At 34.7% G+C, this 115343-nt stretch carries 127 protein-coding genes and 2 pseudogenes (1 of these 129 running past the window's edge); 41 read left to right on the forward strand and 88 right to left on the reverse strand.

The genetic code is table 11. The features are described from left to right. From NJT12_RS00005 to NJT12_RS00100, 20 genes are all read right to left on the reverse strand, one after another. The coding region (locus tag NJT12_RS00005) for a hypothetical protein (protein ID WP_271333868.1) at positions 1 to 360 on the reverse strand (360 nt) is incomplete at its 3' end. After that, positions 360 to 1166, reverse strand: a complete 807-nt coding sequence (locus NJT12_RS00010) for a hypothetical protein (protein ID WP_271333869.1) — start codon at positions 1164 to 1166, stop codon at positions 360 to 362. The genes NJT12_RS00010 and NJT12_RS00005, both read right to left, overlap by 1 nt. Continuing rightward, positions 1159 to 1659 (reverse strand): hypothetical protein, encoded by a 501-nt coding sequence (locus NJT12_RS00015; protein ID WP_271333870.1) that lies wholly within the window; start codon positions 1657 to 1659, stop codon positions 1159 to 1161. Before NJT12_RS00015 ends, NJT12_RS00010 begins: the two co-directional genes overlap by 8 nt. Further along, positions 1634 to 2506: a nucleotidyltransferase gene (locus tag NJT12_RS00020; protein ID WP_271333871.1), complete on the reverse strand. Its 873-nt coding sequence runs from the start codon at positions 2504 to 2506 to the stop codon at positions 1634 to 1636. Before NJT12_RS00020 ends, NJT12_RS00015 begins: the two co-directional genes overlap by 26 nt. Next, entirely contained in the window at positions 2506 to 2790 is a 285-nt protein-coding gene (locus NJT12_RS00025; RefSeq protein ID WP_271333872.1) for a hypothetical protein, read from the reverse strand. Before NJT12_RS00025 ends, NJT12_RS00020 begins: the two co-directional genes overlap by 1 nt. Then, positions 2780 to 3121 carry a hypothetical protein gene (locus NJT12_RS00030; protein ID WP_271333873.1) on the reverse strand — a complete coding sequence of 114 codons (342 nt, stop codon included), beginning with the start codon at positions 3119 to 3121 and terminating at the stop codon, positions 2780 to 2782. The genes NJT12_RS00025 and NJT12_RS00030 overlap by 11 nt, the downstream gene beginning before the upstream one ends. Position 3122: 1 nt before the next feature. After that, complete coding sequence (locus NJT12_RS00035; protein ID WP_271333874.1) at positions 3123 to 3332, reverse strand: hypothetical protein; 210 nt, start codon at positions 3330 to 3332, stop codon at positions 3123 to 3125. A 7-nt stretch (positions 3333 to 3339) separates the two neighbouring features. After that, complete coding sequence (locus tag NJT12_RS00040) at positions 3340 to 3846, reverse strand: hypothetical protein (RefSeq protein WP_271333875.1); 507 nt, start codon at positions 3844 to 3846, stop codon at positions 3340 to 3342. After that, a complete protein-coding gene (locus NJT12_RS00045) occupies positions 3843 to 4802 on the reverse strand; it encodes a hypothetical protein (protein ID WP_271333876.1) in 960 nt (319 codons plus the stop codon). Before NJT12_RS00045 ends, NJT12_RS00040 begins: the two co-directional genes overlap by 4 nt. Before the next feature lie 11 nt (positions 4803 to 4813). Beyond that, positions 4814 to 5476 carry a DUF6046 domain-containing protein gene (locus NJT12_RS00050; protein ID WP_271333877.1) on the reverse strand — a complete coding sequence of 221 codons (663 nt, stop codon included), beginning with the start codon at positions 5474 to 5476 and terminating at the stop codon, positions 4814 to 4816. Then, on the reverse strand, positions 5476 to 7485 hold the full coding sequence (locus NJT12_RS00055) for a phage tail tape measure protein (RefSeq protein ID WP_271333878.1): 2010 nt from the start codon (positions 7483 to 7485) through the stop codon (positions 5476 to 5478). The genes NJT12_RS00050 and NJT12_RS00055 overlap by 1 nt, the downstream gene beginning before the upstream one ends. A gap of 160 nt (positions 7486 to 7645) precedes the next feature. Further along, complete coding sequence (locus NJT12_RS00060; RefSeq protein ID WP_271333879.1) at positions 7646 to 7960, reverse strand: hypothetical protein; 315 nt, start codon at positions 7958 to 7960, stop codon at positions 7646 to 7648. A gap of 11 nt (positions 7961 to 7971) precedes the next feature. Continuing rightward, positions 7972 to 8385 (reverse strand): hypothetical protein, encoded by a 414-nt coding sequence (locus NJT12_RS00065; RefSeq protein ID WP_271333880.1) that lies wholly within the window; start codon positions 8383 to 8385, stop codon positions 7972 to 7974. A gap of 3 nt (positions 8386 to 8388) precedes the next feature. Beyond that, positions 8389 to 9621 (reverse strand): DUF2586 family protein, encoded by a 1233-nt coding sequence (locus tag NJT12_RS00070; protein WP_271333881.1) that lies wholly within the window; start codon positions 9619 to 9621, stop codon positions 8389 to 8391. Continuing rightward, the gene (locus NJT12_RS00075; RefSeq protein WP_271333882.1) at positions 9622 to 10200 is read right to left on the reverse strand and encodes a hypothetical protein; all 579 of its coding nucleotides are present in this window, start codon (positions 10198 to 10200) and stop codon (positions 9622 to 9624) included. A 1-nt stretch (position 10201) separates the two neighbouring features. Next, positions 10202 to 10714, reverse strand: a complete 513-nt coding sequence (locus tag NJT12_RS00080; RefSeq protein ID WP_271333883.1) for a hypothetical protein — start codon at positions 10712 to 10714, stop codon at positions 10202 to 10204. A 24-nt stretch (positions 10715 to 10738) separates the two neighbouring features. Further along, positions 10739 to 11197, reverse strand: coding sequence for a CHAP domain-containing protein (locus NJT12_RS00085; protein ID WP_271333884.1), 459 nt, complete (start codon positions 11195 to 11197; stop codon positions 10739 to 10741). Then, positions 11181 to 11480 (reverse strand): hypothetical protein, encoded by a 300-nt coding sequence (locus NJT12_RS00090; protein WP_271333885.1) that lies wholly within the window; start codon positions 11478 to 11480, stop codon positions 11181 to 11183. The genes NJT12_RS00085 and NJT12_RS00090 overlap by 17 nt, the downstream gene beginning before the upstream one ends. A gap of 82 nt (positions 11481 to 11562) precedes the next feature. Further along, complete coding sequence (locus NJT12_RS00095; protein WP_271333886.1) at positions 11563 to 12486, reverse strand: hypothetical protein; 924 nt, start codon at positions 12484 to 12486, stop codon at positions 11563 to 11565. 3 nt (positions 12487 to 12489) lie between these two features. Further along, positions 12490 to 13449, reverse strand: a complete 960-nt coding sequence (locus NJT12_RS00100) for an HK97 family phage prohead protease (RefSeq protein ID WP_271333887.1) — start codon at positions 13447 to 13449, stop codon at positions 12490 to 12492. Positions 13450 to 13632: 183 nt separating this feature from the next. On the opposite strand from NJT12_RS00100, the gene NJT12_RS00105 reads away from it, so the two are divergent. The 7 genes from NJT12_RS00105 to NJT12_RS00135 all read left to right on the forward strand — a co-directional run bounded on the left by NJT12_RS00105 (position 13633) and on the right by NJT12_RS00135 (position 19155). Beyond that, positions 13633 to 14070: a DDE transposase family protein gene (locus NJT12_RS00105; RefSeq protein WP_271333888.1), complete on the forward strand. Its 438-nt coding sequence runs from the start codon at positions 13633 to 13635 to the stop codon at positions 14068 to 14070. Continuing rightward, positions 14070 to 15599 (forward strand): hypothetical protein, encoded by a 1530-nt coding sequence (locus tag NJT12_RS00110; protein WP_271333889.1) that lies wholly within the window; start codon positions 14070 to 14072, stop codon positions 15597 to 15599. The genes NJT12_RS00105 and NJT12_RS00110 overlap by 1 nt, the downstream gene beginning before the upstream one ends. 5 nt (positions 15600 to 15604) lie before the next feature. Next, on the forward strand, positions 15605 to 16027 hold the full coding sequence (locus NJT12_RS00115) for a phage protein Gp36 family protein (RefSeq protein WP_271333890.1): 423 nt from the start codon (positions 15605 to 15607) through the stop codon (positions 16025 to 16027). A gap of 2 nt (positions 16028 to 16029) precedes the next feature. After that, positions 16030 to 17283, forward strand: a complete 1254-nt coding sequence (locus NJT12_RS00120) for a phage portal protein family protein (protein ID WP_271333891.1) — start codon at positions 16030 to 16032, stop codon at positions 17281 to 17283. Between the two features lie 287 nt (positions 17284 to 17570). Further along, positions 17571 to 18161, forward strand: coding sequence for a phage head morphogenesis protein (locus NJT12_RS00125; RefSeq protein WP_271333892.1), 591 nt, complete (start codon positions 17571 to 17573; stop codon positions 18159 to 18161). Next, the gene (locus NJT12_RS00130) at positions 18158 to 18706 is read left to right on the forward strand and encodes a phage virion morphogenesis family protein (RefSeq protein ID WP_271333893.1); all 549 of its coding nucleotides are present in this window, start codon (positions 18158 to 18160) and stop codon (positions 18704 to 18706) included. Before NJT12_RS00125 ends, NJT12_RS00130 begins: the two co-directional genes overlap by 4 nt. After that, positions 18703 to 19155 carry a hypothetical protein gene (locus NJT12_RS00135; protein WP_271333894.1) on the forward strand — a complete coding sequence of 151 codons (453 nt, stop codon included), beginning with the start codon at positions 18703 to 18705 and terminating at the stop codon, positions 19153 to 19155. Before NJT12_RS00130 ends, NJT12_RS00135 begins: the two co-directional genes overlap by 4 nt. Here NJT12_RS00135 and NJT12_RS00140 read toward each other — a convergent pair. The 20 genes from NJT12_RS00140 to NJT12_RS00235 all read right to left on the reverse strand — a co-directional run bounded on the left by NJT12_RS00140 (position 19152) and on the right by NJT12_RS00235 (position 29834). After that, a complete protein-coding gene (locus NJT12_RS00140) occupies positions 19152 to 19397 on the reverse strand; it encodes a hypothetical protein (RefSeq protein WP_271333895.1) in 246 nt (81 codons plus the stop codon). The genes NJT12_RS00135 and NJT12_RS00140 overlap by 4 nt on opposite strands. 83 nt (positions 19398 to 19480) lie before the next feature. After that, the gene (locus NJT12_RS00145; RefSeq protein ID WP_271333896.1) at positions 19481 to 20179 is read right to left on the reverse strand and encodes a hypothetical protein; all 699 of its coding nucleotides are present in this window, start codon (positions 20177 to 20179) and stop codon (positions 19481 to 19483) included. Positions 20180 to 20409: 230 nt separating this feature from the next. Further along, positions 20410 to 20934, reverse strand: coding sequence for a hypothetical protein (locus tag NJT12_RS00150; protein WP_271333897.1), 525 nt, complete (start codon positions 20932 to 20934; stop codon positions 20410 to 20412). 22 nt (positions 20935 to 20956) lie between these two features. After that, positions 20957 to 21361, reverse strand: a complete 405-nt coding sequence (locus tag NJT12_RS00155) for a hypothetical protein (protein WP_271333898.1) — start codon at positions 21359 to 21361, stop codon at positions 20957 to 20959. 36 nt (positions 21362 to 21397) lie between these two features. Further along, on the reverse strand, positions 21398 to 21769 hold the full coding sequence (locus NJT12_RS00160; RefSeq protein WP_271333899.1) for a hypothetical protein: 372 nt from the start codon (positions 21767 to 21769) through the stop codon (positions 21398 to 21400). Positions 21770 to 21774: 5 nt separating this feature from the next. Beyond that, complete coding sequence (locus NJT12_RS00165; protein WP_271333900.1) at positions 21775 to 22203, reverse strand: hypothetical protein; 429 nt, start codon at positions 22201 to 22203, stop codon at positions 21775 to 21777. Beyond that, positions 22200 to 22742 carry a hypothetical protein gene (locus tag NJT12_RS00170; RefSeq protein ID WP_271333901.1) on the reverse strand — a complete coding sequence of 181 codons (543 nt, stop codon included), beginning with the start codon at positions 22740 to 22742 and terminating at the stop codon, positions 22200 to 22202. Before NJT12_RS00170 ends, NJT12_RS00165 begins: the two co-directional genes overlap by 4 nt. Beyond that, positions 22742 to 23074 (reverse strand): hypothetical protein, encoded by a 333-nt coding sequence (locus NJT12_RS00175; RefSeq protein WP_271333902.1) that lies wholly within the window; start codon positions 23072 to 23074, stop codon positions 22742 to 22744. The genes NJT12_RS00170 and NJT12_RS00175 overlap by 1 nt, the downstream gene beginning before the upstream one ends. Further along, the gene (locus NJT12_RS00180) at positions 23071 to 23430 is read right to left on the reverse strand and encodes a hypothetical protein (RefSeq protein ID WP_271333903.1); all 360 of its coding nucleotides are present in this window, start codon (positions 23428 to 23430) and stop codon (positions 23071 to 23073) included. Before NJT12_RS00180 ends, NJT12_RS00175 begins: the two co-directional genes overlap by 4 nt. Before the next feature lie 145 nt (positions 23431 to 23575). Then, positions 23576 to 23794 (reverse strand): hypothetical protein, encoded by a 219-nt coding sequence (locus tag NJT12_RS00185; protein ID WP_271333904.1) that lies wholly within the window; start codon positions 23792 to 23794, stop codon positions 23576 to 23578. 25 nt (positions 23795 to 23819) lie between these two features. Further along, positions 23820 to 24173 (reverse strand): hypothetical protein, encoded by a 354-nt coding sequence (locus NJT12_RS00190; protein ID WP_271333905.1) that lies wholly within the window; start codon positions 24171 to 24173, stop codon positions 23820 to 23822. Continuing rightward, on the reverse strand, positions 24170 to 24364 hold the full coding sequence (locus NJT12_RS00195) for a hypothetical protein (protein ID WP_271333906.1): 195 nt from the start codon (positions 24362 to 24364) through the stop codon (positions 24170 to 24172). Before NJT12_RS00195 ends, NJT12_RS00190 begins: the two co-directional genes overlap by 4 nt. A gap of 7 nt (positions 24365 to 24371) precedes the next feature. Beyond that, positions 24372 to 24581, reverse strand: coding sequence for a hypothetical protein (locus tag NJT12_RS00200; protein ID WP_271333907.1), 210 nt, complete (start codon positions 24579 to 24581; stop codon positions 24372 to 24374). A gap of 126 nt (positions 24582 to 24707) precedes the next feature. Continuing rightward, entirely contained in the window at positions 24708 to 25391 is a 684-nt protein-coding gene (locus NJT12_RS00205) for a hypothetical protein (protein ID WP_271333908.1), read from the reverse strand. 15 nt (positions 25392 to 25406) lie between these two features. Beyond that, positions 25407 to 25664, reverse strand: a complete 258-nt coding sequence (locus NJT12_RS00210; RefSeq protein ID WP_271333909.1) for a hypothetical protein — start codon at positions 25662 to 25664, stop codon at positions 25407 to 25409. Between the two features lie 3 nt (positions 25665 to 25667). Then, a complete protein-coding gene (locus NJT12_RS00215) occupies positions 25668 to 26048 on the reverse strand; it encodes a hypothetical protein (protein WP_271333910.1) in 381 nt (126 codons plus the stop codon). 3 nt (positions 26049 to 26051) lie between these two features. Beyond that, on the reverse strand, positions 26052 to 26699 hold the full coding sequence (locus tag NJT12_RS00220; RefSeq protein ID WP_271333911.1) for a hypothetical protein: 648 nt from the start codon (positions 26697 to 26699) through the stop codon (positions 26052 to 26054). After that, a complete protein-coding gene (locus NJT12_RS00225; RefSeq protein ID WP_271333912.1) occupies positions 26700 to 27572 on the reverse strand; it encodes an AAA family ATPase in 873 nt (290 codons plus the stop codon). A gap of 11 nt (positions 27573 to 27583) precedes the next feature. Then, the gene (locus NJT12_RS00230; protein WP_271333913.1) at positions 27584 to 29638 is read right to left on the reverse strand and encodes a hypothetical protein; all 2055 of its coding nucleotides are present in this window, start codon (positions 29636 to 29638) and stop codon (positions 27584 to 27586) included. A gap of 1 nt (position 29639) precedes the next feature. Next, positions 29640 to 29834, reverse strand: a complete 195-nt coding sequence (locus NJT12_RS00235; RefSeq protein WP_271333914.1) for a hypothetical protein — start codon at positions 29832 to 29834, stop codon at positions 29640 to 29642. 86 nt (positions 29835 to 29920) lie between these two features. On the opposite strand from NJT12_RS00235, the gene NJT12_RS00240 reads away from it, so the two are divergent. Beyond that, complete coding sequence (locus NJT12_RS00240) at positions 29921 to 30658, forward strand: S24 family peptidase (RefSeq protein WP_271333915.1); 738 nt, start codon at positions 29921 to 29923, stop codon at positions 30656 to 30658. Between the two features lie 632 nt (positions 30659 to 31290). Next, positions 31291 to 33351 (forward strand): M13 family metallopeptidase, encoded by a 2061-nt coding sequence (locus NJT12_RS00245; RefSeq protein WP_271333916.1) that lies wholly within the window; start codon positions 31291 to 31293, stop codon positions 33349 to 33351. Positions 33352 to 33405: 54 nt separating this feature from the next. Here the strand turns inward: NJT12_RS00245 and NJT12_RS00250 are convergent, their stop codons facing one another. From NJT12_RS00250 to hemB, 3 genes are all read right to left on the reverse strand, one after another. Then, positions 33406 to 33855: a GyrI-like domain-containing protein gene (locus tag NJT12_RS00250; protein WP_271333917.1), complete on the reverse strand. Its 450-nt coding sequence runs from the start codon at positions 33853 to 33855 to the stop codon at positions 33406 to 33408. Between the two features lie 73 nt (positions 33856 to 33928). Further along, positions 33929 to 34330 (reverse strand): c-type cytochrome, encoded by a 402-nt coding sequence (locus NJT12_RS00255; protein ID WP_271333918.1) that lies wholly within the window; start codon positions 34328 to 34330, stop codon positions 33929 to 33931. A gap of 2 nt (positions 34331 to 34332) precedes the next feature. Next, the gene (hemB, locus tag NJT12_RS00260; protein ID WP_271333919.1) at positions 34333 to 35325 is read right to left on the reverse strand and encodes a porphobilinogen synthase; all 993 of its coding nucleotides are present in this window, start codon (positions 35323 to 35325) and stop codon (positions 34333 to 34335) included. Between the two features lie 318 nt (positions 35326 to 35643). On the opposite strand from hemB, the gene NJT12_RS00265 reads away from it, so the two are divergent. Further along, positions 35644 to 36276: a hypothetical protein gene (locus tag NJT12_RS00265; RefSeq protein WP_271333920.1), complete on the forward strand. Its 633-nt coding sequence runs from the start codon at positions 35644 to 35646 to the stop codon at positions 36274 to 36276. Between the two features lie 3 nt (positions 36277 to 36279). Further along, positions 36280 to 38079, forward strand: a complete 1800-nt coding sequence (locus NJT12_RS00270) for a hypothetical protein (RefSeq protein WP_271333921.1) — start codon at positions 36280 to 36282, stop codon at positions 38077 to 38079. Positions 38080 to 38152: 73 nt separating this feature from the next. Here NJT12_RS00270 and NJT12_RS00275 read toward each other — a convergent pair whose 3' ends face one another. The 11 genes from NJT12_RS00275 to hemA all read right to left on the reverse strand — a co-directional run bounded on the left by NJT12_RS00275 (position 38153) and on the right by hemA (position 47261). Next, on the reverse strand, positions 38153 to 39055 hold the full coding sequence (locus NJT12_RS00275) for a fructose bisphosphate aldolase (protein WP_271333922.1): 903 nt from the start codon (positions 39053 to 39055) through the stop codon (positions 38153 to 38155). Positions 39056 to 39106: 51 nt separating this feature from the next. Beyond that, positions 39107 to 40048, reverse strand: coding sequence for a DUF4421 family protein (locus tag NJT12_RS00280; protein ID WP_271333923.1), 942 nt, complete (start codon positions 40046 to 40048; stop codon positions 39107 to 39109). An 87-nt stretch (positions 40049 to 40135) separates the two neighbouring features. Continuing rightward, on the reverse strand, positions 40136 to 41038 hold the full coding sequence (gene hemF / locus NJT12_RS00285) for an oxygen-dependent coproporphyrinogen oxidase (protein WP_271333924.1): 903 nt from the start codon (positions 41036 to 41038) through the stop codon (positions 40136 to 40138). A gap of 4 nt (positions 41039 to 41042) precedes the next feature. Beyond that, the gene (locus tag NJT12_RS00290; RefSeq protein ID WP_271333925.1) at positions 41043 to 41468 is read right to left on the reverse strand and encodes a hypothetical protein; all 426 of its coding nucleotides are present in this window, start codon (positions 41466 to 41468) and stop codon (positions 41043 to 41045) included. 15 nt (positions 41469 to 41483) lie between these two features. Further along, positions 41484 to 42035 carry a GNAT family N-acetyltransferase gene (locus tag NJT12_RS00295; RefSeq protein WP_271333926.1) on the reverse strand — a complete coding sequence of 184 codons (552 nt, stop codon included), beginning with the start codon at positions 42033 to 42035 and terminating at the stop codon, positions 41484 to 41486. Positions 42036 to 42037: 2 nt separating this feature from the next. Further along, complete coding sequence (locus NJT12_RS00300) at positions 42038 to 42415, reverse strand: hypothetical protein (RefSeq protein ID WP_271333927.1); 378 nt, start codon at positions 42413 to 42415, stop codon at positions 42038 to 42040. A gap of 3 nt (positions 42416 to 42418) precedes the next feature. Beyond that, on the reverse strand, positions 42419 to 43117 hold the full coding sequence (locus NJT12_RS00305; RefSeq protein ID WP_271333928.1) for a hypothetical protein: 699 nt from the start codon (positions 43115 to 43117) through the stop codon (positions 42419 to 42421). 77 nt (positions 43118 to 43194) lie between these two features. Next, positions 43195 to 44220 carry a uroporphyrinogen decarboxylase gene (hemE, locus tag NJT12_RS00310; RefSeq protein WP_271333929.1) on the reverse strand — a complete coding sequence of 342 codons (1026 nt, stop codon included), beginning with the start codon at positions 44218 to 44220 and terminating at the stop codon, positions 43195 to 43197. Positions 44221 to 44298: 78 nt separating this feature from the next. Beyond that, positions 44299 to 44973 (reverse strand): uroporphyrinogen-III synthase, encoded by a 675-nt coding sequence (locus NJT12_RS00315; RefSeq protein ID WP_271333930.1) that lies wholly within the window; start codon positions 44971 to 44973, stop codon positions 44299 to 44301. Further along, the gene (gene hemC / locus NJT12_RS00320) at positions 44973 to 45896 is read right to left on the reverse strand and encodes a hydroxymethylbilane synthase (RefSeq protein WP_271333931.1); all 924 of its coding nucleotides are present in this window, start codon (positions 45894 to 45896) and stop codon (positions 44973 to 44975) included. Before hemC ends, NJT12_RS00315 begins: the two co-directional genes overlap by 1 nt. A 114-nt stretch (positions 45897 to 46010) precedes the next feature. Further along, positions 46011 to 47261, reverse strand: a complete 1251-nt coding sequence (hemA, locus tag NJT12_RS00325) for a glutamyl-tRNA reductase (RefSeq protein WP_271333932.1) — start codon at positions 47259 to 47261, stop codon at positions 46011 to 46013. Between the two features lie 228 nt (positions 47262 to 47489). Between hemA and NJT12_RS00330 the strand changes: the two genes are divergently transcribed. The 7 genes from NJT12_RS00330 (at position 47490) to NJT12_RS00360 (ending at position 53536) form a co-directional block, all read left to right on the forward strand. Then, positions 47490 to 48362, forward strand: a complete 873-nt coding sequence (locus NJT12_RS00330; RefSeq protein WP_026982335.1) for a helix-turn-helix domain-containing protein — start codon at positions 47490 to 47492, stop codon at positions 48360 to 48362. Between the two features lie 70 nt (positions 48363 to 48432). Continuing rightward, positions 48433 to 48897 carry a hypothetical protein gene (locus NJT12_RS00335; protein WP_271333933.1) on the forward strand — a complete coding sequence of 155 codons (465 nt, stop codon included), beginning with the start codon at positions 48433 to 48435 and terminating at the stop codon, positions 48895 to 48897. Between the two features lie 146 nt (positions 48898 to 49043). Continuing rightward, positions 49044 to 50057, forward strand: coding sequence for a ferrochelatase (gene hemH, locus NJT12_RS00340; protein ID WP_271333934.1), 1014 nt, complete (start codon positions 49044 to 49046; stop codon positions 50055 to 50057). A 78-nt stretch (positions 50058 to 50135) separates the two neighbouring features. Next, complete coding sequence (locus tag NJT12_RS00345; RefSeq protein WP_271333935.1) at positions 50136 to 50675, forward strand: CopD family protein; 540 nt, start codon at positions 50136 to 50138, stop codon at positions 50673 to 50675. A gap of 133 nt (positions 50676 to 50808) precedes the next feature. Continuing rightward, positions 50809 to 52224, forward strand: coding sequence for a sensor histidine kinase (locus tag NJT12_RS00350; RefSeq protein ID WP_271334112.1), 1416 nt, complete (start codon positions 50809 to 50811; stop codon positions 52222 to 52224). Positions 52225 to 52234: 10 nt separating this feature from the next. Continuing rightward, positions 52235 to 53017, forward strand: coding sequence for an enoyl-CoA hydratase/isomerase family protein (locus NJT12_RS00355; RefSeq protein WP_271333936.1), 783 nt, complete (start codon positions 52235 to 52237; stop codon positions 53015 to 53017). Between the two features lie 117 nt (positions 53018 to 53134). Next, positions 53135 to 53536 (forward strand): hypothetical protein, encoded by a 402-nt coding sequence (locus tag NJT12_RS00360; RefSeq protein WP_271333937.1) that lies wholly within the window; start codon positions 53135 to 53137, stop codon positions 53534 to 53536. A 279-nt stretch (positions 53537 to 53815) separates the two neighbouring features. Here the strand turns inward: NJT12_RS00360 and NJT12_RS00365 are convergent, their stop codons facing one another. The 3 genes from NJT12_RS00365 to NJT12_RS00375 form a co-directional block, all read right to left on the reverse strand. Then, the gene (locus tag NJT12_RS00365; protein WP_271333938.1) at positions 53816 to 54469 is read right to left on the reverse strand and encodes a metal-dependent transcriptional regulator; all 654 of its coding nucleotides are present in this window, start codon (positions 54467 to 54469) and stop codon (positions 53816 to 53818) included. Between the two features lie 96 nt (positions 54470 to 54565). Further along, entirely contained in the window at positions 54566 to 56437 is a 1872-nt protein-coding gene (locus tag NJT12_RS00370; RefSeq protein WP_271333939.1) for an Nramp family divalent metal transporter, read from the reverse strand. Positions 56438 to 56511: 74 nt separating this feature from the next. Continuing rightward, on the reverse strand, positions 56512 to 56904 hold the full coding sequence (locus NJT12_RS00375; protein WP_271333940.1) for a Fur family transcriptional regulator: 393 nt from the start codon (positions 56902 to 56904) through the stop codon (positions 56512 to 56514). Positions 56905 to 56997: 93 nt separating this feature from the next. On the opposite strand from NJT12_RS00375, the gene NJT12_RS00380 reads away from it, so the two are divergent. The 12 genes and pseudogenes from NJT12_RS00380 to NJT12_RS00435 all read left to right on the forward strand — a co-directional run bounded on the left by NJT12_RS00380 (position 56998) and on the right by NJT12_RS00435 (position 69628). Beyond that, positions 56998 to 57345 carry a MerC family mercury resistance protein gene (locus NJT12_RS00380; protein WP_271333941.1) on the forward strand — a complete coding sequence of 116 codons (348 nt, stop codon included), beginning with the start codon at positions 56998 to 57000 and terminating at the stop codon, positions 57343 to 57345. Between the two features lie 2 nt (positions 57346 to 57347). Further along, complete coding sequence (locus NJT12_RS00385; protein WP_271333942.1) at positions 57348 to 58550, forward strand: GTP-binding protein; 1203 nt, start codon at positions 57348 to 57350, stop codon at positions 58548 to 58550. A gap of 16 nt (positions 58551 to 58566) precedes the next feature. Continuing rightward, positions 58567 to 59478: an NAD(P)/FAD-dependent oxidoreductase gene (locus NJT12_RS00390; RefSeq protein ID WP_271333943.1), complete on the forward strand. Its 912-nt coding sequence runs from the start codon at positions 58567 to 58569 to the stop codon at positions 59476 to 59478. Positions 59479 to 60065: 587 nt separating this feature from the next. Beyond that, positions 60066 to 62327, forward strand: coding sequence for a TonB-dependent receptor (locus tag NJT12_RS00395; RefSeq protein ID WP_271333944.1), 2262 nt, complete (start codon positions 60066 to 60068; stop codon positions 62325 to 62327). A gap of 314 nt (positions 62328 to 62641) precedes the next feature. Next, on the forward strand, positions 62642 to 63103 hold the full coding sequence (locus tag NJT12_RS00400; protein ID WP_271333945.1) for a thioredoxin family protein: 462 nt from the start codon (positions 62642 to 62644) through the stop codon (positions 63101 to 63103). Positions 63104 to 63121: 18 nt separating this feature from the next. After that, positions 63122 to 64318, forward strand: a complete 1197-nt coding sequence (locus NJT12_RS00405; RefSeq protein WP_271334113.1) for a lycopene cyclase family protein — start codon at positions 63122 to 63124, stop codon at positions 64316 to 64318. A 3-nt stretch (positions 64319 to 64321) separates the two neighbouring features. After that, positions 64322 to 65119 (forward strand): tetratricopeptide repeat protein, encoded by a 798-nt coding sequence (locus tag NJT12_RS00410; protein WP_271333946.1) that lies wholly within the window; start codon positions 64322 to 64324, stop codon positions 65117 to 65119. Between the two features lie 264 nt (positions 65120 to 65383). Next, positions 65384 to 65794: a BrxA/BrxB family bacilliredoxin gene (locus NJT12_RS00415; RefSeq protein WP_271333947.1), complete on the forward strand. Its 411-nt coding sequence runs from the start codon at positions 65384 to 65386 to the stop codon at positions 65792 to 65794. A gap of 294 nt (positions 65795 to 66088) precedes the next feature. After that, complete coding sequence (trhO, locus tag NJT12_RS00420) at positions 66089 to 67474, forward strand: oxygen-dependent tRNA uridine(34) hydroxylase TrhO (protein WP_271333948.1); 1386 nt, start codon at positions 66089 to 66091, stop codon at positions 67472 to 67474. A 22-nt stretch (positions 67475 to 67496) separates the two neighbouring features. Beyond that, a pseudogene (tnpA, locus tag NJT12_RS00425) lies at positions 67497 to 67937 on the forward strand (IS200/IS605 family transposase). A 219-nt stretch (positions 67938 to 68156) separates the two neighbouring features. Continuing rightward, on the forward strand, positions 68157 to 69398 hold the full coding sequence (locus NJT12_RS00430; RefSeq protein WP_271333950.1) for a peptidase U32 family protein: 1242 nt from the start codon (positions 68157 to 68159) through the stop codon (positions 69396 to 69398). Then, the gene (locus NJT12_RS00435; protein ID WP_271333951.1) at positions 69398 to 69628 is read left to right on the forward strand and encodes a ferredoxin; all 231 of its coding nucleotides are present in this window, start codon (positions 69398 to 69400) and stop codon (positions 69626 to 69628) included. The genes NJT12_RS00430 and NJT12_RS00435 overlap by 1 nt, the downstream gene beginning before the upstream one ends. A 67-nt stretch (positions 69629 to 69695) precedes the next feature. On the opposite strand, the gene NJT12_RS00440 is transcribed toward NJT12_RS00435, so the two are convergent. From NJT12_RS00440 to NJT12_RS00460, 5 genes are all read right to left on the reverse strand, one after another. After that, complete coding sequence (locus NJT12_RS00440) at positions 69696 to 70742, reverse strand: XAC2610-related protein (RefSeq protein ID WP_271333952.1); 1047 nt, start codon at positions 70740 to 70742, stop codon at positions 69696 to 69698. A gap of 78 nt (positions 70743 to 70820) precedes the next feature. After that, entirely contained in the window at positions 70821 to 71567 is a 747-nt protein-coding gene (locus NJT12_RS00445) for a hypothetical protein (RefSeq protein ID WP_271333953.1), read from the reverse strand. Positions 71568 to 71591: 24 nt separating this feature from the next. Further along, positions 71592 to 72305 carry a hypothetical protein gene (locus NJT12_RS00450; protein ID WP_271333954.1) on the reverse strand — a complete coding sequence of 238 codons (714 nt, stop codon included), beginning with the start codon at positions 72303 to 72305 and terminating at the stop codon, positions 71592 to 71594. Positions 72306 to 73075: 770 nt separating this feature from the next. Further along, on the reverse strand, positions 73076 to 74416 hold the full coding sequence (locus NJT12_RS00455) for an ankyrin repeat domain-containing protein (RefSeq protein WP_271333955.1): 1341 nt from the start codon (positions 74414 to 74416) through the stop codon (positions 73076 to 73078). 36 nt (positions 74417 to 74452) lie between these two features. Continuing rightward, positions 74453 to 75634, reverse strand: a complete 1182-nt coding sequence (locus NJT12_RS00460; protein ID WP_271333956.1) for an ankyrin repeat domain-containing protein — start codon at positions 75632 to 75634, stop codon at positions 74453 to 74455. A 683-nt stretch (positions 75635 to 76317) separates the two neighbouring features. Here NJT12_RS00460 and NJT12_RS00465 point away from each other — a divergent pair. From NJT12_RS00465 to NJT12_RS00485, 5 genes are all read left to right on the forward strand, one after another. Beyond that, entirely contained in the window at positions 76318 to 77682 is a 1365-nt protein-coding gene (locus NJT12_RS00465; RefSeq protein WP_271333957.1) for a PSP1 domain-containing protein, read from the forward strand. Further along, complete coding sequence (locus NJT12_RS00470) at positions 77666 to 78145, forward strand: gliding motility lipoprotein GldH (RefSeq protein ID WP_271333958.1); 480 nt, start codon at positions 77666 to 77668, stop codon at positions 78143 to 78145. The genes NJT12_RS00465 and NJT12_RS00470 overlap by 17 nt, the downstream gene beginning before the upstream one ends. A gap of 10 nt (positions 78146 to 78155) precedes the next feature. Then, positions 78156 to 80459, forward strand: a complete 2304-nt coding sequence (locus NJT12_RS00475) for a penicillin-binding protein 1A (protein ID WP_271333959.1) — start codon at positions 78156 to 78158, stop codon at positions 80457 to 80459. Between the two features lie 306 nt (positions 80460 to 80765). Then, positions 80766 to 81467: a CoA transferase subunit A gene (locus tag NJT12_RS00480; RefSeq protein ID WP_271333960.1), complete on the forward strand. Its 702-nt coding sequence runs from the start codon at positions 80766 to 80768 to the stop codon at positions 81465 to 81467. A gap of 111 nt (positions 81468 to 81578) precedes the next feature. Continuing rightward, on the forward strand, positions 81579 to 82235 hold the full coding sequence (locus tag NJT12_RS00485; protein WP_271333961.1) for a 3-oxoacid CoA-transferase subunit B: 657 nt from the start codon (positions 81579 to 81581) through the stop codon (positions 82233 to 82235). A 212-nt stretch (positions 82236 to 82447) separates the two neighbouring features. Here the strand turns inward: NJT12_RS00485 and NJT12_RS00490 are convergent, their stop codons facing one another. Further along, the gene (locus tag NJT12_RS00490) at positions 82448 to 83167 is read right to left on the reverse strand and encodes a hypothetical protein (RefSeq protein WP_271333962.1); all 720 of its coding nucleotides are present in this window, start codon (positions 83165 to 83167) and stop codon (positions 82448 to 82450) included. A 245-nt stretch (positions 83168 to 83412) separates the two neighbouring features. Beyond that, entirely contained in the window at positions 83413 to 86067 is a 2655-nt protein-coding gene (locus tag NJT12_RS00495; RefSeq protein WP_271333963.1) for a TonB-dependent receptor, read from the reverse strand. A 210-nt stretch (positions 86068 to 86277) separates the two neighbouring features. Between NJT12_RS00495 and NJT12_RS00500 the strand changes: the two genes are divergently transcribed. Next, entirely contained in the window at positions 86278 to 87165 is an 888-nt protein-coding gene (locus NJT12_RS00500) for an SAM hydrolase/SAM-dependent halogenase family protein (protein ID WP_271333964.1), read from the forward strand. A gap of 245 nt (positions 87166 to 87410) precedes the next feature. Here the strand turns inward: NJT12_RS00500 and NJT12_RS00505 are convergent, their stop codons facing one another. Together NJT12_RS00505 and NJT12_RS00510 are read right to left on the reverse strand one after the other, a co-directional pair. Further along, complete coding sequence (locus tag NJT12_RS00505; protein ID WP_271333965.1) at positions 87411 to 87938, reverse strand: DUF6646 family protein; 528 nt, start codon at positions 87936 to 87938, stop codon at positions 87411 to 87413. A gap of 47 nt (positions 87939 to 87985) precedes the next feature. After that, a complete protein-coding gene (locus NJT12_RS00510; RefSeq protein WP_271333966.1) occupies positions 87986 to 88720 on the reverse strand; it encodes a metallophosphoesterase family protein in 735 nt (244 codons plus the stop codon). Between the two features lie 189 nt (positions 88721 to 88909). Between NJT12_RS00510 and NJT12_RS00515 the strand changes: the two genes are divergently transcribed. The 3 genes from NJT12_RS00515 to NJT12_RS00525 all read left to right on the forward strand — a co-directional run bounded on the left by NJT12_RS00515 (position 88910) and on the right by NJT12_RS00525 (position 91803). After that, positions 88910 to 90022, forward strand: coding sequence for a hypothetical protein (locus tag NJT12_RS00515; RefSeq protein ID WP_271333967.1), 1113 nt, complete (start codon positions 88910 to 88912; stop codon positions 90020 to 90022). A 102-nt stretch (positions 90023 to 90124) separates the two neighbouring features. After that, on the forward strand, positions 90125 to 91207 hold the full coding sequence (gene dinB, locus NJT12_RS00520) for a DNA polymerase IV (RefSeq protein WP_271333968.1): 1083 nt from the start codon (positions 90125 to 90127) through the stop codon (positions 91205 to 91207). 101 nt (positions 91208 to 91308) lie between these two features. Then, the gene (locus tag NJT12_RS00525) at positions 91309 to 91803 is read left to right on the forward strand and encodes a PAS domain-containing protein (RefSeq protein WP_271333969.1); all 495 of its coding nucleotides are present in this window, start codon (positions 91309 to 91311) and stop codon (positions 91801 to 91803) included. Between the two features lie 133 nt (positions 91804 to 91936). Here the strand turns inward: NJT12_RS00525 and NJT12_RS00530 are convergent, their stop codons facing one another. From NJT12_RS00530 to NJT12_RS00580, 10 genes and pseudogenes are all read right to left on the reverse strand, one after another. After that, positions 91937 to 93541, reverse strand: coding sequence for a fumarate hydratase (locus tag NJT12_RS00530; RefSeq protein WP_271333970.1), 1605 nt, complete (start codon positions 93539 to 93541; stop codon positions 91937 to 91939). Positions 93542 to 93612: 71 nt separating this feature from the next. Then, a complete protein-coding gene (locus NJT12_RS00535; protein ID WP_271333971.1) occupies positions 93613 to 94341 on the reverse strand; it encodes a hypothetical protein in 729 nt (242 codons plus the stop codon). A gap of 523 nt (positions 94342 to 94864) precedes the next feature. Next, positions 94865 to 95325, reverse strand: a pseudogene (gene tnpA / locus NJT12_RS00540) (IS200/IS605 family transposase). 186 nt (positions 95326 to 95511) lie between these two features. Then, entirely contained in the window at positions 95512 to 96951 is a 1440-nt protein-coding gene (locus NJT12_RS00550) for a nucleoside recognition domain-containing protein (protein WP_271333973.1), read from the reverse strand. A 319-nt stretch (positions 96952 to 97270) separates the two neighbouring features. Continuing rightward, a complete protein-coding gene (locus tag NJT12_RS00555; protein ID WP_271333974.1) occupies positions 97271 to 98344 on the reverse strand; it encodes a winged helix DNA-binding domain-containing protein in 1074 nt (357 codons plus the stop codon). A gap of 64 nt (positions 98345 to 98408) precedes the next feature. Beyond that, positions 98409 to 99122, reverse strand: coding sequence for a 3'-5' exonuclease (locus NJT12_RS00560; RefSeq protein WP_271333975.1), 714 nt, complete (start codon positions 99120 to 99122; stop codon positions 98409 to 98411). Positions 99123 to 99250: 128 nt separating this feature from the next. After that, entirely contained in the window at positions 99251 to 99727 is a 477-nt protein-coding gene (locus tag NJT12_RS00565) for a methylated-DNA--[protein]-cysteine S-methyltransferase (RefSeq protein WP_271333976.1), read from the reverse strand. Between the two features lie 219 nt (positions 99728 to 99946). Next, positions 99947 to 100771, reverse strand: a complete 825-nt coding sequence (locus NJT12_RS00570) for an SDR family oxidoreductase (protein WP_271333977.1) — start codon at positions 100769 to 100771, stop codon at positions 99947 to 99949. A gap of 112 nt (positions 100772 to 100883) precedes the next feature. Continuing rightward, positions 100884 to 101333 carry a GNAT family N-acetyltransferase gene (locus NJT12_RS00575; RefSeq protein ID WP_271333978.1) on the reverse strand — a complete coding sequence of 150 codons (450 nt, stop codon included), beginning with the start codon at positions 101331 to 101333 and terminating at the stop codon, positions 100884 to 100886. Continuing rightward, positions 101318 to 102220, reverse strand: coding sequence for a LysR family transcriptional regulator (locus NJT12_RS00580; protein WP_271333979.1), 903 nt, complete (start codon positions 102218 to 102220; stop codon positions 101318 to 101320). Before NJT12_RS00580 ends, NJT12_RS00575 begins: the two co-directional genes overlap by 16 nt. A gap of 146 nt (positions 102221 to 102366) precedes the next feature. Here NJT12_RS00580 and NJT12_RS00585 point away from each other — a divergent pair, with 146 nt between their 5' ends. Beyond that, positions 102367 to 102762, forward strand: coding sequence for a rhodanese-like domain-containing protein (locus NJT12_RS00585; RefSeq protein WP_271333980.1), 396 nt, complete (start codon positions 102367 to 102369; stop codon positions 102760 to 102762). A gap of 57 nt (positions 102763 to 102819) precedes the next feature. On the opposite strand, the gene NJT12_RS00590 is transcribed toward NJT12_RS00585, so the two are convergent. From NJT12_RS00590 to NJT12_RS00605, 4 genes are read right to left on the reverse strand one after another with little or no spacing between them, the layout of a single operon-like run. Then, entirely contained in the window at positions 102820 to 103686 is an 867-nt protein-coding gene (locus tag NJT12_RS00590; protein ID WP_271333981.1) for a tetratricopeptide repeat protein, read from the reverse strand. 38 nt (positions 103687 to 103724) lie between these two features. Beyond that, positions 103725 to 106118 carry a M28 family peptidase gene (locus NJT12_RS00595; RefSeq protein WP_271333982.1) on the reverse strand — a complete coding sequence of 798 codons (2394 nt, stop codon included), beginning with the start codon at positions 106116 to 106118 and terminating at the stop codon, positions 103725 to 103727. 12 nt (positions 106119 to 106130) lie between these two features. Continuing rightward, complete coding sequence (locus NJT12_RS00600; RefSeq protein WP_072957263.1) at positions 106131 to 106478, reverse strand: hypothetical protein; 348 nt, start codon at positions 106476 to 106478, stop codon at positions 106131 to 106133. Further along, positions 106475 to 108004, reverse strand: coding sequence for a bifunctional GNAT family N-acetyltransferase/carbon-nitrogen hydrolase family protein (locus tag NJT12_RS00605; protein ID WP_271333984.1), 1530 nt, complete (start codon positions 108002 to 108004; stop codon positions 106475 to 106477). The genes NJT12_RS00600 and NJT12_RS00605 overlap by 4 nt, the downstream gene beginning before the upstream one ends. 176 nt (positions 108005 to 108180) lie before the next feature. Between NJT12_RS00605 and NJT12_RS00610 the strand changes: the two genes are divergently transcribed. Further along, entirely contained in the window at positions 108181 to 108513 is a 333-nt protein-coding gene (locus NJT12_RS00610) for a single-stranded DNA-binding protein (protein WP_271333985.1), read from the forward strand. A 97-nt stretch (positions 108514 to 108610) separates the two neighbouring features. Here NJT12_RS00610 and NJT12_RS00615 read toward each other — a convergent pair whose 3' ends face one another. The 8 genes from NJT12_RS00615 to NJT12_RS00650 all read right to left on the reverse strand — a co-directional run. Then, positions 108611 to 109300 (reverse strand): DUF2461 domain-containing protein, encoded by a 690-nt coding sequence (locus NJT12_RS00615; RefSeq protein ID WP_271333986.1) that lies wholly within the window; start codon positions 109298 to 109300, stop codon positions 108611 to 108613. A 90-nt stretch (positions 109301 to 109390) separates the two neighbouring features. Beyond that, entirely contained in the window at positions 109391 to 109576 is a 186-nt protein-coding gene (locus NJT12_RS00620; protein WP_271333987.1) for a hypothetical protein, read from the reverse strand. An 82-nt stretch (positions 109577 to 109658) separates the two neighbouring features. Then, the gene (locus NJT12_RS00625; RefSeq protein WP_271333988.1) at positions 109659 to 110177 is read right to left on the reverse strand and encodes a ferritin; all 519 of its coding nucleotides are present in this window, start codon (positions 110175 to 110177) and stop codon (positions 109659 to 109661) included. Between the two features lie 93 nt (positions 110178 to 110270). Beyond that, positions 110271 to 111725: a hypothetical protein gene (locus NJT12_RS00630; RefSeq protein ID WP_271333989.1), complete on the reverse strand. Its 1455-nt coding sequence runs from the start codon at positions 111723 to 111725 to the stop codon at positions 110271 to 110273. Positions 111726 to 111860: 135 nt separating this feature from the next. Continuing rightward, the gene (locus tag NJT12_RS00635; RefSeq protein ID WP_271333990.1) at positions 111861 to 112994 is read right to left on the reverse strand and encodes an OmpA family protein; all 1134 of its coding nucleotides are present in this window, start codon (positions 112992 to 112994) and stop codon (positions 111861 to 111863) included. Between the two features lie 94 nt (positions 112995 to 113088). Beyond that, the gene (locus NJT12_RS00640; RefSeq protein ID WP_271333991.1) at positions 113089 to 113718 is read right to left on the reverse strand and encodes a chloramphenicol acetyltransferase; all 630 of its coding nucleotides are present in this window, start codon (positions 113716 to 113718) and stop codon (positions 113089 to 113091) included. Next, positions 113718 to 114425, reverse strand: coding sequence for an HAD family hydrolase (locus NJT12_RS00645; RefSeq protein ID WP_271333992.1), 708 nt, complete (start codon positions 114423 to 114425; stop codon positions 113718 to 113720). The genes NJT12_RS00640 and NJT12_RS00645 overlap by 1 nt, the downstream gene beginning before the upstream one ends. A gap of 216 nt (positions 114426 to 114641) precedes the next feature. Continuing rightward, positions 114642 to 115343, reverse strand: partial view of a DMT family transporter gene (locus NJT12_RS00650; RefSeq protein ID WP_271333993.1) — the 3' portion only. 198 nt of this gene lie beyond the right edge of the window; only the last 702 of its 900 coding nucleotides appear in the window; the start codon falls outside the window, past its right edge; it ends in the stop codon at positions 114642 to 114644.

A 115343-nucleotide genomic window follows, 5' to 3' on the forward strand; every position in this document is an offset into this window, starting at 1 on the left:
GCCGATGTAATAACCATTTATCCAAGATTGATCTACAAAGCCAAGTACAAGGTCATTTACTTCAAGTACATATTTTTTTGCAGGGTCAGCATTTGTGGGATGCTTATAAATCGACAATTCTCCCACTTGAATAAATTTGGCTCTTGTAATTATTTCAGGATGTGCATTCGGGTCTGCTTTATGCGCATCAAACTGGGATTTCTCAGCCTTTGCATTTAGAGTATTTGAAAGGTTCGTTATATCGCTTTGCTGTATTGAATCACCTTTCAGTCTAAAACTTGAGAACGTTTCCCAAAACTGGGCTTGCGTTGGCTTTTTGCCCGTCATAAACCAATCGTATATTTCTGTGAGTGTTGCCATTAGTCGAGTGGTATTAATACATAGTAAAATTTCAGATTCTGTTCGTTCGCTACTATTTCTCGAAGGTATATTTCGAAAGAGGTTGCCTGCTCATTGCCATAAGTCCAAAACACATCATTGTCATCATTCCAATTAGAGCTTCGACCTCTAAGAGCACCCAGAACCATGTAATTCGAAGTATTTACAGTAGGGAATGAAACAGTCATTTTTGTATCATTTACATTACCTGCGCTACCCACGTTTCCAACATTAAATACTGATTTGCGTAAAAATGGAGATGTGAACGATATTTTATTTTTGATGTAAGCGTCTGAAAGAATTTCAGTAACATTCCAATCAGCCTGTACATTTTTCTGTGCTCCTTGCTCAATTGTTTCTAACTTGGTTTCGGCAGCAACTAACCTGGTGAAAATTCCCTCGAGCAATCCTTTTAGAGATTTAGTTTCAAGAGGTTTGACAAAATCTGACCACGGAAAAGAAACTTCAGAAGTACCAAATGTTGCATAACGTATTGTATGAACTGCTTTGATAGAGCCGTTTTCAAATGGACGGTTTACGGATTCTTCAACGATGATAACTGTTGAATCTACTGAAACGACAGCTGAACGAAAATCCAAAAGTTCATTGTTAATATAAATCTTGCCATCTTTAACAGTTGTACCTTCGGTTTCGCATCCTTCAACAATTGTAAAATTACCAGCGATATTTCCAAAAGCATTAAATATTGAAAATGAAGTCTGAAGCTCCTGTAATCTTTCAGAGTTCAATGGCCAACCTCCTGTTTGTATAAAATTTGTACTATTCATCTATAAAAATGCTATAGCGTTTCCCGCCTGATTTATAAAATTTGATATGTGCGTGCAAAGCATAAATTTGACTATTGTAAATTTCCTCCGGAACAAAGACAATAAAGTCTAAACCTGTGTCTGCTGTCTCAGCTTCCGTTCTTAGAAAGATTGTTTTGTTTTCACTTTCTGTATGGGCATAAACTGTTTTTGATTCTGCCTCAGTGTAGATGTAAAATGTTTTATGAATTTGACCATCACCAATATAAATTCGCCGTTCTACAATGTCAAATTTGTCATTTAGCGAACCTTCTAACGAACAAACTTGGCCGGTGTGTTCAAGCTTGTATAAATTGTCTATCCTCCAATTGTACCATTTATAGTATAATGAGTTAAGCGGCTTAAGTAACAATTGAGCAAACGCCGATAAGGAAGGTTTTCTGAGCATCGTTGGAATGTTATCCAGGGCGAAAATGTTCCAGTCAATATTAAACCACATAAGCAATATTGTCAAATGTTACTATTTCAAAATATCCGCTTTCCGCTACTTTTGATATATTAATTGGTTGTGGATCACCGTAACCATTTATCTCAGGATTAATCCATGCACTTGCAGCGCTTAAAAGTGTTGCATCTAAAACACCTGGTACTAATTGAATTTTGTCAATTAAAGACGAAAGCTGGAGCTCACCATTAAATTTTAATTCTTTCATGAATTCCTGAAGAGCATCATTAACCGGATAATCCGCATTTAGCTTACTCATGCCACTTTCATTCAATACTAATGCGTCTCTTTTTATCTTAATATTTAAAAAGAGTTTGTCTGCTTTGTAATTGATAATGGTAAGAGCAGTTCCGGCAACTTTTATTCTTTTAAAATAAAACTCAATTGCTTCAACTTGTGCCGGGTCTGTAAATTCTTTTAATTTGCCGCTTTCTTCACCGGCTATTTTTAGAATTACCCGGCTACTGTCAGTGGCTTCATTAACTGCTGCGTACTTAATAATTTTTGAGTTTTCAATTTCTTCAATCGTTGCATTTCCATTTTCGAAATAATCTTTATCTGCCATCAAATCAAAACCATATTGAAAACGCAAAGCCATTGTTCGATACCAGGGAAGCGTACCGGCCTTTTCATTTGCTAAACGTTCATCAACTTCTTTTGCATGTTGATCAAAGAATAATTCATGAAAGTAATGTGCTAATGCTACTATTTCAAAAAGAATGTTTTCCAGACTGACCAATGAAAATTCATTCTCAAAAGAAGCTCCTAAAACAAAACCATAAGAAGTGGCATAATTTTCATTTGCCATAAATACTTTGGTCATTTCTGTTTTTATCTGTGTTTTTGTTCTTGCCATTACCTTATAATAAAAGTTTTTTCGATGATCATTGCTCCAATACCATCATCTGGTATAATTAGCTCATGATTTTCATTTGTTATTGCTGTGGAAGGGAGATTCTTTTCAGACCATAACTCAACAATAGATAAATCTGCTTTTCCTGATGGAAGTAATTCCTGATCAATAAATAAAGGATCACTCAACGACAGGCCATTTAACAATGACACAGCAAAAGCATTTTCAATACTTCCTGTTGATTGTAATACAAGGTCGAAAAAGGATTGGCCGTGTTTAGCTTTCATAATTAGCAATTATCTTAATGTTGTCAGTTCTATACAAATCGAGCTCTGTAATTTTTAAGCCGTCTTTTGCAAAATGCTCTGTAATCTTATGCCTGTATTCTAAGAGGTCAGCGCCGAGTAAAACATCTTCAAAACAAACACCTAAATCCGGCCGGTATTTAAAATCACCTTGCGATCCAATTAATATTAAAGCCTTGTTTTGCTCCAATGTGTTTCCAATTACTAAACCTGATATAATCTTACCGCCCTGATCACGTATTGGATTAATTTTTATATCTAAAAGATTCCCTTGATCAATGTTATCTACTAATTGAATTCCTATGCCTTTCATGTTATTCTAATTTTCCCTGAAATGATCCTGTCACAGGGCCATTTGGAGCTGTTAAACCTGATTGATAGGTTATCGTTGCGGTTTTTACATACTTGTCAATAACAGTTGCCAGGCGTTCAGCAAATTCATCATCTGAATTGTCTTCCCGTGTTCGCATTTCTGTAATGATCCCTTTTATATCTTGTTTTAAAACATTTTTATTTAAAGCCATTTTAAACCTATTTTAATAACTGATTAAACTTTGTTTCAAAACTTTCAATTGCTGTAATCGAATCCGGTAAAGGTGTTCCTGATGGCCCCATCGGAGTGTACACTTTTAATTGTTTCAATAAAGTTCCTAAATCAGTAAATATTTCTTTGAGACTTACAGCTTCATTCTTAATACTTAACTTACTATCAGAACTATCAATCAGCAATTCCAGACCACCTTGACAGATTTCTATTTTTTCAAACTGATCTGCTTTTATAACTGTCATGTTGGTAAGGTCACCTGTTGAAGACAACATCAAAACTGACGATCCTACTTTTGGTGTTACCAGGATAAAATCTGATTGATCATCAATAGTTGCTTTAAGCTTGACATCACTAATATCTAAACCTGAAATTAGTTTAACAGTACAGCTTTCACCTTGAATAGATTGGACAATACCGGTTACAGGTAAATTTGAATTCGCGCCAACAATTTGTTTTATTATGGCTTTAATTTGTGCTGGTGTATCCTTCATCCTAGTTTAATTCCAAATTTCACAACTCTTTTACCGCCTGCATCACTAAATGTTGTTACTGTTGATATGACATAATAGATTCCTTTTTTCTCCGGGTAATCTTCATCTGAGAAATAAGCTGAATAAGTTGGTTTAACAAAAGGAATTAGCCAGGTATCAATTGATCCGTCAAGACCGTCATAATTATTTTGTTGTAATGCGACGGCAGCAATTCTCTTCATGTCGATTTCACTCATAGAGCCCACTTTAAGGGTGATCTTATCGCCTCCGGTTGTTCCGGTTTTATAACTCCTAACCTTACCTTTTAGATCAATACTTTCGATAGTTACTTCAACCTTTTTATCAATGGCTCTTTTATATTCCAAAGAAGATTTTTCAATATTTTTTTGCATCGAATAAACAACTTCACCGCCTTTTTCTAAATAAGGTGCATGAATATGCAAAACCTTTTTTTCAGCATCAAAATAGATATTTGCTTTTGTCTCTTCCTGAAGCTTTTTAAGAACATCGTAACCAGTTGCCTGGTGAATGGTAAATTTTTCATAACCTATATCGAAATCACAGGAAAGTTTGAATGATTTATCAATTTGATCGATTAGTGATTGTGCAATTTTTTTCATCGATGTAGGTTTCATTTCGGCATCCTTGACACCAACTCTGAATAAAAACAAAGAATCTTCACACAGTATTTTTAAACTACTATCATTTGTAGTGATATCCTTAACATATCCGCTAAACTCTTTTCTTAGATCATTGTCGTAACCTAATTCTATAATTATTTCAGAACCTCTGCTAATCGTATTTTCAAAATCTAATACTTTATTTAAAACCGCTTCGGGTAAGGTTATAACTGCGGTGTCTACTAAGTTTTCTACCGATTCAGTTATTTCAATTTCTGAAATCAACATCAATTTGTATGATCTCCCTTTACTTTTAAAGGTGATATTCCAGTCCATGTTTAGCATAACTACTTTTCATCTAATTTTAAGACCAATAAATAATCAAAATCACTTACTGCTTTTATTTCATAAGCCTGAACGTTTTCGCCTTTTGTGAATGGAAAACTAAAATCTTCTATGACAATTTTATTAATTCCTAAAAGTCGTAAGGGTTCACAAAAGACATATATCGCCTGAGGTTTTAGCAAAAAGTCTCTTAACTTTTCAAAATCACGCCAGGGAAAACAATCCCTAATACTTCCAAGTTCGTAATCTCCAATTAGAACACCAGTAATTGTAATGTCGTAATCGTCCTGCGCCCAACGCTCTTTTATTTTACCTGGTAATTTGTTTCCTTTTGAAACACTTCTTTTAACAACTTGATTTTTTCCATTTATTGAAATCATTGTTTCATAAGGTAAGAGGTACTTTTGACCATTCTCAGTTAAAGAAAAAGATAAAGGAAAAAATTGCTGTTCTTCTTTAGGAGCCGAATCACTATGCCACCATAATTGTTCAACTATAACCGATGACTTTGCTTTCTTTATTTTATCAATATTTCTTAATGGTAAAAAAGGAATTGGCGGTAAAACGTGTTTCGCTAATTCATTTTGTATTACACTAAATCTAGGAATTGATTCAGCTACTTTTGTTCCAACTAAAGAAGCAAATAATATATCTCTGTTATCCATTATCCTGCTGATGTATTTGCCGATGCTAAGACTCTTAATAATGCATCCTGGCTTTGTTCCTTCATTTGATTTGCACTGTCTTTAAAGTCCTTTCCTGAAATATTTAAAATACCGATCAAGTCTTTTAAGTTAATTGTAATTTGAGTGTTTTTAGTTCCTCCAGTTGCAATAGCTTCATTAGTTTTAGTGCCTGTACCGTTTCCATCCGATGCGGGTTTACCGTCTTTGCCTACAGCTACTCCGGGTAATGTGGGCTGTTTGATTCCACCTTGCTCTTCAACTTTCTTTTTTGCTTCGTCCGGAGTAACCAAATCCATCGATGCTCTGAGGCTTTTAATCTTTTCGGCACCGCCTCCAGCTAAACCGCCTAATCCTGGTATGTTCGATAAAAGTTCTAAAATCTGTTGTAATGGATAGAGAACAATATCTAACAAGACCTGACCAATTCGTTTTATTCCGCCCAGGATACCTTCGCCTTTAAAAGCTGCGGTAATGCTATCCCAGTGTTTCTTAAGTGTCATGATAGCATTAATAAGATAACCTAGCGGTCCCAGAACCACGAGCATAGCAGCGCCAAATTCATTCCATTTGACAATAGCATAGCTGATGTAAGTTAACAGAGCCATGACTATCAATATTATTGCACCAACTGGATTGGCATCCATTGCAGCATTTAACTGCCATTGTGCTGCTGTCCATAATGAAGTTGCACCCGCTGCGATCGCATTCCATACAGAAGAAACTTTTGCAAAGAATGCAGCTCTTTTTTGAGCATTAGCCAAAGTTGAAAATACAGTTGCCATGCCACTTAAAAGTGGTGATAAAGCAGCAACATCTTGTGCTACTTTACCTAAGACATCAGCATAGCCTATTAATCCATCAGTAGCATTAAATAATGAAATTTTAAAATCATCAATCTGCGCCTGAATCCTTTTGTTTTTCTCTAAAGGACTTTCCATCACAATCGCAGCCTGTTCGTATGCAGTATTTGTACCAGTGATAGCAGTTGTTAAGCGTTCAATCTCAGGAATACCACTAATCAAAGCACGGGCAGCATTTTGATTTTCCATCCCAAATAACTTAGTCATCAAGGCACTATCTTTCATCACTGGCTCTAAAGCAGCAAGACGTTGAGCAAGTGGTAATGATCTGTTACCCATCGCCACCATATCTACACCGGCAGCTCGTAACGCTTTTTGCGTGTCTTTTGGTAGAAAGCGCCCTTGTGACATAATAGCCATCGCATTACGAAGAGCGACACCACCCTCACTACCTTTTTTACCTGCCTTATCAAGCACTTGCAAGGCAGCGTTAGTTTCTTCAAAACTGACATTAGCGCCTTTAGCGGCCATTCCTGCCTGTTCAAGTGCTTGTTTGATTTGTGGTAATTCTGCGGAACCTTCTCCGGCAGCAGCGGCCATAACATTCATCATTCTTGCCATTTCCTCGCTTGCTGCAATTGGATCATCAAGTGAAACTTGATATTGATTCATTGCTGTAGTCAACAGTTCTGTCGATGCAACCTGATCACCACGCATCAATTTACTTGTCACAGCAACTGATTTTCCCATGGCATCTAATGCAGCAGGAACCTTGGCTATTTCAGGAGTTAATTGACCTAAAATTAATTTGTACGATTCAGCTCCATCGGCCGCAGAACCTCCAAAGGTTTTAGCAGATTTTCGTGCGTATGTTTCAATCTCTTTTAGCTTATCACCTGCAACACCTGTCATTGCAGAGAGGTCGTACATTGAAGTGCTTAAATCCATTCCTGGCTTATTTACACTTGATATAGCACCGGCAACACGATCGACCTGATCAATTATAGAACTTAGTTTTATTGTTTTCAGATTATTCTGGATATCGTTAAAAGCTTTCTTAAAAGTTTTATCCATATCACCGGCACTATGCTCAATTTTTTCGACTGTAGCGTTAAGTTTATCCATGCCGGCTGTAATTGCCTGTGCATTGGATGTGATCTTAAACATAAATTCAAAAAGATTGCTCATTACTGTTTTTCGGTTGCTTCTGATTTTCTAACCCACTCTAGTTCTTTTACCCGCATTGCCCATTCTTCATCGCTGAGGCTGTCCGGGTCAATTTTGAAGTAGTAGCGCAACTGTGCGCTGCTAATTCTTATGAAATCATTTTCATCAACTTGGACAGCCTCTAAAGCTTTTCCAATGTTGCAGTCTTGAACTTTACTAATTCAGCAAGTTGCGCTGCCACAGATATAAAATAATTATCATCGGTTTGTATTTCGATATCCCCACCTAACCAACAACCTTTCAAGATCAGCTCGTTAAATTTCATGGGGTCTTTTCCAGACGCCGAAGCGAAAGACAGCGTTTTTCGATCGGCCAGTTTTACAATACAAGCTTTATCCTCAACAGTTAGTTTGTAAATTTCTTTGTATTGTTCTTTCCAGGAAGCAATTTGTTCTGGTGTTATTTCTGAAAATGTCTCTATAGTTGTTTTTTGCATGACTATTTTATTTAGATATTTTTACGGATTCTTAGACAGATAAAAGGCACAGTAACTTCGGCAAACTTATCGCCTTGTTTTATCTCTGTTGCAGCCTCTGTAAAACGAATACCATCGAGAGCGTCAGTTTTCATAAAATTGCCTTCCAATGGGTTACCAAAGGACACAATCGCATCAACAGAAGTGCTTAGAATTGACCCACCCGCCGCGATTTCCATCGCGTTGTAGTCTGACATTAACATTGTTAATTCGCCCTCAGAACTAATGTTACCGCTTTGTATAGATTGCGGATATTTGCCTTTGCCGTAAATTGCTTCACGTTCGATTTTCTCAGAGTATTTCACTCCACGAATACCAGTAATATCACGGCCGCCAACTATCACAGTTATGTCAGACCATTCATATTCTCTACTATTAAAAGCCATCTTTTAATTATTTGAAGTTATTGGTACAAATCCAAGCGGTACCTCGATAAATCGGGCGTATGCTTTTGAACGTACCTGTAATTGTTTGATTTTAATTATAGAAGTTGAAGTAACATTTTGTGTCAAATCAACTTTACAGATCACTCCTTTATCTTTCGTATCACTTGGATCATAGGACAATTCTCCTTCGACTGTCATTTCGCTAAATATTTTAGCAATAACAGCCTGTTCGATAACCGTCGCAGATAAAGCTTGTATTGTTCCGTTTGGATTAACATCGATGTCATCAAGGGTAAACTCGACAAGTACATCATAAGCCAATCGAAACGCTTTATCAATCACTCTTCTTTGTGGGATGTAGTGATAATCATCATCAGGTTCACAAGCTAAAGGGCCATCTGAAAAATAATAGCCGGATTTTCTTTTGTGATTTCTAAGCGTTACAAAACCTTTATCGTGTATTGAACCTACATCATAAAGTTCAACAGGTACATCGACAATAAAAGCCGTAGTACTTTTAATAGCACCATCACGAACGCGACCAGGATTAACCTGTACCGCTTTCGCAGCTAAACGACCGGCCAAAATTCCGATTGCGGCTCCTTTTGATGGAACTGTACCAGTTCTCTTTTGTGAATCACCAATCATTACACCAACTCGATTATATGTTTTCGTGGTTAGATCAATCAAGGTTGACTTATCGCCAGAAAAGGCATAACCTTCTAAGTAGACAAAAAATGGTGCATACTCAGTTTTTGTATAACTTTCAGCTAACAGCTGAGCTTTTGGTAATGCTAGCAAAACATCGCTATCGATAGCCGTTTCAATAGTTGGCGTATAGTCAACAGAAGGATCGAAACTCACAAATAAACCAGAGATTGCACCGTTAGCGGCATCTAATAATTTTTCTGCAGGTGTCTTTTGAGTTGTTACATCAGGAGTAAAAAAATCACTAACTTTTTTACTGTTCGCAAATCCCATAATCCATAATGCAGTACCGCTTCCAACCTCGTTATAAAACTCCTGAAGGAATTTATACAATCGGTAATTCCCAACACTTGGTAATATGCCCAAAGCTGCAACGTCAAGCATACTTTTTACTTCATAATCTTTCTCAAGCAAAAAAGTAGTACCTACAGCAACAGCGCTGGCCAATACTCCAAATGTGCCATCAGGACGGTTTAGAACCGTTCCGAGTTGGCCGTTTTGAAATTCAATTTCTACTCCTGGTAACATCTATTTTTCGGTATTAGTTTTGTAGTTATTTTTAGCATCGGTGGCCTCTTTTGCTTCCAATGCTTCAGCATCAGATTTTGCTTTAGCATCCGCAGCTTGTTTTGCTTCCAGTGCTTCAGCATCAGATTTTGCTTTAGCATCCGCAGCTTGTTTTACTTTCAGTGCTTCAGTATCAGCTTTTGCTTTAGCATCCGCAGCTTGTTTTACTTTCAGTGCTTCAGTATCAGCTTTTGCTTTAGCATCCGCAGCTTGTTTTGCTTCCAGTGCTTCAGTATCAGATTTTGCCTTAGCATCCGCAGCTTGTTTTGCTTCCAGTGCTTCAGCATCAGATTTTGCTTTAGCATCCGCAGCTTGTTTTACTTCTAGTGCTTCAGTATCAGCTTTTGCTTTAGCATCCGCAGCTTGTTTTACTTCTAGTACTTCAGCATCAACATCAATCTCGTTGATATCAACTTCGATTATTTCTTCTCCTGGAGAAACAACTTTTTTATCTGTCAATGTTTTTGCATGACTACGGGCTGTATCTTCTTTATAGAATTGTTGCCCATCTGATGTAGTGTAATGTTCAGCTATTTTCATCTTAAATTGATTTTTTGAATTTGTAAATAAGGTAGATCAGTCCCAGAGCAATCAGAAAAATAAATAACCTGCCACACCATACTTCTGTTTGTTGCCAGTACGTTAGAGGTTTTTCGTAGGGAACCGGTATTGTTTTTGTTCCCTGCTTGTTTTCTAATATGTAAGTTTCTTTCCAGGAGGCGAAGAGCCGTTGCGCTTCTGACTTGCAATCAACGCTAAGTTTATTGTCCTGAATATTTACATCTGGTGGTTTTAGGTTTTTCCCTGGTGTTAAAATGGGATCTCCTTTTATCTTAACTTTTCCGTCAACACATTCTAACCATGCGCTATAATAGCTGCTATCTTTTTCGGTTAAAAAAACGGTGTCTTTTACAGTTACTTCGGTTGTAATTGTGTTTACTTCGGTTGTTGTTGATAAAGGAACGCTGTTACTTTTGCAAGAAACAAGCGTTCCGATAAACAAAAACAAAAAACAGAAGTAAAATGAGCAGAGTGTATTCTTAATGTTTTTCATATTTAAATGCTTTTTAAATAGGCTTTAAAATCTTATAAAACCTTTCATTTGTGATATTTTACGATCATATCTTCGTGCGACTTCATAACCCTCACGACTTCCATCAGCGTTCGTGTTACCTTCAATTGTTTGCAGTTTGCCATTTGGCAGAATCTTTTCTACAAAGCCAGTGTGTCCATTGCCTTTACCAAAATCCATAATAAAGAAGTCACCCGGCTGTGGTATGGTAACTCTCAGTTTTTCCATTTTATTAAACATTGCTAAAACACCGGCAGTTTTCGCCAATGGATTTATAATGTCTAACTGTAATGATGCTTCTTTAACAGACCAATAAACGAAAGCCATGCACCACGCGTAACCTTTTCCTAATCCCACTGATTTTAGATATTTTTCAACCGCTGGCCCAGCATTGCTGTTTTTGGGTATTTCTTGTACGCCGATTTGGCTTTGGGCTATTTCAAGTGCTTTACTTCGTAGTGTCATGGGGTTTTCCGTTTAATTGTTTGAACTTTTGCAACTCATCTACTAACTGCTGATTCACAAGCATTAACTCTCTATGCTGAATTTCCATCGATTTGATAGTATCGTAAGCTGCGGTCAATCTCGTTGCCATATCATCGAGTAAGTCTCGGTAATATTTTACAGCCGTTACGGCGTTATCAAGTTCAGCTGCTCGATCTTCTGCGAGCGATTTTCGTTTTGAAAAGAACCAGGTAATTAATGCTGTGAAAAAAACAGTTAGAGTTGGGTATACAAATTGTTCCATTTAATCGTTTTAAAAAAAAGGCTCTAATAGTTGGCTTTAAAAACCATTAGAGCCTTTTGTATATTTATATCTCGTTTATGTCTTAAAGGATCGCTCCAATTTTCTCAGCTCTGAAAGGAGTTGCTAAGAAATAGTGACGATAAGCCAAATCATTTGTCTGACCAGATGGATTTGTTGCAGCTGGAGTAAAATATTGTTTTGTATTACCCGTCTTTTTTGCAACTCCTGTTAGTCCAAAAACTATTGACGCAACCTTGTCAGTTGCAGCAGGTACAGAGCCGTAAGCTTTCTTAACACCCGCCTCAGTATAGTACGGCATGTTTTCGTAGGTATATAAATGAAACCCTGCGATCTTCGGTGCCGGCATTCCCTCTGAATAATTAATCAGTTTATCACCAAAGTTTTTACGGTCTAGTAACAAATCATTCCAATGATCTTCACACAAAACCAAACGTCTATCCTTAAGCGGGAATTTACCGGCTTTACATGCTGCTTTGAATCTTACCAAATCATCATAAGTAAGTCGTAAACGAGTGCCATCCTTTAAAGGAGCATCAGTTCCATTCACGCCTGTAGCAAAAATTACTGGTGTTTTAGTAGCATTTGATTGTGGAGCAAGTGAGTGAATCGCTTTACTATATTTCTCAACCAGAATAGCTCTTACCGCACTTTTGGTAACAGTGTCTATTTTATCATAAGACGCTCCCAATATCTGATCATCAGAAACCGTTACCACTTTGGTTTGATATTTATCAAGAGTAAACTGTAAATGACCATCTGCATATTCCTGAACAGGAATTGGATAAGTGTTATTGTTGACTAATACTTCAACTTCGAAGTCTGTTGCAGCAATGTGAATAATATTTTGTTCAGTTGCTGTGCTTTCACCCAACTGACTAACATCAGCATCAAGTTCGGCAACTCCATCTAACCATGGAGCCTGATCCGCTTCATCTAGGTTTTCGATCACGCGATCTAACCAAATTTCTGGGAAATTTAATGGCATATTTTATTTTTTTGTGTTAAACAATTTTGCATACTCATCTGGTTGGGTAGTTTTAAAAGCCAACTGAGCATCCAGACTTAATTTTTGAAACTCTTCTTTAGTTGTGGCACCGCCACCAACAGCTACCACTGTTTTATCTGCTAAAGTGGTTTTTGCCGGGATTGAATCCAGTGTCGTTTTAAGAATTGAAAGGCTCACGTTTCCAAGCGCTTCGAACTCTGCTCTTTTTGGAGCTGCAAACTTTCCCGCTGCCTGTCCTGCGTCTAGCGTTGCTTTTAAATCAGCAGCTACGGCATTGTCTTTTTCAGTTTGCATGGCTAGTAATTTACCTTTGCTTTCTGCGTTTTCTAATGATAATTTCAATACAGCTGCCTCAACAGCTTCAACATCCACGTCGGGATTTGTTTTATCAAAACTTAAAGCTGTTAGTACAGCCAGTGATAATGTGATTTTTTTCATATCGTTTTTAGGGTTTAATTCTAAAGTTTGGTTTTCGCCTGTAACAGGCTGTAGGGATAAACACAATTCTTTAACCTCTTCATCTTTTAAAAGTTCACCAGATTGGCTATAAAGACGTATTGAATTAGCATTTGAAGGAACAGCGACAATTGAACACTCATAAAGCTCACACTTAGTCATGATTACTTTATCACCAACAATTTGTAAATCTTCGCGATTAAACGTAATTCCCATTGAGCATGAATTGATAAACCCACGATCAACTTTACCGGAAACAAATACAGCATCTTCATCATCTAAATCGAAAACAGGTTCGGCAAGTAGTAAGTCTTTATCAACTTTCACATTTTCCCACTTACCCAAAACATTGCTGGTCGAGTTCCAATGTTGATTTAACATCATAGGATTTTTTTTGAATCGCTTCAAACTGATACCGGCAGTTACGATACTAAATCCATAACTATTGTCCTGAGTTTGATCGTTAAAAACAAATGGTTTTGGCATAGGCTAAATTTTGTGATTATTACATTTTCTGATGGCAAAGATTAGCAGTAAAAAAGCCTTAAAAAAAAATCGTGACACTCGCTGAACTCTTATGTAAACTGACTTTATACACTTGTAAACTAGCTGAACATCTTTTTTTTTGACCGCCTTTATTAAGTCAATTTTGCTTATAAAATCGATACTATGGCACTCAGAAAGGCGCAGGAAAAGGAGTATGCAAAATCCTTATATATAGGTGGAGGATTAACTCAAAAGGAAATAGCTGAAAGAGTTTCTGTCACCGAAAAGACATTAGCAAAGTGGATAAAGGAAGGTAAATGGGAAAATCTTAAAAAATCATTATTAACCACAAAGCAAAATCAGTTGTCATTTTTATATGATCAGCTCGACTTTCTGAATACTGACATTTCGAAAAGAGATTTTAAAGTCGCTGTAGGTAAAGAAGCCGACACGATTATAAAAATCACCGCTGCAATTAATCGACTTGAAACTGAAACCTCAATTGGCGATACTGTAGAAGTTGCGAGAAACTTCATTGAGTTTGTGCGCCAACAGGATTTAGAGCTCGCTAAAATAATCACCAACCTTTTTGATGTCTTCATCACTGCAAAAATGAAATAATGGCCAGCGCAGAAGATAAAAAGTACTATGAATTATGGCAGCAGTTTCGGGAAAACACCCGAAAGGCAACACCTATTGATTTAACGGAAAGTCTTGTAGACAAACAAAACCGTATTGCCAAACTGGAGAAAAATCCGGAACAATGGTTCAAATACTATTTTCCAAATTTTTACACATCAGAACCGGCACCATTCCATATTGCGGCTACTAAGAGGATTTTAAAAAATCCCGAATGGTATGAGGTTCGTTCCTGGTCTCGTGAGCTTTCAAAGACTGGGCGTACAATGATGGAAGTTCTTTATCTGGCAATGACCGGTAAAAAGAAAAACATTCTGTTAGTTTCCAGTACTTACGATAATGCTGAACGTTTATTACTGCCATATAAATCCATCTTAGAAGCCAATAACAGAATTATAAATGATTATGGCGAACAGGAAAGTTTAGGAAGCTGGGAAGCAGGCGAATTTGTAACTAAAAAAGGTGTTTCGTTCCGTGCCCTGGGCGCAGGACAGTCACCCCGTGGAACTCGTAAAGACGAGGTACGTCCTGACTGCATTTTGATTGATGATATTGATACAGACGAAGAATGTCGTAATGCAGCTAGAATAAAAGCAAAAGTAAAATGGTTGGAAGAGGCCTTATATGGTACACGTTCAATCTCTAATCCTTTATTGTGGATTGCCTGCGGTAATATTATTGCAAAATATTGCTGTATTACTGAAATGGCAAAGGTTTCAGACTTTCACGAGATCATAAACATTCGTGACAAAAATGGAGTTTCTACATGGCCACAAAAGAACACCGAAGCATTAATCGATCGTGCGCTTTCTAAAATATCCTGGACAGCTCAGCAAAAAGAATATTACAACAATCCTGTTGCTGATGGTGATGTATTTAAAGAGATTATTTACGGTAAATGTCCGCCTTTGAGTTCTTGTGATTCTGTCCTGGCTTATGCTGACCCGTCAACATCTAATAAAGACAAAGGAGCGAGTAAACAAGCCTCCTATAAATCTGTCGGTATTATTGGTAAAAAAGGCGCTAAGCGTTACTTATACAAAGTTTGGCTTAAGCAAACTAATAATGCAACTTTCGTTAGTTGGCTTTTTGAAGCTTACGATTACCTGGTGCAAAACAAGGTAGATATCAAACGAATTTACATTGAAAACAATTCACTACAAGACCCGCATTACGAGCAAGTGATCACTCCTGAAATCAAAAAGAGAAATAAGGAAATGGATGTGTATTTACCAATAACAGAAGACACCCGTAAAAAACCGGACAAGTTTTTTAGGATCGAGGGTACGCTGGAACCAATTCACTCAAAAGGAAACCTGATTTTCAATATTGATGAAAAAACAAACCCGGACATGGTTGTTATGGAGGGTCAAATGTTAGGTGTCGAAGAGAATGCAAAAACAATGGACGGCCCCGATATGTTAGAAGGTGGTTGTTGGCTTTTAGAAAATAAAACAGTTCCTATGGAAGGCGGTTACTCTTATGGTTCTGTTAGTAATAGAAAATATTAAAAATTATGTTTTTAGAAAAAGACGATTTAGGAAGTGCCATATACGGCTATCAGGTAGACCAGATTACCGAAGGAAATGACGATTTAGTATTGCAGGCAATTGGCGCAGCAATTCAGGAAGTTGGGGGCTATTTGTCCGGTGCATCATCTTATGACGTTCCTGCCATTTTTGCAACTACCGGAACCGCTAGAAACGCTTTGATTCTAACACACACCGTCACCGTTGCAAAATGGTATTTGGTAGAGTTGTGCAATGCTGATATCATATATGAGCAAGCAAAAGAAAGATATGACAGGGCTGTGTCCTGGTTAATTAAATTATCAAAAGGAACTGTCATTTTAGACCTTCCCACAATTCCAATTAATGAACAGGAAGATGAATTGGACACATTCGGTTGGGGGTCAAGAACAAAATTTAATCACGAGTAAAAATGGCAAGTAGAAAAGTTAGATCACTAGCACGTAAAAATATAGAATTGGCCGCAAAAACAACAACTGTAAAATCAGGTTCTCCCGGCTTAGTTAATCAAATTATACCGGTTGCTATGTCTCGCGTTCGTCAGGACGTGTTGACATGGAATACAGCATTAACAATGGCGCGTAAGCCTGAAAAGCCAAAGCGTTTTCTCTTGATGAATTTATACGATGAAATTTTCATCGATGGCTTATTGCGCTCTCAGGTCGGAAACCGTTTTTTAAAATCATTAGCATGCAACTTTCAAATAACTGATAAAGCAGGAAAAGTTAACGAAGAGGTAACCAATTTTTTGCAGGATAAAATTTGGGTTAATGAGATTAACAAAGCAATTTTAGGAACGGTTACACATGGTCATTCTGTTATAGAGTTGGATTGGATTAAAAAACTAAATAATCAAGAGGTTACAGAACCGCAATTGGGAGCCAAACTTTTAAAAAGGCAAAACATCGATCCAAAAGAAGGAATTTTCTATCCTGATTACAGGGATGACAAAGGAACTGCATATCGTGAAATGCGGGAGTTTGGAACCTGGCTTTTAGAGTTTGGAGATACTGAGGATTTAGGTTTGATGAACTGTGCTGTACCGCACGTTTTATTCAAGCGTTTTGCACAATCATGTTGGTCTGAGCTTTGCGAGATTGCCGGCATTCCGCCACGTGTTATGAAAACTGACACGCAAAATATTGCTATGCTTCGAAGAGCTGAGCGAATGATGAAAGAAATGGGTGCCGCTGCTTGGTTTATTATTGACGAAAACGAAAAGTTCGAATGGGCAGAAGCCACGAAAACGGATGGCGCTGTTTATGATAATTTAATGAAATTTTGTAACAACGAACTTTCAATGCTTTTCAATGGCGCTGTAATGGGTCAGGACACCAAAAACGGGAGCCGATCTAAAGAAACTTCAATGCAGGAAACATTACAAACGTTAGTTGATAGTGATCTCTCACTTATTGAGCAATATTGGAATGCGGTTGTTATTCCTGCGTTGATCAACATCGGTATCATATCAGGTGAATGTGTTTTCTCATATCCTGAAACCGAAGATATAGCCCAATTGTGGTCAATGACTAAAGAAGCTATGCAGTACTATGAACTGGATATCGAATGGATGAACTCGACTTTTGGTTTGAAAATATTAAAACCTAAAGAGGTGGCGGTGGCTCCAGGTGCAAATCTTTCATTTGGTGAAAGTTTTTTCGTTTAAGCCCCAAAGCTTATCAAGGGTATTTTGGGGCGTTACATAACCGGTTAAATTTTCTTTATGATTGCAATTGTGAAGACTGTAAGACTGAAAAACAGACCGTAACTCTCGCACAGAAAGATCAGTTTAAAGGTATTTTAAACACCGTTGAAAAGGCATTTAAAAAGTTACATGAAAAAGGATCTTATAGTGTAAAGGATTTATCAAAAACACCGGAGTACAAAAACCTGATAAAACATACTGCAAAGATTTTCGACAGCGCAATCACAGACAATGATGTGCCGGAACAAATGAGTAATAGTCTTAAAAAAGATACTTTCATTTTTTCACAACTGAAAACCAATGCGCAACTTTTCGAAGCTTCACAGCTTTTATTGACCGAGGACAATACAATAAAATCTTTTAGCCAGTTTTCTAAGGACATTCAGGGAATTAAGGAAAATTACAATCAGAATTATTTAGAAGCAGAATATCAATTTGCAGTTTCCTCGGCGCAGTCCGCTGCAAATTGGGCGAATATCTCAGAAGACTATGACTTACAATACCGTACCGCAAACGACAGCAAAGTAAGGGATTCACATGCGAGACTTCATGATATTACTTTACCCTCTGATGATCCTTTTTGGATTTCATACTATCCTCCGAATGGCTGGCGTTGTCGCTGTACAGCTGTACAGGTTAGAAAAGGAAAGTATAAAGCAAGCGATAGTAAAAAAGCCAGCACACAAGGCGATAAAGCGACAAGCAAAATTGATAAGGATGGAAAAAATAAGCTCGCAATTTTCAGATTTAATCCTGGCATGACAAAAAAAGTATTTCCGCCAGAGCATCCGTATAATAAAGTCAAGGGAGCAAAGGAAATTAAAAGCATGAAGAAATGACAATCAAGGAACTGGAAAACAAAATTACAAAAGATGTTGCCGTAGAGCTTGCAGAAGAGTTTGATCGGAATTTTGAACGCAAAGCATTTTTTAACGAAAAGTGGCCTACTACTAAAATAAATAATAGTAAAGGTTCATTATTGAATAGAACGGGTAATTTGCGTCGATCTATTAAATACTCTATCCGTGATGGCCTTATCATGTTTAGCAGTTCTTTACCCTATGCTTCAATACACAACCAAGGAGGCGAAATCACTGTAACTGCAAAAATGAAGTCTTATTTTTGGGCAATGTATTACAAAGCAATGGGGGGAATCACTACAAAGAACGATGGCTCTGAAAGTAAAAGCAAGAAAAATGTAAATCTTAATGCTGAAGCTGAAAAATGGAAAGGACTTGCTCTGATGAAAATAGGGCAAAAAATTAAGGTTGAAAAACGTCAAATTATTGGAGGTCATCCAGAAGTAACTAAAATCGTTAAGGGCGTTGTTGAATCCAATGTTCAACAATTTAGTGAAGAATTAATGAAACAATTTAAACGATGAAAGAATTTTTAGAGAATACACAAGTAAAGATTAGTGAAGTACCAGGAATAGCATACATCGATAAAGATTGGGGACAATTGGATGATTACTCACCAAACCCACCGGTAAAGTGGCCATGCTGTTTGATTGATATTACTAATATAGATTTTAGTGACATTGGAATTGATAGAAAAGCAACGCCACACAACAGGCAAGAAGGAACTGGAAATATTACAATAACAATCGCTAATTTAAAGATAACCAATACTAGCTTTAAAGCTCCACAAGCACAAAAAGACGATGCCCGGGCAATACTTGATTTGATAGAATTAACACATGCTAAAATACAGGGATTTGCACCGGTAATAGGTTCTGGAAGATTAATGAGAAAGTCTTTTAAGAGAGTAAAACGCGATGATGGAATACAACAATATCAAGTCGTTTATACCATAGGAATGCACAATATTTAAAATGACATTCTTAATTGCTGATCTTTTATTTGTTCAAGTTCGGCAATTTCTTTGTTAACTGGGGTGCAAAGAATCGTATGAAAGGTAGTGCGGGAGATAGGATAAACCGGTAAAATGTATTTTCTTAGAATTACAGTATCAGGAATATCTTCCGTCTTATGACTTTTATACAACTCCATAATAAGCTTGTAGCGTTTAAGCGTATTATATCTAATTCCGAAAGATTGGTTAGTTCTAGTCATATTGTACAAAAATATGTATATTTTTAATATCGTACAACTCAACTTTTAAGCATAAAAAAAAGCCTCCAGATCGGAGGCTTTTTTTATGAGTAATTGTGAATATACCAGCTGTTTTCTAGGTATGTTTTTTTGTCAAATCGATAATCAAGTTGAGGCTTTTTAGTTTTGAGTTTCCGACTGTCATAATCTTCAATTGTTTTCTCTAAATCAATACCAGGCTTAAAAATCCTTTCCCATACAGGGAAAATATCTAAATATTTTCCAGCAACCTCACTAAAGCGCAAGGCTCTAACACCTTTCTTTTCAAGTTCTTTATTTTCACCAGCATTATATACATAAAACTTCACCTTGATACATTCGTCACACATCACAAAAGGTTTAACCTTTTTTTCTTTATTAGGAGTGTCAACAGGAATATAAACAACTTCATGATAATTTTCAGGATTGTTGGTAGTTTCGTCAATTCTCAGAAATTCAAATTTTGTTTTACTGTCTGAGACCACTATATCCGCAAAGATTCTCGCTGTTTGATTATTCAATGAATCTAAAGATTTGATGTATTTTAAATCCTGAGCCTGGACAAACATAGAAAACAATAAAAACAAAACAATTGAAAAGCGGTTTTTAACTTGTCGCTTTTGTTCAATACGTTTACGATATACTTGTTCAGTTTGCACAAGTTCATTAAACGCTTTGACAGTAGTTTCCATTGCTAGTGCTAATTTTTTCAAGCCAAGAGATAGTTCTTCCGCCGTAGGGCCGGTTAATATAATTTTCTGCATAGTTATTATTTTATAATTCAAATTTATGTAAAAAATATCAGATATAATAAACCTACAGCCACAACTGCAATAATACACAACCCTCTAATTTTTAATTTATACTGTCGATCTATTTCAGCATGCACTTTTGCCAACTTTTTAAGATGATAGTCCCTTATTTCTTGATCTCTATCTGACATATTTTCAAAGGTATTATGTTGGTTAGTATAAATTTTACGGAAATCCTTACTTTAGTATTTTAAATCTGTCCAGTGAATTATTTTTCCAGAAAATGACTTATCATCTGAAGCCTGAATTATTGGGTAGAAATAATCGAAAAAATCTTCCCATGAATCAAAGCCATCATTTAAAGCGAGCTCCAATCTCTCATTGTAGCCAAACAACTCTTTACCATTAACTGATATTTGTATAATGTCGCTATGGTAGTAAGTCATAAATATGGACTGAGTTCTGACCACTGGCAGAACCGGAGCAAAACGCTTCATATCTTTTTTCCGGCAATTAATAAAAAAATCAATATTTTTTCCTTTTTCCCAACGATCTTTTTTGTCTTCCCGGATAGTGTGTAATTTTGCTTTAACACCTGGATAGACTTCACTGTCTACTTCATACGGCGTTGTCAATTCTTCGGGTGTCATTTTCGCTTCCTGTTGTATTCGAAGCTCATCTGAAATATTTTCTTTTAAGCCTTTCCAAATCTTCTCTACAAAATGAGTTGGCTTTCCGTTTATTTGTGTGCTAAATCCTAGTATCATAAATTTTAAGTTTTTGTTAGTATTAATAGCGCCATCTAGGGCTTGGAAAACCTCTTGGCTGATCATAACTGGTATTATGTTTTCCAAAGCCTTCTAACATACTGTGAACTTGCTCAACAGTTGCATTATCGAAAGTATAAGACTTAACAATTTCCTCTTTACCTCGGTGTAAAATCAAAACTATAGAAGGTGCGTGTCTTGGATTATTTATATCTGCTGCTACGTAGAATTGAGAGTTTATAAGTTTAATATGTCTCAGTATTAATTTATTGTCTAAATTAAGTTCCTCTAGCCATCGTGAATGAGTACGGATTTTATCTACTATCGAATTGTTTTTGTTTTTTAATTGTTGAACTTCATCTTCCAGTTTTGTAATTCCTAACACCCCTTTAATGAACAGTTTTATTCTTTCTGTAATTTTTTTCATATTTCTTATTGATACGGTTTAACAAAACTTCTATGTTTAAAACAAGTTTAGCTGTGGTTCCTCTTTTAATGGTTTAAAATGTATCATTGGATTGATCATTACAAATTTTTGAGACCCGGACTTTAGTAACCTCGCATTGTAGCCTCTTTCTCTTTTTCCTTCCAATACCAGAGAATAGTGTTTATTAGAATATTCCGGTTTTACACTGCCTTCGTATTTGTCTAGTGGAATTATTTCATGGCAGGAAACTGTGATAAGACCTTTTGCTAAACTTGACACTGAACCAACGCATACATAGCTTTTATTTTTATACTTAAAAACATCAGGTACTAGGTTCGCATTGATTTTATCAAAGTCAGCCATGTTACTTACCGTTTCTAATCGCTGTTTTGTGATGTAAAATTCCATAGGTTTTAATATTCGTCGTTATATCTCTTTTGATTAAGCCAGCTAACTAAATGCGCTTTTGCCTGGCCTGTTTTTGCTAAAAATTCATCGTACTTAGAAATTTGATTGAAACACTTAATTGTATCAACAAAATCAAGCTTTTTCCAAGCTATCTCTGCTTTCTCTTTTTTCACTTTTAGATTGTATTTAATCCAAAAAGCATCGAAGGAGTAATCTTCTAAAATCAATTCAATTGTTACTACCTTTTTATATTGTGTCCAGTCTTCAATCTCATGTTTGGTACCAGGGAATTGTCTATTTTCGAAAAGCTTTAAAACCCTTTTTCCTTTAAGATTATAGAAACTATGAATAACACCATCATTTTCTCTATATTGAAAGACCCATTCGTCGGCGGTTTCTCTAAAGGTTACTTTGTATGTAATTAGCTCGCTCATTTTAAAAGGTATTTTATTGGTTTAGTATGAACAAACGTATTTGATATGTGTTTTGCCTGTTGCTGTAATCGCTTTTCAGCATCAAAAATGCTTTCTGCTTTTAGAGTTGGTCTCTTTATGTCTTTTTTTTGTCTCATGACTTCTTTTGTTAGTTTATCTACCACTTTAAAATGAAATTCAAAATATTGTCTACCAGTTACCATTTGAATTCTAGGAGCTTTTATATATCGCTTTTTAACACCGAGCTTTATTACTTGGTTTTCTTTTTTAAGCGCTGTGGTTAGTGGGAAACTTGGTTTTGCATAATTCGGAAAATAATACTCAATCCATTTACTATAGTTTTTACCAAAATCGTCAAGTTCTGGCTGTTTAAGAGTTGGTTCGTCAATATCATCGACGATTATTATATTTTCACGTTGTGATAGATTTCTAATCATGTGATTTTTTCCGCATTGTCTACCTGTCCAAATAATTATAGTTTTTTTTGAATCACTTTGATCTTTTCCTGACGGGTCTGCTGTAATTATAATTTCACTCATTACGCTAATTTTTGGTTTAGATCGTCAATTGTTTTTTGAATTTGCTGCCTGATGTAGGGTTCTTGAACATCTTTTATCTGTTGAATCAATAATAATTCTAACACATCGGCTTCGTGAAATTTTAAAGACACTTTTATTTTCTTTTCAGCGTCGAAATGATTCCTTTTTCCTTTTGCCAACAAAGCTTTTCCGTCGAGTTTAGCAGCCACATCCAACGCAATTGATAAAACTGATTTATTTCTGCGTGTAAAGGCATTTGTGTTATAAACTGCCTCAATAGTTGCTGCTATTATTATGGCGTTTTCAGGTGTTAATCTTAAATCTATTTTCATGTTAACTTTTCTCCTAATCGGTTTAAATAATCTAATTTTTCGATACAGTATTGATATGTATCAATATCATAAACACCTTTCTTTACCTTAAAAAAGTATTGATTCCTGGTTTCATCTAAGAATATGTCAACTCCTAAATGATTACCAACAGGCTTACGTAATTTCCATTCAGTTTCAAACCATGCTGCATAAACATTGGTCTTTTCTAAGGTTCGATCTCGTATTAATTTTTCAACTAACACTTTTCCACATTTTGTTTTGTGAAAGTCAGTTAAATAACAAATATGACCATTGCTTAATATATTTTGTCTTTTAAGCTTTTTTAGAAGAGCTTCTTTACTTGTAATTGTTTTCATCTAACATTCTGTTTTAGGTTCTGATAATTCTGCATTACATGCAGTGCAAATGAGTACTGTTGTTTCACACCCACAAGCAGCATATATTACTCTTATTTTGGCTATGTCGTGTGGACATACTACTGTGATGCTGTAGCTTTCCATTTTAGTGTCTGAGGCCACAATTTGAACAGTGTAGGCGACCGTTTTTTTCTTTTACTGGCATTTCAATTTCACATTCGAAACAATAAGCATTAAATAGCCTGTCGTCATTATCATCTTCAGATTCGATTTTACAAACAAGATAAATCCCAGTTAAAAAACCAGCCACTAAAGCAATAAAGAAGGCTGAGAACAGGGCAATAAATATTAAAAAGTAAGTCATAATTATTTTTATATTTTAGTTAGTATTAAATTGAGTGTTTCCAAATAACCACTCCATCAAGTGCTTTAATTATTTTTGATAATTCTTTTGAAGTCATTTGCTTTAATGGCTTTTTAACTGGTGATTTATCACTTTTTAAAAACCGATTAAACCATCCTAACATATCAGCTACCTCACCATGCCTATTATTTTTCACAACTATATTTGCTTGTCTCAGGTCTGATTGTATTCTTCTATGTTTTGAGTTTTTCATATCAAATAATCCCCAATTAACTTCCTTTGTGCCGTTGACAATGTTTTGAAGTTGCTTTTTTGGATCATTATAATTATCTATTGCGGAACCAGTTCCTGTGTAGACTTGCGGTTTAGTTGCTGTCATAGTTCATCTACTTTTTTAGTTGCATCGCATCCTTTATCAAATCCTGCTCTGTAAGCATCGTCGTGTATTTTTTGTAAATATTCCTGACCCTCTATTAACTTTTTAATGGTCGATGATAAAGGACTATTTTCAGGAACTTTAATAGTATTCATTAATTCGTCAAATGCTTTTATTTTGTTGAAATTTTTCATGTTTTTTTTATGATTTGAATGTTGATTTTGGATGTTTTTTAAATCTTGGATTATCTATAATTAGATGCTTGTAAACCTCGAAAGCTCTTTTTTCAGTATCGGAAAGTGAAGCAAAGAAATTGGGAACTATCCAGGTTGAATCGGTTACACATACTATTATATGTCCGTTAATGCTATATTTGTTGTGATCTTCTATTGGTATTATTGTTACGGTCATTTTTCCATTGTTTGTAGATTGTTCTGATTCTGAATTTTAGCCACTCATTGAAAATGGCTATTGGCTTTAGATTTGTCGCTATTAGCAATCCAGCTAATAAAATGACTGTGGTTAAATAGTGATCCATTAAACCGAAAATCTGAACGTTACTTTTTTAGTGCGACCATCTGGTAAGTTCAAGAATTGCCAACCTTCGACAAATTGCGATGTTCTTGTGTAAATCGCGGCTTTTTCAATGATTTCAATTCCTTCATTAAAAAGTTCACTATCATACATATCACGCAGTTTGCTCAAATCCTTTACCTTTCTTGGATTCAACATTCCCGTCACGGGATTAGGCTTAAGAAACACATCTAAAGCAGCTGCTAACTTTACCAGTTTATCGTTATCACCGTTACCTTTCAAAGTGTCCATGTACTGCTTGATTTTATCAACTCCAAGACCTTCATTTCCATTAAATCCGTCAGTTTTATTATATCCTATTGTTAAACTGAATGAACCATCTGGCAACGTTTTAGTAAAGCTGTCCTGGTCTAACTTTTCAATGCCATAGCATTCTTCAATTAATTTAGAAAGCGGTGCAAAATCAGAGAATGTTTCCAAGATATTTTCTTCAACGAGTTCTCTAATTGGCATGAATTTGTGAACATTTTTAATAACAAATTCTGACCACAATTCGTCAAGGGCTTTTCGTGATACAGCAGTTTTAGCTTTAGTTTCTTTTGCTTCTTTTTTGGCCTGCTCTAAAAGTTGTTTTACTTGATCTGGTGAAAGATCATTTAAATTAATTGTTGGTTTTTCTGTGTTCATGATATTGATTTAGTGTTATTGATATTGAATTGGTTTTTCTGGTCTCCATGAGCCTGAGCGTATTTTTAAAATGACTAAGGCTATTTGTGTTTCGAGTGCTTCATTTTGTGTGAAACTATGATCGCCACTCATTATTCTTGCACGTTCCTGATTGATTGAGAAGCGTTGTGTTTCTGTGAAGAACCCTGCTTTGCCGATTTCCTTTTTTGTCGTATCGTACTGTAAAACGAGGTCTAAAATTATATGGCGATTGTTAGGTAAATAGCTTCTCATAGGCTAGTTTAATTTTGTAATAGACATTGATGTTCTAAAGATTTGTTTTTGCTCTCGTTTTTTTGCTTCGTATAGTAATACCTTTGGAAATCTGGACATCAATTTGCTGATACATTTGCAGTAGAGCCAGTCTTTATCGTTTCCTTTGGTGTCAGGATAATTCGAAATAAAATCTCTAAAGTCGCTTTCATCTTTTTTTAGTTCTTGCATGAACCACTTATTGACGGGTGCACATGCAACTACTTTTGCAAATTCGATTGAATTGGTTGTAACACTTTCGACCCAGTAAAACCAAAAAGCAAGAATTAGATCTTCCTTGGTTTCACATACCTTTAATTGGCTCATTAAATAATCTGCTGCTGATTCTAGTATATTTGTTTTCATACCTTAGTTTTTTTCGTTTATTGTTCCTCTTGCTTTTTCGTACCCTTCTTTCCAAATAATGTAAGTTCCTCCATTAGGCCCTATTGTGCGACCTTTGCATGAAGCGTTATAGGCTGAACAAAACGCTTTTTTATTAGCATCGTACATTATTTTTGTTTCCATTTCGGTATATGGATTATTAGCTTTCGCCATACCCGAAATAATTAAAATCTTCCTTCGTTTATATTTATTGGCAAATTCGAAGTACTGAGTCAAATTTTCAAAGAAGTAGGTAGCAGAGTTAATGACAACTACTTTTGGACTATTTCTACTATCGAGATACTTACACATTTCCTCGTAATTATAATTAGCTGTCACAAAATGATCTTTAACGTCCTGCATATTCTTCATTTTCAATCTTTCAATAAAATCTACATCGTCCAGATCTTCCTCACGTTCGTTGTGAATCGCTTTTAATCCACTTAAACAAAAGGCCTTTGTAATATCGAGTAGCAAACTACTCTTACCACTTCCGGAACCGCCCCAAACAAACCAAATTCCTTTATTTTGGGGATTACCAAAACACTGATAAAGCGCTGGAGCAATAGTTGAAAAGTCAATGAGCGTTACTTGTTGATTGATGACATTGGCAACGGTTAGGGCTTTTTTCATCTACGCAGCTAGTTGTTGTTTTTCAATTTCTACTCTTACTTTTCTTAATGATCCCAAAGTCTTACTATACATAACCGTAGGCGATACATTGGAATGATTGGCTTTTGATACTAATGCGATTTGTTGCATATTGAATTCTAGTAAAGCATCCTTCCCGTTTGGAGTTACTTTTTTATAACCATTTCCGTAACGGTCAAAAATTTCTGTGTACCCCACCTTTTTCAAATCCTTCTGGCGAGTAATCTTTTGCTCCAACCCATCGGCTCCCATCATATACCAACCGCATAGGTACTCGGTTGCGTTCCAAAGTGCTTTCAGTTCTAAAAAGGCACTATAATCTAAATCTCCCGCTTCGTCAAGGATGATCAATGGTGTGGCGATGGTTTGGATATAGAAAACCAAATCTTCGTAAACATCGGCGTAACGTCCAGAATGATCTACTCCAAATTCTCTAGCGATTTTTCTTATAAGTTTTTGTTTAGATTTTACCTGGGAACAATCGATATAAACTGCGTTTTGATTATTCTCTACATAGTACTTTGCTGTATGGCTTTTACCAATACCTGCTATATCACAAAAGATGGCAGATATAGAGCGATTTTGACAACTTTCTAACTGTGTAGTGATGTAGTTGAAAGTTTCCGTTTTAACGGTTTCCCATTGGCGATTTTCTTTTAATTCAACACCCAAAATTCGAGCTAATGAAATCCATTTTGGTTCCGAAATAACTTTCGTCAATTCGCCATTTTTTATCCTTGAGTATTGAGCATTGTTTATACCTAAAACGATGGCGTGTTTGTTGTCGCTAGTGTAGTTGGTACGGTGTGAATTCATTTGAACGATAATCTTGTTTTTTACTTCTGTAGTTAGCATAATTTGTAGTTTTATAAATCGTTAATTGCTCGGGAGCGTTCAGTGTGTGTGTTTACATATTCGTATTTGTATTCAGGCTCTGGAAATTGTTTAGGAACCACTTCGGGTGTGATGTCGATTATTGGTTTGTTATTTCGAATAATCGATACTTTTTGAAGTTTTTGACTGTCTTCCTTAACCATTTTATCAAATTGACTGATGTATTTTGTAGCGTTTTCATATCCTATTTTATCATTATCTGTCCATTCAGAATTAGCTGTATTAAATGTTGGTTTTGGCTCACATTCGCAGATAAACAAACCATTTTGATAGATGTAAACCGATTCAATTTCGTTTTTATCATTTGGCAAATAGTAGGCATCGACTTCGTAATTATTAGGAGCCAATTTTCTAATTATTTGCGGGCTTGATAACTGATATTTCTCATACTGAATGGTTACATATTGGTTACGCCTAATTGTCGTTTCTCTATGATTTCCAATGTATCTAGTCAATTGTGCTAAATCTAGTTTCGGTAAATCAGGATTGATGTTGTTTAAGAAAACCTGTAATCTAGTCTGACCTTTGTACTTTTTTTGGTTGGAATGAAGCTCGTTGTTATACGCAATTTGTTCCTGCAACTCATTGGCGACAATTTGCTCAAAACTTGCTTTGGCTTCCTTGTAGGTGTCATTGTGTTCGTCGAAAATCTTTTGAATAGTCGTTCTATTACTATCTCTACGGCTATAATGGCGACCCACGTTTTGATTATTGTCTTTTTCAACACCATATTTTTTCATTCCAATCAGATGTTCAGCTCCTTTTTCTTGGGAATTGGTAGCATTACACCAACGAACGAATGGAAATAAATTTCCTGCTTTCATTAAACCATCTTTGTAGTCGGACACTAAATGTTGTTCTACTTCCATTTGCATTGGAACTCCTAAGCCTTTAGAAGTTGTAAAACGAAACATTGAACGAAGACAATCTATATACAACTCGTGATTTTTAGATTTTGAATGTGCAATTCCGATCATTGCACCACTCATAACATCAAAAGCATAGTACGCCATAACTTTTGAACCATCGTGTAATTTTGTATGCATAATATCACGGTCATCGAGTGAAATTTTACTCATTGAATAGACAGGCGGTGTACGAGTAACGTGCGGGCGTATCTTGTGATTAAAGTCGTAAGCTCCATTTCTTGCCTTTTTTACAATGACATCATTATGTGGCGCTGTGATGTAGTTCCAAACAGTCGCAACAGTTAACTCTACTGGTTTTCCTCTTTTGAAAAAATCATTTTTATTAAAAAGTTCACCTGTCTTAATGTCAAAAACGTCAATTTCTCCGTTTAAGAACTCTTCGTACATTTCGTGAACCGTTTCTACGTAAGGTTTATTTGGTAAACAATACAAACTCAAAATCAAGTTTTCAATTTTAGAAGTCACCTTCAAAGCATTTTGCGTTCCGAACTTATCTGAAATTATGCCGGCGTAACCTTCCTTTGCATACTTATTTGCCTTAAATCTCAAAGAACTTTTTGTAGTGGGTAACTTGTGATCTACTTCTCTGAAAGCATTTACATCACGACTTAAACTTTCCCATATATCCACTGTTGTACAACCAAGGGCTTTTAAATATTGCTTGCGATTATTTTTCATTAGTAAAACAGTATTTAAAACTGAGGCTTGATAGACATATTTTTGAATTACTGCTGGATCAAGTTTTACATTTTCACCGTACTGGTAGTCTATATAAAAATTATATGCTTCCCGATCTGCTATGTAATGTTGGGCAAACCAACTTTTTTTTATTTCCTCGTTCGGTTTTCCAAACTTCACAGCTAACTGATCTTTCCAGTCCTGAGCTATTGACGAATGAAGAATAAGAGCATCACAGCCTAATGAAGCACGGCGCAATTCAGTTTCAGTACTTTTTTTCGAATTAAGTCGTTTGTACAATGCGTTGTAACTTATAAGTTTTAAGCTATCAGCGTGAAAGCATCGTTCGAAACGATCATAAACTAAGTATTTGATCTTCACACCTAGTTTCTTATCGTGATATTCATATGGCGTTTCCAAATCAGAGAGTTTTTAAAAGTTTGGTTACAGCATTGTGCATAATTTCATAATCCTTTTTAACCATATCACTCATTTCACTTTTTCGGTTTCCTGCTAAGCTCATTCTGATAAAGCGTAGAGAGAATCCATATTTTTCTTTAATGCGATTAAGGATTTCCGTATTGTGGTTACTCTTCGTTTTTGTATGTTTGTCCATAGTTTAGTTTGTTCCTTTAAAAGGAACAAATATATAACCAATTTTCTATTTTACAACAAAGAAATAACCTTTTTTCTATTTTTAACATGAAAGCAATTGACAGACTGTACCAATACATTGATTATAAAGGAGTTAAGCCGGGGCCTTTTGAGAAGCAAATAGGCCTTTCAAATGGGTATTTGAGTAAGCAATTGAACAGAAGCGCAGATTTAGGCGAAAGTATATTTACTAAAATAATAGAAAATTGTCCAGATTTAAGTCCGATCTGGTTTTTATTGGGAACTGGTGAAATGACAAATAATTCTCCAACTTTAGAAAAAATTAAAGAAAATCTTGAAGAAAATTCAGGTCTACCTGCTTCAAATGTTTTTCAAATGAAAACCGATAAAATAATTGAAAAGCAATCGATCCCTCTTTATGATATACAAGCATCTGCATCAGTAGTTGCTCTATTCAGTAATCAGAGTGGCCAAAAGCCAATTGATCATATCACAATTCCAAATTTGCCAAAATGTGACGGCGCCATATATGTCAGTGGTGATAGTATGTATCCATTATTAAAGTCTGGCGATATTATTATGTATAAAAAAGTAGAAAACGCCTTAGACGCTATATTTTGGGGCGAAATGTACCTTGTTTCTATAATTAATGACTATGGAGACGAATTCGTTATGATTAAGTGGTTACATCGATCAGACCAGGGTCTTGAATTTGTTAAGCTTGTTTCTGAAAATAGACATCATCAACCAACGGAGTTTCATATCAGAAACATTAAGGGGTTGGCACTAATTAAGGCTAGCGTTAGAATAAATTCGATGTACTAAAACGTAATTAGCTATATATCAGTCTTTTGAGTTTTGTTTAGTTGTTTTTTAGTGCATTACGGGGTATGCTACAAGCCTTTTTTTATTAATTTAAGGTGATAATTTGACATTACGGGGTACTCTTCGATAAAATTTAATACAAAAATTAGGCTACCCATTAGGCTACCCATTGGGCTACGCATTACTAAAAATTACATTTTTTGACATAAACAAATATTTATTTTAAACACCTCTTAAAACTGATTTTTTCACTTCTTAAAAACGGGTTATTACGGCAGTTTTACCGTTGTTTACAGTCTATTAGTGCTAAATGATACTTCGTAGCTGTAATGGCTTTTTAAATCACTTTTAAATGATACTTAAATGATACTTAATGGTAACAAATGTACATTTGAATTATTCACAAAAAAAACTCCCACATTACTGTGAGAGCCTTATTTTATTGGACTTTTCGACCTTTTTTGGTTGTAGTGGTATTGTTTATTTTAATTTAGGGCCTATAGATTTACTTTTTTTTTAATTACAGACTATAAATTATCTCAGAAATCACGAAATTAATTAGTGAGGAATTTTAACATAGAATTCAAAATAATAACAATATGTTTGTATATATACTAATACTATAAATAAAAATGATAAAACAGCTTAACAAATCTATGTTTTGTGCATTTTCAGCAATGCTTTGTTGCGTAACAATCGAAGCACAAAATGCAAAACCAAAAGAACCGGGTATTAATCTTGCTAATATGGATACGAAAGTAAGTCCGGGACAGGATTTTTTCCGTTATGTAAATGGAGCTTGGTTAGACAAAACCGAAATTCCAAGTGACAGAAATTCCTGGGGAAGTTTTAATGAACTACGTCAGAAGACAGATAATGATGCACTTGCCATCTTAAAAGAAGCATCAAAAGATCCTAAGTACAAGTCGAATACAGACCAGGGTAAAGCAATTGCTTTGTTCAATACGATTATGGATACTGTAGGGCGTAACAAAAGAGGTATTACAGAACTTCAGCCGTATTTGAAGAAAATTGATGCGATTAAAAATGTTACCGATCTTCAAAATTTCTTTGTCGAAATGCAGCCTCAGGGCGGTATTGGTTTCTTTGGTGTTTATGTTGGTGCTGATGCAAAAAACAGTAATAAAAACTCTGTAAATGTAACCCCTGGAGGTTTAGGATTGTCAGACAAAGATTACTACAACGCTGATGATAAAGACTCAAAAGAAAAACGTGAAAAATACGAAGTACACGTTGCAAGAATGTTACAGTTTATTGGAGAATCTCCGGCAAAAGCAAAAGAAAGTGCTAAACAAATCTTAGCGCTTGAAGTTGAATTGTCTGCTCCAAGATTGGATCGTGTTGAACGCAGAGACCGTAGAAAACAATATAATCCAACTGCTGTTGCTGATTTAAAAAAGAATACACCTTCGATTCAATGGGATAAATATTTCGCCGGAATCGGAATGACAAAATTAGATACCGTAAATGTAGCGCAGCCACGTTATATGATTGCTTTAGAAAAAACATTTTCTGAAAAGAAAGTACAAGCATGGAAAGAGTATTTGAAATGGTCTATATTGAACAGAACGGCTTCAACTTTGACTACTGATATCGAAAATGCTAATTTCGATTTCTACGGAAAAACATTAACAGGAGCGTTAAAACAACGTCCTCGTGAAGAAGTAGCCTTGCAGGTAATCAACGGTCCAACCGGAGAAGCTTTAGGAAAATTGTACGTAGAGAAATTATTTCCTGCTGAAGCAAAAGACAAAGCAAAAAATATGATCGCTAATGTAATGTTAGCTTACGAAAACAGAATCAATGCATTGCCTTGGATGTCTGCAGAGACTAAAGTAAAAGCAATTGAAAAATTGAAGAAACTGACCATTAAAATTGGATATCCTGATAAATGGAAAGATTATTCTAAACTAGAACTTAAAAATGTTAACGAAGGTGGAACTTATTTTGAGAATTCTAAGAATATCTCAAAATGGGCTTATGCCGAAAATCTTGCTAAATTGGGCAAGCCGGTTGATAAAACAGAATGGGGAATGTCTCCACAAACTGTAAATGCTTATTTCAATCCGTCTTATAACGAGATTGTTTTCCCGGCAGCAATTCTACAACCTCCTTTCTACAATTATCAAGCTGACGAAGCGGTTAATTATGGTGGAATTGGAGCTGTAATCGGACATGAGATTTCTCACGGATTTGATGATTCTGGTGCACGCTACAATGCTGATGGAAATCTTGTTGACTGGTGGACTGCTGATGATTTGAAACAATTTACAACGCTTGGTACTAAACTTGCTGATCAATATAGTGCTTTGGAGCCTTTGCCTGGAATACACGTAGATGGTAAATTTACTTTAGGGGAAAACATTGGTGATTTAGGTGGAATTAACGCTGCTTACGATGGATTACAGTTGTATTTGAAAGCAAATGGTAATCCGGGATTAATCGACGGATTTACGCCGGAACAACGCTTCTTTATTTCGTGGGCTACTGTCTGGAGAACTAAATCAAGAGATGAGGCTATAAAAAGCCAGGTTAAAACGGATCCGCATTCACCTGGAATGTACAGAGCAGTTGTGCCAATCCAGAACGTAGATGCTTTTTATCAAGCTTTTGGAATCAAAAAAGGAGATGCAATGTATGTTGAACCTGATAAGAGAGTTAAAATCTGGTAATATCAAACCATAAAAAAACGGCGCTAATTTTAGCGCCGTTTTCGTTTTTATGTGTTATTGAATTGCGATATAAATAGCAACTTCTGCATTTTTTGGGTCTTGGGTTTTCTCTCCGTAAACTTCAAAATCTGCTGTAAAACTGCGATCTAAATCTGAGTTCCAGATTTCGAGCCATTTATTATAAACAACTCCTTCAGACAAATTTCCTTTAGCAATAAGTTCTTCATATTCTGCTGACTCAATTGTTTTGCCAATCATGTTTTCAGGTATGAAATCTAAACTTTCAACTTTACATCCTAAAATAGTGGTGTATGGCTGGGTGTGATCTTTTTCATAATCTGTATAAATGCAAAAGAGCTCTTCTGAAATTTTACCCGGAATTTTATACTGAATTTCTTCAGTGATAAATTTGTTCCAAAGCGCAGGAATATCTTCTGCTGATTTACCGTTTTCATTTGTAGTTCTTACCGAAATACCAATTACACTGAATTTTTGAATTTTCATTTTACTTCATTTTGGTTAAGCCGCAAATTTAAAATGATCCAATGACAACAGTATGTCAGCAGGAATTACAAAATTAGTTTAAATGACTGTAGATATACGATTCAATTGCTTTTAGCTCTTCATCAGACATGGCTTTCGTGATAGGGAAATTAGTTTTCATAACTGCAAATTGATCCGGATCAACGATTGGATCTGCATTTCCTTTCAGGAAAGTTACAATATCACCTTTTTTGTCTTTATAAATTTTAGCAATTTCCTTAATACTTGGGCCAATTACTTTTTGATCAGCCTGATGACATGAAGCGCAATTTCCTTGTCCTTCAAAAATTTGTTTTCCTAAGGCTTCCGGAGTTTTGGCTTCTGCCGAATGTCCTTCAGTATAATTTTCTGTTCCATTTTCAACAGGATGCTCTGTTGCTTCTTTTTTACAAGAAGCCAAAGCTAAAACAGCGGATAAGAATAATACTTTTTTCATGATTATTTATTTAAAAGTAAAGCAGCTTCCTTAGCAAAATAAGTAGAGATAATACTGGCACCTGCACGCTTAATGCAATACAGTTGCTCTATCATGATTTTGTCATGATCTAACCATCCTCTTTCTGCTGCGGCCTTTACCATAGCGTACTCACCAGATACCTGATAAACTGCAACAGGCACATGAACAGTATCTTTTATCTCGCGAACAATGTCTAAATAAGCAATTCCCGGTTTTACCATAACGATATCAGCACCTTCTTCAACATCTAATAAAGCTTCACGAATTCCTTCAATTCGGTTCGCATAATCCATTTGGTATGTCTTTTTATCTTTTGGGATATTTTGAGAATCTACCGGAGCAGAATCTAAAGCATCACGAAAAGGGCCATAAAATGCCGAAGCATATTTAGCACTATAACTCATGATTCCCACATTGTGATGTCCGTTTTCTTCCAGCGCTTTTCTGATCGCCAGAACACGTCCGTCCATCATATCACTTGGCGCAACAAAATCAGCTCCTGCTTGAGCATGACTTAAACTCATTCTGGTCAAAGCATCAACAGTAGCATCATTAATTAACTGACCGTTTTCGATAATTCCGTCATGACCATAAATCGAGTAAGGATCTAAAGCTACATCCGGCATAACAATCATTTCCGGAACAGCATCTTTAATAGCACGAATAGTCTGTTGCATCAAACCATCTTTATTCCAGGCTTCAACACCTTTATTATCTTTAAGACTGTCGCTTACTTTTACATAAATATTTACCGCTTTGATTCCTAAATCCCAAGCTTCTTTTACTTCTTTGATGGTGTTGTCTAAGGAATGTCTGTAAATTCCCGGCATTGACGGAATAGCGACTTTTACATCTTTTCCTTCGGCAACAAACATTGGAAGCATAAAATCTTGTGGGCTCAAACTTGTTTCACGAACTAAAGAACGAATAGATTCATTAGTTCTTAAACGGCGGTTTCTTTGTAATGGGAACATAATTCTAGATTTTAGATTTTAGACTTCAGATTAATCTGATTTTTCCTAAATACAGATTGATTAATCTTTGTTTCTAAAATGCTGTTGTTTTTTCTTTTTTTGAAGATTCTTTACTTTTTTTATAAGTGTTGCAAAGTTAAAGAAAAATCAACAGAATAAGGCGATTAGCAAATAGTAGAATCCGTTAATATTATCTAAAAATTTGCAAATATTAAATTTCGCGCTAGCTTTGCAAATTCAGGAAAAATCTTATTTTTTAATAATTAAATTGAGGTGGATTCTACTATGGTTTTTAAAAAATAGAATTAAATTTGCCCAATGAAGAAAATTCTCGCATTATGCTGTTGTTTACTTTTGACAAGTTGTTTCGAAATAACAGAACGAATCAAACATCACGATGATCAGAGTGGCGAGTATACACTGATGGTTGACTTTTCGAAATCGTGGTTCAAAACAAAATCAGCGATTTGGCTTGAAGAAGTCGATGGTGTAAAAATCCCGAACGAACAGGAAATTTCTAAAAAACTCGAAGATTTCAAAGTAAAAGCTTTAAAAATTGACGGTATTACAAACGTGACGACAAAGACTGATTTTGAAAATTACGTTTTCATCATCAAACTCAATTATGCCAGTATCAAAGCACTCAACGCCGTTGTCAATACAATAAACAATCAAAGCGATCAGATTCATTTTGCAAGTACTGCTAAAAACTTCGAAAGAATTGCCTCGTATCCAATTCCCGAAAAGCTGATAAAAGATCCTAAGAAAAAACAAGATCTTGAAGCCGCTAATATTATTGCCATTTATACTTTCGATAAAGACGTACGGTCCGTGCAAAATCCGAACAGTAAAATTTCACAAAACAAAAAGACCGTATTTTTAAAGCAAAGCATGTACAGTGTGCTTAAAAAATCGGCATTAATGAACAATACAATCCAATTAACACTCTGATTTATGAAGAAGTTTTATACTTTCATTTTATTATTCGCCATGCATTTGACTTTTGGTCAAACCAATCAAAAACAATACGATTATTTTGTGCAGTTTAACGGAAACCAGCTTTCTAAAAAAGTAAATATTGCTGATATTCTGAATCATCCGCTTATAAGCAAATACAAAGACGGCCCATCCAATCTTGATTTGGCGCAATATGCATCCCTCTTTCAAACAGATCAAAAGTCAACCATTCACGGAAACTTCACAGATAGTATCCCATATTATCAGGTTACTATTCCCATAAAAAATAAAGAAGCTGTTAAACAGTTTTTTATTCATCAGCATACAGATTCAGTTGGACCTCCCATAATTCAGGATTTCGGTAAATATGTTGTTTATACTAAAAAAGATCAAAAAATATCATTTGCCTGGAACGATAATTATCTGGTAATTGTAGAATTTACCAAAAAGTATGTCTCAGACAGATACAAATGGGATACTACTGCAGTAGATTCTGTCTCAGTTGACGAACCTTATGAAGAAATTGCTGTGGGATCAGTAGAATCAAATGATAAAAAAGTAACAGAAAGCGATGATGCTGAAGAAGAAGACGAAGAGGAGTATACCGGAACGTCTAATGCGGATTATGAGAAAGCCAAAGCAGATTTTGATTATTTGCAGGCAGAGCAACAACATCTTTTTATTAAATCATTATTCGAAAATGGTTTTATTGCCCCAAATTCAGATAAAATAAATGCAGCGGCAGATATTTCGTCATGGTTAAATTACAGTTCGGCAATGTCTACTCTAAATTCTTCTTATGGCGCTTTATCGCAGCTTAGCAGTTATAACAAATTTCTACCCATGCAAAATAATTTTGGGAAGCTGGTAAAAGGAATAAACCTTGATTTTTATTTTGACAATGATAATGCACGTATCGAAGAAGTAGTTGAATATTCGCAACCAATGGCTTCAATTGTCGAAAAAATGACGAATAGAAAAATAAATAAAAACATCTTTAATTATTTTCCGGATGAAAAACCATTGGGATATATGTCATATCATCTCAATAGCAAAGCGGTCATTGAAAATTTCCCGTCACTAACGGCTGAATTATTTCAAAGTCCAAAGCTCCTTAAAGAAGATATAACCCTTGTGACTGATTTGATTTCGACAATAATTGATGAAGAAGCCACAGCAACGCTTTTTGATGGGGATTTAAGTATGTTTTTCTATAACATGAAAGAAGCTGAGGTTACAACAAAATCGTACGGTTATGACGAAAATTATGAAGAAACGGTAACCGAGCAAAAAATAAAAAAGAGTATTCCTTTATTTTCAGTCGTTTTTACGTCTACGCATCCTACATTTGGTGATAAACTCATCCAGTTGGGAGTTCGCAAGAAATTATTAGTTCAAAAAGGCGACTATTATCAAATAGCCGGAACTGAAGAATATGGCACACTTTTTATTAAAAAAGACAAAGATGTTGTTGTAGTTGCGAATACGCTTGATTATTTTAATACAGGAAAAGGATCTTTTGCTAAAGAAGCAAAAAATGCCTTAAAGAAAAATTATATCTCCGGAAAACTGAATCTTGCCGGATTAGCGAATGTTTATAACAGTACCGGTGAAACTAGAAAAACTCAGTTGAATAAAATAAAAAGAATAACTCAGCAGTTTAATGATATCACAATTGAATCGCCTAAAAAGCTGATTGATAATAAATTGGTTTTCGGGTTTAAATTAAACGCAGCAAAATCAGATAAAAATATTATTCTACAAACCTTGGATTTAGCTGAAGAATTAAGCAAATAATCTGTAAAAAGGTATAAAGCGAAAATCCCCAAGAGAAGATCTTGGGGATTTTTTTATGGGATTCATCATTAATTTAAGTAATAGAAGCTGTATAAATCTCTTTAATAGTTTTATCCAGTTTAGAGTTAAACTCATCATCAGACTGATTAGCAAAAAGCCCTTCAGACAATGCTCTGGAGAAACTGGCAATTAATCCGTGGTTTTGCGAAAGTTTAAAATTAGCTTCATCCTGGCCATATCCGCCAGACAATGCCACAACACGTACAACATGAGGATCTGACATGAGTTCTTTGTAAAAATCATTTACAGTTGGAATCGACAATTTCAGCATCACCTTTACATCTTTACCAAGCAAAGCAAGTTGTTTTATGATTTCTTCTCTTAGAATTTCTTCTGATTTTTCCTTATCAGCACTATAAATATCCACTTCAGGTTCAATAATCGGAATAAGTCCTTTTTCGAAAACCTGCAAACCTACTGCAAATTGCTGTTCAACGACTTCGCGAATTCCTGCTGCATTGGCTTCTTTGATAACAGAACGCATTTTGGTACCAAAAACATTTCTTGCTACAGCACGTGTCAACAATTCGTCCAGATTAGCAATAGGTTTCATCAACTGAACACCATTTGCAAGATCGGCAAGTCCTTTGTCGACTTTTAGAAAAGGAACGATGTTTTTCTTTTCCCACAAATAATCAGCCGTCCATTCTCCGTCAATTTTGCGGTCCATTGTGTTCTCAAACAAAATAGCGCCCAAAATATACTCACGGTCAAATGCAGGACTTTTAATAATTCGGGTTCTCATTTCATGCACAAGAGTGTACATTTCATCATCATTTGAATAACTGCTTTCTTGTACGCCATATTGCGCTAACGCTTTTGGAGTACTTCCGCCGCTTTGATCTAATGCAGCGATAAAACCTTTCCCCGAGTGCATACGATGTAATTGTGCGATGTATCTTTCTCTATTTTCCATATTATTTATGTTTTAGTTCCGATAACTATCGGCATTAGATTAATTAAATATTTACAAGCCAGTTTTTTGATTTACCTTCTCATAAACTTCTTTCACTTTGTTTGGAGGATCAAATCGATATCCAATATTAAATTTCAAGGTTGATATATTGTCATTCAGTCGGGCTTCTGCCGATTCGTTTTGAAGGAAATTAAGCGTGTTTAAACTCGCAAAAGCAAAGAAACGATCTCTATTGTAAGCAAGCTTTAAATTGAAGTCTAATTGGTACAATGCCGAAACATCTCCGTCGACATCATTAATTCCTGCTCCAACAGCAATTCCGGCGCCAATTAAAACGCGGTCACTGATCACAAAATTGTAAAAATAGGAGGGAGCCAGTGAAAAAACATAAATATCACCGTTTGAAGAATCCGGTTCAGTGTTTAAATTAATATTAGTGTAATAAAAAGAAAAACTCGGAATAAAACTTCCGGAACTCTTCGTTTGCCATTCGTTTTGACTGACCAACGTTTTATAAGAGAAATTATCGTTGAAAATGTATGAAGTTGTTCCGCCAATTTTTGTCGTATGCATTTTAGGTAAAAAAACGTTTACCGCACCTTCACTGATATAAAATCCTTTTTGGTGGATATAAGTAAAAGACTGCATCCATTTTTTATAGTAAAAACGGGTGTTGAAACTAAAAAGTTTAGAGTCTGAGTTGTCTTTGTTTTCGCTAAAGAATTTTGGCGCAAAACCAAAACTGATATCAATAAATTTGTAACTTAAACCAACGCCTAATTGTTCGCGTCGGTTCGGATTAAGGTCCACGTATTTCTTTTGGCCTTCGGAATTAAAACCAATCTCAAAATTGTTAGAGGTATCAAGATAATAAATACTAGCTGTAACCTTATCATCGTAAGATTTAAAATAAGGATTCTGTAGCGTATCTTTTTGGGCAAAACACCCAAAAACACTTCCAAAAAATACTATATAAACCAGATTTAACCTCATTTTGAAATTGTAATTAAAAAAACATCTCTAAATTACGATTTTAAAATGAAGTTCTTATGCAGTAAATAAAAATTTGGGGTAATTGTATTAAATCCAGTCTATAGGATTTTCTAATACATTAACTAATTTCTCTTCGATACTTCCGGTTTCTGCATGATGATCGTAAACCCATTGTACATGAGGCGGCAAACTCATCAAAATACTTTCGATTCTTCCATTCGTCTTTAATCCGAATAAAGTGCCTTTGTCATGAACTAAGTTAAATTCAACATAACGACCACGACGAATTTCCTGCCATGTTCTGTTTTCTGGAGAATATTCCAGATTTTTTCTTCTTTCAACAATTGGCACATACGCTTCAAGGAAACTATTAGCAACTTCGGTTACAAAGTTGTACCAATCTTCCATTGACATTTGCTCATTTGCTTTGCAATAATCAAAGAACAATCCGCCAATTCCGCGGGCTTCGTTTCTATGAGCATTCCAGAAATAAGCATCACATTGTTTTTTATATTTTGGATAAAACTCGGGATTGTGTTTGTCGCAAGCCGTTTTACACGTTTGATGAAAGTGTTTTGCATCTTCTTCAAATAAATAATAAGGCGTTAAATCCTGTCCGCCGCCAAACCATTGTTCGATTACTTTTCCGGATTCGTCGTACATCTCGAAATATCTCCAATTGGCATGAACTGTAGGAGCCATTGGGTTTTTAGGATGCAAAACCAAACTTAATCCGCATGCAAAAAAATCAGCTTCGCCAACGCCAAACATTTTTTGCATGGCTTCCGGTAATTTTCCGTGAACGGCAGAAATGTTTACACCGCCTTTTTCGAAAACATTTCCGTTTTCAATTACGCGCGTTCTTCCCCCACCGCCTTCAGGGCGTTTCCAAAGGTCTTCACGGAATTTTGTAGTTCCGTCAACAGCTTCTAATCCGGCACAAATCTGGTCTTGTAATTTTTGTATGTATGCGTAAAATTTATCTTTCATGTTTTTATTCTTTATTTTCTGGGAAAGTATCATGATATCTGAATGCAACATTCATATCTAATACTATTGTAGTGTCTTTTTTTAAAATTTTTACAAATCTTGAACTTGCTTTTTTTGCTAATGAATCGCCTACTTCAGCTTTTTCCCAAAGTGTTGAATAACCAAATACTTCGCTGAAGTCTTTTAGTTTAAAAGTGGGAGACATTCTATTATCTTTATTTAAGTGTTTTTTTATAATTAATCCTGAAAATTTTTCATCAAACATATCTTTGTACGCGTCTTTACAAATTTTTGCATCGTTTGAAAAATATGAACAGGTACAAAAAAATATTGAAAAAAAGAGCATTACAATAAAACCTTGATATATTGGTTTCAATCTTTCAAAGTTAAAGTCTAAGATAACAGTTAAAAATTTATCAAAAGAAGACATTAATTTTTTTTTAGTTTATCTTTCATTGCTATAATATTCTGATTTGAGAAGGCCAAAATAAACGACATCTTCTAATGTTCCGTCGCTGCTTTTAAATTCTTCGCGCAAAATGCCTTCTTGTTTAAAATTATGTTTTAATGCAATTCGTTGGCTTGCTAAATTAATTTCTGAAGTACAGATAAAAACCTTGTTCATCTTCAATTCGTTGAAACAAAATTCAAGTGCTTTCAAAACCATATTTGATGTAATCCCTTTTCCTTGATAATCTTCGTCAACAAAATAACCTAATTCACATTTTGAAATGCGGTAATCAATTGTTTTTACACACAAATAACCAATTAAAGCATTGGTTTTAATGTCTCTTGCGTAAAAATAAAAACCTTCGTTATTTTTTTCTTTTTCAAGGCTTACAGCAAGAAAATCTTCTGCTTTTTTTAATGAATCAGAATTGGCCAAAGTCACCGGAAAAGTTTTTCCAATATGATTGCTATTCTTTTCGATGAGGTTATAAAATTCCTCAGGAAGAATATCGTTTATCGTTTCTGTTTTCCAATCGGTAAAACTCATCTTTACTTGTTTTTAACTGAAGTAATTTTGGTATTTATACCAAATGAAAAAACCTTGCTTTCCTTTTGAATATATTGGTAAATGGCAAGTGCCTTACCTGAAAAATCAAATTGTTTTTCTTGGGATAGACCAATTAATATATCCGCAAATTCTTCCTGCTGATTCCAATCTAAGTGGCATTGCTGTAACAGAATTATCAGTTCTTCTTCTGGTATTTCGATTGTTCTTTGTAAACTTAAACCAAAGCTTTTTAATTGCTCATCTATAAGAGCTGTATCTTCTGCATTCCAAAATTTAGGGACAAAAATTAAAGCATGCAAAGTTCGTAGAGTATTCTCTATTCTGATACTTTCTTTATCTCTTAGACCTTTGTTGAGCATGATTTATTGTTTTTTATCCGATTTAAAATTCTGATCGTATGTTGTTCTGCTAAATATTAATTTGCTATCCTGAAAAAGATCATTATTTCTATTGCCAATCTTTTTTATAATTCGATAAACAAAATATAAAACCGGTAATGAATAATATATAAAGCCCATACATATAGGTACATAAGGCTTCTCTGTAAATAATCCCCCCGCTTTGATAGTATCAAAATAATGAGATTTTTCTAAAAAATCATCTGTTAATCCTAATTTTGGAATTAACCCATTTCCAAATGATACAGCAAAGATTAGAAAGAAATAAAATATTGCTTTTGTAACAGATTTACCTATTTGCATCGCTCTGACTTCCAGACTCACATCTGAAAAAGCAAATCGCATTCGGTTTAAAACCGTTAACAAATAAATATATAAAATATTTGTATTGATTACAGAATGATTAAAAGCTAATGCAAATAATCCATACATAGGAAAAAATACAAAAAGGGATAATTTTTTAGGCATAACCGCCATAAAAACTCCGGAATGAACCATAATAAATTCAAAAGCCATTAAAATAGCTAAATCATTTATAAGACTTACCGGATGTTGTTCCGGATGCATCCAAACCATCAAAAAAATAGTCGCATAATACGCCTGAAATCCATATTCTACAAAAGAAAATGGCGAGTTTTTAGTGAAGTTTATGTTTGCAAACATCTAACAGGTGGTTTTTTAAGCTTCCAGTCTCAGTTTTTCAGATTTAACTGAGAATGAAAACCGAGACTGGAAACTAGTTAGTTCCCGTATTCCTTAACCGCGTCAATAAACGCTTTAGCATGGTCTACGGGGATATTTGGTAAAATTCCGTGACCTAAATTTACAATATATTTATCTTTTCCGAACTCGTCGATCATTTCGTGAACCATTTTTTTGATTGTTGGAATTGGAGAAAGCAATCTTGAAGGATCAAAATTTCCTTGTAAAGTAATATTTCCACCAGACAAATAACGAGCATTTCTTGGTGAACATGTCCAGTCTACACCCAATGCCGAAGCTCTACTTTTACCCATTTCGCCAAGAGCAAACCAACATCCTTTTCCGAAAACGATAACCGGAGCATGATCTGCCAAAGCTTCAACGATTTGGTTGATGTATTTCCATGAAAACTCCTGATAATCAACCGGAGAAAGCATTCCTCCCCAAGAATCAAAAATCTGAACGGCATCAACTCCCGCTTTTACTTTTTCTTTTAAGTATAAAATAGTAGTATCTGTAATTTTTTGTAATAAAGTATGAGCTGCAGCAGGGTTTGAGAAAGCGAAACCTTTTGCGGTATCAAAACTCTTAGAACCTTTTCCTTCAACCGCATAACAGAAGATTGTCCAAGGAGAACCAGCGAAACCAATTAATGGCACTTCGTCGTTCAGCATTTCTTTAGTCAATTTGATCGCATCCATTACATAACCTAAACTTTCCTGAATGTCCGGAACGTAAACGCGGTGAACATCAGCCAATGAACGAATTGGGTTTGGTAAAAACGGACCAAAATTTTCTTTCATTAAAACTTCGATTCCCATTGCTTGCGGAATTACAAGAATATCCGAGAATAAAATCGCTGCATCAGGTGCAATTCTGCGAATAGGCTGAACAGTAATTTCGGCAGCTAATTCAGGAGTTTGACATCTTGTAAAGAAATCATATTTATCACGCAAAGCGATAAATTCCGGTAAATATCTTCCGGCTTGACGCATCATCCATACTGGCGGACGTTGAACAGTTTCTCCTTTTAATGCTTTTAAAAATAGGTCGTTTTTTAACATTGTTTTTATTGCTTTAGGCTTTAAGCTTTAGGCTTTAAGCTATGTTTAACTATAATTTTTTTGCTTATTGCCTAAGGCTTAAAGCTTATTGCTGTATTCAAGAATTACATCCTCGATCACATCTTCAACCGTTGGCTGATCAGCAATGACGATATTTTTTGTTATTTTATCTAAAGCTTCCGCAGTGGTTTCTCCAATACAGAAGCACTTTTCTTTCTTAATAGTATTGTCTTTCAAATAACTTTCAACGCCGGAAGGACTAAAAAATAAGATGCCATCAACGGTATTCTTTACTTTCTGTGGCGTTAATGACGTATCATAAACCTGAATTTCGTTGAATTTCACGTCGGCCTCTTTTAGAGCTTGTGGTAAAGTTTCTCTTCTAAGATTTCCGCTAAAGAAAGTATAACTTTCATTGCGATAAATCAAAGTGATAATTTCAGCTAAATCAGCAGCATATCCAGTGTAAGCCACAACATTAAATCCGCTTTCAGATAAAAGGATTTTAGTTTTTAGGCCCACACAAAATACATTCTTGCTTTTCAGTTCTTCTGATTTTGGATCTGCTAAAACACTATGAACCGCATTCTGACTCGTGAAAATCAGATTCTCGTTAATGTCTTTAAGCTCGAAAGGCTTGTTTTGTGTTTGAATAAAATCAGATTCAATTACTTCAATATTGGCTTTTACCAATGCTTGTTTCTGTTCGCCCGATAGCTTTTTTGTAGATAATATTTGAATTGATTTACTCATTATTTTTTTAGTGATTCTTTAATAGATGCCATCAATTCTGCTCCGCCATTGTTTAAAATTTCCTGTGCGGCGAAGAATCCCAGTTTTTTCCATTCTGAGATATCTACTGTTTTGTCAATTTCAAGTTTTTGTTTTCCGTCAATAGAAAGTAAAACACCTTGAAAATGCAAAGCATCTTCCTCTTCATTATAGTTTACTAAAGCTCCAATTGGTGCGGTACAGCCACCTTCAAGAGTTCTTAGAAACTGACGTTCGATATAGGTACAGATTTCAGTTTCGATATGGTTTAATTGCGAAAGTGCATCAAGTGTGTAATTGTCGTTTTCCATTGCCACAACAAGCATTGCGCCTTGTGCAGGTGCGGGAACCATCCAATCTAGATTGATGAAATTTTCTGGTTTCAGGTTAATGCGCTCCAGACCTGCAGCAGCAAAAACAGCTCCGTCCCAGTTATTGTCTTGTAATTTTTGCATACGCGTGTTTATGTTTCCGCGTAAATCAACAACAGTATGATTAGGGTATTTGTTAAACCATTGTGCCTGGCGTCGTAAACTTCCGGTTGCAATAGTACTTGGATTGGCAAAAGCAGGATTTCCTTTATGAATTAAAATGTCCAAAACATTCGCTCTCTCCAAAACTGCCGCCTGAACAATGCCTTTTGGTAAAGCCGTTGGCACATCTTTCATAGAATGCACAGCAATATCAATATCGCCGTTGATCATAGCAATATCCAAAGTTTTAGTGAAGATTCCGGTGATTCCAAGTTCGTAAAGAGGTTTGTCGAGAATAATATCGCCTGTAGATTTTACAGCAACAATCGAAGTTTTATAACCTAGATCGTTTAGTCTTTTTTCGACAGTATGCGCTTGCCAAAGTGCCAATTCGCTATCGCGAGTTCCAATTCTGATTGTTTTTTCAGCCATTTTGTTGAATTTCACCATATAAGTTATGTAAGATAATTTAAGCAGTTGGGTTGAAAAATAATTAACTGTTTGCTATTAAATGAACTTATTTAACTTATATGGTTTAAATTTTATTTAAGATGCTTTTATTTTAAAGACTTTTTCGATCCATTCGATACTTTCATCAACCATGGTGTCGTCGTCTTTTAAGTGATTTGCGAAATGTGTAGTGATTTTTTGGATGATTCTGTTGCTGATGATTTCAGCTTGAGCTTCATTAAAATCTGCAATTTTTCGGCTTTGAAAATCTAACTCTGAAACTTTAATAGCATTCAGTTTTTCTTTTAAAGCATTAATGGTTGGAGCAAACTTGCGTCCTTTAGTCCATGTTACAAATTCCTCTTTTACTTCCTCGATAATAGCTTCGGCAGCCGGAATGTGTAATTTTCTGTTCTCAAGAGTTTCATCTGTCAGTTGCGACAAATAATCCATGTGAATCAAGGTTACACCTTCTAATTCCTCCACATTTTCATGAACGTTTTTCGGGATTGATAAATCTAAAATCAATAAAGGTTTCTTTAGATTTAAAATTGCTTTGTCAACTGTTGGGTTTTGAGCGCCCGTAGCAACAACAACAACATCAGCATTTTGAAGTTCTAAGTGTAACTCCGAATAATCTTTAACAATCAAATTAAGTTTTCCGGCCAATTTCTCCGCTTTGTCCTTAGTTCTGTTGATTAAAGTGATGTGTTCGTTTTTGGTATGTTTGACAAGATTCTCGCAAGTATTTCTTCCGATTTTTCCTGTTCCGAAAAGTAAAATATTTTTATTGCCAATATCTTCTACATTTTTGATAATGTATTGTACGGATGCAAAAGAAACCGAAGTTGCGCCTGAGCTAATTTCAGTTTCATTTTTGATCTTTTTGCTTGCCTGAATCACCGCATTAACCAATCTTTCTAGGAAAGCATTTGCTAATCCCATAGACTTTGAATGGGCAAAACTGGTTTTTATTTGTGAAATAATCTCAAAATCGCCTAAGATCTGACTGTCTAAACCAGTTCCTACGCGAAACATATGACTTATAGCTTCTTGATTTTTGTAGACAAAACCAACTTTCTGAAAAGCATCGACTGAACCGTTGCTGTTATCACAAATTAGTTTTATTAATTGAAAAGGATGTTCTGCAAAACCATAAATCTCGGTTCTGTTGCAGGTCGAAGTCACAATTAAACTTTCTATTCCTTCTTCCTTAGCCTGTTCCAGCAAACGCGTTTTTGCAATTGCATCCAAACTAAATTTACCTCTTACCTCAGCATCGGCTTTTTTATAACTCAGACCAACTGAGTAAAAATAAAGATGTTTCGGTACGTTATTGTTTTCCATAAATTCACTTTCATAAAAGTGTCAACAAAATTATGATTATAGTGTTTATAAAAGTAACGCTCAAAGTACTTTTTGTATCGCTACATGTTTTTTTGTTTCTAAAGAGCTGTTTTTATGCAAAAAGAAGTATTTTTGTAGCAAAATCAATTGGTTAGAAACGTTTTGTTTAGAGTGATTCTAAATAAGCTCAGGTGATTATCTTGATTTTTATTTTAAAAAAACATCGCTATGAGTTCTCAGGAAATTATTAAAATTGAAGACGACTTTACGCTTATCCGTTTTCAAAACGACAGTTTAGAGCCCTTTTTCGGACAACATGAAGTAGGTAGTGGCCTGATACAGTTTCATTTCGGGATAAAAGGGAATGCCAAATTCTTATTCAATCAAGGCAGTTATGCTTTAGATCTAAAAGAAGAAAAATCGCTCCTTTTATACAATCCGCAGAAAGAACTACCACTCAATTTAGAGTTAGCTCCAAATTCCTGGGTAATCTCAGTAATTGTCTCAATTAAGAAATTTCACGCGTTGTTTTCTGCAGAAGCAGATTATATTACTTTTTTAAGTCCTGATAATAAGGACAAAAAGTATTATAACGAAGGAAATATTAGTCCTTCTATGGCTATTGTGTTGAGTCAGCTGTTTCATTATAACCTACATCCATCAATAAAAAACCTTTATTATAAAGGAAAAGGATACGAATTGCTGAGTTTATACTTTAATAGAACCGAAGATCCAAACGCAGAACAATGTCCGTTCTTGATTGATGAAGATAATGTTTTGAAAATCCGAAAAGCCAAAGAAATCATCATCGCCAATATGGCTGAACCACCTGGATTACAGGAGTTGGCAGATGAAATTGGTTTGAATTTGAAGAAACTTAAAATGGGTTTCAAGCAAATTTATGGCGATACGGTTTACGGATTTCTATTCGATTATAAAATGGATTTCGCCCGAAAACTACTCGACAGCGGTTCTTATAATGTAAACGAAGTAGGATTGAAAATTGGCTACAGCACCGGAAGTCACTTTATAGCGGCTTTCAAGAAAAAGTTTGCCACAACGCCTAAGAAATATTTGATGTCGATTAATACGAATGTTTAGAATGGTAAGAAGGTATTCAATAATTTTATTGGTTTTCTTAATTATCTCTTGCAAATCAAAAGAAGAAAAAATGTTTTTTGATTTTGACAGTGTTGAATATTATTCATTGAATAAAAGTAAAGAAGAGGAAATGGGAGAGAACAATAGTAATAGCATTGATAATGGTATTTTTGATAAAATCTTTTTTGAAAATTATCCTGAGAAAGTAAATAATGCTATTTTTTACAAAACAATTAATTCTAATGGGTTTTCTAAATTTGAGTTATCCAAAAAAGACATTCAGTATTTAAGAGATGATATTTTTTTAGAGAAATCCTCTTTAAATATGTTTGAAAATGCATATGCCTGCGCACCTCAATATAGAGATGTTTTGGTTTTTAAAAAGAATAAAGAAATCTCAGGGATAGCGAAAATATGCCTTTCCTGTCGACAGTTTTATATAGTTAGTTCTAAAAGGGAAATTCAGATGGAAAACTTTGGAACAGAGGAAGAATATAAATCATTGGAAAAGCTATTTCAAAAATATAAAAACTAAAATGTTTAAAAGCATCAATTTTATATATCAGTACATAAATAAAAAAGAATAATTATCATATTTCTAAGAAGTGGCAAGTTCTACTTTTGACGAAAATTTAAACAAATGCTTAAAGCCTAAAGCTTAAAGCGTAAAGCAAAGAATAAATGAAAGGCGTATTATTAGTAAACTTAGGATCTCCGGAAAGTCCGGAACCAAAAGATGTAAAACCGTATTTAGATGAATTTTTAATGGATAAATACGTGATCGATGTTCCGTATTTATTAAGAGCTTTATTAGTTCGTGGAATTATTTTAAGAAAAAGACCCGAAGAATCAGCTCATGCTTACAAAAAAATCTGGTGGGATGAAGGCTCTCCTTTAGTTGTGCTTTCAGAAAGAATGCAGAAAAAAGTACAGCCTTTAGTGAATGTACCGGTAGCGCTTTCTATGCGTTACGGAAGTATGACCATCGAAAAAGGACTTCAGGAATTGCATGATAAAGGAGTTACAGAAGTATTGCTTTTCCCTTTATATCCGCAATATGCCATGGCTTCGACTTTGACGATTTTAGTGAAAGCCGAAGAAATCCGTAAAAAGAAATTTCCGCAAATGACATTTACCGATGTTCCTGCGTTTTATAATAAACCAGATTACATCAAGAATTTAGCCGATTCGATTCAGAAACATTTAGTTGGTTTTGATTACGATCATCTATTATTCTCGTACCACGGAATCCCGGAACGTCACATTCGTAAAACCGATGTGACAAAATCGCATTGTAAAATCGATGGTTCTTGTTGTAATACGCCTTCGCCGGCACACGATTTCTGTTACCGCCATCAATGTTATGAAACTACCAGACAAGTCGTGAAATTATTAGGACTTCCGGCAGATAAATACAGCCTGACTTTTCAGTCACGTTTAGCAGGTGACAAATGGTTAGAACCTTACACAGATGTTGAAATCGATAAAATGCCAGGAAAAGGAATCAAAAATCTTGCAGTTGTAACACCAGCTTTCGTTTCAGACTGTTTAGAAACATTAGAAGAAATTGCAATGCGTGCCAAAGAAGACTTCGAGAAAAACGGAGGTGGAAATTTCTTAGCGATCCCATGTTTGAATGACGATGACGAATGGTGTGAAACTGTTGGGAATTGGATTAACGAGTGGGCTAAATAATATTTGCTTCAAGTTTAAGGTTTCAAGTTATGATCAACTTTAAAAAAACCTTAAACTTGAAACTTGAAACAAATAATAATGGAATACTATAACTACTTAAAATCATTACATCTTATTTTTGTAATAACCTGGTTTGCAGGTTTGTTTTATATTGTGCGTTTGTTTGTGTATCAAATAGAAGCGAATGAAAAACCATCGCCTGAAAAGGAAATTTTACAAGCGCAATACAAAATAATGACCTACCGTTTGTGGTACATTATTACGTGGCCTTCAGCAGTTCTGGCGAGTCTTTTTGCGTTTAGTTTATTGTATCTCAATCCAGGATTAATATATTTGGATTATATGCAGGTTAAATTTGGTTTCGTTTTTGCATTGTATTTATATCATGCAAAATGCCATCAGATTTTTAAGCAATTACAAAATGATGAGGTAAAATATTCCAACAATTTTATGCGTTTATGGAATGAAGGTGCAACAATTATACTATTTGCAGTAGTTTTTTTAATAATTGTAAAAAGTGCCATCAACTGGATTTTCGGCGTAATTGGAATCTTTTTATTCTCAATTATCATAATGCTTGGTTTCCGATTTTACAAAAGAATAAGAGAGAAAAAATAGTTTAAATTGTTAATGGTGAATTTTAAACGCACTAATAATTCATAATTAACAATTTATAATTAACAATTAAAAAAATATGCTGAACAACTTCAAAATGTCGATGCTTTCTCTTCGTGTCAGGATTTTCCTTTCGATGATTGTATTGATTGTTGTCGCATCTTTTTTATTGGCTTCTATTTCGATTATTCAGTTTAAGAATGAAGCCAAAGAATACCATCAGGAACGTCTCGAGCGCAAAGAAAATGCCGTAAAAGAACACATCAATTATGTGCTTTCTACGACGACTTATCCTTTAAAAACAGGAAATCTGGATCTTATTTTTAAAGATAAAATCCACGAACTGGCCCAGATTCACAAAATCGAAATCAATATTTACAGCCTTGACGGAAAACTACTAAAATCATCAAAAGAATCATTTGCGGTTGATAAAGTAGCGCCTCCTGTTCCGGATTATATCCTGAAATTAGTACGTTCATCCATAGAAAAGCGTTTTGTAGACATTAAAACCATCGACGGAGTCAAAAATCGTTCATCATATAGTTTGATCAAAGACGAAAAATTTAAACCGCTAGGTATTTTAAATCTTCCTTATTTAGAAGACGACGGTTATTATGATAACGAGTTGAATACTTTTTTGATTCGTTTAAGTCAAGTGTATTCGTTTATGTTGGTTGTCGCTTTTGCATTGGCCTATTTCCTTTCGACTTATATCACGAAATCGCTGAAAACGATTTCAGATCGTTTAGAAGAAACCAATCTGGATCAGAAAAATGAGAAAATTGTGTTAGAAGCCAATAGCAAAGAAGTTAACTTCTTGATAAAGGCTTATAACGGAATGGTTGAAAAACTCGAAACCAGTGCCATAAAACTTGCCCAAAGCGAGCGTGAAGAAGCGTGGCGTGAGATGGCAAAGCAAGTAGCGCACGAAATTAAAAACCCGCTTACGCCGATGCGTTTGACCGTTCAGAGTTTTCAACGTAAGTTTGATCCAACAGCTCCGGATGTAAAACAGAAATTAAACGATTATTCTGAAACTTTAATCCAACAAATAGATACGATGACGGCGGTAGCTTCGGCATTTTCGAATTTTGCTTCGATGCCGGCGCAACAAAACGAAACCTTAAATGTGGTCGAGGTTGTAGAGCTTTCATTAGATATTTTCAACGAAGATTATATTGTTTTCGAAAGCGAAGAAGAAGAGATTATCTCAAAAATGGATCGTACGCAATTGATCCGTGTCATTACGAATCTCGTTAAAAATGCAACGCAGGCGATTCCCGAAAGTCAGTTTCATAAATCTATTGTAGTTACTGTAAAGCGTAGAGACAATAATGTTGAAATTGCCGTAAAAGACAACGGAATCGGAATCCAGAAACAAGATACGAGTAGAATCTTCGAGCCAAAATTTACCACCAAAACCAGCGGAATGGGACTAGGACTCGGAATTATAAAAAACATTATCGAAAATTACAAAGGAACAATTACCTTTGAATCAACATACGGAAAAGGAACTACATTTACCGTTTCTTTACCTATCACAAACTCATAAAATCAGCGTCATGAACTACGAAAATCTTTTAATCTCGATTGAAGAAAAAATTGCGACCGTAACCATTAACAGACCTACAAAACTAAACGCTTTAAACAAAGCTACGATTAGCGATCTAGGTAAAGCAATAAAATTATTAGGCAAAAATGATGATGTTCGGGTAATCATAATTACCGGAAGTGGCGAAAAAGCATTTGTTGCCGGAGCCGATATTTCAGAATTTGCCAATTATACGATTGTCGAAGGCGCACAATTAGCAGCCGAAGGACAAGAAAAGTTGTTTGATTTTATCGAAAATTTAAAGAAACCCGTAATTGCTGCAGTAAATGGTTTTGCTCTTGGCGGTGGTTTAGAATTGTCTATGGCATGTCATTTTAGAGTCGCTTCAGAGAATGCAAAAATGGGATTGCCGGAAGTTAGTTTAGGATTAATTCCGGGTTACGGAGGAACACAGCGTTTACCACAATTAGTAGGTAAAGGACGTGCGATGGAAATGATCATGACTGCAGCAATGATTTCGGCCGAAGAAGCCAAACAATACGGCTTAGTAAATCACGTTGTACCTCAGGCGGAACTTTTAGATTTTACTACTGGAATTGCACAAAAAATCATTAAAAATGCTCCTTTTGCAATTACTAAAGCGATAAAAGCGATCAATGCCAATTATAAAGACGGTAAAGACGGTTTCGATACCGAAATAAAATCATTCGGAAAATGTTTCGGAACTCAGGATTTTAAAGAGGGAACAACAGCATTCTTAGAAAAACGTAAAGCTGAATTTACAGGGAAATAATTTTCTTAACCGCAAAGTTCGCAAAGATTTACGCAAAGGACACAAGGAAATTAAAAAACTTAGCGAACATTGCGTAAATCTTTGCGAACTTTGCGGTTAAATAATAACACAAACAATATGTCCTACGAATCAATATTTGCTCTTTTTTGCGAACGCGTCAAAGAAAGCATTCAAGCCGGTACTTTTGCCAAACTAACTCTGGCAAAAACCATCGGTGATACCGAAATCAAAAACATCTATTTCCGTTTAGCGATAAACGAAGATAACACCTATTCAATCGCATTAACAACGCGCTACAAAACCGAAGAAATCGAAAGTATTCATGCTTTAGACGAAGCTTTATTGATGTTGGGAACTTACATCAAAAATCCGTTTTTAACTGCTTTGTTATTTACTACAGATAATGATATAACTTTCAAAGTGAATAAGAAAAATGCAGGAAGTATTATTGAGCAAGAACCAACATTTAAAAATGCGTCGCCGGTAATGTTAGAAATGATCGAGAAAGGAATTGTTTAATAATGGCTTTTAGGATTTCTAGGAGCTAATCCCGCTATCCGTTATAATCTTTTGTGCCGAACCCCGGCACAAAAGGATTTTCACTTCTATCGGGGCTAGGACATTCGGTGTGTGTCAGGCTGAACGATCCCGAAGTTTCGGAAGAAGCCCTCGTTTCCTGAATTCGTCATCATCAACGGATTAAAATCCGTTGCTACAAAATAGTTCGTTCCTCCGGAACTTTATAAAAAATCTTCGTGAACCTTCGTGCAATTCTCCGTGAATCTCTGTGAAATAACCCTAAACCAGCTTCACAAACAAATTCGAAGCTATTTTATTCGAAATAGACAATTCACGACCATCAATTTTAATCTTAACAGATAAGTCGAACGATTCTTTAGACAAAAGTTGAATTTGCGAACCGAGAGCAATTTCTTGTTTGTCCAGATATTTCAAAAATTCAGATGAAGTATCTTTAACCCCCACACAAACTCCGGTTTGATTGTCTGTTAATTCAGAAAGTAAGTATTTCTCGATCTTAACAATTCTTCCATGAGCGTCGGGAATCGGATCACCATGCGGATCTTCGGTAGGATTTCCCAGAAAATCATCCAGACGATTAATCAATTGTTCGGATTTGATGTGTTCCAGTTGCTCAGCAATATCATGAACTTCGTCCCAAGAGAAATTTAATTTATCCACTAAAAAAACTTCCCACAAACGATGTTTTCGAACAATCATTTTGGCTGCTAACTTTCCGTTTTCGGTCAAAGAAACGCCCTGGTACTTTTTATAATTCACCAAATCTTTATCCGCCAGCTTTTTGAGCATATCCGTAACCGATGAAGCTTTAGTCTCCATCATTTCAGCAATAGCGTTCGTACTTACTTCTGAATCATTAGAAGTAGTAAGATGATAAATCGATTTTAGATAATTTTCTTCTGAAAAAGTCATTTTTTGCAAGGTTCTAAGGTTCTGAGTTGCTAAGGTTCTAAGTTAAAAGCCTCAAAGGAAAAACCTCAGAAACTTAGCAACTCAGAACCTTAGGCACTATTTTTTAACAATCAACAAAGGTATTGAAATTTTATGTCTCAATTTGTCTACCGTTGTGCCAAATAAAATATCTTTTAATCCAGTGTGGCCGTGGGTTCCCATAACTAGAATGTCAAAATTTCCGGTATTAATAATCTTCGGAATCACCGTGTTAGGTTTTCCAAAACCAAGTTCAGTTTCGATCCTGAATCCCTTCTGCGAAAGCATTTCTTTATATTCTAATAATAATTTTTCGTCGATAGTCGTCTCGTGATCGTCAACATGTTGCCCATACATTAATGCACCAACGGTTTCTACAATGTGAATTAAGGTGTATTGCGCGTCGATTCCGCCCAATTCGAAGGCATTATTTAGTGCAGCTTCATCTGCTTTAGAAAAGTCTACAGAAATCGCTATGTTTTTCTTGCTATAAATTTCTTTAGGCGCATACACTAATTTTAAATGATGAGGTGAATGATTATCAATATTTGATTTTGCTCTTGCTATAAAAGGTTTGAAAACAATATAAAGTAATAAGCCTAAAAATCCAAAAGCAAGCGGAACAACCGTTAACCAAAGAATTATTGGATGACTTGCAGCTTCAATCCATGAACTAATTTCGTCGTAAACCAATTTTGCATTCAGCGAAACAATAATCAAAGCAATAATCCAGGCAGCTATTTGTGTAGTTCGTGAAATGTGAAAACCCTTCATTTTAGATTTATCACTCACAAAATGAATCAAGGGAATAATTGCAAAACCTAATTGCAAACTCAAAATTACCTGGCTCAGAATCAATAGTTTTCCCGTTACGCTATCTCCATAAATTAAGATCACGACAACAGCCGGAACAATCGCAATCAAACGGGTTATAATGCGTCGAACCCAAGGCTGAATTCTTAAATTCAAATAACCTTCCATTACGATCTGACCTGCTAAAGTTCCCGTAACGGTCGAGCTTTGTCCTGCAGCAATCAAAGCAACGGCAAATAAAATGGGCGCCCATTTGGTTCCTAATAAAGGTTCGAGAAATTGGTGTGCATCCTGAATTTCGGCAACTTCAAACATTCCATTTTTATAAAATGTAGCTGCGGCTAAAATTAAAATGGCAGCATTTACAAAAAAGGCCAGGTTAAGGGCAATGGTTGAATCAATAAGATTATATTTCAACGCTTGTTTTATTCCCGCCGGAGTTCTGTCGAATTTTCGGGTTTGAACTAAAGAGGAATGCAGGTATAAGTTGTGAGGCATGACGGTTGCTCCAATAATCCCGATAGCAATGTATAAAGCGGCAGAATTGGGCATTGAAGGAATAAGTCCGTAGAGTACTTTATCTAATTCAGGTTCTGCAAAAATCATTTCGAAAATGAACGAGAAACCAATAATGGCGACTAATACAATAATAAAAGCCTCCATTTTACGGATCCCTTTATTGATTAAGAACAATAATAAGAAGGTATCTAAAACGGTAATTAAAACGCCTTCGATCAACGGAATATCAAAAAGGAGATTGATCCCGATTGCCATTCCTAAAACTTCAGCAAGATCACAAGCCGCAATGGCAATTTCAGCCAGAAAGTATAAAATATAGTTGATGAATTTCGAATAGGTTTCTCTTGATGCCTGCGCTAAGTCACGTTGTGTCACAATTCCTAAACGTGCGCTTAAGCTTTGAAGCAACAAAGCCATTAAGTTGCTCATTAACAAAACCCAAAGCAAAGAATACCCAAACTGGCTACCACCGGCAATATCTGTTGCCCAGTTTCCCGGGTCCATATATCCAACACTTACTAAATATGCCGGGCCTAAAAAGGCTAATATTTTTCTGAAACCTGTTTTTTTATTTTGTGTTGCGACCGATTGGTGAACTTCTTCTAAAGATTTACCCATTGTAAAAATGTTGTTTGAACAAATATATAGAAAAATTATATTCGCTCAACAATATTTTTAGACAAGTCTAAAACTTAAATGTTAGAATTCAAACAATTTGGGCATAATCCTGACAACGTAAAGTTTATATCATTGACTTTGTAATTGTGCGGAATAATATAACTCGGCTTTACATTTTCAAGGCAAGTTATTTCCAAACACTTCTCACAACTAAAATGAGCATGATTATGAATGTGCACACGTTGTGCATGATGATGGCATTTTGCATACTTAACCGTTCCGTCAAGATTCACGATTTTATGAACGATATCGTCATTAACTAATCGTTCTAAGATTCTGTAAATAGTAACACGATCGCATAAATCTCCCGTTTGTTTCTGAATTTCGGCGTGCGAGAGCGCGGTTTTAGATTTACCAAATATCTCTAAAACGGCCGTCTTTGCTACTGTATTTCTTGTTGTTTTCATTTTTATGGAATTAAAAATATTATCGCAACAATGTTGCAATTAAAAATAATTGATATATTTGCAACAAAATTGCATTAAGCAAATGTACTGAAAATGAAGAAATCTACCACACCTTTTTACGATATTTTAGGAATCTCAAGTGCAACCATTTGTTTGGTTCATTGTCTGGTTTTTCCGCTTTTAACAATTTTGCCAATAGGTTTAAGCCACAATCCTTTTATCGATTTGATATTTGCGGTGATGGGACTTTTTGCCATTTTCAAAATTATAAATAAATCCAGTCTTTTAATATCTACAATCCTTGTTATTTCTATGGCATTGATCTGGATTAGCGTTTTAAGCGAACTTTTTCTGGAGATTCATCTTGATCTGATCTTTATTGGAGGTATCGGAATGATCATCGGGCATTTTTTAAATTATAAAAATCATAAACAATCGTAACAATGAAAAAATTACCCGTAACGGTACTAAGCGGATTTCTGGGTGCCGGAAAAACAACGCTCCTCAATCATATTCTTCATAACAAAGACGGATTAAAAGTTGCTGTCATTGTCAATGATATGAGCGAAGTAAATATTGATGTGCGGCTCGTGAAAAATGAACATACTTTATCAAGGACCCAAGAGAAATTAGTAGAAATGACCAATGGCTGTATTTGCTGCACCTTACGGGAAGATTTAATGATTGAAGTCGAAAAATTAGCCAAAGAAAACAGATTTGATTATTTGCTTATAGAAAGTACTGGAATTAGCGAGCCTATTCCCGTTGCACAGACTTTTTCTTTTGTGAATGAAGATGAGAATATCGATTTATCGAGATTTAGTTATATCGATACGATGGTTACGGTGGTGGATAGTTTTAATTTCTTTAAAGATTTTGGTTCTGCCAAAACATTACAGGAGCAAAATTTATCTGATATTGAAAATGATAATCGAACAATTGTGAATCTTTTGGTCGATCAGGTAGAGTTTGCTAACGTGATTATTTTGAATAAAACAGATCTAATCAGTTCTGAATCATTGGAAATACTGAAAGCTTCGATTCAAAAACTCAATCCAGTGGCGAGAATAATTACTTCGGTTTTAGGGAAAGTGAATCCAAATGTAATTATAAATACTGGATTATTCAATTATGAAGATGCTGAAAATTCCGCAGGTTGGATTAGAGAATTAGAAGGAATTCATACGCCCGAAACCGAAGAATACGGAATCAATTCTTTTGTGTTTCGGGATTCAAAACCTTTTCATCCCAATCGATTATGGAATTTCATTACTTTTCATTTTCCGTCCAACATTATTCGAAGCAAAGGATTATTATGGATGGCATCAAGACCGGAGCAGGCCATTAACTGGAGTCAGGCGGGCGGATCTATGAAAGCCGAAGGTGCCGGAGTTTGGTGGGCAAGTATGCCGCTCAGCGAAAGAATGACTTTTAACAATTTTGTTGAATTTCAGGATATTATAGAAGAACGCTGGACTTCTAAATTTGGGGACAGACTCAACGAAATTGTTTTTATTGGCCAAAAGATCAATGAAACTGAAATTATCAAAGGACTTAATAACTGTCTTTGCACCGAAGATGAAATTGTAGATTATCATGACGGTTTCTTCTCTACAAAAGATCCTTTTCCAATTCCGAGAAATTAGTAAAAAACTTAAAACTATGATATACAATAATAAATACGACGTTATAATTATCGGAGGTAGCTATAGCGGACTTTCGGCGGCAATGAGCTTGGGGCGTTCTTTACGACACGTTTTAGTGATCGATAGTGGTTTGCCTTGCAACAGACAAACACCACATTCGCATAATTTTATCACGCACGATGGAGAGAAACCAGCTATAATTTCGGCGAAAGCCAAAACCCAGGTAGACTTTTATGAAACGGTTCAATTTTATAACGGACTTGCCATTAGCGCCATTAAAACAGAATCTGGTTTTGAAATAGAAACTCAGTCGGGAAAGATTTTTACATCTAAAAAAGTATTGTTTGCAACAGGCGTAAAAGATTTACTGCCACAAATTCCTGGTTTTGCAGAATGTTGGGGAATTTCGGTTTTGCATTGTCCGTATTGTCACGGTTATGAAGTAAAAAAAGAAAAAACTGCCATCGTAGCCAATGGTGATATGGCTTTTGATTATGCTAAAATGATTTCGAACTGGACAAAAGATTTAAGATTGATTACCAATGGGAAATCGAAATTGACTTTAGAGCAAACTCAAATGCTGAAGAAACATAAAGTTGAAATTATCGAACATGAAATCGAGGCTTTGGAACACGAAAACGGAAATGTTCAGCATATTGTCTTTAAAAATCAATCAAAAGTATCCGTAAAAGCGATTTATTTCAGAGCACCTTTTGAGCAGCATTGTTCTTTACCGGAGTCTTTAGGCTGTGAATTGACAGAACAAGGTTTATTGAAAGTAGATCCTTTTCAGAAAACGACAATTGCAGGAGTTTTTGCGAGTGGAGATTGTCACATTCAGGCACGGTCTGTTGCAATGGCGGTTTCTTCAGGATCTTTTGCAGGAGCGATGATCAATAGAGAAATTATTGACGAAGAATTTATTTAACTTAAACCTGATTGAATGTAAACGAAAACAAAAAAAGCTCTAGCTAAGCCTCTAAAATTTGGCTAAAGTCTTTTTTTATTCAATCTTGTTCCCCTAGCTGAAGCTAGGGGCTATGCAAAGAACGTTCGGTTTTTAAAACATAAAGAAACTATATAAATCAATGTTTGAAATTTCTTTTTTTTGTGCCGTTAGGCACTAAATACCGGTAGAAAACAGGAATTGAAATATAATTGAAGCGTGCCGTAGGTACGCAACAAAACGATAGCTGTTGCGTACCTACGGCACGCTAAACTAATTGTGAATTAATGACTACCAATATTTAGTGCCTAACGGCACATTAAACCTTTGATAACATAGCTATTGCAACCGCTTAAAAAGGCATTTCAACTTTGCATTAATTCACATAGACTATGCGAAGAAAGCGAGCTTTCTTTTACTGCTTGAAAAAGAAACTATAAAACCTATGTTTTTATATGTTAAAAATAACTCCAAAGTATTGAATTAAAACACATTTAAAAGTTTTTTACTTTAGAAACATTATTTGTCAAATTTAATTTTTAGTTTTGTCTAAATTTAATTTTATAAGAATGAAAAAACTATTTTTGATATTGCTTTTATTTGGTTTGCAAATTTCGTTCGCTCAGGAAACTTCTAATATTTCAGGATTTATCTCAGGCGAGCGGCATAAATTACAGTTGGTAAATGTTCAGTTAACAGGAACAAAACATAAAACGGTTACCGATAGTTTAGGGTTTTATAAATTAGAAAATGTTGCAGTTGGCAGTTATACGTTACAAGTTTCTCAAATAGGTTTCCAGACAATAAGGAAGAAAATAGAAGTTATTGAAGATTCTATTCAGTCCTATGACTTTGAATTAACGGATAACGAAAATCAACTGAACGAAGTGGTAGTTTCGGGGACTTTAAAAGCGGTAAGAAGATTAGAAAGTGCTGTTCCGGTTGAGGTTTATTCGCCGGTTTTCTTCAAGAAGAATCCAACGCCAAGTATTTATGAAGCACTTCAAAACATCAATGGCGTTCGGCCACAGCTCAATTGTGGCGTTTGCAACACGGGAGATATTCATATCAACGGTTTAGAAGGTCCGTATACTTTGGTTTTGATAGACGGAATGCCAATCGTGAGTAGCCTTTCAACCGTTTATGGATTATCCGGAATCCCTAATTCTTTGGTCGAAAGAATCGAAATTGTAAAAGGCCCGGCATCGTCTCTTTATGGAAGTGAAGCGGTTGGAGGTTTGATCAACATTATTACCAAGAACCCAACCAACGCGCCTTTGTTTTCTGCGGATGTTTTTACGACTTCGTATCTGGAAACCAATGTCGATTTGGGAATGAAATTCAGCCCGACTAAAAAATCAACAACACTTTTGGGAATCAATTATTTCGATTACAATCAGGTTGTCGATAAAGACAGGGATGGTTTTACTGATGTTACACTTTCGCAAAGAATTTCGGTTTTTAATAAATGGAATTTTCAAAGAGAAAATAACCGTTTGTTTAGCATCGCAGCACGCGGAATGTATGAAGACCGTTGGGGAGGCGACGTGCGTTGGGAGAAAAAATACCGAGGTGGCGATGAAATTTATGGCGAAAGTATTTATACCAAAAGAGGAGAGTTAATAGGAAGTTATCAATTGCCATTCGAAGAAAAACTAATGCTTTCGTTCTCCGGAAATGTGCATTATCAGGACAGTCGTTACGGAACAACATCGTATATCGCCAATCAAAAAATAGGTTTCCTGCAATTGACCTGGGATAAAAAAATTGGTCGAAATGATTTTCTTGCAGGAATTGCCACTCGATATTCGTATTACGACGATAATACAACTGCCACAAAAGAACCGGAAAGTACGTGGTTGCCGGGAATTTTTGTTCAGGACGAAATTACGCTGTCTCCAAAAAGTCAGGTTTTGTTAGGAATGCGTTATGATTATAATTCGATTCACGGTTCGATTTATACGCCTAGAGTTGCATATCGATGGAAAGCGAATGACAATACTATTTTTCGTTTGAATGCGGGAACCGGATTTCGTGTTGTCAATTTATTTACCGAAGATCACGCGGCGCTTACAGGTTCCAGGGATGTGGTGATTAAAAGCGATCTGAAACCGGAACGATCTGTAAATGCAAACCTGAATTACATTCAGAAAATAAACTTTACAAACGGAACTTTTATAGGAATAGAAACAACGGTTTTTTATACACGCTTCAGCAATAAAATTATATCCGATTATGAAACGGATCCCAATAAAATCATTTACGATAACATCAATGGTTATGCCATTAGCCAGGGAATTAGTACTAACGTTGATTTGAACCTCACAAACGGATTAAAATTTATTCTTGGAGCCACAGTTTTAGATAATAAAAATGTTCAGGACGGAATTTCAGAAAGACCTTTTCTAACTGAAAAATTCACGGGAACCTGGAGTATTTCTTATAAGATAGAACCGTGGAATTTATCATTGGATTATACCGGGAATGTCTACAGCCCAATGAAATTGCCTTTATTGAGCGATTTAGATCCAAGAGATCCAAACTCGCCGTGGTATAGTATTCAGAATATTCAGTTTACATATTTTGGCTGGAAGAATTTTGAATTGTATGGCGGAGTAAAGAATCTATTGAACTTCACGCCAAAACGAAATAATCCGTTTTTGATTTCGAGAACCAATGATCCTTTCGATAAAAATGTACAATATGATGCAGCCGGAAAAGTTTTGGTAACGCCTGACAATCCGTACGGTTTGACTTTTGATACAACTTATGTCTACGGGCAAAACCAAAAGATTCGTGGTTTTTTTGGGTTGCGATATACTTTGAGATAAGTTATTAATGATGGCACACAGATTAGACGGATTAAACAGGTTTTCGCTGATTCATATTTTTAAAATTGTTGATAAACATCTGTCAGGCTGAGCGGAGTCGAAGCCCGCTCCAACTTACAAGCCTTCGACTCCGCTCAGGATGACAGTCGAGTTTGTATCATTTAAAATGAAGGAAGTTTTTTTTGCCACGAATTGCACGAATTATCACGAATTTAATTAGTGTAAATTAGTGTGATTCGTGGCAAACTTTTTTCCAGTATTAAAAATAAAATCATTTTTAATCTTTCCAATCTGTGGCAAAACAAACAAAACAAATGAAAAAGCTATTACTTATAATCTTCTTAGCTATAACTTCAACAGGATTTTGCCAGTTAAAGCAACATTCTTTTGAGGAAGTGGATAGTTTGCAGCAGATTCAAAAGAAGAAAATAATCGTTTTTATTCATACCAATTGGTGTCACTTTTGCCAACGAATGAAACAAACGACTTTCAAAAATCAGGAAATCATTGATAAACTGAATTCGGATTTTTATTTTGTGGATTTGAATGCAGAGGAAAAACGAGATATTAATTTTAATAATCAGATTTTTAAATACAAACCTTCGGGGAACAATGTTGGTGTTCATGAATTGGCCTTGCAATTAGGAACGATCAAGAATCAAATCGTATATCCGGTTTTATGTGTTTTGAATGAAAAGAAGGAGATTCTCCTACAATACAACAACTATCTTAATTCAAAGGATTTTAAACTACTTTTAGAAAAATTGGAAGAATAAAATTTATTATTTTTGAGAATGCAATCTTCACAAATCAAACACTTCGACTACATTTTTACAGGATCAGGTTTATCTGCTTTGATGACCGTTTATAAAATGGTAGTGTCTGGAAAATTCAGTGATAAATTAATTTTATTGTTAGACGAAGATTCGAAGAAAACCAATGACAGAACATGGTGTTTTTGGGCAAAAGATGAAACGCTTTGGAATTCTATCATCTTTAAAAAATGGGATTTGGCTCTTTTTGCCAATGAAGATTTCAAACGTGATTTAGCGTTGAAACCTTATCAATACAATCAAATACGAGGATTAGATTTCTATAATTTTGTTTTTACAGCGATTTCAAAACATCAAAACATTACTTTTTTAAACGAAAAAGTAACCGATATCAATGAACTCGAAACCCATGTTTTTGTGGGTACAGATGAAAACAGATATACCTGCGATTATTTATTCAATAGTATTTACACCAAAGCTTTTGCTTTAAGTCAAACCAAATATCCGGTTTTGCAACAACATTTTATAGGTTGGTTTGTAAAAACCGAAGAGGAAATTTTCAATTCGGAACAAGCGACTTTCATGGATTTTTCGGTTGAACAAAGGGGGAACACACGTTTTATGTATGTTTTGCCTATTTCTAAAACCGAAGCTTTAATAGAATATACACTCTTTTCTGAAGATCTTCTGCCAAAAGAAGAATACGAAAACGAGATTCAAATTTACTTGCGAAATCTCGGAGCTGATCAATATCAAATTATTGAGAAGGAGCAAGGGAGTATTCCAATGACGTGTTTTCCTTTTTGGAAAAAGAATACAAAACGAGTCCTGAATATAGGAACTGCCGGCGGATGGACAAAAGCAAGTACGGGTTATACTTTTAAAAATTCAGATAAAAAATCTTCAAAATTAGTTGATTTTCTAATAGATAGAAGTCCTTCGATTCCGCTCACGATGACAATGTTTTACAAGAAAAACAAATTTTGGTTTTATGATTTATTGCTTTTAGATATTCTGTATCGTCGTAATGAGTTAGGAAGTGCTATTTTTTCATCCATGTTCAAAAAAGGAAACCCAGCTTTAATTTTTAAATTTCTGGATGAAGAAACCTCTTTGCCTCAAGATGTTAAAGTTATTTTAAAGTGTCCTAAAATGCCATTTATAAAGGCGTTATTTAGAGTGATTTTTCTTTCAAATAATTTTAACAAAAAGCAATAACCTTTGAAAAATATTACTTTAGGATTTAGTCTCTTTTTTACTCTTTTATCTTTTGGACAAGTTTCTACAAACAAAAACCACGATGCAATTGTTGAAGAATTTCTAACCAATTGTGCAGAGAAACATAACTATGTTTTTGAAATGACCGCGTGGCAGGATTGTCTTGATCAGGGTCTTAAAAAAGACAGTACCGTTGCTTATTTATGGCAGCAAAAAGCAATGCCTTATTTTAAATGCAAAAAATACGAAGTTGGAATGCAATATCTGGATAAGGCTGTTTTGTACGACAAACAAGAATGGTTGCCTTACAGAGGTTTTATGAAATGTATTTTCTCAAGAAACTATAAAGATGCTATCAAAGATTTAGAAGAATGTATTAAACTCTATGGAAACGGTTATAGGATGGATCATACTTATGGTTTTTATATGGGACTTTGTTATTTGCAATTGAATGAGTACACAAAAGCAGAAAAACTTTTTGATGATTATGTAAATGATATTTATAAAAACAGGCAAAAATTAGAACATCCAACTGCTTATTTTTATCAGGGAATTGCTAAATATGAACTTAAAAAATGGGATGAAGCAATAGCTATTTTTGATAAAGCAATAAAAATTTATCCCGAATTCTCAGATGCTAAATATTACAAAGCCTTTTGCTTGCTTAAACAGGGGAAATCTAAAGAAGAAGTAATTGCTTTGGTAGGAATAGCGCGGGAAGACGCTGCAAAGGGATTTTCTATCAATGAAGACAATACAATCTACGAAACCTATCCCTACCAAAATAAATTTACGAAATAACATCAATTATAAATTAAAACTAGGTTATACTTTTTTTGTTTCAGGCAGATTTAGCAGAATATTTAAGGTGTTTTCTATCTAAAATATTTGTAGAAATTTAAAATAACCTGCATTTATCAGCCAAAATCCGCCAAATCTGCGGGCCATTTCTCATACCATAAAATATCAATTCAACTATAACAAAACTTTATACCTGAAATTAACTAGTTGCGAGTAAACTTTGTAACTTTGCAGATCAAAAGTAAAATTTAAAAATAAAGAGATATGTATCCAGAAGAAATGGTAAAACCAATGCAAGCTGAATTGACAACTGCAGGTTTTCAAGATTTACATAGTGCTGACGCTGTAGATAATGCTATCAAAGCCGAAGGTACCACTTTAGTTGTTGTAAACTCTGTTTGTGGTTGTGCTGCAAGAAATGCACGTCCGGGAGCAAAAATGAGTTTAGAAGGAGCTAAAAAACCAGATCACTTAATCACGGTTTTCGCAGGTGTTGACAAAGAAGCTGTTGATGCTGCAAGACAACATATGTTCCCTTTTCCTCCATCATCGCCATCTATGGCTTTGTTCAAAAACGGAGAGTTGGTTCACATGTTAGAGCGTCACCACATCGAAGGTCGCCCAGCAGAATTAATCGCTGAGAACTTGCAAGATGCGTTTAACGAGTATTGTTAATTAAGTTGCTGAGGTTCTAAGTTATATTAAAGACTGTCTATTTAGGCAGTCTTTTTTATTTGAAGCTAATCCAGCTGTCCGTTATATCTTTTGTGCCGAACACCGGCCCAAAAGGATGCCACTCCCATCTGGGCTAAAAATCAGAAATACTAAGAATTTTAGTTTTTCAACTTAGAACCTTAAGCAACTTAGCGTCTCAGGACCTTTGTGCCTAGGAACCTTTGCAACTTCGAACCTTTTTCCGTACTTTTGCACCTCAAAAAATAATTTCTAAACTTAAAAACTGTTTATAGCATGCAACTGTACAACACTTTAAGCGCAGAAGAAAGAGCCATCATGATCGATGATGCCGGTAAACAACGACTAACGTTGTCTTTCTATGCGTATGCCAAAATTCAAGATCCCAAAAAATTTCGCGATGATTTATTTGTAGCCTGGAATAAGCTTGATGCTTTAGGCCGAATTTATGTTGCCAACGAAGGAATAAATGCTCAGATGAGTATTCCGGAAGAAAATTTGGAGGCTTTTAGAACTACTCTTGAAGTTTATGATTTCATGAAAGGTATACGATTGAATGAAGCGGTAGAACACGATGATCATTCGTTTTTAAAATTGACTATTAAAGTTCGTGATAAAATCGTCGCTGACGGTTTGAACGACGAAACTTTTGATGTAACCGATATAGGCGTTCACTTGAAAGCCAAAGAATTTAATGAAATCCTTGATGATCCCAATACGATTGTAGTAGATTTTAGAAATCACTACGAAAGTGAAGTAGGACATTTTAAAGGCGCTATTACTCCAGACGTTGAAACGTTTAGAGAGAGTTTGCCTATAATCAACGATCAGCTTCAGAACCATAAAGATGATAAAAATCTGGTGATGTATTGCACCGGTGGAATTCGTTGCGAAAAAGCGAGTGCTTATTTTAAACACCAGGGCTTTAAAAATGTTTTTCAATTAGAAGGCGGAATCATTAATTACGCCAAACAAATTGAGGCAGAAGGTTTAGAAAGCAAATTTATTGGGAAAAACTTTGTATTTGATAATCGTCTTGGCGAAAGAATTACTGAAGATATTATCTCTCAATGCCACCAATGTGGAAAACCTTGTGACAATCACACCAATTGCGAAAATGACGGCTGTCATTTGTTATTTATTCAATGTGACGAATGTAAAGCTGCAATGGAAAACTGCTGTTCTACAGAATGTCTTGATGTTATACACATGCCTTTGGTTGACCAAGTTCGTTTAAGAACCGGAAAACAGGTTGGAAACAAAGTTTTTAGAAAAGGAAAATCTGAAAATCTAAAATTCAAACATTCAGGGGAATTATCAGATAATTCATTGGCTACAGTCGACCCGAGCTTAAGCGAACAGGGGAAGCAAAAGCCTGCCGATATTCGCCAAAAAATAAAAGTCAAAAAAGTACTTCTTGGTAAAGCGGAACATTATTATGTAAAAGCACAAGTTGGTCTTTTTACTTTAGAAAACCACGAATTAAATTCGGGTGATAAAATCTTAATTTCCGGGCCTACTACAGGTAATCAGGAACTGGTTTTAGATAAAATGATTGTCAACGATGCAGATGCCAACACTGCTAAAATTGGAGATCGAGTTACTTTTGAAGTTCCATTTCGTATTCGTTTGTCAGATAAGTTGTATAAAATTGTAAATTAGTTGAAATTTTAAGCTAATTTACATGTCGAATTCGTTTACCAAATTATGGATTCATGCAATTTGGGCAACCAAAAACCGTCAGGAATTAATTGATTATTCAATTGAGGAAAAATTGTATGATTATATCCGAGAGGAATTAATTGAACAAGGATGTCCCGTTAGAATCATTAATGGAATGCCGGATCATGTGCATGTTTTATTTTTACAAAATCCACAAAAAACTATCTCAGACCTTTTAAAGCAAATAAAAGGAAGTTCTTCGCATTTTATAAATAGTGGGGATTTTATCCTTGAAAAATTTGCCTGGCAAACGGGATTTGCGGCTTATTCAGTCAGCGAATCTCAGTGAGAGGTTGTGTATAATTATATAAAAAATCAAAAACAACATCATCTTAAGATCAATGGACAAGATGAATTTGATGAATTTGTAAAATTGCATAAACTGGGAAATAATACAAAATGATTGACGTTGCGTCCCCAAGGTTAAAACCTCGGGCTATGTCTAAAAATATTTAGAAAATGTATCTCGAAACATAGTGAACGGTTTCAACCGTTTGGAGGCGATATAAAATGCTCAATGATGCGTACCGATGTTTCAACCGTTTGGACACCATAAAATAGGGACTATATAATTGAAAAAAATAACCAATAGTTTTAACTATTGGAAACAATACAAATAAAAATGACAACAAATAACAAAATTGAATTGATGGCTCCCGCAGGGAGCTTTGATTCACTTCAGGCAGCGCTCGATAATGGCGCTGATTCTATTTATTTTGGAGTAGAACAACTTAATATGCGCGCGCGTTCGACAGTAAATTTTACTATGGATGATTTGCAGGAAATCGCCAATCGTTGTGAAGCCAAAAAAGTTAGAAGTTATCTGACTTTAAATACGATCATTTACGATCACGACTTATCTGTTGTAAGGACATTGTTGAATAAAGCCAAAGAAGCGAATATTACAGCTGTAATTGCCTCTGACCAAGCTGTGATTGCAATGGCAAGAACAATTGGAATGGAAGTTCATATTTCGACCCAATTGAATGTAACGAACATTGAGACCATAAAATTCTACAGTTTATTTGCTGATACTATGGTTTTAAGCCGTGAACTGAGTTTGCGTCAGGTAAAAAGTATTACTGATCAAATAGAGAAAGAAGAGATAAAAGGTCCAAACGGCAATTTAGTCGAAATCGAAATTTTTGGTCACGGTGCCTTGTGTATGGCGGTTTCAGGTAAATGTTATTTGAGTTTACATTCACATAATTCATCTGCAAATCGTGGAGCGTGCAAGCAAAACTGCCGAAAAAAATATACCGTTATCGATCAGGAAACTGGTTTTGAGATTGAAGTTGATAATGAATACCTGATGTCGCCTAAAGATTTATGTACGCTTGATTTTTTAGATCAGGTAATCGATTCTGGAATTCAGGTGCTGAAAATCGAAGGCCGTGGCCGTGCGCCGGAATATGTAGCAACGGTTATCAAAACGTATCGTGAAGCTATAGATTCGTATTACGAAAAAACGTTCTCTAAAGAAAAGGTTTTTGTTTGGATGGAAGCTTTGAATACAGTTTATAATCGTGGTTTTTGGTCAGGGTATTATCTGGGTCAGGAATTAGGAGAATGGAGTGATATTCCAGGTTCTGCGGCGACGCAAAAGAAAGTCTATGTAGGCAAGGGAACGCATTATTTCCCAAAAGCTGAAGTTGGACAATTCAAAATTGAAGCTTACGATATTAAGATTGGAGATAGAATTTTAGTTACCGGTCCAAGTACAGGAGCGCAGGAAATGATTATTGATGAAATGATGGTAAATGATTTGGTTTCTGAAAAGGCTACAAAAGGTGACGATTGTACTTTTAAATTGCCTTTCAGAATAAGAATGTCTGATAAATTATATAAAATAGTGGAGGCGTAATGGTTATCATCACTTTACAAAGAGACAAATGCATTGGCTGTAATTATTGCGTCGAAATGGATCCGGTTCATTTTCAAATGTCTAAAAAAGACGGCAAATCGGTTTTGATTCATTCGAAAGATGCGAAAGGCTTTTTTACTTTAAAATCTCCCAATCACACAATTGTCGAAAGTTGTGAATTGGCTGCGAAGGCTTGTCCGGTGAAGATTATTACGGTTAAGGAGACTTAGATTATTTTCCTGATTATAAATAAAAAGAGCCACAATTTGTGGCTCTTTTATCTTTTTAGATTGACTATTATTTAACAAGATTTACAAATTTAGCATTTGTCAAAGAAGACAAAGTTCCTTCTTTATCCATACCTTGCCAATCTGATATTTTTCCGTTTACATTAATTTTAATACCAACTGCGTTAGGTGTTTCATAGATGAGGTATTTTATGTTGCCGCTATTAAACTCCAATTCGTAATCTGCATTTTGTTTCCTGAATTTAAATATTGCTTTACCGGCTTTTTCCGGACTGGACGGATGTGCAAAAGAAACAAATTTATATTCGTCGTTTTGCTGAAAAGCATAATACAATATGTTATCAGCTTTAAATAAGATCACACGTCCTTTGCCGTTTTTTGTGTCGAAAGCAAGTAGTTTTCTTTCATTTAAACTGGATTCATAGAGCGACAAAGAAGTAAAAGGAACATATTGGTTGTTTTCCCATCTCTTTCCTGTTATTTGAGAAAAAGGACCTTCTACAAAACCATCTTCTACATAACTGGACAACATTTTTGCTTCTTTACCGGTAACGGTGAAATGTTCGATGCCATGAAGAGCAGCTCCGCCAGAACTCGATGTTATGATTCGTTTGTATTTAGGATTAATCTCAAATGAACCGCCTCGCACACAATGAGTATTATCATAAATACTGCTTATATTTGGACTAGGGACAAAACCTGCTGGCGTATTAATAAAGATACTTGCTGTTGCCTGTGGTGAATAGCATCCTTCATCAAAAAGTTCTGGATAAAAAATGATAATATCGGGTCTTCCGTCAAAATTCACATCTCCCAGTACACTGATATTTTTATTAGATATGCTTTTGAATGTTGTTGTCTTCGCTGTTTTGTTGATTTGTGGCGTAGAAAGTTCTTTTGTACCATATTCAAGTGCTATTTTTTTACTTTCATTTTCAGTAAGTTTATAATATTCTTTTATTTCTGAGTTGGTTGTATCCCGCACAAAGTACAAAGTATAGCCTTTCATGAAATCATTAATAAAATAGGCTTTCTGTGCGTGTAAAGTAGATACTGCTGTTAAGAGAAAAATTATTAAATAAATTTTTAGTTTCATATTTGATTTTGAAAATGCTTTAAAGATTAGAGTCTATTTTTGATACAACTTAAATGATATTCATTAATAAGTATTGTTTTACTCTTCTGAAACTTCAAGCTTATCAAAATCTTCTATTTCAGATAATTTAAGTAGTTTTATTTTATTGATTTTTGTTTCCTTCTTTTCAAACATCTCAGGTTCATCGATATTCGGGTTTGCGTTTTCGTTTACTATTTTTTTTCTGGTTAAGAAATTTATACTTGTTTCAGTAAGAACTGTAGGTCCGTGATTGCTACTTGCATCGTAGCCAATAAGTTCAAGATCTGAATTTTGAAGTCTAAACATATATCTCCAATAGCCGTATCTTCCGTGGGCATAATGTACAAAAAGTTTTCCTTTGGTTATTTCAACGCCTAGTTCCGGTGCAAAATAAACACCGCCTTCTTCATTTTCAGAAGAAAAACAGTCATAGTTTTTAACAGCCAGTTCGTAACCTTTATTTTTGTTTAACAGAACGATAATGCCCCTGCGATTACGATCTAATTCACCGCGGTATTCGTCTTTAACGATCTCACTTTTGTTAGTGCCTTTTATAATTAGAACACAGTCTTCGATTTTATCTTTATTTAAATCACCATAAATGGTATCAAAGATTACATAGCCTTTTGGAACAAAATCTGCAGGATTTTTTCCTATTTCAATTTCTGAAATCTCATTTTCAGGAACTTCTTCCACCACATTAAGGGCTTCCTGAATTTGTGCTGGTCCTTTTTTTGTTTTACTGCAATTAACGTTTCCTAATAATATTAAAATTGCTGTTGTAAATATTAAGTATTTATTCATAAATGTCTAATGGTTATGTTTCTGTTAGTCTTTCTCTGCTTTTACTTTATTTTTAGACTTTAATTTCCATTTCCCGTTTTTTCCAATGTATTCGTAATCAATCATATGTTTTCCTGTTCGGTGCTGAAAATGTTTTTTTATGGGTATAATAGTAAGATCGGTTTTTAAAAGATAACTGCTTTCTTCAGATCTTCCATAAGCGCTTCCATAAAGTTCGGTATTTATAGTGCTGGTTTCTTTGTCAAATTCAGGTCTGTTCCAGATATCAGTATCGTCAGCTGTATTATAGAGCCTTACGAGTTTTTGTTGTGTTTGATCATTAATAAATATAATGGTCCATTCATTAGTATTTACATTAGAAAATACCCAACACAGTAGATCTTCGTCTCCATCATTGTCAAAGTCGATAATTTTAAAATTTGAAATAAGCAAATCATTATCAAAGTTCCAGGGAAAAGGTTGATAACTCATATTTTCCTGAAATTGAAATTCATTGTTTTTTAATTGATAAAGTGACGCAATTGAGTCATTTTGTAAACGGAAAGAATATTTTAAGGGAATTTCACCTTTTAATTCAAATTCGCATTCAGGTTTTTCTTTAGTAAAATCAATATCATCTATGCTTGATGAATCGGCAGGAAAGTTGACTTTAAAAGTAAGAACTTTTATAGAATCATTTTGTGCTTGTGAGTAAGAAAAGGCTAATACAATTAATAAAAGTGAGAAAAAATGTTTCATTATGAGGATAATGTTTAATGTTTTTTAAGTGGAATTTATATTTTATAAAAATAGTTCATTTATGAAAACCCTCTATTTATAAAAGTACCATCACCTCGTTATCAGCTCAAAATAGTAAGAGAAGGCCTGTGCAAACGTGCAATTCGCAACTAGCCCGACCTAATCCAACTGAATGTTAGGCAGCGTATATTTTGTGTTCAGTACTATTTGAATTTTTGATAGTTTTTGTTCCAATATTCTTCGATGAAATTCCATTTGTCTGCATTACAAGGTAAGACTGAATATGGAAGTTTTTTTATCAATTTTAAATTATTTTCATCATTTTTAAGCACCTTATAAACTTGAATACTTTGGGATTTTGCTTCTTCATCACAACCTTTCCCATAGATATTGCCTAATTCAACCTTTTCAAAATTTTTGAATGTAAATAGTTTGCTTGTTCAATTGATATCGGCGCAACCTGCCCGGCAATAGCTATACCAATAATTAGGATTGGATTTTAGTTGAACAGGCTCACGGATACGTTCAAAACCTATAGATTTCACAAAAGTATTATTTAATGAATCATACAGATAAAGTTCATGGTCACCCCTCTGTTCTCCACGAGAAAACAAGATGTCGAAATAACCATCATTATTAAAATCTATAAATTCTTGATTAGAAAGTCCGCCTTTGTCAATGTAGGTTGTAAAATTTTTTAAAGATATGCTTAAAAAAAAGCTATAAGTTTTTAGACCTGACAGATTTTAAAAACCTGCCAGGTCTGAATTTTATCCTTTTAGGATTTTACTTTTCTCTGTCTCAAATTCTTCAGTATTTAAAATACCGGCATCTAAAAGTTCCTTAAGATCCAATAAAGCTTTTTTCTTTTCTTCCATAGAACTTACTGTACTATTGTTTTCTTCTGTTGCAACTGTTTTAATTGGAGTAACAACTGTTCCGGATGGCGCAACTTTCAAAATCATTTCGGTAATTTCATTAAATCCTTTTACATTTGAGTAATCAATAGCTTTTTGTTCTTTCACGTTTACGATTGTGGCATCGGCGTTGTTTTCAAGTAAATACTTCACTACATCTTTTTTGCCGCTTGCCGCACTGTAATGCAAAGGTGTATTTCCGGATTCGTCTTGTATGTTGATGTTTGCGCCTGCGTCGATCAGCAGTTTGGCCATACTCAGATTGCCTTTTTTTGTGGCAATATGCAACAGGCTTTCGCCACCATAACTGTAACTGCTGTTGAGTGTAAAACTAGAATCGACCGCAATATTCGTTGCGCTGATCACCCAATCCAGGTAATCATTCATCGATGAGGTATCTTCGGCAACTGGTTTGCTAAAGTTTACATCAACCCCATTGTCTAAAAATAAGCCCACGATTTCTTTTTGATTGTTGCTGCAGGCGTACCAAATAGGTGAATGACCACTACTGTTTGAAGTAAATACATTAGCACCTCTTTCAACTAATAATTTGGCAAGCATTCTGTTGGTTTCGTAACACGCACTGAGCAGTGCATTTTCACCTGCGTGATTCATGTGGTTAATGTCGGCGCCATTGTCCAGCAGCAAAGTTACCATTGGTAAAGATTTTGTGTAACAAGCGAAAATCAAAGGAGTATTTCCTTGTTTGTCAGTGGCGTTAATATTAGTGTCCTTATCTAAAAGTAATTGTATTATTTCGCGATTTTGTTTTCTGGAAGCAATTAACAGAGGTGTTTCGCCATTGTTGTTCAAAAGATCCACATCTATTCCGGCGTCTAATAATTTTGAAGCTATTTCAACTTGTGCAGTCTGAACTGTTAAATGCAAAAGACTGTTACCGCTTTTGTCGTTGATTTCAATTTTTGCACCATTTTCCAGGAGATAAAGTGCAGTTTGTTTTTGCTTTTGCAAACAGGAGAAGAATAAAGGCGTTTCTCCCTCGTGATCTTCATAATTGATATCGGCACCATCTTCGCATAATAGTTTCACGATATCCAGATATCCTCTGTGGGCGGCATAATGCAAAGCTGTTCTTCCTTTTTCATCGGTATATTTTACATCAACTTCTTTATTTTGAAGCAGTAATTCGGCTATTTTTCTGTTGCCGTTTTCGCAGGCAAGTATAAATGACATGGACATATATTGTTGTTTTTTTATATAATTTTGTTCTTAGGATTTCATTAAAAGTTCGACAGTTTTTATTTTAAGGTTGTCTTCCGAAGCAATCATAAGGGCAGTTTCGTCTTTATCATTCGTAATGTTTTTATCAGCACCGTTTTCCAATAATAATTTTACTTTTCTATACGTTTCTTTTGCAGTTTCGGCATCATAATTTACGTTGTATTCACAAATTTTATGCAATAATGTGTTACCCTCATTGTCCTGTTCGTTGAGGTCAATGGATGAAGTATCCAATACAGATTTTAGAATAGTGGCGTTTTTTTCTGCAATATAATCCAATGCTGATTTTGGTTTTCCGTAGTATTGAGCACAATAATTAAGATCAGCACCATCTGATAATAATCGTTCTAAAAATTTCAAACTACTTTCTGAATCTGACATCGATCGGATATATTCTGTTAATAACGTTCGTTCGTTTTTGTTGATGATATTGAAATTTACAGTACAAGCAGCAGCCAAAAGATCATACATTTCATAAGAAGATTGCTCGGCTACAGCATAATAAAAAGCATTGTTCTCGAGGTTGTCTGTTTCATTTGCATCTGCGCCATTATCAAGCAATAATGCAATGTATTCTTTTTTGACCTTTTTTACCGCACAAAGTAAGGCTGTTGTACCAACGATATTTTTTTCATTAATATCGAGACCGTTTTCCACTAATAAACGAATGTATGCTGCTCCTTTTTCTGGATCTAAACCGTAAATGTTTATAACACGGTAAATCAAATTTTCTCCCGCATTGTTTTTAAACTGAGTATTACAGCCAGAATCTTCAATTAGACTTTTAATAAGGGGTGCTGCAGCTCCTTTCTCGATGCAATATCCTAATAAAGTCTGGTCGCTGACTTCATCATTAATATTTTCCATTTTTGACATCAGAGCTTTAAAAAATGAAACAGATTCTTCGTCACCTTTTAAATCCCGGGAAACAGTACTAAAAATAGATTTGTCAAAATTGTCCAGTTCATAAATATCTGTTTCGATAAAACCCGCTTTTATCAAAGCATCTATTAGATCAATAGCTTTTGCGTTAAGAATTTTAGTGATTATTTGCGAAAAATTGTTTTTAAGATATTGCTCGTTAAACGATTCTCCGTTTTTAAGCGCTGCTCTGGCAGCATCGAAATTCTCCTGAAAGATGTATTCTCCTATTTTGTTTTGTGTTGACATGTTTAAAAAAATTATGAAAATGAATATAAAACTTAAAATTATTATTTATGTGAATTTTTGGAATAAAAAAAGAGTTGTAAAAATTAAAACGTAAAATATAAAGCCGTAGTGCTTAATTATTGTTGTTGTGAAACAATTTTCCTGTTACGAGTTATCGTTGTCGCTACGAAATCAAAAGGCTTCGCAGAGAGGGCTAGAAGACAAATTAAAATTGATTACTTAAAAAATGATTTGCCAAATCACAAACTTATTTGCTGTTTAGCGGATTGTCAGCAACTTCCTGTATTATTACAATATATTGATTTTATTTAATGCCTTTAGTGCCATTTATTACTCTGTTTAACATCTAGATTGTATATTGTATTGAAAAGTTGACGAAGAGAATGAACGAGAAGTTTTTCATAATCTTTATTAAAATATTTTTCCATCTGTTCAATTGTTTTTTTGCAACCCGCAAAGTTCTAATAATATGCTCTTGAAGTTTAATGTGATACGACAAATTAGTAATAGAATAAGACATTTTAAACAACGTCTTAAAAATATTATGCCTTATAAATGAGTAGTTTACCTATTTAACAGAGCTTTAGAATAATCGATAAAAAAGCAAACTAAAAAAAATACTATCTTTACGGATTCAAACGTTTATGAACTTAAGCTGCTTTTGCAGCACTACATATAAAATTATGGCATGTACAAGTTGTTCAACCTCAGATGGTGGCGCACCAAAAGGTTGTAAAAATAATGGGACTTGCGGCACCGATAGCTGCAATAAATTGACGGTCTTTGACTGGCTCGCAAACATGAGTCCGTCTAATGGAGAAGCAATTTTTGATTGTGTTGAGGTTCGTTTTAAAAACGGACGTAAAGAATTTTTTAGAAATTCTGAGAAACTAACTTTAAGTATTGGCGATATTGTAGCAACTGTTGCATCGCCAGGACATGATATAGGGATTGTAACTTTGACAGGTGAATTGGTAAAAATTCAAATGAAAAAGAAAGGTGTAAATCACGAAAGCAACGAAATTCCAAAAATTTATAGAAAAGCATCCCAAAAAGATATTGATATCTGGTCTGTAGCGCGTGATCGTGAAGAACCAATGAAAGTTCGTGCACGTGAATTGGCTATTCAGCATAAACTTGAAATGAAAATTTCTGATATTGAATTTCAGGGAGACGGATCTAAAGCTACATTTTACTACACTGCGAATGACAGAGTCGATTTTAGACTTTTGATTAAAGATTTTGCAAAAGAATTCAGTACAAGAGTCGAAATGAAACAAGTAGGTTTCCGTCAGGAAGCAGCTCGTTTGGGAGGAATAGGTTCTTGTGGAAGAGAGCTTTGCTGCTCGACCTGGCTAACTGATTTTAGAAGTGTGAATACTTCTGCAGCACGTTACCAACAGCTTTCGCTAAATCCTCAAAAATTAGCCGGACAATGCGGAAAATTAAAGTGTTGTCTGAATTATGAGTTGGATACTTATATGGATGCATTGAGAGATTTTCCGGATTACGATACTAAATTAGTGACCGAAAAAGGAGATGCAATCTGCCAGAAACAAGATATTTTTAAAGGGTTAATGTGGTTTGCCTACACGAATAATTTTGCAAACTGGCATGTTTTAAAAATTGATCAGGTAAAAGAAATTATTGCCGAAAACAAACAGAAAAATAAAGTTTCATCACTAGAAGATTTTGCTATTGAAGTAGTTTCAGAACCTGAAAAAGACTTTAATAACGCAATGGGACAAGAGAGTTTAACTCGTTTTGACCAGCCAAAAAGAAAGAAAAAACCAAGTCGCAAACGCAAACCAAATGCTGAAGCTGCGATTGTGGCAACTCCAAACAAACCTCAGGCAGTTCCAAATCTAAACAAGCCGGCAGTTCCAAATCAAAATAAACCTGCGGCAGGAAATGGAAATTCAAATAAAGGGAACAAACCGAATAATAACAAGCCAAATCAAGCGAATAAAGCTAATAATTCGAATGATAACAAACCGGCTGAACCTAGAAAACCTATAATTATTACTAAAAATGAGAATAAAAAATAGCGGGATTCTTCTTTTGGTAGCAATACTTCTTTTTTCTTGTGATAAAAAAAGAGTGTTTGATGAGTACAAATCTGTTGGAAGTGCCTGGAACAAAGACAGTATTGTAACTTTTGACCTGCCGGTTTTAGATTCCACCAAAAAATACAATTTATTTATAAATTTGAGAGATAATAACAATTATCCGTTCAAAAATTTGTTTTTAATTGTGGCTATTGAAACACCTAGTGGTTTCACTAAAGTAGATACTTTAGAATATGAAATGGCAAAACCTGACGGAACCTTATTAGGAAATGGTTTTACGGATATAAAAGAAAGTAAGCTGTACTACAAAGAAGATGTAAAGTTTAAAGGAAAATATAAAGTACATATCAAACAAGCTGTTCGGGAATCAGGAAAAATTCCCGGAGTTCAGGCTTTAGAAGGTATTACAGACGTAGGTTTTAGAATAGAACAAAAAGATTAGAAAAATAGTTATGGCCATCAAGAAAAACAATCAACCTAATAGTAATAAGGATATTAACTACTATAAAAAGAAATTCTGGAGAATTTTTGCTTATACCTTATTGGGTATTTTAGCTTTCTTTTTATTTGCCTCGTGGGGTTTATTCGGATCGATGCCTTCTTTTGAAGATTTAGAAAATCCGGATTCTAATTTGGCTACAGAAATCATTTCGTCTGATGGAGTAGTAATTGGTAAATATTTCAAAACCAACAGATCTCAACTTAAGTATTCAGATTTGCCAAAAAGTTTGGTAGAAGCTTTAGTTGCTACTGAAGATGCTCGTTTTTATGATCACTCGGGTATTGACGGACGTGGAACTTTAAGAGCAGTTTTCAGTTTAGGAACTAATGGTGGAGCAAGTACATTAACGCAACAGCTTGCAAAACAATTATTTCACGGAGAAGGATCTAAGTTTCTTCCGTTCAGGATTGTACAAAAAATAAAAGAATGGATTATTGCCATTCGTCTCGAACGACAATATACCAAGAATGAGATTCTGGCGATGTATTGTAATGTATATGATTTTGGAAATTATTCCGTTGGAGTAAGTTCTGCTGCGCAAACCTATTTCTCTAAAGATCCAAAAGATTTAACGATGGATGAATCAGCTATGTTAGTTGGTATGTTCAAAAATTCAGGTTTATACAATCCGGTTCGTAATCCTGAAGGAGTAAAAAATCGCCGTAACGTTGTGCTTTCTCAAATGGAAAAAGCCAAAATGATTACAGAGTCTGAGAAATTAAGATTACAAGCTTTGCCGATTGCCTTAAAATTTAAATTAGAAAGTCACCGCGAAGGAACAGCTACGTATTTTAGAGAATATCTTCGTGATTATATGAAAAAATGGGTGTCTGAAAATAAAAAACCTGATGGTTCAGATTATGATATCTACAAAGATGGTCTGAAAATTTATACTACTATCGATTCAAGAATGCAGTCATATGCTGAAGAAGCTGTTTCTGAACATATGAAAAATTTACAACAACAGTTTTTTATTGAACAGAAAACCAATAAAAATGCGCCTTTTGTAAATATTTCTCAGGCAGAAACGGATCGACTAATGATGCAGGCGATGAAAAATTCTACGCGTTGGGCCATTATGAAAGATATGGATAAAAGTGAAGATGATATCATTGCTTCTTTCAAGGTAAAAACAAAAATGCGCGTATTTACCTGGAAAGGTGAACGTGATACAGTAATGACACCGCTTGATTCTATTCGTTATTTTAAACACTTTTTGCAATCTGGTTTAATGGCTATGGAACCGCAAACCGGAAATATTAAGGCATGGGTTGGCGGAATCAATTATAAATATTTCCAATACGATCACGTTGGGCAAGGGGCGAGACAAGTAGGTTCTACTTTTAAACCGTTTGTGTATGCAACTGCAATCGAACAATTGAATATGTCTCCTTGCGATTCTATTCTTGACGGACCATTTATGATTCATAAAGGGCGTCATAATGTTACTGCGGATTGGGAGCCAAGAAACTCTGATAACAGATACCGCGGTATGGTTACATTGAAACAAGGTCTGGCAAATTCGATCAATACCATTTCTGCAAAATTAATAGATCGCGTAGGACCGGAAGCTGTTGTCGAATTAACGCATAAATTAGGTGTGAAAACTGAAATTCCTGCACAGCCATCCATTGCACTTGGTGCTGTTGATATTACGGTTGAAGACATGGTTGCTGCTTACAGCACATTTGCAAATCAGGGAGTATATGTAAAACCGCAATTTTTAAGCCGTATTGAGAATAAAAGCGGAGAGGTTATTTATGAACCAATTCCTGAATCTCACGACGTTTTAAATAAAGATATTGCTTTTGCAGTAATCAAATTATTAGAAGGTGTTACTGAAACCGGTTCTGGTGCACGTTTACGTACGCAAGGAGGTGGAAGCGGAGACAAGCGTTGGACAGGATATCCGTATATGTTCAGGAATCCTATTGCCGGTAAAACAGGAACAACTCAAAACCAGTCTGATGGTTGGTTTATGGGTATGGTGCCTAATCTGGTAACTGGAGTTTGGGTAGGTTGTGAAGATCGTTCAGCACGTTTTAAAAGTTTAACTTACGGACAGGGTGCAACTGCAGCATTGCCAATTTGGGGTTATTTCATGAAACTTTGTTATGCTGATGCCGGACTTAAGGTTTCGAAATCAGAGTTTGAACGACCAGCAAATCTTTCGATAAAAGTAGATTGTTACAGTGCTCCAAAAGTAAAAGATACCACTGCAACAGAACAAAATACAGACGAATTCGAACTGTAGTTTAAATTCACTTTAAAATAAAAAATCCTTTTGTAATCTTCAGTAATTTAGAAGAAAACAAAAGGATTTTTTTTGGAATAAGATCTTACCGCAAAGAGCGCTAAGATTTATACAAAGTTCGCAAAGCTATTTAATAAATTACGCTTTGCGGACTTTGCATTTTTTATTGTGAACTCTGCGGTTAATTGCAGTTGGCTGTTAAATTACAATGAAATAAAATGTAGATTTATTTTTTACGAAATCGTTATAATTTGATCTAAAAATCTTATTTTTATCAAAAATATACAGTTATAAAGACAGTTTGTTATGATTACAAAAAAAGTAAATAACGTTCAGGATGCTACAGAAGGAATCGAAGGCGGAATGACTATTATGTTTGGTGGTTTTGGTTTGTGCGGAATTCCTGAAAATACTATTGCGGCATTAGTAAATACAACAATTTCAGATTTAACCTGTATTTCGAATAATGCCGGAGTTGATGATTTTGGTTTGGGATTGCTTTTGCAGAAAAAACAAATCAAAAAAATGATTTCGTCTTATGTTGGTGAAAATGCCGAGTTCGAACGTCAGATGCTTTCAGGAGAATTAGAAGTTGAACTTACTCCACAAGGAACTTTGGCTGAACGTTGTCGTGCTGCACAAGCTGGAATTCCTGCTTTTTTTACTCCTGCAGGTTATGGAACTGAAGTTGCTGAGGGAAAAGAAGTCCGTGAATTCAACGGAAAGATGCATATCATGGAAGAAGCATTTAAAGCTGATTTTGCGATTGTAAAAGCATGGAAAGGTGATGAAGCCGGAAATCTGATTTTTAAAGGAACTGCAAGAAACTTCAATGCTTGTATGGCCGGAGCTGCAAAAATTACAATTGCCGAAGTTGAAGAATTGGTTCCTGTTGGAACTTTAGATCCAAATCAAATTCATATTCCGGGAATTATGGTGCAACGCATTTTTCAGGGTGAGAAGTTTGAGAAAAGAATCGAACAACGAACTGTTAGGGTTAAAAATTAGATAATTAGAAAATGTGATAATTAGATAATTGATTAGATTGTGCGAAATGTAGCATTATCTAATTGACTCATTTGCACATTGACACATTTAAAAATTGACACATTCAAAAATATGTTAACAAAAGAAGATATTGCAAAACGAATTGCAAAAGAAGTAAAAGACAGGTATTTTGTCAATCTTGGTATTGGGATTCCAACTTTGGTTGCGAATTATGTCAGAGAAGATATTGCGGTTGAGTTTCAAAGTGAGAACGGCGTTTTGGGTATGGGACCATTTCCTTTTGCGGGAGAAGAAGACGCGGATGTTATCAATGCAGGAAAACAAACAATTACCACGCTTCCGGGTGCGAGTTTCTTTGATTCGGCTTTTAGTTTCGGGATGATTCGCAGTCAAAAAGTAGACTTGACGATTTTAGGAGCGATGGAAGTTTCAGAAAACGGAGATATTGCCAACTGGAAAATTCCCGGCAAAATGGTAAAAGGAATGGGAGGCGCAATGGATTTGGTAGCATCTGCCGAAAATATAATCGTGGCCATGATGCATGTTAATAAAGCAGGCGAATCTAAAATTTTGAAAAAATGTACTTTGCCATTAACGGGTGTAGGATGCGTTAAAAAGGTTGTAACTGAATTAGCAGTTCTCGAAGTAACAAAAAATGGATTTAAGCTCTTAGAACGTGCGCCAGGTGTTTCTGTACAACATATCGTCGCTTCGACAGAAGCAGATTTGATTATTGAGGGAGAAATTCCGGAAATGGATATAAAATAAATTCTCAGTTTATTTTAAAAATGTATTAAGGCCAGCTTTTTAAAAGGCTGGCTTTTATTTATAGATTATTTTAAAAATTTAGTCAGTGACAGATATGCTGCTTTATAGATTATAACCAACATGGTGATTTTGCAGATTCATGCGAAGCAGTTTCTACAGCAACTCTGGTAACTAAAATAGCCTAGCAGTTTTAATTGCGGGCTTTTCTATAATTATTTTTTAAAGTCAAAATTATCAATAGAAACTTCTTTTTTTCTATAAATTTTACCCTTTGGAGTTAGTAGTTGCTTTTTCCATTGGTCGTTTTCAAAATAAATTTTTATAGTATCTGAATAAGTAGCTATTCCTATAGTGTCATTATTGTCATCTTTATAATCAAAAGAAACACTTCTGGAATAAAATGTTTGTTTCTCATTTTTTGGATTCGCATTTAGAAATACAGTCCAGGAACCTACTCCGCTATCACTTGAAGATTCCCATTCATGCACTAATTGTAATTTTTTATCGGCGAGATAAAATAAATATTGTTTTTGTAAAGAACCATCAGTCTGAACACCATAATCAAGTTGAATGAAAGGAGAAACTGAAGAATCATCATCTGGAGATAAACCATAATTTGCACTCCATTCAGAATCCTTAAAACAATCATTAATAGTAAGATCTTTAGAAGCAATTTGTTTATTATTAGTATAAAAAGCAAGTCTGTATTGAACATTTTCGTTGCCCTCTTTCGTTACTGTCTTTTTTAATAATGAAGCTATTATATAATTGGTTTTTGTGTCATAACCTGAAATGGCAATTGTGTCTGTTTTTAAGACTTTTACCTGAGGAAGCTCAGTTTCTATTTTACTGCCATTGTTTATGTTTGGGTCAATTTCTTTTTTACAACTTGCGACAATCAACAAAAGAAAAAAGAGGGGTAATTTTTTCATTTTTAAATTTTTTTACAAATGTAATTTGGGAAAAGCGAATTGACAAATGCTTTAAGATGTTTTTATAAGATTTACTTTACGCTAAAAGTAATATGTTTCATTAAAAAGTAGTAGGTCAAAAAAATCAAATTTAATAATTCAATCTAAATATAAAAGCAAAAACCGCCGATATAGGCGGTTCTATTGTAAATAAGACATTGTTTCTTTCCGATTTTATGGCTCATATAAAAGCTTTGAAATTAGATTTACAAAGTAAAACTCATGCGGGTAAAGTAATATGCTCCCGTTGTACCCATTTGTACCGGCGCATATTTAAACACTCCATAGTAACTGTTCTCGTAAATTTGTCTGTCCGGGAAAATATCAAATAAATTGTTTGCTCCCAATGCAACCTGAATTTTTGGAGTTATTTTGTAAGCTACAGTCATATCTGTAACCACTTTTCCGTTGTGTTTCTGGATTCCTCCAAAAGGAAAACCATCACGAATTACTTCTCCAAAATAAGTATTTCTCACTAAGAAATTCCATTTTGTCAAACTGTAATTGATTGCAAAAGTACCTTTGTGTTTAGGTGTATTTGTTTCTATCAGACTTCTTTCCTGAGGTCCGTAATACACATCTTCCTGACCAACAAATAAAAGCGGAATATTATTTAATTTATCATCTACTTGATTAGCATTGTAGTTGTACAATAACGAAAGATTCATTTTGCCGGGACCAACATTCATATCATAATCAATAACCACATCAACTCCGTTTGTAGTAGTGTTAATGGCATTAGTAAAGAAACGTCCGGTTTGAGCACCGTATTGTGCAAACAAATCACGTAGTGCAGGAACAGGTTCTCCAGCAGCATCATTTCCTAAATTTCCTGTAAGAATGATTCTGTTATCAATTCTGATGTGGTAATAATCAGCAGTAATGTGTAGTTTTTTGGTTGGAGAAAAAACGATTCCAAAACTGTAATTTCTGGATGTTTCCTCTTTCAGTTTCGGGATTCCAAGTTCTTTCGCTACCTGACTGTCATTTCTAAAAATTCCCGAATTCAGAATTTGCCCGTCAACCGCATCTGTTGCAATATTATTAAAATATTGTTGATGTAATGATGGCGCTCTAAAACCTGTACTAATTGCTCCACGAACAAAAAGGTTGTCAAGTATTTTATATCTGGCAGATAATTTTCCGTTAATGGTATTTCCAAAATCAGTAAAATCCTCGTAACGTCCGGCAATTCCAATCAATAATTTATCCGTAACATCAGCTTCAACATCGGCATAAACCCCAACGCTGTTTCTGTTTTCGTTTACAGCATTCAAAGGAGAAAAACCAGGAAATGATTGCGATCCTCCATCGATATAAGAGTTTTCTTCGCCAGGAACAATTTTGTATTTTTCAAAACGATATTCACCTCCAAATGCAACACTCAAACCGCTGAAAATATCTTTATATAATCTTGAAACATCAGCATTAACGGTGTTTTGCAAGAAAGAGTGATTTCCGGCTTTAAAATTTGTCTGGCCATTATCTCCTAACGAAACGTTATTGGTATTCGATACATCATAAATAAATTTGTTCTCTCCAATAGTGTTGCTTACATCCAGTTTCCATTCTCCAAATTTAAATTTGAAACCAACAGAAGAAGAAAGATCCGTTACAACAGAGTTTAATTCAGGTTGAAATCCGAAAGGGAAAATAGAAGCAACAACATTCTCAGTCTCACTTGGTAAACGTCTGAAACCATAACCAGTTCCTTCTCTGTGACTTACTCCGCCCGAAGCATAAAACTCAATTTGATCGTTTAACGGAATAGATGCATTAAAAAATCCCTGAATATTCTGGATTTTTGCATCTCCAATCTGAAAATTAAAATCATCACGTTTCAAACCATTTTGAGCTAATAAATTATTATCAATCTGGCGTGATTGTGCCGGATTTTCAGCAAAATCGTAAGCAAAGAAGTTACCTTCAGCCGATTGATCAAAGATGATTAGGTTGTTGTTTTGAGAACGATTTGTTTTTTGGCGATCGTTGAATTCAGCTGTTAAATTGATAAAACCGCCTTTGTTGCCAATTTTTGCTCCATAGTTTAGGTTCACATTTGTAGTTTGACCATCGTTTCTAGATGTCGAACCATAAGTAGCATTTACTTCTAAACCTGCATTGTCTTTTAAAACCAAATTGATCACACCTGCAATTGCATCAGAACCATATTGTGCTGCTGCACCATCACGTAAAACCTCAATTCGTTTAATTGCCGAAGCTGGAATAGCGCTTAAATCTGTTCCAACAGAACCGTTTCCAACTGTGTTTTGGTAATTTACCAACGATGTGGTATGTCTTCTTTTTCCGTTAATCAAAACCAGAACCTGATCAGGACCTAAACCTCTTAAAGAAGCCGGATCGATATGTTCTGTTCCGTCAGCAGATGATTGTCTGTTTGAATTAAACGATGGGATCAAATAAGTAAGGATGTCATTTGTTGTAGTTTGTGGAGTTGTATTACGGATTTTTGCCAAATTTACAACGTCAACAGGAACTGCAGTTTCTAATTTGCTTTTCTTTGGATTTCTACTTCCTACAACTACAATTTCATCAAGACTGTTGCTTTCTGCAATAAGCTGAATGTCCAGAAAGTGATCTTTTGCAACCACTTCTTTCTTTTGATAACCAAATAATGAAACAATAAGTGTTGGGTTATTTACAGATGAGTTGATTGTAAATTTTCCTAAAGCATCACTCGTCGTAGTATTTTGAGTTCCTTTGATTAGAATAGTAGCAAATTCTATCGGGTTTCCATTTTCATTTGTGATCGTTCCTTTTATCTCGTGGTTTTGTGCAAAAAACAAAGTACTTGATAAAGTAAGAATTGCAGTTATGACAATTTTTAGTTTTTTTCTCATTGATGGTTTTGGTTTTGAGTATGATGTAATAATTATTCGAATAGAAGAAGCTGAAAGCTAATGCCTACTATTTATATAGAGTATTGAATAAAATGCAAATGTAATTGTAAATAATCGAAATCGTTTAACGAATTACTGTTTTTTATAAAAAGAAGACTTTAAAATTGGGCTTAATAAAATATCTTTGCTGAAAATTTAAAAAGAGAAAAAATGAAAGTACGTTTATTACTTTTTTTGTGCGCTCTGACATTTAATGGTTTCGCACAAAATAATGTATTGGTTTTTCAATCAGATTTTGGTTTGAAAGATGGGGCAGTATCTGCTATGAAAGGGGTTGCAATGGGGGTTTCTACCGATATTAAAATATTTGATGTAACGCACGAAATCCCGGCATTTAATATTTGGGAAGCGGCTTATCGTTTGTCTCAAACGGCACAATATTATCCTGCAGGAACTGTATTTGTATCTGTTTGTGATCCCGGAGTTGGTACAGCAAGACATTCAGTAGTTTTACTGACTAAATCAGGTCATTACTTTGTTACTCCGGACAACGGAACTTTAACTTTAGTTGCGGAACAATTAGGAATTCAGGAAATTCGTGAAATCGACGAAGTAAAAAACCGTCGTCAGAACTCAAATGAATCTTATACATTTCACGGTCGTGATGTTTATGCTTTTACCGGAGCTCGTTTAGCGTCTAAAACTATTACTTTTGAAGAAGTTGGGCCTAAATTGCCAAATGAAGTAGTAAAAATCGAGTACCAAAAACCGGTTTTCGAAAAAGGAATTATCAAAGGCGGAATCCCGATTTTAGATATTCAATACGGAAATGTTTGGACTAACATCGATAAAAAAACATTTGCTAATTTAAATTTAAAAGCAGGTGATATGGTGAAAATTCAAATCTTCAACGGAACTAAAAAAGCATATGAAGGGAAATTAAAATTGGTACATACTTTTGGAGAAGTTCCTGTTGGGACTGATGTTTGTTACTTCAATAGTCTTTTAAACTTTTCATTGGCAGTAAACCAAGGAAGTTTCTCTGCAAAACATAAAATCTATAGTGGAGCTGACTGGAGTATTTTGGTTAGTAAATAAATAGCAATTACAGCTTAAAACGATAAAACCGCCTGATCAGGCGGTTTTTGTTTTTAAATAAATACCACAGAGTGTACAAAGTATTTTTATCAATTAGGTTTAATAAAAACACAGAGAACACAAAGCTTTGAAAACATTATATTATGTGGGCATTGCGATAATTAAGGCCTAAAAAAAACCGCCCAATTAGGCGGTTTCATATTTTATAAACTTTGCGACTTAGTGTCTTTGTAGCAAAAGGCTTTTTACAAATTAAAAGAAGCTCCTAAACTAAAAGTTGTCTGATTGTTCAAATGATCAAATACACCATTGTTATTGCCATATTTTGCAATTGGGAAACCAATTTCTGTGAAAACACCAAATCCTTCAGTAAAGAAATAACGGCCACCAACATGACCACCAAAATTGTGTAATCCTAAGCTTAAACCTGGATAAACATCTAATTCCTTAATACCAATAACACTGCTTAAATTAGCATTAATTCTGGCTTTAGCATCAAAACGATCACTAAAATCAGGTTTGTAATCATTATAAGGAGTTGGATTACCGTGGTAAAAACCATTAAAATTATCTACGCCTAATAAGTAGTTAGCAACAAAACCAAAAGAGAAGTTTTCGCCTAAGCCAAAATCAACAGAACCCTGAATTCCTGAACCACCATCTTGTATGTTAGCACCAACGTTAACCTTAACATCTCCTTTTCCTTTAAAAGCTTGTTGAGCTTGTGTGAATCCAAATGATACTAAAAACAAAAGTGTAATTACCTTTTTCATAAACTTAAATATTTAATTTTTAAAGTGCAAAAATAACCTTTTATGAACTAATTCCTACCTTTTTCGGCAGAATACAATTCATTCAAAGGATCGCTTTGCCAGAATTCCTTGGTATCGACGTTCATAATCGTCAGAGGACCTTTAAAAGCAGCTCCCGTATCTACATTCCAAATGCAGGCTTTTTGTACCGGAACAGTTTTTCCAATTCGGGTCACCGGAGTATGCCCGATAAAAACTTCTTTGTACACCGTAAAACGTTTTGGGTAAAACAAGTCGTCTGTTTTTAAATTAGGATCTAATGAAAGTGCCATCTCCCAAAGAGTTCTGTCCCAGTAAAATAATTTTGAGAAAAACTCATACTGCACACCATTTAGATTTGTAAAACCGGCATGAACAAACAGTCGGTTTTCATTGTCCAGATGATAATCTTCTAAAGATTCTAAAAAAGCTATATGAACCTGCTTTTTCTCTTCGCTTACCTTTTTATAGGCCAAAACCGTTGCTTCTCCACCGTGTTTAAACCACAAAGTCTCGTCAATCTCTTCGGTATTATTTTTAAACCAGGACAATAATAAGTCATCATGATTTCCTCTGATGCAAATGCAGTTTTGCTTGCTTTTAAGGTCTATCAAATAATCAATTACTTGTGGCGATTGGCTCCATCCATCAACATAATCGCCTAAAAATATAAGAGTATCATCAATTGTAACTTTGGCTTTTTTCATCACTTGTTCAAGTGCGAGTAGTCCGCCGTGTATGTCGCCTATAACAAATGTTCGCATTTTTTATTATTTCGTGTAGAAATACAAAAATAAAGAAAATGATTTGTTTGTGAACATTAAGTTGTGAATCTTTAATCAGGAAAAAAGGTAGTAAATTTTATTTGAAAGAATTTTCGCTTAAAATTTTATTAAAATGCAAGTTAAAAAAAAATTATATTTGCCAAAAATTACGCCTTAAAAAATAAGTTTATGAAATCAAAAATTACTTTATTATTTATTCTTTCTTTATTTATATTATCCTGTTCGGGTGATGATGACGCCAAATCTAAACAATTCGAGTTCTTAGAATTTGAGAAAGATGTTGTGCTGCCTTCTGTTAATAGTGGTGATATTACTTTCCTAGCGATAAATTTTGATGAGAACCTGACTAACTGGGATCTTAAACTTACCGATGATGCCGGAAATGTTTTACCTGTAATACTTAGTAGTGTAAAAAAGACGGGACATGGTTACGTAGATAACGAAATACAAAGAATTGCATTTACAGCTGCTCCTAAAAATGAAGGTGTTTATACGTTAGTGATTAAAAATAAGACTACGGATCAACTCTATACGGATCATTTTATAGTAAGAAGCAAAACTTTTAATAAAATCCAATATTCATATGCTTCATCTTATAACATAATAGGAGGATGGAGTTCAAATGAACCAGAACCTACATGGGACTATATTTATTTTCAAAAGATAAAAAATACTATTCAAAGTGATCTTGTGACAACTGGTATTTCAGGAATTAAATTAGAAAATGTAACTACATTTAAGGAGTATAATATAGACTATTCTGTAAACACTGAGACGAAAAAAATAGAATTTACTCTTCCTGTAGGAGTTCCTGAAGGAAACTATTATCTGTCGGTTAGATATAGTAACTTCACTAGTGCTTATTTCGAAAAGGATATAGTAGTGCAAGAGGAAAAACTACCAAAAGTTGCTTCTATTAATAAAAATACTTTTAAAGGAAAAGAAATAATGACGCTGAAAGGAAATGATTTTAGATATAAAGTGGATTTAGATTTACTTCCAGGTTCACTATTTAGAACGTATCAAGTAAGTTCTTATTTGGTTTTTACCAATAATAACGGAACCGGAGAAATAGAATTAAGCACTTACGATAAAGATCCTAGTTTTAAATATATGAATGCTGAAGGTACAGAAATTAATTTTCCATTTCACGGACAGACTAGTGAAGAGGATTTTTACTATGGCAATGATTATCCCCGTACCTATTTTGAAGGTACGGTTCAAGTCAGAACAGGTGCATATTTAAGCGAACCGATAGCAATTCGTGTAGACTTTAAATAGTTAACATCATTTGATAAGTTTAGAAGCTGCAATTTTTTAATTGCAGCTTTTTTTATGATTTTTTGCATCTCATTTTCAAGGTTTCCTGCTTAAATTTGTAACATGTCTGAAACGCCTGTATATCGAAAAATTATCCATATTGATATGGATGCTTTTTATGCCTCGGTAGAGCAGATGGATAATCCTGCTTTACGCGGAAAACCTGTTGCTGTTGGTGGTTCAGAGAATAGAGGAGTAGTTTCTGCAGCAAGTTATGAAGCCCGTAAGTTTGGTGTACGAAGTGCTATAAGCGGGGTTTTGGCTAAAAAATATTGTCCTGAAATTATTTTTGTACGTCCGCGATTTGATCGTTACAAAGAAATTTCGAATAAAATTCATGAAATCTTTCATGATTATACTGATATGGTCGAGCCACTTTCGCTGGATGAAGCTTATCTGGATGTAACGCAGAATAAAAAAGGAAATCCAAGTGCGAGTTTGCTGGCTCAGGAAATCAGATTGCGAATTTTAAATGAGGTTGGAATCTCTGCTTCAGCAGGAATTTCGATTAACAAATTTGTAGCAAAAATAGCCAGCGATGTCAATAAACCAAACGGCCAAAAAACGGTAAATCCTGATGAAGTAGAAACTTTTTTAGAAGAATTACCAATCAGAAAGTTTTACGGTGTTGGAAAAGTAACGACTGAAAAAATGTATCAATTGGGAATTTTTACCGGAACTGACCTGAAAAGTAAATCTGTAGAGTTTTTAGAGAAACATTTTGGGAAATCAGGTGCTTTTTATTACAATGTAGTACGAGGAATTCATAACAGCGAGGTAAAATCGAATCGTATTACCAAATCAGTTGCGGCAGAGAATACTTTTGATGTTAATTTAACCTCCGAGATTTTCATGCTGGAACAACTCGATACAATTGCAACTTCACTGGAAAGACGATTGAAAAAACATAAAATTTCGGGAAAAACGGTTACGTTAAAGATTAAATACAGCGATTTTACCCAACAAACACGAAGTAAAACATTGCCCTATTTTATTTCGGATAAAAGCCTTATTTTAGAAACAGTAGAAGAATTATTATATCAGGAACGAATGAAAGATTCAGTTCGATTACTGGGTATTTCCCTTAATAACCTGAATACAGAAGAAAAAAAAGCAGTTATTGTACAATTAAAATTTGCCTTTTAACCAATATTAAACAATCGTTAAATAGAAAGTTTTTTTGTTTTGTGATGAATTTTCGTTCTATCTTTGGTTGAAAAGATTTTTATATCATTAAATAATTCGAAATGAAAAAAGCTAATTTTGATGATGTATCACATCGTAATTCGGTTCCTATTTTAGCATGGGATTTTCATTATGAATATGTAAATGAACTCAAAGCTATTTTTGCTGATTTAAAGAAAGTAAATAAGATCTCGAATCAGTTTACATGGAATGAAAAAAATCTCGAAATAGAAACGCGTATTAAGGAAGAAGTAGTTTTAGTAACAGATCCGGATCTAAAGATCGTTTTCGCATCAAACGGAATAAAAAAAATGACGGGTTATTCTGAACTGGAAGTATTGGGAAAAACGCCAAAAATGTTTCAGGGACCAGAAACTTCTAAAATTGTTTTAAAAGAGATCAGAGAAGCAATAAAATTGCAGGTTCCTTTTGAAAAAACAATTGAAAACTACAAAAAAGATGGCAGAACGTATAAATGTAAAATCAATGGTGCTCCGGTTTTTAACTTAAAAGGAGAATTGACACATTTTATTGCTTTCGAGAAAGAAGTTGCTTAAGGTATTAACCGCAAAGAATGTTTTTTGCCACGAAGTTACCAAGACACAAAGTTTTTATTTTCATATTACTTATATAAAAAAAGGCGCAAAGAAAAAATATCTTTGCGCCTTAGAGCCTTTTGGCTATAGCTTTTTATAAGTTTTCAAAGAAATCATTTCCTTTATCATCAGTAATGATAAAAGCTGGGAAATCTTTAACGGTAATTTTACGAACTGCTTCCATTCCTAATTCTTCAAAATCAACAACTTCAACTTTCAGGATGTTATCCTGTGCTAAAATTGCCGCCGGACCACCAATAGAACCTAAGTAGAAACCGCCATATTTATTACAGGCATCAGTTACTTGTTTGGTACGGTTTCCTTTTGCCAGCATGATCATGCTTCCACCATGTTTTTGGAATTCATCTACATAAACGTCCATACGCCCTGCAGTTGTTGGTCCAAAACTTCCTGACGCCATTCCTTCCGGAGTTTTTGCAGGACCTGCATAATAAACAGGATGATTTTTAAAGTATTCCGGCATTGGTTTACCAGCTTCCAACATTTCCATAATTTTTGCATGCGCAATATCTCTGGCTACAATTACAGTTCCGTTTAGTTTTAAACGTGTTTTTATTGGGTATTGAGTCAATTTAGCCAAAATATCAGCCATTGGCATATTCAAATCAATTTCTACAGGAGCTTCTAAATGTGGTGCTGTTTCCGGTAAGAACTGCTTTGGATTAACTTCTAATTGCTCTACGAAGATTCCGTCTTTTGTAATTTTTCCTTTGATATTTCTATCAGCAGAACAAGAAACGCCTAATCCTACCGGGCAAGAAGCTGCGTGACGAGGCAAACGGATGACGCGAACATCATGTGTGAAATATTTTCCGCCAAATTGAGCGCCAATAGCACTTTCCTGACAGATTTTCTGAACTTTTTCTTCCCATTCGATATCACGGAAAGCCTGACCGGCCATATTTCCTGAAGTAGGCAAATGGTCATAATATCCGGCTGATGCTTTTTTGACAGCACTTAAGTTCGCTTCGGCAGAAGTTCCGCCAATAACCAAAGCTAAATGGTAAGGAGGACAAGCCGAAGTTCCTAAATCTTTTATTTTTGCGCGAACAAAAGCATCCATTGATTTTTCATTCAATAATGATTTTGTTTGCTGATATAAGTATGTTTTATTAGCAGATCCACCACCTTTTGCCATAAATAAAAACTCATAAGAAGTTCCTTTTTTAGCATAGATATCAATTTGCGCCGGAAGATTTGATCCTGAATTTTTTTCTTCAAACATCGAAATCGGAACAATCTGTGAATAACGTAAATTACGTTTTTGGTAGGTATTGAAAATTCCTCTGCTCAGCCATTCTGCATCATCAACACCTGTATAGATGCTTTCACCTTTTTTTGCCATTACAATTGCTGTTCCGGTATCCTGGCAGCTTGGTAACTGACCTTCGGCAGCAACAGACGCATTTTGCAATAAATTGTAAGCCACAAAACGATCATTATCTGTAGCTTCAGGATCGTCAAGAATCTTTCTTAATTTTTGCAAATGTGTCGTTCTAAGCATAAACGAAACATCTGTAAGGGCTTCTTCAGCCAATAATTCTAAACCTTTTGGGTCAACAGTTAAAACTTCACGTTCTCCAAATTGTTCAACTTTCACAAAATCAGAAGTAATTTTGCGGTACTGTGTATCATCCTTTAAAATTGGATAAGGGTCTTGGTATATAAAATCAATCATTGCTTTGTTTTTTACAAAGTTAGAAATTATTTACCTAAGAAAGAATTTGAATAAGGGCTGTTTTTTGGAGTTTATTTGACAGAATGAAAGTCATCAAAGGACATTTTTTTCTGAAAGTAAGTCTTGTCTTTTTTCGAGAGTAATTGTTTTTTCCAGTTATTTCCTTTTAATCGAAAAACAATTGAATCTGAGTGCGAAACTGTTCCCATATTTTCATCATTATCGTCAGGTTCGAACGAAACTGTTTTGCAATAAAAAGATTCAGGATTTGTTTTTGCGCCAGGATTTTCAAATTCTACCCAACTTCCCCAACCGCTGTCAGACATCGTATACCATTCATGAACCAATTGGATATCATCGTTTTTTAAATAATACAAATAATGGTTTTGATTGTAGCCACAAGCAGGATATCCAAAAGTAATTTGGATAAAGGGTGAGTTTTTGGCGCTTTCTGTTCCTAATCCGAATATTGCTCCCCATTCTGATTCTTTATCAACTCCTTTGATTGTAATTTTTGATGTAGTTGTCTTGGTTTTATTCTGATAAAAATCAAGTTGGTATTTTGCAGTTACGATACTGTCTTTATCTGCTTTTTGACCTAAAAGATGTGCCAAAATATAATGGTCTTTGGATGTTTCTCCGTAATCAGAAATAGAAATTGTATCAGTTTTTAAGAAGTTATCTTTTGTGCTAATCATTTCTGTTTTAGCTCCAGGATTTTTATTTGTTATTTGTAATTCAGATTTCGGTTTCTGGCAACCAATTAAAAGCAATAAAATAGAAAGATATTGTGGTTTCATTAATTCGCAATATTTATTTGATGTTTGTTTAACAGGGATTAAAAAAATGAAATTTAAACTGTGTAAACCGGATTAAAATCCGGTTCTACAATATAATCCGTTCCTCCGGAACTCTGAAAAAGAGGTATTGGATCATTCGTGTTTTAACCGGATTAAAATCCGGCCCTATAATATAATCCGTTCCTCTGGACTCTGTAAAAAAAAAGCTATTGGCTCGATTGCTATTTTAGACCAGATTAAAATCCGGCCCTATAATGTAAGCCGTTCCTTCGGAACTTTGAAAAAAAAGCTATTGGCTCGATTGCTATTTTTAACCGGATTAAAATCCGGCCCTACAATATAATCCGTTCCTCCGGAACTCTGAAAAAAAAGCTATTTGCTCGATTGCTATTTTTAGACCGGATTAAAATCCGCCTGTATAATATAATCCGTTCCTCCCGAACTCCAAAAAGAGCCATCGGCTCGACCAATATTATAGGGCTGGACTTTAGTCCAGTTTAAAATGTATTACAATTTTATTGAATTATTTTAAATTTTCAAAAATATATCTTTCATCAAATTTGACATTGAATTTATCTAAAAATGATAAATATTCGTCTTTAAAGGTTTGTTTTTTATGATGTTCTTCCTGGTTCGCAATATATTTATAACCGGCATTAATGTGAGAGTGGCTGTAAGAGAAAACGTCATAGCCTTCCTGCCATTCAAATCTATATTGAGTTAATTGGTTATCATTAATAAATTTTGAAGATTTTCCTTTTACAATTTTCATCAATTCCGAAATTGAAATGGTAGGTTTTAAACTTAAAAGACAATGGACATGATCTTCTGTGCCATTTACAATTATTGTTTACAACCTGTTTCATTTATTAAATTTCCAATTACACTTAATATTTTAGACTTACATTCATTAGTAATAATTGCTTCTCTGTATTTTACGGCAAAAACTGCCTGGATATATACTTGATGGTAGGTATTTGACATTTTAAATTCATTACAATAACACAAAATATTCTTACAAAAAATATTTGTTTTGTATATTTTAAATCAGATTAAAATTAGATCCCACAATTTAAAACGTTCCTCCAAAACTCCAAAAAAGAGCTATCGGCTCGCCCCATATTATAGGGCTGGACTTTAGTCCAGTTTCACGTAACGAATAGATTTATATTAAAAAAACCAAGTCGCCACAAAAATCGCCGTAATAACACAAATAAGATCTACCAAAAGCATTGTGCCTAATGCGTATCGCGTATTTTTGATATTTACAGAACCAAAATAAACAGCAATTACATAAAAAGTGCTTTCGGCGCTACACTGAAAAATACTGCTTAGTCGTGCTGTTAAAGAATCTGCTCCAAACGTATTCATTGAATCAATCAGGAATCCACGGGATCCTGCAGAACTAAAAGGACGAAGCATTGCAACGGGTAAAGCATTTGTGATTTCCTTACTCACTCCCATATTCGAAAAAACAAACGCAATTGCATCACTGATAATTTCGAATAAACCGCTGTTTCTAAATAGAGAAATAGCGACTAACATTCCTAAAACGTAAGGAAAAATAGTAACACCGGTTTTAACTCCGTTATTCGCACCCACTACAAATGTCTCAAAAACAGTAGTATTGGCATCGGCAAATTTCTTTTCATGTTTAAATGAGAAAACCAATGTAAACCCAATAATACCAATTAATATTAACCCGGAAAGGTTAGAGGTAAAGTAGTTTTTTCCAATTAAATCCAAATGATTTACATACATCAGTAAACCAACAATGGCGGCAATTAATCCCATTAATACAATGACAAGAGAAGCACTTTTGAAATTGATTTTTTGTTTAATTCCCACAATCAAAAATGCTGCAATTGTACCAATGAAAGAGGTAATGATACACGGAAGCATAACATCAGCAGGATTAGTGGCGTTTGCAGCGGCGCGATATCCAATGATCGAAGTCGCGATTAATGTTAGGCCAGAAGCGTGAAGACACATAAACATAATTTGTGCATCACTCGCTTTGTCTTTGTCGGGATTTATTTCCTGTAAACTTTCCATGGCTTTCAGTCCAAATGGAGTTGCAGCCGAATCTAATCCCAGGAAATTAGCAGCAAAGTTTAAGGTCATGTAGGATATAGACGGATGATTTTTAGGAATACTTGGAAAAACTTTTACAAATACCGGACTCAATACTTTAGCTAATTTTCCTGATGCACCAGAAATGATTAAAAGTTCCATTAATCCACAGAAAAAAGCCAGGTAGGCAATAAGTGGTAAGATCAAATCGACCAAAGTACTTTTACACGTAGGTAATAATCCATCAGATTTTTGAAGACCGCTGAAAATTTTTACCGTTTTGTTTTTATAAACATAAGTTGTATCAGCATTAAGTGTGTCACGATTGATAATCATGGTTTGACTTGGTGCCTTTTTAATACTATCCTTGATAAAAGCAGGAAGTTCATGAATGTATTTTTCAGAGATTAAAACAGGATCATCTTTTTTTCCATTTATTACAGAATCAATAGTATAAGTATTGGCAGTAAATAGACTGACAACAATAAAAACAATCGAAGAAATAAAAATGACTAACCAGAATCTACTTAATACCATAATGCTATTTTTTTGTAAATGTAATTATTTAGCAATAAAATGCACAATGATTTTATTGGTGAAACCAGAAGTATTCAATTGAGAGTATATTTTTTTTAGCTATCAATTTAAATCTTATCGTAAATAATCATGTTATTAATATTTCGCCCCGATGGGGCTCGAAATCGAATTGTCAATTCTGTTTCTATAAATATAGCACTCCTAAAGGAGTTTACTTAAGATCAGGAGAACGGTATATTTAAAGAGTAATACTTGAAATCTTTGATATTAGCTTTAAAAGCTCCTTAGGAGCAATAGTTTGAAATTATAGAATAAAAATTTATTCAATAACAATTTTTGTTCCCAGATAGTTTTCAAAAGATTGAATCCCTGCAAAAAGAGCAGTCTTTTTTTCCTTTTCAGTTACATTAAAAAATTCCGTTTCTATTTTTGCATGATCTTTTTTAATTGTTCTTTTCCATGTTCCAATTACTTTTCCGTTTTCGAGAATAATGGGTTTAAAAATTCCGTTATTGGTAAAAGCTTTAGCCTGATGTTCTAGTAAAATTAAAGCTTCGCGGGTTTTATATGAAATTAAAATTTCATCAAAAGCAGGAAGAAAATGGATGCTTTCGCGGAAGTTGGTTTCATACGAAATATCTTTTCCAAACCAGTAAACTTGATTTTCAATCTCGACTGAATTCAATTGCAATTCAATTGCATTTATGGCCATTTTGCAGGTAGTTGGCGGAAAACCAGACCACCAAGAAAAGTCAAGAAGTGTAGCAGGGCCGTGGCTTTCGAAGTAACGTTTGGCTAATTTAGAAAGTGCTTCTTCTTTGGTTAATTTTATCGAAGGTCTCGTAACTCTTTCTTCAAGTAAGGCATACGTTATTTGCTTTCCTTTCATTTTTCCGTTACAAACCAAACCGTCCAATTCAGCATTCATCATAATAGCGGCACTCAAAAAATGTTCGCTTGACGTCTTTTTTATATTAAGTTGCTGCATGATTTCATCACGGGTCAGATGATTATTTCCTGCTAACATTTTTTCGATAGCCAGGTTAATCTGATCTAGTTTGTTGAGATCATAACCATATTTTTTGGCAGCTGAATTTGTAAATCGTTTGACTTGCGGAGCTGAGAGATCCAGCATCCAATAAATATCTTCTGTCGAAACAAAATGCCATGTTGGTCTAAGAATGTGAGTCCTGATAATTTTTGCAGAGTTTATAGCGTCTTCAATTGCTGCTTCAGTAGCCTCACATCTGGAACCAATCGCCCATTTTGCCATTGCATAATCCTGAGCCTGCATCGCGCCAAGATGACGAACTATTTCAACAGGAGAACTTGGGTTCGTTTCAAGAAGCTTTTGCGCAGCAAGACGGTGATGTGAAATTTCCTTATGCGTCATTATCTAAAGCATTAATTTTAAACTTTGAACCTTTGTGGCTATTTATCTTTGTACCTCCAAAAAACTATACATGAATAATTTCATCATCAATTAATAAATCTTCACGTCGCAAACGCAGGAAAACCTGAGCTACTGCAATCGTATCTTTCTCACAATAGGTTACAATTCGGTCAATATCTTTCTCGACATAAAAAACATGTCCCACCTGACTTCCGTCAATATCTCCTTTTGGAGAGGGAACACCAAGAATTTTGGTCAATAATTTTAGAGAGGTAAAGTGTTTGTAATCACCAAATTTCCATAATTCTAAAGTGTCTAAATGCGGAATCTCCCAAGGCTTTTTCCCAAATAAGTTCAATTTATCCGGAATTGCGATCTGATTGATAATCATGCGTCGGGCAATAAACGGAATGTCAAATTCTTTTGCGTTATGTCCGCACAAAAGATGTTGCGGATGATTAAAATGATTGTTTAATAAATTATTAAAGTCTTTTAGAATCTTTTTTTCATCTCCGAAGAACGAAGTCACACGAAAATTTCGAATATCTCCTTTGATGGTAAAATATCCAACAGAAATGCAGACGATCTTCCCGAATTCAGCCCAAATCCCTGCACGATCGTAAAATTCTTCCGGCGTAAACTCGTCTTTTCTTTGGTATTGCGTTTTATGGTCCCAAAGTGATTGCATTTCTACATCAAGCGAATTAAAGTCTTCTTCTTCCGGAACGGTTTCGATATCAAGAAATAGAATATTATTGAGGTTTATTTTTTCAATCATAGTTTTTAGTTTAACACGGATCACACGAATTGGCACAGATTAGTTTGAGCAAAACAATTACACGGACTTTCTGTTTTGTAAATATAAAGCTATAATTTTAATTCGTGTAAATCTGTGAAATTTGTGTTTTAAAATAAGCTCTGTTGCGCGCTTGGATTTTCATGTTCTAAAAGCCATTTCTTGCGAGATAATCCTCCTGCATACCCCGTTAAAGATCCATTTGTGCCAATTACCCTATGACATGGAACGACAATCCATAACGGATTTTTGCCATTGGCAGATGCAACGGCTCGAATTGCTTTTATATCGCCCAGTTTTTTAGTCTGATCCATATAACTAATGGTTTTGCCGTAGGGAATTTCTAATAGTAATTTCCATACTTTTTGCTGAAATTCAGTACCGCTGGGATTTAGTTTGAAGTCGAAATCAGTTCTTTTTTTATTGAAATATTCCTCTAGTTGCAAAACGGCTTTTTTTAAAACCTCCGGAATTTCTATAGAAACTTCGTTTGTATCAACATCTGAAACGGAAATTATAGCAACACCATCTTCATCTCCTACAATTTTGGTGATTCCTAAAGGTGAATTGATGTAAGCTGTTTCCATAAATTTTGATTTAACCGGGAAGGGCAATCCCGATAGCTATCGGGATAAGCAAAGTTCGCAAAGTTTTTTTTAAACCATCTAAGTTATATAAGTAAATTTAAGTTTGGATGTTTCTCGAAGAAACGATTGTCACCCTGAGCGGAGTCGAAGACTAATGAAAACGGGATGGACTTTTCTCCCTGAAGCTTTGGGATTACTCAGCCAGACATACAAAAGCTTTTAATAATTTTCTAACTTAAACAGATAACCTAAACTATCTTCAACTTTTTTGCTTGAAATAACCTTTTTGATGTTTGATTTTTCAATACTGAATGTTGGCAAAACCAGATTTTGTTTTTTTGCTTTTTGAGTATAATATTCCTCTCTTGTGGGATGAAAAGGAGCAACAGCATTAAAAACTTCATTCCATTTTGATTGGTTGATGATTTCTTCGATGATTGAAATACAATCATTTTGATGGATTAAGTTTACGGGAGCATCTGGGTTTTCCAGGTTTTCTTTCCCTGCCATAAATTTTACGGGATGACGATCTACTCCAATTAATCCGCCAAATCGCAAAATAGTAGTTTCGAAGTTTTGGTTTTTTTGTAAAATTCTTTCAGTTAAAAGTAATTGTTTACCGCTTTCAGTTTGCGGATTCGGAATCGTCTCTTCTGTAACATTTCCGTTTTCATCTCCATAGACAGAAGTGGAACTCACAAAAAGTACTTTTTTTACCGTTGATTTTTCGATAAACGGAATTAAAGTCTGAATCTTTTCTACGAAAATCTTTCGCGAAGAATTGGATGTATCAGTATTGTTTCCTCGCAATTTTGGAGGAATATCAATAATCAAGATCTCACTATTCGCTAAAAAATCATTGATGTTTTCTGAAACACTTTCGCTTTCAAGCTCCACCAAAAAAGGATTTGTTCCGGCATTTTCTAAAATCGAAAGTTTACTTTCAGAAGTTGTAGATCCGTTTATCGAATGTCCTTTCTCTATTAATTTTTTAGCTAAGGGTAAACCCAGCCAACCGCAGCCTAATATGCTTATTTGTGTCATTTTTTTTGAAGATTCAGAGGTTCAGAGGTACAGAGGTTCAAAGGGAAAAGTTAAACTTAAAAAACTTTTCTGTGCGACTCTTTGCCTTTGCGAGATTTTTTTAAATTGCTTTTTATAAATCGAGGAAAAAACAAATTTTCTCTTTTCCTTTTGCACCAATTCTGTTGTAAAATTTTATGGCTCTTTCGTTAAATTGAGGCGTTCTCCACTGTATATTATTGCAATTTTTCTCTTTTCCGATTTCTTTTAATTTATCGATTAAAACTTCACCAATACCATAATTTCTCGTTTCTTCTTCTAAAAACAAACAATCCATATAAATTATATCTCCGGCATACCAGGTTGAATAGGTGAAATTATAAGTAAGATATCCTACAATATCTTGATGAGCAGCAACAACTAAACAAAATTGTTTTGGCTGTAAAGAGAAAAATGCTTCTTTCAAACTTTTTTCTTTTCCTTCCGGCGAATAATCGGCTTTTTCATATTCAGCATGTTTTTGACATAAAATAATAAGTTTTGGTAAATCGGTTATTTCGCAATTTCTTATTGTATATTCCATTGTAGGTTGATTTCGTTTTGTAGAAAAGTGATGAAATGATGAAAATAGTCCGGATATTCCTGGTTTTCCCGAATAGCAATAAAGTGTTTTCGCTTTAAGCCGTTTTTGCCAATTTTGATGGCTTTTATCGGATTGTTTTTCAAATGTGGTAACAAGGCCCATTTTGCCATCGACATTACGCCCATATCTGCTTTAACCATTTCCAGAGAAGCTTCGGTCAATGGCAAAGGAGTGACTTTTCTGGGAGTAACTTTGGCTGGAGCCAAAATAAATTGATGAATGGTAACGGTTTCCATCGGAAGTGAATGAATTAATAGATGTTCGTTGACAAAATCTTCGGCAACGACATATTTTTTATTTGCCCACGCATGATTTTCAGAAACTGCCATCACAACTTCGTCCTGAAAGAGTTCAATATATTTGATGTTTTTGTCTTTGATCTGATCGCTGATGATCGCAATATCAATAACGTTTTCAAGTAATTTTTGTAATGGAATATGGGTCGCTTCGGTTACGATCTTTAAATCTACATTGGGATATAAAAGATGAAATTGCTTTAAAACCGGCGGAAGCCAATGATAACTCGAAAAACATTCCGTACTAATTCTAATTTCGCCGTATTCTCCATACACCATTTGCTTGATTTGAGATTCTGTTTGCGAAAGTTTATGGAGAATTTCATTCGCCAGTTCATAGATTTTTTCGCCTGCTTTGGTCAAAACCAGTTTTTTGTTTGTTCGCAGGAAAACAGGAGTTCCCAATTGGTATTCAGCTTCTTTGAGTTGGTGGCTCAACGCAGATTGCGTCAAATGCAATTTGTCAATTGCTTTGGTGATGCTTCCTTCTTCAACAATTGCTTTTATTAATCTTAAATGACGGATTTCCATTCTTTGGGAATTAGAATGCAAAGGAACAAAATTTTAGGATGGCTTTTCTATGAAAAAAAGTAATCAAGTGGATCAATTCTTTTCGTTTTTATGGGATATATAGTTGAGTTACATTTAAAAAATCATAACAATAAAGCGGTAATGAAATGGAAGCACAAATTAAACATTATGAAAACAAACTTGCCTTTGAAATGGATTCGTCTGATTTGTTTGACGCCTTGAATAACGGAGAGAGAATAATTGCTGTTGATGCCCGAAAAGCATTTGGTTTTGAAGCAGAACATATTCCATCAGCAATTAATATTCCGCATCGCGAAATGACGTTAGAAAGTACAAAACATTTAGATAGAGAGGTTTTGTATGTAACATATTGCGACGGAATTGGCTGTAATGCCTCAACAAAGGGTGCATTGAATATGGCGAAACTAGGCTTTAAAGTAAAAGAATTAATTGGCGGAATCGAGTGGTGGAAGTTCGATGGTTATGCCACAGAAGGTACAAATGGAGTAAAATCTGGACTGAAGATTGAATGTGCCTGTTAAACAAAAAGGGTAAACTTTACGATTGAACGTTTACCCTTTATATTTTAAAACTGGAATTTATTCGATTGTAATATTGTTTTCTGCTGCAATTTTCTTGAATATAGCTTCTTTATTTTCTTTTACCATTTTTTGATAAATAACTCCCATTAGCATTTCGGTATCTTTTGTATAGTCTGATTTGTCAGCAGTATAAATTCTGTGGGCAATGAAAATATCAGTAAGCGCTTTTTCATCATCATTTATGGCAAAATAGCTTTTTCCTGCACCAAAATATCCTTCGGCATTATCAGGCTGATAGTGTATTAGTTTTTCATAATACTCTATAGCGCTCTTAAAATCAGATTTTAAAGTATAAGCCACTCCAATGTTCATTAAGGCATATTCGCCTTCAGGATAAATATCCAGTGATTTTTTATAATATTTAATAGCATTATCATAATCCTCAAGTTGCCTGTAACAAACTGCAATGTCGTCGAGTGCCAAAACAAAATCAGGATCTTGTTTCAAGGCGATTTGCAAATTTTCGATGCTTGATTTATAGTTTTTGTTGCGCATAAAGCCTTTTGCAACCTGATAAGAGTTTTGTGCCTCTTTATTTTTGGAATCACTATAATAAATATCAGATTTGCTTTCAGCGGTTTTTGGTACTAAATCAGGGCAAGTTTTACCAATAGTGGCATCAGATTTTTGCAGCAGGCTTTTGATTCCTTCTACGGTATTTATTCCTTCTCGTACTTTAGCATCTTTATCATTCAAAACAACTTCTGACATTGAATTAGTCAGACAGTTTCTGTAAATTTCTTCGTTTATCTCTTTGCTTTTCTGTAAGCATGAGCAGGCTTTTTTTGCTATTTTTTCCTCTAAAGTCTGACTGTTAGCATTCAGGAAACTTGTGGCAATAAAAAGCAGGAAAATTTTCTTCATTTTGGTTTAGTTAGCTTTGGTTAATTCAGAAATGTTGATTACTCAGGTCTGACCACTGGTTTCAAACTATCTTTTGCAACAGCCGTACTGTCTTTTACTGCAGTTGCAGGTGTCAGGCTAGTTGCAGGTGCTGTATATTTTTTTATTTTTTGTTGAATCAATACGGCATCATTTAAAACAAATGGAGTTGGCATCATCCAGTCGCTTCTTGGTTTTATTTTTAGTAACGGATTTGTCATTAAATCGAAAGAACTTTCGATAAGATCCATATCAAAAATAGATGATTTATTGATGTAGAAATCCATTATAAGGGGTTCGTTGGCTACGACATAATAACATAGGATTTTTGATCCGTCACGCTCCAGACGATTTCCTTTTTGATCTGAAGTAGAAACACCATTAGCTTTAAAGTTGAAGAAAGTCATTTTAGGATTGGCATAAATATCATAACGATTTACCTTTCGGTTTGGAGATATTTTAATTTTTAAATACCTGTTGTTTCCTACAGTACTGTCTTTTAAGAAAGCAATCGTTGGTTTTTGAAGCTCAACAACCGGTGCGATTGCGCTGTATGTAAAACCGGAATTGTATTTACTCGTTAACGGAAGAGCATTTAAGCCAACTGCTTTTTGATTTTTTTCTCCCAAGTAACTTTTAGTCCATTCGTCTAAGTTTACATCATAAGTAGTCCAGACAGCTGAGTTTGTATTGGCATTATAAACGTATAATAAACTGTTTGATTTTGCTTCTCCGTGTTTATAACCAGAGTGATATCCTGCATAGATGAAAAATCCAATAGATACCGCAAAAAAGAACATTGTCCAGATTCCTTTTTTAAAGAAATCTCCAAATATAGGAAGCAATAATCCAAAAAGTAAAACGGTTAGAATCGCACTTCCAAAGAGAATTTTTAAGCCCAGTCCAATAGGGAACATCAAAATAAATGGTGCTATAATGGCTAAAGCAGGAATACTGAATAACAAGTTTATGCCTAAGCTATAATGTTGGGTGATGACAAAAATCCCGAAAAGGATTACTCCAAAATAAACCGGGATGATTAAGAAACCGGCGCCGGTTAAACTATTTGCCAGAAAGGCGTTAATGATAATCCAAAGTAGCAATGGAGCTACAAAGTGGTTCATTGTGATCTTTGCTTCTGAAAAATGATGATAAAATGCAAAAGAAATTGCAATACTTAGTGCAACAAAAGCACCAATGTAAGCATGACCATTATAAGTAAATCCGTTAAGGAGATCTGAATATTGCGGATAGATCTGAAGCAGGATTTTCCAGCCTAAAAAGGTAACTAATCCTGAAACAACGAGTGATCCCAAAAGTGGAACAAATCCTCTGAAAATTTCCCTAAAAGTAATGACACGCTTCGCTTTTCCAATAAAAATAAAAAGAATTAATAAGCCTAAAGCCACGATGGTCATTGGTATAACCCATGAAAAAGGATAACTAATGAATGAAAACGGAATGCTGAAATAAACATGGTCTTCCGTTGAATCTGTTGTTGTTAAATCAACATTCGAAAAATATTTTAACAATGGCATCAAATAAGTTCCCTGATGCGCCAATGTCGTTTTGCTTAAATGCTGAACATCGTCTTGTTGTGTGTGATAATTATAATGTCCGTCTATAAACGCAAAATTGAATCCCTGAATCTTGCCCTGCTCTCTAAAAACGGTAAGATCAGTATCGTTTGGCAGCATTTTGTAAATACTGTACATCAACGAATTCGAAACCGGATATTTAGTTTTTGCATTGGCAAATTCTTTTACAAGAGCTTCATTTCCTTTGTTGGTTTCCATCAGCATATAACTTGGTCCTGATGAACCTCTTGCTTCAAAGTTAATGACCAAACCAACGTCTTTTGCCCAGGGATGTTCGTTGACAAAAAGGGCTGCGCCATTTAATCCTAATTCTTCGGCATCAGAAAAAAGAATGATGATGTCATTTTTGTGTGGTTGTTTGGCGTATAAAAAAGCACGAATTCCTTCCAGAATTGTCGCTACTCCTGAGGCGTCATCGCTTGCGCCTTTAGAAAACGAATGTGGGGCACTATCATAATGTGATAATAGTAATAGTGCTTTTGTATTATTGGTCCCTTTTATACGGGCCAGAATGTTTTTAGATTTTACTAAAAGTCCTTTATCATTTAGGGTAAATCCTTCCTGAATAGAAGTCTCTAGTCCAATTCGGTTGAGTTCCAGTTTAAGATAATTGGCTACAAGTTCATGATTGGTTGAGCCAACATAGTGAGGTTTTTGCGCAATAATTTCGACCTGATTTAGTGCTCTCTCTGTCGAGAATTCTGCAAGTGCTTCTTCATCTTTCGAAATCCATTGAGGCATCATCGAGGCGTAGATTATACCAAGAATAGCTAGAATGCAGACTATGGCCAGAATTGAGGTGGGATTTTTTTTCATGATGAATACGTACTATATTTCTTTTTTAACAAGCATAAAATAATCATTGTCCAAAGAGCGATATCCTTGATCATACAGAAAATAGTAGGTATTTCCTGTTTTGGTCTGCAAGATATTGGTAAAGAAGTCGAAATCAAAGCCTTTGTTTATCATTTTTTCCCGAGTTGCTTTAGATTTTCCATCCATGTTAAGTTCAGACAAAATACGGTAATTTTTTCTTAATTTGTTGTTTACATTGCGCATGAAATTAGTGCTGTCCTTGTTTATCTTGTTATTGTAGGCATTTCGACAGCTGTCTGAACAAAACTTTTTGTCTTCTCTGCCTACTATTTTTTCGGAGCATTCCAGGCATGTTTTCATGGTTCTAGCTTTTTGATTTCATACAGGTCATGTCGCCTGTCCTTTAAGATTCGAACACTTCCATGTTCGTGAAGCTGTTTTAAGAGATTCAGATCAACATCAACAATCAGGGTCATTTCTGTATTTGGCGTTGCCTCAGCTTTTATACCATTACTGGGAAAAGCAAAGTCAGACGGCGTAAATACAGATGCTTGTGCATATTGAATATCCATATTGTTCACTTTTGGTAAATTACCAACACAACCTGCTATGGCTACATAACATTCGTTTTCGATTGCACGCGCCTGCGAGCAGTGTTTGACACGTGTATAAGCGTTTTGGGTATCTGTAAGAAAAGGTACAAACAAAATATTCATTCCTTCGTCAGACATTATTCTCGAGAGTTCAGGAAATTCGACATCATAACAAATTAAGATTCCAATTTTTCCGCAATCTGTGTCAAACGTCTTAAATTCAGATCCGCCTTTCATTCCCCAATGCTGCACTTCGTTTGGAGTAACGTGAATTTTGGTATACATTTCTGAAGTTCCGTCTCTTTTGCATAAAAAACCAACATTATATAAATTACCATTGTCTAAAAGAGGCATGCTTCCGGTAATAATATTGATGTTGTAAGAGATGGCGAATTCCTGGAAACGTTTTCTAATGGGGTCAGAATATCTCGCAAGTTCGCGAATGGCTTCAGCTTCGGATAAATGATTGTAATCAGCCATTAAAGGCGCGATAAAAAGCTCAGGAAACAAAGCAAAATCACTTCCATAACCTGAAACGACATCGATAAAAAATTCTGCCTGCTCAAAAAACTCTTCCAGATTATTTAGTTGACGCATTTGCCATTGAACCAATCCCAAACGAATAACGCTTTTTTCGAGATTAATAAGTTTTGGACTTTCATCATAATAAACATTATTCCATTCTAAGAGAACAGCAAATTCCTTAGATTCTTCATCGCCTTCCAGATAGTTTTTGATAATCCTTAAAACGTGAAAATCATTACTCAGCTGAAATGAAAGTACAGGATCATGTAATTCTTTATGTTTTACTTTATCAATATAATTTTTTGGCGTAAGCTTTTTAGAATGCTGGTTATAATTAGGGATTCTTCCTGCGAAAACAATAGCTTTTAAGTTCAATTGTTCGCAAAGTTCTTTTCTGGCATCGTACAAACGACGGCCCAAACGTAAACCTCGATAATTAGGGTGAATAAAAACATCGATTCCGTATAATATTTCTCCGTCAGGATTGTGTGTTGAGAATGTATAATCACCAATAATTTGTTTGTAATTATGTCTTTTATCGACTAATTTTTCATCTACAATAAGAGATAAAGCAGATCCTACAACTTTGTCATCAACTAAAATTACCAATTGGCCTTCAGGAAATATAGAAAGTAATTTTTCAATGTCTTTTTCTTTCCAATATGAATTTGCCATTTCGGGATATGACTCAATCATTGAATTTTTCAATTGTTTATAATCTTCTATTTCTAGATTTCGTAACTCGACTTTATTAATTTTTGTTTGCATTGTAGTATGATTTGTGTTAAAAATACGGAAAAAAATCCATTTACAAACGTTTACAAATAATTACAACCGAAAGTAATTAGTTGATAACCGAATAAGTTTTGCATTACATCTCATCTTTGCAATGTTGAATTTGATAATCGAATTCTTTATATATGAACATTTAAATATTATACGCCATGAATGCAATGAAAAACAGAGTACAATTAGTTGGTAACGTAGGTAACGACCCAGAAATTAGAACATTGGATAACGGAAGAAAATTAGCGCATTTGACTATTGCCACAAACGACAAATATACCAATGACAAGGGCGAAAAGGTTGAGCAAACAGAGTGGCATCGTGTAACTGCCTGGGGAAAAACGGCAGAAATTATCGAAAAATATGTACTAAAAGGCAAAGAAGTTGCCATTGAGGGTAAGCTGACCCACAGAAGTTATGACGATAAAAACGGTGAAAAGAAATATATTACCGAAGTTGTTGTCAATGAAATTCTTCTGTTAAGTAAATAGCGTTACGTTAAACTTGATATTCAAAAACCCGACAGGTTTTAATCCCGAGACTTCTGGATTAAAACCTGTCGGGTTTAAATTTTATGTTGAAATGTATTTATAAAACAGATGCGCCGTTAATATCAGTAGTGAGTACTTCGCTCATATAATCAAAAAAAGGTCTCATGTTTTTGCAGGTTTCTAAGGCTTGTTCCAGAAAAAGCGGACTTAGTACTTCGTCATCAGTAAAACGTTTAATGATCAAAAACTGTTTGTATCTAAGTAAGTCAATAGCTTTATGGGTGATATCAAATCCTTTTGGTGCTGTTTTAAGCTGTTCGCCTTGTAAAGTTCCAAAAGTTTTGACAAAAGATTTTGAACTCAATATTTTTTTCATCGGTTCAGAATCATGGGCAAATTCACTTCTTACACGTTTTAGATCTCCGGCATTTGGTCCCCAAAAACCACCGGCAAAAAAACTGTTTCCTTTTTCCAGATGAAAATAATAACCGCCGCGCCTTTGACTTGTTGCTCTTGTAAAACTGCCGCCCCAAAAGGTTTTAAAGGGAGTTTTGTCTTTAGAAAAACGAATGTCACGATAAATTCTATACACACTTTTTTTGCCCGAAGAAGTTTCTAAAACATCAGTTTTTGAAAGTTCATGAAGCAAAGCACCTGCAAAAGTTTCAATATGATTTAATTCTATTAAATAAGCAGGCTTATTGGCATCAAACCAAGGTTTATTATTGTTCTCTTTAAGTTGAGTCAAAAAATCAAGACTGGATTTGGGTATGATAATGTTTTCCATAATTAAATTTAGAATCTTTTTAAAATCAGAAGGCGATTAATTTAAACTAAAAACCCACCAAATTTGTTGGTGGGTTTTGTGTATATGTAGTTAAGCAGTTTTTTTGAATAAATCAAACATAGGACAACGTGAGCAGCGTTTCTTTTCACTTTTTTTGTATTTCTCACAGCAAGATGATTTGCAGTTTTCCAACTTTTTAATCTTGTCAAGGATAGCTGCGTTTTTCTTTTTCTTTTTATCCTTTTTCTTGTCCTTATCTTTTTCTTTCTTGCTCAATTTTCCTCCGTATTTAAAAACAGAAGCAAATATAAAAGAAAATAGTTATTTTTAAGTATTCTAAATAAACTTTAACTATTTTTTATTTAGGGTTAATTGCAATAGAACTTGTAACCGTTAATTGCTGAATATCACGGTCGAACAAATATAATCCACCTTTGTCATCTCCAATTAAGTTGATTTTATCAAGAATAGATTTTGCTGTTGCTTCTTCCTCAATTTGTTCTGCAACGTACCATTGTAAGAAATTATGAGTTGCGTAATCTTTTTCTAAGAAAGTAATGTGTACCAACTCATTGATAGATTCTGAAACAAAAATCTCATGGTTATAAAGAGCTTCAAACATTTCTTTAAAAGTAGAATAAGATGTTTTAGGTGCTTTTAGATCTGTAATCTGCGCGTGACCTCCGCGTTCGTTTACATACTTAACTAACTTAAGCATATGAGCGCGCTCTTCGTCTGATTGTGTGTACATAAATTGTGCGATTCCTTCTAATCCGTGTACTTCAGCCCAACAAGCCATAGAAAGGTAGGTTTGCGAAGATTCGGCCTCTATGCGAATTTGCTTATTTAAAGCTGACTCAATATTTTTTGATAACATAATAATGACTTTTTTGTAAAGTTAGAAAAAATTATCCATTCCTCTTTTTTGAAATCTAAAATCACAGGACATTTGGATTAATTCTCAATAAATTTAAGGTTTTTTAATAGGCAAAGAATTCGAAAAAATAGCTTTATTACTAATCGGGTTTCCGCTGTCTTCCCTAATAAAACCATCTGTAAACTTGCGAATAGTATATTGTTTTAAGGCTGTGTCATAATAGCTTAAAATATAATAATCTTTCAATTTAATTATATTCTTAAGTGCGGCATTTTTATTCATACTCAGGTAATAAAAGATGTTGTCGATCGCTAAAGGTGCAGATTTCTCAGTGGGTACAAAATCTAAGTCAGCGTTTAACATCGAATCAAAATACACCATTTTGCTTTGACGATATTGTACTTGTCTTTCAAAATTTTCAAACGAATTGTTTTGTCCATAATTAAAATCAGAAACGATATATTCCAGATATCCGCCAAATGTTATATAGCTGTTTTTATTGTTTTTAAAAACGGAAATCCCAACACTGAGATCCGATAATTGACTCAGGAATTTATTGGTTGTTTTTATCTCGCGGGGTTTATTATCGTTTGTCTGAGCGAATAAAGGCGAATTTTTGAAACGAATAGTATCTTTTTTTGAAACCGAAATGCTTTTAATCGTTTTTTCAGAATCAAAATCTTTTATAGCAAACAAAAGTTCCTGTTTGTTGGCTGTGATTTGAAAGAGTTTGTTTTCGCTATAAAATGAATTTGAGCTTTTAGATAAAATTTTAGAATCCGGCTGATTGAAATTTTTCTCTGTAATATCAGCAGTTCCCATATTTAGATCGAAAACTTGTGTCGTTTTTTGGTTATAATCAAAAGTCAAAATAATTCGATCTTCCAGAACGTAAAGTTTATTTATAGAAACAGCTTTGTCTAATGGATTGAAATCATCTGACTCCATTTTTTGAATTGGAAAATATCGAATCAATGAACTGAAAGTGAGGTTCTGTCCTCTTTCATTTTGAAAACGAAAAGCTGAAAAATCAAACATTTTTATCTCACATTTTCCATTTTTTAATTCATAAAGAAGAAGATGTTGGCTGTTTTTTTCCTTTCCGAGAATGTAGAAATTATTGTTTTTTTGAAACGTGGTAATTATATATTCATTGTTTTCAGGAATATTAAAATTTAGGGCCCGGGAAGTATTATTGTCCAGATAATATTTTATAATTTTTATGTTTTGTGATTTTCTGGAGCTCCAGTAAAGTGTTGGATTTCCGTCATCGCTTATGCTGCTGCCCAGTAAAGATCTGTCTTCTGCGTCTTTTATAGAATCAGTAAATTGATTTTTCAGGAAAAAAGATTTGCTGTATTTTAGAATGTTGATGTTTTTAGAATCGGATGCAAAAACATAGACATCGTGATTTTTTACATCTTCGGCACTTAAGATCTGACTGTTTTCGTCAATTCTTTTTAGATCTAACGGAAAAGAATTTAAGATTGTTTGACTTAACAATACTGATGGAGAGGCTAAAAGAAAAAAAAGAAGAAGTTTTTTCATGAGTTTCGTTGCACAAATATTATTCCAAATTTAATTAAATTTAATGGATTAAAGTAAACTGGCAACTGGAATTGGGGAAAATAAAAAAAGCCCAAAAAGAATTTCTTTTTGGGCCCTTACTTTTTTGAAGTGGAATTATCTTACATTAAAAGTAACTCTTCTTGCTAATCTTCTTGCTTCAGCTGGATCTTTGTCGATAGAATTATCTGATCCGGCAGCAACAGTATTTAATCTTGAAGATTCGATACCTGCTTTTTCTAAAATGGTTTTAACATTCTTAGCTCTGGTGTTTGATAATTTGTTGTTATATTCTGCCTTACCAACCTGATCAGCATGACCAATAATGTCAAGAGATGCCGAAGGGTTTTTTCTTAAGTACGTTAAAACAACATCTATGGCAGCAGTAGAATTTTCGATTGGAGTCGATTTATTAAAGTCAAAATAAACACTGTAATATTGATCGTTAATCATTTCTTTTACAACATCTTTTTGAGGTACTGCTACTACAGGAACAGCTGCTACTATTTTTTCTACAATTACTTCAGTAGGTTTATTTGCTACTAAAGTTTCAAGTTCGTTTAATTTATTTTGTAATTCAGTAAGATCTTGAGATTCTGAGATTACGGTCCAGTCAGCATGTTTTGCATTTTTTCCTAAATAAACCTGCAATCCAACTGTTCCGTTAAATAAAATTCCTGTAAAACCTCTTGAATCTGCAGTAGTTGCTCCGTCAAAAGTAGCATCTTGCGACGCATTCAGGATCGTAGTAAAATCACCGGTTAAAGCAAATCTGTCAGACAATCTAACCTGACCTGTAACACCTGCGATGAAGTTACCCATTCTGTCTTTAACATGTAAATCTTTGTTCTCTAACTGTGCCAGACCAAAACCTGCGTGACCTAATAAACCAAATGTTTTAGTCCAGGATTCAAAGTTCATGATTCTGCCTAAGTTAGCAACAGCTTGCAAATCGGCTCTGTAATATTTTGAGTCAAAATCTATAGAATTGTTTTTTCCTGTAAAACTGTTGTATCCAAAATCAGCTTTTAAACCAAATTTGTTATTAAACATATATCTAACTCCAAGATCACCAACCCATGGACTTGGTGTGCTTGTAAAATAATTTGAGCTCATTGGACGTTGAGGTTTGTTTACACCTCCACCTAGTTCTACCGACCATTTATTGTAGGCTGTTGAACTTTTTTCTGTTTGCGCATTTGCATAAGCTACGGTCAAAGCAAACGCCAAAGTCATTACAATTTTTTTCATTGTTATTTTAGTTTTTCCCAAACTAACAATTTATTGTAAGAATTATGACCCAATAAAAGTCATAAATATAACAGAATAGGGTTAAATGTGCTTTCTAAACATTCATTAACTCCTGAAAATAATCGACAAATTGTCCCATATGCAAACCATCCATTAATCCATGATGAACATGAACAGACATTGCAATTGTTCTTTTTCCGGTTTCGGAAGTGATCATTTTTCCAAAAGAAATTTTAGGGCAACTGTCTGGAAACGTGTAGCTTCTGGCATGCGAAAGCGAAGTAAAATTTAACCACGGAATCGCCGAAAAATGAACTACGTTATCATCGTCAAATGATCTTGTAAAAAGTCCGGTTGTACTTTGAATACGCTTAATCTCTGCTAAAGCATTTTGTTCAAATATTTTAAAATCAGGATTATATTCGATTAATGAAAACCCAAAAGTACCGTCTTCGCGCCCAATTGTTGCCGATGCGTCAACACGATCGTTGATATAAATTTTGTCATCAGCGATTCTATACTTGAAATTCTCAATAGAATTTACTGCAACCAATGTTTTGTGCAAGTAATATATGAAGAAAGAAGCCTTGATGCTTTTTGCAGTTTGGTAGGCTTTTGTACAATCAATTTCTACGGTTGCACCAAAAAAAGGTTCTTCTAATTGTTTGAAAAATAAGAAATGTTCTTTTCTGTTCCAGTTTTCTAAATCTAAAAGTGTTTTCATTATGATAAGTTCTGAAGTATTTCAGTAATTTTTTCGAAGGAACTAAAATGCTCGTGTTCGACTTTGTGACTAATTTTTTCGTGTTCCCAAGTGGTATGAAACGGAATATGAACGGCGTAACCTCCAATTCCGAGAACCGGTAAAACATCAGATTTCAATGAATTTCCAATCATCAAAAATTCATTGGCCTTAATGTCTAAACGACCCAGTAATTTTTCATAATCAACTTCTTGTTTGTCTGACATTACTTCTATATGATGAAAATAATGACCCAAACCGGAACGATGTAATTTGCTGTGTTGGTCTTTTAGATCGCCTTTTGTAGCAACAACCAATTTGTATTTTCCGTGTAGAGATTTCAAGGTATCTTCGACTCCGTCCAGAAGTTCGATAGGTTTTTCGAGTAATTCTTTTCCGTATTGAATGATTTTTGCGATCGCTTCAATAGGGATTGTATTATTCGAAATATTCATCGCAGCTTCAATCATCGACAGAATATATCCTTTGATTCCGTAACCGTATAAAGGTAAATTCTGAATTTCGATCTTAAATAATTCTTGCGAAATACCCTGATGTGAAAGATAATCTTCCATCAAAGCGCAAAATTTATGTTCTGTTTCCTGAAAGTAAGGTTCGTTGACAAACAAAGTATCATCAGCATCGAATGCAATTACTTTTAAGTTTGGTATTTTGTTTCTATGTAACATGGTGTTTTTGTTTCAAGGTTGTTTTGTTTCAGGTTTCAGGTTTTCTTTGTTTCAAGTTTTTTAGCCACGAATTGCACGAATTAGCACTAATTTTTTTTGCCACAGATTAGATGATTAAAAAAGATTAAATAAAAGGATCTGCGTTAAACTATTTTTTTGCCACAAATTCACAAACTATTTTAAATTCAATCCGCGTAAACCCGTGTCATCCGCGCGTCATTTCTCAATCCTAATTCTTAGAAAAATCCTCTTAAGAGAAATCGTTTTATCGTAAAACGTAATCCTGATTCCGAATAGCAAAATGATTCCGCCAAAAACCATTTGTAAAGTTATTTGTTCTTCTAAAAATAACCAAGCTAATACGGCTGTAATTACTGCCTGGCTCAATAAACTTAAAGAAACTCTTGTTGCGCGCATATGTTGTGTGGCATAACTAATAGAAAGCCAGGCGCACAATTGGCAAATAACGGCTTGTAACACAAACAGAAACCAGCCAGCATTAGAAAATCCTGTTAAAGGTTCGTTTAATGCATAACAAATAATTCCTAAATATACAGTTGAAGCCAATAAACTAATCGTCATAAACGATAAAACATCGACTTGAGAAAGAACATTTTTACTCACTAAAAGATAAATAGAATATAAAATTCCGGATAAAACGGCAAACAAGAATGCTTGATTAAAATTCAATTCCAGAAAAAAGCTAAAGCCAACCAAAGTAATCATGCCGAATAAAGAAACCACAGTTCCTATCCAGAAATTAGTTGTAGGTCTTACTTTCAAAAAGAAAAAAGAACCAATACCAACCCAAAGCGGTGATAAATTCGTTAGCAGCGAAGCCTGAGTTGCGCTTGAATCCTGAATGGCAATATTCCAGACAGCAACATCAGAGGCGAATAAAACCCCGCAAAGTGCTGC

Source organism: Flavobacterium azizsancarii (assembly GCF_027980145.1).
In the GTDB taxonomy this organism is placed as follows: domain Bacteria; phylum Bacteroidota; class Bacteroidia; order Flavobacteriales; family Flavobacteriaceae; genus Flavobacterium; species Flavobacterium azizsancarii.

Coding starts and splice junctions, on each gene's coding strand:
- NJT12_RS00010 (WP_271333869.1), bottom strand. CDS start 1,166: ATGAATAGTACAAATTTTATACAAACAGGAGGTTGGCCATTGAACTCT.
- NJT12_RS00020 (WP_271333871.1), bottom strand. CDS start 2,506: ATGGCAAGAACAAAAACACAGATAAAAACAGAAATGACCAAAGTATTT.
- NJT12_RS00025 (WP_271333872.1), bottom strand. CDS start 2,790: ATGAAAGCTAAACACGGCCAATCCTTTTTCGACCTTGTATTACAATCA.
- NJT12_RS00030 (WP_271333873.1), bottom strand. CDS start 3,121: ATGAAAGGCATAGGAATTCAATTAGTAGATAACATTGATCAAGGGAAT.
- NJT12_RS00035 (WP_271333874.1), bottom strand. CDS start 3,332: ATGGCTTTAAATAAAAATGTTTTAAAACAAGATATAAAAGGGATCATT.
- NJT12_RS00040 (WP_271333875.1), bottom strand. CDS start 3,846: ATGAAGGATACACCAGCACAAATTAAAGCCATAATAAAACAAATTGTT.
- NJT12_RS00045 (WP_271333876.1), bottom strand. CDS start 4,802: ATGGACTGGAATATCACCTTTAAAAGTAAAGGGAGATCATACAAATTG.
- NJT12_RS00050 (WP_271333877.1), bottom strand. CDS start 5,476: ATGGATAACAGAGATATATTATTTGCTTCTTTAGTTGGAACAAAAGTA.
- NJT12_RS00055 (WP_271333878.1), bottom strand. CDS start 7,485: ATGAGCAATCTTTTTGAATTTATGTTTAAGATCACATCCAATGCACAG.
- NJT12_RS00060 (WP_271333879.1), bottom strand. CDS start 7,960: ATGCAAAAAACAACTATAGAGACATTTTCAGAAATAACACCAGAACAA.
- NJT12_RS00065 (WP_271333880.1), bottom strand. CDS start 8,385: ATGGCTTTTAATAGTAGAGAATATGAATGGTCTGACATAACTGTGATA.
- NJT12_RS00070 (WP_271333881.1), bottom strand. CDS start 9,621: ATGTTACCAGGAGTAGAAATTGAATTTCAAAACGGCCAACTCGGAACG.
- NJT12_RS00075 (WP_271333882.1), bottom strand. CDS start 10,200: ATGAAAATAGCTGAACATTACACTACATCAGATGGGCAACAATTCTAT.
- NJT12_RS00080 (WP_271333883.1), bottom strand. CDS start 10,714: ATGAAAAACATTAAGAATACACTCTGCTCATTTTACTTCTGTTTTTTG.
- NJT12_RS00085 (WP_271333884.1), bottom strand. CDS start 11,197: ATGACACTACGAAGTAAAGCACTTGAAATAGCCCAAAGCCAAATCGGC.
- NJT12_RS00090 (WP_271333885.1), bottom strand. CDS start 11,480: ATGGAACAATTTGTATACCCAACTCTAACTGTTTTTTTCACAGCATTA.
- NJT12_RS00095 (WP_271333886.1), bottom strand. CDS start 12,486: ATGCCATTAAATTTCCCAGAAATTTGGTTAGATCGCGTGATCGAAAAC.
- NJT12_RS00100 (WP_271333887.1), bottom strand. CDS start 13,449: ATGCCAAAACCATTTGTTTTTAACGATCAAACTCAGGACAATAGTTAT.
- NJT12_RS00105 (WP_271333888.1), top strand. CDS start 13,633: ATGGCACTCAGAAAGGCGCAGGAAAAGGAGTATGCAAAATCCTTATAT.
- NJT12_RS00110 (WP_271333889.1), top strand. CDS start 14,070: ATGGCCAGCGCAGAAGATAAAAAGTACTATGAATTATGGCAGCAGTTT.
- NJT12_RS00115 (WP_271333890.1), top strand. CDS start 15,605: ATGTTTTTAGAAAAAGACGATTTAGGAAGTGCCATATACGGCTATCAG.
- NJT12_RS00120 (WP_271333891.1), top strand. CDS start 16,030: ATGGCAAGTAGAAAAGTTAGATCACTAGCACGTAAAAATATAGAATTG.
- NJT12_RS00125 (WP_271333892.1), top strand. CDS start 17,571: ATGAGTAATAGTCTTAAAAAAGATACTTTCATTTTTTCACAACTGAAA.
- NJT12_RS00130 (WP_271333893.1), top strand. CDS start 18,158: ATGACAATCAAGGAACTGGAAAACAAAATTACAAAAGATGTTGCCGTA.
- NJT12_RS00135 (WP_271333894.1), top strand. CDS start 18,703: ATGAAAGAATTTTTAGAGAATACACAAGTAAAGATTAGTGAAGTACCA.
- NJT12_RS00140 (WP_271333895.1), bottom strand. CDS start 19,397: ATGACTAGAACTAACCAATCTTTCGGAATTAGATATAATACGCTTAAA.
- NJT12_RS00145 (WP_271333896.1), bottom strand. CDS start 20,179: ATGCAGAAAATTATATTAACCGGCCCTACGGCGGAAGAACTATCTCTT.
- NJT12_RS00150 (WP_271333897.1), bottom strand. CDS start 20,934: ATGATACTAGGATTTAGCACACAAATAAACGGAAAGCCAACTCATTTT.
- NJT12_RS00155 (WP_271333898.1), bottom strand. CDS start 21,361: ATGAAAAAAATTACAGAAAGAATAAAACTGTTCATTAAAGGGGTGTTA.
- NJT12_RS00160 (WP_271333899.1), bottom strand. CDS start 21,769: ATGGAATTTTACATCACAAAACAGCGATTAGAAACGGTAAGTAACATG.
- NJT12_RS00165 (WP_271333900.1), bottom strand. CDS start 22,203: ATGAGCGAGCTAATTACATACAAAGTAACCTTTAGAGAAACCGCCGAC.
- NJT12_RS00170 (WP_271333901.1), bottom strand. CDS start 22,742: ATGAGTGAAATTATAATTACAGCAGACCCGTCAGGAAAAGATCAAAGT.
- NJT12_RS00175 (WP_271333902.1), bottom strand. CDS start 23,074: ATGAAAATAGATTTAAGATTAACACCTGAAAACGCCATAATAATAGCA.
- NJT12_RS00180 (WP_271333903.1), bottom strand. CDS start 23,430: ATGAAAACAATTACAAGTAAAGAAGCTCTTCTAAAAAAGCTTAAAAGA.
- NJT12_RS00185 (WP_271333904.1), bottom strand. CDS start 23,794: ATGACTTACTTTTTAATATTTATTGCCCTGTTCTCAGCCTTCTTTATT.
- NJT12_RS00190 (WP_271333905.1), bottom strand. CDS start 24,173: ATGACAGCAACTAAACCGCAAGTCTACACAGGAACTGGTTCCGCAATA.
- NJT12_RS00195 (WP_271333906.1), bottom strand. CDS start 24,364: ATGAAAAATTTCAACAAAATAAAAGCATTTGACGAATTAATGAATACT.
- NJT12_RS00200 (WP_271333907.1), bottom strand. CDS start 24,581: ATGACCGTAACAATAATACCAATAGAAGATCACAACAAATATAGCATT.
- NJT12_RS00205 (WP_271333908.1), bottom strand. CDS start 25,391: ATGAACACAGAAAAACCAACAATTAATTTAAATGATCTTTCACCAGAT.
- NJT12_RS00210 (WP_271333909.1), bottom strand. CDS start 25,664: ATGAGAAGCTATTTACCTAACAATCGCCATATAATTTTAGACCTCGTT.
- NJT12_RS00215 (WP_271333910.1), bottom strand. CDS start 26,048: ATGAAAACAAATATACTAGAATCAGCAGCAGATTATTTAATGAGCCAA.
- NJT12_RS00220 (WP_271333911.1), bottom strand. CDS start 26,699: ATGAAAAAAGCCCTAACCGTTGCCAATGTCATCAATCAACAAGTAACG.
- NJT12_RS00225 (WP_271333912.1), bottom strand. CDS start 27,572: ATGCTAACTACAGAAGTAAAAAACAAGATTATCGTTCAAATGAATTCA.
- NJT12_RS00235 (WP_271333914.1), bottom strand. CDS start 29,834: ATGGACAAACATACAAAAACGAAGAGTAACCACAATACGGAAATCCTT.
- NJT12_RS00240 (WP_271333915.1), top strand. CDS start 29,921: ATGAAAGCAATTGACAGACTGTACCAATACATTGATTATAAAGGAGTT.
- NJT12_RS00245 (WP_271333916.1), top strand. CDS start 31,291: ATGATAAAACAGCTTAACAAATCTATGTTTTGTGCATTTTCAGCAATG.
- NJT12_RS00250 (WP_271333917.1), bottom strand. CDS start 33,855: ATGAAAATTCAAAAATTCAGTGTAATTGGTATTTCGGTAAGAACTACA.
- NJT12_RS00255 (WP_271333918.1), bottom strand. CDS start 34,330: ATGAAAAAAGTATTATTCTTATCCGCTGTTTTAGCTTTGGCTTCTTGT.
- hemB (WP_271333919.1), bottom strand. CDS start 35,325: ATGTTCCCATTACAAAGAAACCGCCGTTTAAGAACTAATGAATCTATT.
- NJT12_RS00265 (WP_271333920.1), top strand. CDS start 35,644: ATGAAGAAAATTCTCGCATTATGCTGTTGTTTACTTTTGACAAGTTGT.
- NJT12_RS00270 (WP_271333921.1), top strand. CDS start 36,280: ATGAAGAAGTTTTATACTTTCATTTTATTATTCGCCATGCATTTGACT.
- NJT12_RS00275 (WP_271333922.1), bottom strand. CDS start 39,055: ATGGAAAATAGAGAAAGATACATCGCACAATTACATCGTATGCACTCG.
- NJT12_RS00280 (WP_271333923.1), bottom strand. CDS start 40,048: ATGAGGTTAAATCTGGTTTATATAGTATTTTTTGGAAGTGTTTTTGGG.
- hemF (WP_271333924.1), bottom strand. CDS start 41,038: ATGAAAGATAAATTTTACGCATACATACAAAAATTACAAGACCAGATT.
- NJT12_RS00290 (WP_271333925.1), bottom strand. CDS start 41,468: ATGTCTTCTTTTGATAAATTTTTAACTGTTATCTTAGACTTTAACTTT.
- NJT12_RS00295 (WP_271333926.1), bottom strand. CDS start 42,035: ATGAGTTTTACCGATTGGAAAACAGAAACGATAAACGATATTCTTCCT.
- NJT12_RS00300 (WP_271333927.1), bottom strand. CDS start 42,415: ATGCTCAACAAAGGTCTAAGAGATAAAGAAAGTATCAGAATAGAGAAT.
- NJT12_RS00305 (WP_271333928.1), bottom strand. CDS start 43,117: ATGTTTGCAAACATAAACTTCACTAAAAACTCGCCATTTTCTTTTGTA.
- hemE (WP_271333929.1), bottom strand. CDS start 44,220: ATGTTAAAAAACGACCTATTTTTAAAAGCATTAAAAGGAGAAACTGTT.
- NJT12_RS00315 (WP_271333930.1), bottom strand. CDS start 44,973: ATGAGTAAATCAATTCAAATATTATCTACAAAAAAGCTATCGGGCGAA.
- hemC (WP_271333931.1), bottom strand. CDS start 45,896: ATGGCTGAAAAAACAATCAGAATTGGAACTCGCGATAGCGAATTGGCA.
- hemA (WP_271333932.1), bottom strand. CDS start 47,261: ATGGAAAACAATAACGTACCGAAACATCTTTATTTTTACTCAGTTGGT.
- NJT12_RS00330 (WP_026982335.1), top strand. CDS start 47,490: ATGAGTTCTCAGGAAATTATTAAAATTGAAGACGACTTTACGCTTATC.
- NJT12_RS00335 (WP_271333933.1), top strand. CDS start 48,433: ATGTTTTTTGATTTTGACAGTGTTGAATATTATTCATTGAATAAAAGT.
- hemH (WP_271333934.1), top strand. CDS start 49,044: ATGAAAGGCGTATTATTAGTAAACTTAGGATCTCCGGAAAGTCCGGAA.
- NJT12_RS00345 (WP_271333935.1), top strand. CDS start 50,136: ATGGAATACTATAACTACTTAAAATCATTACATCTTATTTTTGTAATA.
- NJT12_RS00350 (WP_271334112.1), top strand. CDS start 50,809: ATGATTGTATTGATTGTTGTCGCATCTTTTTTATTGGCTTCTATTTCG.
- NJT12_RS00355 (WP_271333936.1), top strand. CDS start 52,235: ATGAACTACGAAAATCTTTTAATCTCGATTGAAGAAAAAATTGCGACC.
- NJT12_RS00360 (WP_271333937.1), top strand. CDS start 53,135: ATGTCCTACGAATCAATATTTGCTCTTTTTTGCGAACGCGTCAAAGAA.
- NJT12_RS00365 (WP_271333938.1), bottom strand. CDS start 54,469: ATGACTTTTTCAGAAGAAAATTATCTAAAATCGATTTATCATCTTACT.
- NJT12_RS00370 (WP_271333939.1), bottom strand. CDS start 56,437: ATGGGTAAATCTTTAGAAGAAGTTCACCAATCGGTCGCAACACAAAAT.
- NJT12_RS00375 (WP_271333940.1), bottom strand. CDS start 56,904: ATGAAAACAACAAGAAATACAGTAGCAAAGACGGCCGTTTTAGAGATA.
- NJT12_RS00380 (WP_271333941.1), top strand. CDS start 56,998: ATGAAGAAATCTACCACACCTTTTTACGATATTTTAGGAATCTCAAGT.
- NJT12_RS00385 (WP_271333942.1), top strand. CDS start 57,348: ATGAAAAAATTACCCGTAACGGTACTAAGCGGATTTCTGGGTGCCGGA.
- NJT12_RS00390 (WP_271333943.1), top strand. CDS start 58,567: ATGATATACAATAATAAATACGACGTTATAATTATCGGAGGTAGCTAT.
- NJT12_RS00395 (WP_271333944.1), top strand. CDS start 60,066: ATGAAAAAACTATTTTTGATATTGCTTTTATTTGGTTTGCAAATTTCG.
- NJT12_RS00400 (WP_271333945.1), top strand. CDS start 62,642: ATGAAAAAGCTATTACTTATAATCTTCTTAGCTATAACTTCAACAGGA.
- NJT12_RS00405 (WP_271334113.1), top strand. CDS start 63,122: ATGCAATCTTCACAAATCAAACACTTCGACTACATTTTTACAGGATCA.
- NJT12_RS00415 (WP_271333947.1), top strand. CDS start 65,384: ATGTATCCAGAAGAAATGGTAAAACCAATGCAAGCTGAATTGACAACT.
- trhO (WP_271333948.1), top strand. CDS start 66,089: ATGCAACTGTACAACACTTTAAGCGCAGAAGAAAGAGCCATCATGATC.
- NJT12_RS00430 (WP_271333950.1), top strand. CDS start 68,157: ATGACAACAAATAACAAAATTGAATTGATGGCTCCCGCAGGGAGCTTT.
- NJT12_RS00435 (WP_271333951.1), top strand. CDS start 69,398: ATGGTTATCATCACTTTACAAAGAGACAAATGCATTGGCTGTAATTAT.
- NJT12_RS00440 (WP_271333952.1), bottom strand. CDS start 70,742: ATGAAACTAAAAATTTATTTAATAATTTTTCTCTTAACAGCAGTATCT.
- NJT12_RS00445 (WP_271333953.1), bottom strand. CDS start 71,567: ATGAATAAATACTTAATATTTACAACAGCAATTTTAATATTATTAGGA.
- NJT12_RS00450 (WP_271333954.1), bottom strand. CDS start 72,305: ATGAAACATTTTTTCTCACTTTTATTAATTGTATTAGCCTTTTCTTAC.
- NJT12_RS00455 (WP_271333955.1), bottom strand. CDS start 74,416: ATGTCATTTATACTTGCCTGCGAAAACGGCAACAGAAAAATAGCCGAA.
- NJT12_RS00460 (WP_271333956.1), bottom strand. CDS start 75,634: ATGTCAACACAAAACAAAATAGGAGAATACATCTTTCAGGAGAATTTC.
- NJT12_RS00465 (WP_271333957.1), top strand. CDS start 76,318: ATGGCATGTACAAGTTGTTCAACCTCAGATGGTGGCGCACCAAAAGGT.
- NJT12_RS00470 (WP_271333958.1), top strand. CDS start 77,666: ATGAGAATAAAAAATAGCGGGATTCTTCTTTTGGTAGCAATACTTCTT.
- NJT12_RS00475 (WP_271333959.1), top strand. CDS start 78,156: ATGGCCATCAAGAAAAACAATCAACCTAATAGTAATAAGGATATTAAC.
- NJT12_RS00480 (WP_271333960.1), top strand. CDS start 80,766: ATGATTACAAAAAAAGTAAATAACGTTCAGGATGCTACAGAAGGAATC.
- NJT12_RS00485 (WP_271333961.1), top strand. CDS start 81,579: ATGTTAACAAAAGAAGATATTGCAAAACGAATTGCAAAAGAAGTAAAA.
- NJT12_RS00490 (WP_271333962.1), bottom strand. CDS start 83,167: ATGAAAAAATTACCCCTCTTTTTTCTTTTGTTGATTGTCGCAAGTTGT.
- NJT12_RS00495 (WP_271333963.1), bottom strand. CDS start 86,067: ATGAGAAAAAAACTAAAAATTGTCATAACTGCAATTCTTACTTTATCA.
- NJT12_RS00500 (WP_271333964.1), top strand. CDS start 86,278: ATGAAAGTACGTTTATTACTTTTTTTGTGCGCTCTGACATTTAATGGT.
- NJT12_RS00505 (WP_271333965.1), bottom strand. CDS start 87,938: ATGAAAAAGGTAATTACACTTTTGTTTTTAGTATCATTTGGATTCACA.
- NJT12_RS00510 (WP_271333966.1), bottom strand. CDS start 88,720: ATGCGAACATTTGTTATAGGCGACATACACGGCGGACTACTCGCACTT.
- NJT12_RS00515 (WP_271333967.1), top strand. CDS start 88,910: ATGAAATCAAAAATTACTTTATTATTTATTCTTTCTTTATTTATATTA.
- dinB (WP_271333968.1), top strand. CDS start 90,125: ATGTCTGAAACGCCTGTATATCGAAAAATTATCCATATTGATATGGAT.
- NJT12_RS00525 (WP_271333969.1), top strand. CDS start 91,309: ATGAAAAAAGCTAATTTTGATGATGTATCACATCGTAATTCGGTTCCT.
- NJT12_RS00530 (WP_271333970.1), bottom strand. CDS start 93,541: ATGATTGATTTTATATACCAAGACCCTTATCCAATTTTAAAGGATGAT.
- NJT12_RS00535 (WP_271333971.1), bottom strand. CDS start 94,341: ATGAAACCACAATATCTTTCTATTTTATTGCTTTTAATTGGTTGCCAG.
- NJT12_RS00550 (WP_271333973.1), bottom strand. CDS start 96,951: ATGGTATTAAGTAGATTCTGGTTAGTCATTTTTATTTCTTCGATTGTT.
- NJT12_RS00555 (WP_271333974.1), bottom strand. CDS start 98,344: ATGACGCATAAGGAAATTTCACATCACCGTCTTGCTGCGCAAAAGCTT.
- NJT12_RS00560 (WP_271333975.1), bottom strand. CDS start 99,122: ATGATTGAAAAAATAAACCTCAATAATATTCTATTTCTTGATATCGAA.
- NJT12_RS00565 (WP_271333976.1), bottom strand. CDS start 99,727: ATGGAAACAGCTTACATCAATTCACCTTTAGGAATCACCAAAATTGTA.
- NJT12_RS00570 (WP_271333977.1), bottom strand. CDS start 100,771: ATGACACAAATAAGCATATTAGGCTGCGGTTGGCTGGGTTTACCCTTA.
- NJT12_RS00575 (WP_271333978.1), bottom strand. CDS start 101,333: ATGGAATATACAATAAGAAATTGCGAAATAACCGATTTACCAAAACTT.
- NJT12_RS00580 (WP_271333979.1), bottom strand. CDS start 102,220: ATGGAAATCCGTCATTTAAGATTAATAAAAGCAATTGTTGAAGAAGGA.
- NJT12_RS00585 (WP_271333980.1), top strand. CDS start 102,367: ATGGAAGCACAAATTAAACATTATGAAAACAAACTTGCCTTTGAAATG.
- NJT12_RS00590 (WP_271333981.1), bottom strand. CDS start 103,686: ATGAAGAAAATTTTCCTGCTTTTTATTGCCACAAGTTTCCTGAATGCT.
- NJT12_RS00595 (WP_271333982.1), bottom strand. CDS start 106,118: ATGAAAAAAAATCCCACCTCAATTCTGGCCATAGTCTGCATTCTAGCT.
- NJT12_RS00600 (WP_072957263.1), bottom strand. CDS start 106,478: ATGAAAACATGCCTGGAATGCTCCGAAAAAATAGTAGGCAGAGAAGAC.
- NJT12_RS00605 (WP_271333984.1), bottom strand. CDS start 108,004: ATGCAAACAAAAATTAATAAAGTCGAGTTACGAAATCTAGAAATAGAA.
- NJT12_RS00610 (WP_271333985.1), top strand. CDS start 108,181: ATGAATGCAATGAAAAACAGAGTACAATTAGTTGGTAACGTAGGTAAC.
- NJT12_RS00615 (WP_271333986.1), bottom strand. CDS start 109,300: ATGGAAAACATTATCATACCCAAATCCAGTCTTGATTTTTTGACTCAA.
- NJT12_RS00625 (WP_271333988.1), bottom strand. CDS start 110,177: ATGTTATCAAAAAATATTGAGTCAGCTTTAAATAAGCAAATTCGCATA.
- NJT12_RS00630 (WP_271333989.1), bottom strand. CDS start 111,725: ATGAAAAAACTTCTTCTTTTTTTTCTTTTAGCCTCTCCATCAGTATTG.
- NJT12_RS00635 (WP_271333990.1), bottom strand. CDS start 112,994: ATGAAAAAAATTGTAATGACTTTGGCGTTTGCTTTGACCGTAGCTTAT.
- NJT12_RS00640 (WP_271333991.1), bottom strand. CDS start 113,718: ATGAAAACACTTTTAGATTTAGAAAACTGGAACAGAAAAGAACATTTC.
- NJT12_RS00645 (WP_271333992.1), bottom strand. CDS start 114,425: ATGTTACATAGAAACAAAATACCAAACTTAAAAGTAATTGCATTCGAT.